This window comes from Priestia sp. 53B2 (assembly GCF_056099005.1).
In genome coordinates, this window is sequence record NZ_JBLZXA010000027.1 from 576,716 (window position 1) to 689,915 (window position 113,200).

The following is a 113,200-nucleotide window of genomic DNA, read 5'->3' on the forward strand; positions in this document are numbered from 1 at the left end:
ATAAACTCATGCACATCACGAGCATAAGTGGAAATTGTATGGCCGTATGGAGTATGACTTGAATTTCCATGCCCTCTTAAATCTAAAAGAATAGTTTGATACTGTTTTGAAAAAAAAGAAAGCTGGTTATGAAAAAAACGACTGCTCATCCAAACTCCGTGAATGAAAATAATAGGTGTTCCTTCCCCTTGTTGTTCATAGTACAAAGTTGCACCGTCTTTTAATGTATAAAAAGGCATCATTTTCGCCCCCCATCTCAAAGATTTATATCTCATCATGTATGCGCGGGAAAATTCATGTAGAACGTATCGCGTCAATAAAATTTTTATTGAAGAACAAATCCTAGAAGTGAACTCTTTGATATGTTATACTATTACAGGCTTAAATACTGTATGTTTTTGAAACAATCATTCACTGTAATACTTTTTAGATAGAAGCATCCTTATAAAAAGGATGTTGTTTTTGTCGTAATGTACCTTTAAGTAATGAATTGTTACCATCAATTCGGTTCACAATAACCGACCTACATGCATTATATCTTGCAAATATAAACAGATAGGTGGAAGAAGCAACATGACTGAAAGAAAACCATATCAAGTACTACTATATTATTTGTACACTCCAATTGAAAATCCTGAAGAGTTCACAGCTCAACACTTGGCATTTTGTAAAGAGCTTGAATTAAAAGGACGCATTTTAATTGCGGCTGAAGGGATCAATGGAACGGTATCAGGAACAGTTGAACAAACAGATAAATACATGGAAACGATGAAAAATGATCCTCGTTTTGAAGGTATTGTATTTAAAATAGACGAAGCAGATGAACATGCATTCAAAAAAATGCACGTTCGTCACCGCAAAGAATTAGTGACTCTTCGATTAGAAGAAGATGTGAATCCTCTTCGCGTAACGGGTAATTACTTAAGCCCAAAAGAATTTTATCAAGCGATGCAAGATGAGAATACAGTCGTAATTGATGCACGAAACGATTATGAATACGATTTAGGTCATTTCCGAGGAGCTGTTCGTCCGGATATTCGAAACTTCCGTGAGCTTCCTGAATGGATTCGCGACAACAAAGATCAGTTTGAAGATAAAAAAATCTTAACGTACTGCACAGGCGGTATTCGCTGTGAAAAATTCTCCGGATGGCTTCTTGAAGAAGGTTTCGAAGATGTAAGCCAGCTTCACGGAGGTATTGTAACATACGGAAAAGATCCGGAAGTACAAGGTGAACTATGGGACGGTCAGTGCTATGTATTTGATGAGCGCATCAGCGTACCAGTTAACCAAAAAGAGCATGTGATTGTCGGAAAAGACCACTTTACCGGCGAGCCTTGTGAACGCTATGTTAACTGCGCAAACCCAGAATGCAATAAGAAAATCTTAGCTTCTGAAGAAAATGAACACAAATATTTACGCGCTTGTTCACATGAATGCCGAGTGAGCCCTCGTAACCGCTATGTAAAAGAACACGGTTTAACAGAAGAAGAGTTTGCAGCATGTGTTAAAGAGTTAGAAAAAGACCACGTAACTTTATAATAAAAAAAGCAGCACGCTTTGTATAGCGTGCTGCTTTTTTTATGAAAAGATTCTCTTAGAACCTGGTGTTTAAAGAATGTCATACAACGGGTATTTATGAAAAAGGAAAGATATTCCTAGCTTTTTTTATTTGTTTAAAAGAATATTTTTTTGAGAAAGCGATTATAAAAAAATGGTTGTACATAAAAACGAAAAAGGAGCTTAAAAATGGAAGCGAAAATTGAAAAAAAGTACGATGGCCGTTTGCTTGAAGGACCCCTATGGGATGAAGAAAATCAAAAATTAGTACTAGTAGACATCTTAGATAAAAAGCTTCTTACGTACGATCCAAAAACGACAACCTTAGAAGATATTGCTCTTCCTTCAGTCGTTACAAGCGTTTCTAAAACCAATCATTCAAAGTTGATTGTCTCCACCCGTAATCAGCTGCTTTTAGTTGATAAAAACAAAAAAAATCATGAAGAGTATATCCGTTTAGATACTCTTGAAAAAACCATGCGTTTTAATGACGGGAAATGTGATCCATATAATCGCTTTTGGATTGGAACGATGAGTGAAGAAGATGAAGAAGGAAAAGCCCGGCTGTACGTAGTAGATGAAAAAGGTGTAATTAAGAGCGCTAAAGAAGGATTAAGCGTGTCAAACGGGCTAGCTTGGAATCGAACAGGAGACAAATTCTTTTTGGTTGATTCACCGAAAAATAAAATTATGTCTTATTCATTTTCTAAAGAAACAACAAGGCTCGAAGATGAAAAAGTGGTGATTGACCTTTCAGATATGGACGGGTTTCCTGATGGAATGACAATTGATGAGCAAGACCGGTTATGGGTAGCGCTTTGGGGAGGTTCGAAAGTTATTTGTGTAGATCCAGATAAAGGAGAAATTATAGAATCTATTCATCTTCCTGTTTCCAATGTAACCTGCTGTACATTTGGAGGAGACGATTTACAAACCCTATTTATCACCACAGCTAAGGAAGAAGAAAAATACGAAGAAGCTGCCGGCTCTCTTTTTTCATGCCGAGTAGGAGTAAAAGGCGTACCTGCTTATACTTACGTGTATTAAGTTATAGAGTGGTGATGAAAATATGATTACGCCAAAAGGTATCTTTATTAAGCGTAATCACTGCGTGCGTTTTGAGCTTCCACTAATTTTACAATTATGTCTCCTATTTGTCGTCCTAATCTTAGTCCTTGGTCATTATCAACTTTAAAGTGCACACCTGCATATAAGCGGGACTGCGCACTCTCTTCCATCCATTTTTTTAAGGATGTTGTTTCTTTTGGGAAAAAATGACGCAATAAATTTTCTGAGCACCCAGCGATGGTGGCATGGGCGGAAGGGTAAGAAGGAAAGCGTGGCGTTAATAAGACAGGAGGTAAATTCTGTTCATACTGGTTAGGCCTTGCAACATCCCAAAGGTATTTTAAATACCAAGTAATGATAAACGTATCATTTATAGCTGCATGGAAATAGCCTAAAATTCTAGCTGTATGAGGAGACCCAATCCTATACTTCTCACATAAGCTGAAAATAGTGGTTGTAATCTTTGCGCTTAGTTCGCCAGTTCCCCAATATTGTGCAATTCGGATTTGTTCAGGTGTAAGTGCTTTTAACGTTTGTTCTACAAAGGTTAATTCCTTTTGCCAGTCGATAGCATCTGGACTTTTTATTTGCCAATGAATTAATTGGTGAAAAGGGTCCAAAAACGTACTATTCTGTTCTTTAGACATAAAAAACATTGGCCAAGAACCAGGAGTTGCGGAGCCTTTAGGCGGTTTTTTTTCACCGGGATATGGATATTGAGTCCACTGTCTATAATTCCTTTGCACTGCATTCACTCCCTTTAAATTATATGTTTTTATTCTTTATGAGGAAAAGGAATAAAATATGACGATAACGAATTTCCATAAAGAAGCCTTTTAAAGAATATGAACACTTCTATTGGGTAATAATGGGGAAAGGTACAAAAGGAGGAATTGTTTTGGAACAAACATTGTATGAAAAAGTGGGCGGACAAGAAGCTATTGAAAAAGTAGTTGATTATTTTTATTCTGAGCTCGTGTTAAAAGATGAAACGGTCAGTCACTTTTTCGAGCATACAGATATGGATAAACAGCGTCGACATCAAGCCAAGTTTATAAGTTTTGCCTTAGGTGGACCGAATCAATATTCAGGAAAGTCGATGGCCAAAGCACATGCAAATATGAATATTCAACCCGAACATTTTAATGCAATTGCTAAGCATCTTCACGATGCACTTGCTCACTTTCATGTTGAAGAGAATGATATTGACCAAGCATTAAGTAAAGTTGAATCCCTAAGAAATGATATTCAATATAAATAAAGCATAAAAAAGAGAAGGTTATTATAACCTTCTCTTTTTTATGCTAAACCCCGTGGGGGATGATGGAAACATGGAAAGACATCGTAATATGATAAAAATGCAATAGGTAAAAATATTTATTGAAAGTCTGGGAGTGGGAGTATGTCAGCAATTAATGGGAAGCAATACGTAGAGAGGATTAATCAATTAAAAGCAAATGTATGGTTTGATGGCAAGCTCGTAACAGGCGATATATCAGAACATCCGGCTTTTAAAGGAGCCATTGACAGTCAAGTCAAGCTAAGCTTTATGATCTTCAGCATGATAAAAAAATCAAAGATATCATGACATACCAATATACGGATTCTAAGTAATTTATTGGTGCATCCTATTTACAGCCTAAAACAAAAGAAGAGTTAAAAAAAAGACGAGAGACGACTCAGCAATGGGTGCAATTAACCCATGGTATGATGGGAAGAAGTCCAGATTATATGAATACCGTATTGATGGCTTTTGCATCCTCTGCAGAACTCCTGAGAGGAACAGAAAATTGCTTTCCTGAAAACATCATTTCTTATTATGAATATGTGAGAGAGCACGATTTATCGCTCACTCATACATTCATCGATCCTCAAGTCAATCGAATCCAATTTTATTACGAGCAAAACGACGAACCGATAGCAGCAAAAATAGTTGATAAAAACAATGAGGGAATCGTTATCCAAGGCGCGAAACTGCTTGCTACACAGGGTAGAATGACGGATGAGCTACTCGTACTGTCTTCAGCGGGCATTCAAGGGAAAGAAAAAGAATTTGCTTTTTCGATTCCAAGTAATACAAAAGGAATTAAATTTATTTGTAGAGAATCATTTGCAGGAAAAGATTCGACGTTTGATTATCCATTAAGTTCTAGATTTGAAGAAATAGATACAATTGTTGTCTTTGACCATGTATTAGTACCGTGGAACCGCGTGTTTTTCTATGAAAATGTAGACGTATCAAATACATTTCTTTCTTCTAGTTCCTTCTCAGCTTTTGCTCTGCATCAAGTAACTTCAAGGAGAATTGTCAAAACAGAGTTTATATTAGAAATTGTACAATCTCTGATTGAAACCATTAACATTACGGACTATCCGCATGTGCGAGAAAAAGCAACAGAGCTTATTATTGCGTTAGAAACGATGAAAGCTCTCGTGATGAAAGCAGAAGAAGAAGCGGAGATTGATCCATGGGGATACATGCGTCCGAATGAAACTACACTTCGTATTGCCGCAAATATATTTTCAAAAACATATCCTACCTTTACAGAGATTATCCAGATTTTAGGTGCAAGCGGACTAATGGCAATACCAACAGAAAATACGTGCCGCTCATTGGTTAAAGAAGATATTACGCGTTATTTGCAAGCTAAATCGAGAGGGGCAGAAGATCGAATTAAGCTTTTTCGACTTGCGTGGGATTTAACTATGAGTCCGTTTGGCACAAGAGAAACACTGTATGAACGTTTTTTCTTTGGAGAGCCTGTACAGTTAACCAGTTATCTGTACTTATCCTACGATAAAGAGCGCTATGTACAGAGAGTCACCGATTTTTTGGAAAGTTAACGGAGAAAACGAATCTCCGCTGGGTATGGTAGTTTAGTTACAAAAACAGCGGAGATGCTTATTGAATAAATTTGAAAAATCTGCAATAATTTTCATGGAATCATTTCTGTGAAAATACTAAGGAATACTATAAAGATAGGATGTTACAATGAAGCAATTAATCTATTTTGGTTTAGAACAAGCAAAATCTTGTGTTTTTCCTGTTATCATTTTTCTTACATTGGCCATGACAAAAATAATTGAAGTACCGTTCATTTCCAGATCTGACCTTATTTTATTAGTCTGTCTAGGAACTCAAGTTTTAATGGTGATGTTTAAACGAGAAACGCTTGATGAAGTAAAAGTCATCGCAATATTTCATTTAATTGGACTAGCGTTGGAACTCTACAAAGTTCATATGGGCTCATGGAGCTATCCGGAAAAAGCTTTTACTAAAGTCTGGGGAGTTCCGCTGTACAGCGGATTTATGTATGCTAGTGTAGCCAGCTACATGTGCCAAGTGTGGAGAAGGCTTGAATTAAAGCTTACGAATTGGCCTTCTACGTGGATCGTCAGTATACTAAGTATGGCTATTTACCTTAATTTGTTCACGCATCATTTTATTTACGACTTCCGCTGGTTTTTAAAACTTTTTACTTTACTTATTTTTTATCGAACTTTTGTATATTTTACGGTTAACAAACGTACATATCGCATGCCTTTAGTATTGTCTTTTGTACTGATTGGCTTTTTCATTTGGATCGCTGAAAATATCGCAACATTTTTCGGGGCATGGCAGTATCCAGATCAACAGCAGCAGTGGACAATGGTTCATATAAGTAAAATTAGCTCTTGGCTTCTTCTTGTGATTGTTAGTTTCTTGATTGTTGCTTTACTAAAGCATTTAAAAGAAAATCAAAGCCAATTTAAACAAAGGGAGAAATCAAAAGAAACAAATGAAACAAATGAAATATATGAAAGATAGAAACATAACTATGTACATACACGCTGTTAATATGAAGTGCAGAATCTTTGGAGGCCTATATGCAAGAATATATTTTTTATCTTCCCTATTTTAAATCAGCGGGGAAGACCGTAGCAGTTACAAATAAAAATGGAGAAAACGTCGGACAGCTTAAGAGAATGCATAAAAATATGTGGACGAGAAGTATTGATTTTTTAACTCGTGATGGACTTCCAGTGTTAGATTCTATCTCTTGGTTTCCTATCTTTTCCTGCGGCTTAAAGGTACATTTACAAGTTCAATGGGAAGGAAGAACGGTGCTTATTGATCACGTGAAAAAACACCGGTGGGTGATAAAAGAAAATGGAAAAACAGTGGGGGATCTATTAGGTAAAGGAATAATTAAAAACGAAGGAGAACAAGAAATTAGATGGGGAAATAACGTCTACATGTTAAGCAGTCATGAAGCCGTAGAGGAAGCTTGTATTTTTAATCAAAAAAGAGAAAAAGTCGCAGAGTTTAAATCAGACCTTTTTCATTTTAAAGAAGGCAAACACTCAATAAGAGTAATAGAAGAACTGCCCGTACCCATTTTTATCGCTTCTTACTATATAACTAATTTTATTATGCCATACATATAATCAGGCGCAGAATGATTCTGCGCCTGATTTTTATATCATGATTTTACAAATATCATTTGTGAATTCAACGGGATCACTAATAGATAAGCCTTCAATTAGAAGAGCTTGGTTATATAATAAATTTATATAAAGGTCTAATTTCCCTTTATCACTTTCAAATGCATCTTTTAAAGAAGCGAATACATCATGATTTACGTTAATTTCTAACACTTTCTCTGCTTTTACATGCTGATTGTCAGGCATAGCACTTAAAATTTTCTCCATTTCAATCGTTACTTCACCATCAGCTGATAAGCAAACGGGATGTGTTTTTAAACGTTTAGAAGCGCGCACATCTCCTACTTTTCCCGCCAAAGCTTTTTTCATATAGTCAAATAGCTCTTTACTCTCTTTTTCCTCAGACTCATTGAGCTGTTCTTCTTCTGTTTCAATCCCTAAGTCACTGCTTGAAACAGATTTAAATTCTTTTTCTTCGTACACCATTAACATTTTAATCGCAAATTCATCGATATCTTCTGTAAAATACAGAATTTCGTACCCTTTATCTGCAACCAATTCTGCTTGAGGAAGCTTTTCAATTCGGTCGTACGATTCGCCTGATGCATAATAGATATACTTTTGATCCTCAGGCATGCGCGATACATACTCATCTAGTGTTACGAGCTTTTTCTCTGTAGAAGAATAGAATAAAAGCAGGTCTTTTAATACGTCTTTGTTGCTGCCAAAGTCACTGTAAACGCCGTACTTCAGCTGGCGGCCAAAAGATTCATAAAACTTCTCGTACTTTTCACGTTTGTTTTTAAGCAAGCTTTTTAATTCATTTTTGATTTTCTTGCCGATGTTTTTGGCAATCAGCTGAAGCTGGCGGTCTTGCTGCAAAATTTCACGTGAAATATTAAGAGATAAATCTTCAGAATCTACCATACCTTTTACAAAGCTAAAGTAATCTGGAAGAAGATCTGCACATTTATTCATAATTAAGACGCCGTTTGAATACAGTTCAAGTCCTTTTTCAAATTCTTTTGAGTAGTAATCAAACGGACTATTTTCTGGAATAAATAAAATGGCATTGTAGCGAATCGTTCCATCCACATTAATATGAAGGTGAGTGAGCGGTTTATCAAATCCGTAGCGCTTTTCTGAATAAAACTGCTCATAGTCTTCTGAAGTCAATTCATTTTTGCTTTTCTTCCAGATCGGTACCATACTGTTGATAACTTGCTCTTCTGTATAATCTTCTAGCTCGTTATCAGAACCTTCTTTAGGACGTTTTTCCGTTATGTCCATTTTAATCGGGTAGCGGATAAAGTCTGAATACTTTTTAATGATCCCTTTTAAACGATACTCTTCTAGATACTCATCATATGTTTCATCTTCTGTATTTTCTTTCATTTTTAAAATGATTTGAGTTCCAACCGTTTCTTTTTCGCAAGGTTCGATTGTATAACCATCAGCACCAGTAGATTCCCATCTATAGGCTTCATCGCTGCCTAATGCTTTACTAATCACCGTTACGACATCTGCCACCATAAACGCTGCGTAAAACCCAACGCCGAATTGGCCAATAATGGTGTGCCCGTTCTTTGTTTCATTTTCGTTTTTAAACGCAAGAGAACCGCTTCTCGCAATTGTGCCCAAGCTGCTTTCAAGCTCTTCTTGCGTCATGCCAATTCCAGTATCCGTAATGGTTAAGGTACGGTTAGTTTTATCTGGTGTTACTTTTATGTAATAGCTTTCTTTGTTAAAACGCAAGGAGTCGTCTGTTAAAGCTTTGTAATAAATTTTATCGATTGCATCGCTTGAATTTGACAGAAGCTCTCTCAAAAATACTTCTTTTTGAGAATAGATGGAATTAATCATCATCTCTAATAATCGCTTTGATTCGGCTTTGAATTCTTTTTTTGACATAAGAAGTTCTCCTTTCCAAATAGGGCTTATAAAACAATTAGCACTTGATTGGATAGAGTGCTAATCACTCTTCTTATTTAACATGTATTAGGGTATTTGTCAATATATTAGGAGATTCACTAAAGAGATTAAAAATTAGACTGAAAAAAGCAAACTTTTAAAAAAAGGTTGAACGTTCTGAAAGAGTTTGCTAGAATATACTTAATTTCAAAGACTATATGTGACTGGCGAAACGCGGATAACCGTGAGGAAGCATATAGTGACGTAGCCGTTCGCCTGGGCAGAGGTAAGGGATTAATACATATCTCTTACCTCTTTCTGTTTAGGGGGAGAGGATATAGAAGTTACCAAACATGTAGGCTAAAAAACCAGACTTTTAAAAAAATTAAAAATGAAGTTCCTTTATCCAAGGGTAAAAACATGTAAAACTACGATGATAATCAGAGGAGAGTACAAAATGAGCACATTAACATTAGAAAAAGTACAAACAATCAAAACATTAAACAACATTGCACAAAAAGGTCTAAATGTTTTTAATCAAGAAGGTTATCAAATTGACAACGACAGCGAAAATCCAGATGCGATTGTCGTGCGTAGCTTTAACATGCACAGCATGGCGTTTGACCAAAATTTAAAAGCTATTGCACGCGCTGGAGCAGGGGTTAATAATATACCGGTGGACGCTTGCACGGAGCAAGGTATCGTTGTATTTAATACGCCAGGAGCTAATGCAAACGCAGTAAAAGAAATGGTTTTAACTACAATTATGGCTTCTTCTCGTAACTTATTTGCTGGAGTTGAATGGACAAAAGGGTTAGATGGCCAAGGTGATCAAATTCCTAAGTTAGTTGAAGCAGGCAAAAAACAGTTTGTTGGAAAAGAAATCAAAGGTAAAACGTTAGGCGTTATTGGTTTAGGTGCAATTGGTGCTCTTGTAGCAAACGATGCGCTTGATTTAGATATGGACGTAATTGGCTTTGATCCATTCATTTCTGTTAATACAGCTTGGAATTTGTCTCGCAACGTACAGCGTGCAATGTCTCTAGAAGAACTATTTGCAGCATCTGACTATATTACGGTTCACGTTCCGTTAACGGACGATACGAAAGGTGTTTTCAATAAAGAAACGTTTAGCATCATGAAACCAGATGTTCATATTTTGAACTTCTCACGCGGTGAGCTTGTAAACGAAGAAGATATGAAAGCTGCTCTTGAAAGTGGAAAAGTTGGTCGATACATTACAGATTTCCCAAATCAAAATGTCTTAAACATGAAAAATGTTGTGCCAATTCCTCATTTAGGCGCATCAACTCAAGAATCAGAAGAAAACTGTGCGGTAATGGCAGCACGTCAAGTGAAAAATTTCTTAGAAACAGGAAACGTTAAAAATTCAGTGAACTTCCCGAATGCATCTCTTCCTTACACTGGGAAAAAACGCGTAGCTGCTTTCCATCACAACGTGCCGAATATGGTAGGACAACTTACGCAAGTATTCTCAAACTACAATTTAAACATCGCAGATATGGTGAACAGAAGCCGCGGTGAATACGCGTATACAATGATCGATATTGACAATCAAGTAAGTGACGAGATTGTGCCTGAGCTAGAAGAAAACATTGGTCAAATTGAAGGAATTATTACAAGTCGTATTATCTAATTTAGTTACCATCATATTTTAGTGTTTCAGCCCTAACTTTTCTAAGTTAGGGCTGTTTTTACATGGTGTTTATCTTCATATCGTTTCCTTCATTCCCATAGCATATAGAAATACCTTTAAAGAGGTGAACGTTTTGTCAGGAGAAATGATAGGAATTTTGATAGGGTCGCTCATCGCGCTGGCAGGAACATTCATTACGTCTGTCGTAGCTATAGCGATGTCGAAAGAGCAATACAAACAAGAGCTTCGCAAAGCATTTATCCAAAAGAAAGTTGATGCCTATACTCATGTGTGTCAAGTTATTCTATCTATAAAAAATGATTTACTGACAATAACCGTTTCTTCAGCCGGATTAAACTGGACGGCTCAATCTATTAACAAACTAGCAGATGTGTGTATTACGGAAGGACTATGGATTGATGAAGAAGACAGCAAAAAGCTGGAGGTTCTGCAGAAGCAGCTTTCAAAGTTTGTATTTGATGAAATAGAACTGTCTAGACATGATATCCTCACAACCTGTTATGAAATTGTTGAATATTGTGAAAAAAAGGTAAGGATTCTTCATTGTATGACTACAAAAGAATAGGTGATTACTACTTTAAGAAGTGATAGTAGAAGTATTAAAAAAGAATCGGAATATAAAATCAAAAAACAATTCGTTTATACACCAGCAGTCGACGAGGGCATTAATAAGGAAAAGGCTAAGAGGAAATTTTATTTTGTAAAAGCGATAGGAAAAGATAGGCTCCGTACCGAGTCTATCTTTTTGTGTTTATATAAAGATTAAAGATATTTATAAATGCATGTGTCCACGCATTTATAGAAAAACCTTATAAGATAATATAGTACAGAAAGGAGATGATTGTATGTCGAATTATGAGTCGAGCAAACCGTATATTAAAGCCGTTAATATACCTAATCCTTTATATCAATCTTTAAAAGGAGACTATTTTGTTGGACAAACTGTGCCTATTCGTGTTGGTGGAAATAGAAATGCTTGGGGAGGGTTAGTTAACCCTTCAGGCTCCGGAGTAGGTTTATTTGTAGATGCTTTTACTATCACTAACTATTCCAACGAACCTTTTACTGCTGAAATTTGGTTTAATTCTATCCCGCCTGGAAAAGGAACAACTTCAGATAATGTGAATCCAGCAAATACTACAATACGTTCAAAGCCAAAAGGGAAAATTAAATTTGCAGAAATGGTAAAAAGCTTTCCTGCTAAGAGGGTAAACGTATTTAACCGTGTTGTTCCGCCGAAAAGTACATTAGTAAGTGATGAAGACGGCAAATTTATCTTTCCAAACAACGGTTCATACGTTATTTTCCTAATTTCTCCGGGAGATAAAGAAATTAAAGCTGAAATTGCATATGGATGGTTTGAGAAAAAGCGTAAGAAGGACTGTTAACTGAATAGGTCTTAGCGATTGTATAAGAAGTGTATGAGCTATTTCACATTTAATACAGTTCTTAACAAACAGTAAGTGTCTATAAAAAGAACTTTGCAGCAGCATACAAAGTTCTTTTTTATAGCTTGCGTTTTTTCGTTCGATTGTGGATATCACCAAAAAAAACAAAGCAAGTAAAAGTATAATTCCAACTACACAAGCGATTTGAATGATATTTAAAAATGTTGCTGACTAAAGGATTAAAGCGATAATACATAAAACTAAGCCACCTATTACCTAGTACAATAGCAAAACACATAACACTATATAAAAAACAAGGCCGTATTTTTTATATAGCATCAGGGAGGAAAGCAAAAAGACGACTGTTATAGAACAAATGCCACATACAGCTGATATACTAATCACTTCTTTGTAGAATGAAATAACCTTTTTGTCCAGGGTATAAGTATGCTTAACATCTCACGTTAATGTCTAAATTCACATTATCTTAAATTTCAATTCATACTGGCTTCATATAAATTAATCATACTGAATGTATTAATGAAAGATATGAGGTGGAATAATGTTAAACAAGCTTCTTAAACTATTTACACAAGAAACCGAGATATCTAAAGATAAAGAAGTAGATCTCCACGAAGAGAACGATTTTTACGAAGTTTGTGATGATCATTTCATTATAGATGAGTATTAGAAACCCTGCAAAATGGTGCAAAATTCAAAGAATTGACTGAGTATATCTGTATAAACAGTAATTGCACAAGGGTCGTAAAAGTATACTTTTACGACCGATTAATATTGATAAATTGCTTTTCACATGAAACAATGTGAAAAAAATGGGTATCCTAGAAGCAAAAGGAGGGAATAGAATGGGCAAAGAACCAAACGATGAAACAAGTGAAGGGCTGAATCAGCTTTTTGAAATCATCAATGCAAAAGGCGACGAGGGCGAACTTAGAGAAATTGTCAGCAGGAGCAGTGAAAAGAATAATCATAAAAATCATGAGGATCAATCGTAAAAAGAAAATAAAAAACCTCTTCATGGAAATCATGAAGAGGTCAGATGAAATAGTATTGCAACCATTCCATCCTGCAGAGTTTTAAAGTATTTTAAACTCTTGATACGACTGGTTTTATGGAACTGATGGGATTCGAACCCACGACCCCTTGTCTGCCAGACAAGTATTCTCCCACTGAACTACAGTCCCGATTATGTAGAGCCTTTATTGCGTGATGACTCTACTACATTTTAATACGTATGCCGCGCATTCGCAATAGTTATTTTCAGTGTTTTCTAATTTCTTCATATAAATATTAACTTCTAAAAAAAGCATTTACTTCTTGTTTATATGTATAAAAAAAACTTGGAATTCGGCTTGGTTCCAATCCTTTTACAGCGTATTTGCTGATGGATTCGTAGTACCATTTCTGCTTTTCGAATCCTCTTTTAAAGCTATTCCAAACCGTATCTCCTTGCTGATCGTAGCTTTCTTTTAAAGACCGTAAATTGTCTAATTTATCTGCTACAATTAAAGATTTCACTTCAAGAGAACCAGTTTTCACAATTTGAATTGTATGCTGTTTACGTTCTTCCCAGCTTTTTGATTTGTTTTCTGTATGAGCTTCAACAATCCCTGCTACCTCTAAACCAAATCTTTGTACAATTTCTTCGAGTGTTACACTTGTATCTTCTACAGCATCATGCAGATAAGCTGCTGCAATTACTTCTTCACTAAAACCCGCTTTTTCTAAAATATTACCTACGTTAATAGGGTGAACAATATAAGGTTTATCGGACAGCTTGCGCATTTGGCCGCTATGAGCGTGTTCTGCATACCTACGTGCTTCTTTTATTAAAGACATCATATTCCTCCACTTTTTATTCAGTATATCTTCATATTATTAGTATGAAGTACATACCTTTAATAATTTTGAAATAACAACGTTTTTTAGTTGTTTTTTTTTATGTTGACCACATTTTGACCACATTTATTAGAAGTTGGTAAACGGCGGGGAAGTAACCAATTGCCGATTAGCTATGTTCTTGCATGTATTCACTGAATTTCTTAGAAGCATTATTTTTCATTTTATTTGTTACGTGAGCATAAATATCTCCAGTCATTTTAATACTAGAGTGTCCTAGACGTTCTTGAACTTCTTTTAGACTTACACCAGCTTCTAATAATAAAGTAGCATGGGTATGACGCAAATCATGAAAACGGAGTTTAGGAACACCCGATTTTTTGATAATACGATTAAAGATTTTGGCCAGTGTTGCAGAGTTTATGGGTTGTCCATTCTTACGGCTAAAAATGAGATTTTCAGCACTATATTGAGGTCCATATAGCAATTTAAGTTCGTTCTGTCTTTTTTTATTTTGCATTAATATATGCAATGTTTCATCATCAAGTTTAATTATACGATTAGAGGACTCTGTTTTGAGAGAGCCATAGGAATAAGTTCCTCTAAGGTAGGTTTGATTCCGTTGAACATGAAGGGTACCATCCGTAAGATCAACATCTTCCCATTTTAACCCTAATACTTCTCCTCGTCTTATTCCAGTATAAACACAAACAAAAAATAATGCGAAGTAGTGTAGATCCTCATCCTTTGCAAATTGTAAAAAACGATGGATTTCCTCTCTTTTCCATACTGTGTACTTACGCTTTCTCTCTTTAGGTAGATCAACTTTGCGTAAGGGATTCTTTAGAATTAAATCCCAATCAATTGCTTTTTCTAGGGAGGTATTCAAGATATTATAAATATATTTGATATATCTCTCTGAAAGTTCTTGATCTAAAAGGTGATTGAAAAATTTTTGACACGCAGTTCCGTTTAAATCCCTTAGTGCTAGGTGACCTAAAATGGGGAGTATACGAAAGTTAATCACATTTTGATAGTGGTCAAAGGTAGTATCTTTAACTTTGCGTTTAGCAGCCATTTCAAGCCATTTAGGTAGATACTGATTTAGAGTCATTTTGTTATCTATAATGTTTAATCCGTTTTCTAATTGTGTTGATAATTCTTTTGCTGCATTTTCTGCTTCTTTTTTAGTAGCAAAGCCTCTTCTTGTTGTTTGTTTACGTTTTCCGGTTAGTGGATCTACACCAGTTTCAATGGTAAAAGACCATGTATAGCCAGATTTTGCTTTCTTAGATGGTACTTTGCGAAAATAAGCCATTTAATTCAAGCCCCCTTAAAAATATTATTTAGAAGTTATATGATTAAACAAACACAGTTAGTTATAACATAAAAACCACCTCCAAGAAGGGAATGTACGTTCGTTTTACTAGCCAAATAAATACTTCCACAAATACATTTAGTTTGTCCATCTAAACATAAGGGAAGTATCTATATGTATACATATAAAGTATCCTGACATAAATCTACATGATCAATCTTTTTAACTTCACTGGTGAAAGAAAAGCCCTATTTAAAGGGCTAAATTTTTACTCGCTGTATGCAGACTCTTTATTTCAGTCCTATTTGAGTTTTATTCATTAGCTTATCACCTTGGAACATGAACGAAGCATTCGCACCAAGATCGCCTTCACCAGTATAGGAAATCATGATAGTGTAAAGACTTGTTCCTTTTTCTCCGGACTCTGAAGCAACTTCGCCTTCTCCACCAACAATTTTAGTAACTTCTTTGTAACTCATATTATTCTGTATCTTGTCGAATTCACTTTTCGTGATTGTAACATCGGAGTTACCACCCAAACCGAATTGTGATTTATTCATTAACTTATTGCCTTGGAACATCATTGAAGAGTTCGCACCAAAAGACCCATCAGCTTCGAATGAATACATTACTGTATATAGAGGGGTTCCTTTTTCCCCAGATTCAGAAAGAAGCTCACCTTCGCTACCGATGATTTTCACAACTTCTTCATACGTCATACCGTCTTTAATCTGTTCAAATTTTTCTTTAGTTAAAACTCCATCATCTGTTGACTCAGTCGTGTCTTCACTTGTTTCTGTTTTACTATTTGTTACTTCAGTAGCATCGTTAGAATCAGTTGCTTCTTCTTTTGTAGGCTGTGTACTTGCTGTTTCAGATGTGTCTTTATTTTCTTCATTTCCGCTTGTAGCAACTGCAATCACGACAATTAAAGCTATAATTCCGATGAAGCCCAAACAGCCAATCTTAAAAATTTTTTTCATACATCTTACTCCCTTATATAAAGTATTTATGTATATAGGCTTAATAGCCTGTAACACCTGAAAATAATACTAGATAATCAAATCTCTCATTATAATAATATACAACTAGTTAATTATCAAAAAAATATAAAAATAAGATATTTTTCCAGTAAAAAAGAATAAAAAAATATATAGGATTAATATCTTGACATTACTGGGAGTAAAGCACGAAATAGACATCCTCTTCTATGAGCTTGCCTTATCTGAATAGACTCAATTCTTTCCTCACAAATGTCAGTAGATACCCCAAAAACTTCACCAGTATACTCAACATCTTTGAAATTTATATAAGAGAGCATGTGATAAGGGATAGCTAAATATTTTATGAAATTTTCAGCTTGATTTTCTTGAAGTTCACGTAGAGGAATTGGCATACCTTTTCTTTGTCTGCCTTCATGCATCAGACCATGACATAATTCATGATGAAAGTTTCTTTTTAGATCACGTCTAGATTCTTTTGATAAAAACAAGACAATAGTTCCATCAATGTTAACGGAATAATTTTTCCCATTCCTAATAACAATTTCAACCCCAAAACATTTGGATATATTGGAGATAGTTAAATCTGCCGGAGTTAATATACCTTTTTTTATGTATTCATTTGAGATCCATTCCTCTAGGTGGGTGGGTACATATTCTAAATCCACTTGCAATACACTCCTTAAAAAATAGCAATAAGAGAAAGTATGTTCTTATTTCGAGTAAAAAAATAGGGCAATTTAGCACAAAGAAGAACACGGACGAATCCCAATCACTTTCTCAATCACTAAAAGCCTTTAAACTCTTATGTATCAAGGGATGTAACAATTATAAAAAAGAAAAATCTCAATCACTTTCTCACACTAATCCCAATCACTTTCTCAATCTATATTAATAACAGCATTTATTAATAACAACAATATAACAAGAAAGAAGAAGCGAGCAAAATACTATTAATACTTTTGATTAAGAATCCTTTTCGCTACGCTTCTTTTTTTTGGCTAATAAGAATTCAGCATATTCTCTGACTTCTTCTTCAATCTCCTCAAAATCTTCTTCAGAAAGACTATCCATATCATAGAACCACATGCCTTGAACTTTTTCTTTCCCTTCAGCATATTCGTGACGTCCCAAGATATAATCTACTGAAACATCATAGAGATTGGCGATTTTAACAAGCATTTCACTATCTGGTTGACGTAAACCATATTCCCAGTTTGCATAAGTAGAAACGGTTTTAATTCCTAGCTTCTTAGCAACTAAAGATTTAGTCCAACCTTTTCGTTCTCTTAAGAACTCTAATCTTTTACCGGTCATATTTTCCATAATTAACACCTATTTTTCATTTTATGTGTAAATTTTAACACGTTGCGAATATAAAAAATAACTTTTTACACAAAAAGAATAAAAAACCATTGACTTACTCACTTTGTGTAAGTTATTATAAACTCAATAGTTACACAAAACGAGTAATTGGGGTTGAGGGAATGAGTCTACAGAAATTAAAAGAAGCTCGATTGGCACAAGGTATTTCGCAAACATTTATGGCAAAAAAGCTTGGTTATAGTTATCCAAGTGGTTATGCAAATATCGAAACTGGTAGGAACAAACTTAGTCTTGCAAATGCTAAAAAAATAGCAGATATCCTTCAAATGGATGTTAACGAACTTTTTTTCGAAAATAAGTTACACGAAATGAGTAATATTTTTCCCTCTCCAGGAGGCGATCTCAAAATATGACCTGGCAAGAGTTAATTCAATATTGGTTCGTAGTGACAACATCTAACATCTTCATTTTGGGTTAAGTATCTACCTGTTACAAGAATCTATTAAATCAGTCAAACGAAAAGGTGGTATTCGCAAATGGGTAATTCAATCAACGTCTCTATCGACATGGCGCCGCTTATGGAACGATTAGAAAATCTTGAAAAACGCTTAGAAAGAGCAAATTCATATAACAGTGCTTGGGAATCATGCCCACCACTAATGTCTGTAAAACAGACAGCTGAGTTCCTAGGAGTTAGTGAAAGCCAAGTCTATGTTTTATCTCGTCGCAAAGGATTCCCGTGTACTAAAGAAATCGGCGGATTAAAAGTAACTACTCACATGCTTAAAATTTGGGTTGAACGCCACACGGAATGGGTTGAAGATAACACTAATTTTTTTAGTGAAAACGCTATGTAATAACGGGTTTCTAGTATAAGGGTAACATGCAAATAAGCCATAAAAATAGGCAAGAAATATGGCTGGAATATTAGAAACTGACAATTGAATATGACAAGGAGAGGTAGCTATGAAAAGAAAAGCAAACCTAGGAGAAATCTTGAAGGAACAAGGGAAAACCCAAATGGAATTTGCAAATGAAGTTGGCTATGATCAATCCACGATTTCTAAATGGGCCACTGGTAGTCGAGCTATCGCCAAGGAAGCAAAACCAATTCTAGCAAGGGGTATCGATAGCTTTAAATACTACATCGGAACTATGAAAGAAACAGCAGGAATTTCATTAACTCCTTATATGAACGGAGATCGAATACACAGGGATATTGCTTCTATGCGAATGCTCGTTGAAAAGGAGCGCAGAGAAGTAGAGGAGTACTGGAACAAAGATTTCTGGCACATTCCAGCTGATCACGCTAATGAGATTGAGTACGAAGAGGTTAGACAGTTCGTAAAGGAGTATTCAGAAAAGCTTGCAGCTGAATTTAATCTACTTGCTGTTGTATGTGAAAGGTACGGTTTCTCTTTAAAACAAATTGATCAGCAATTGGAAATGACCTTGAAATCGAGGGGGCTAGTTAAGTGAGTGTACAAGCTTTAAACATCTATGATCGGGCAAGAAAATTAGAAGAAGCCGGATGGGCGGTTATTGAGTCTATTGATTTGAGTGCAAATATGCAGGAGCTACAGGAAGAAACATTTGACACAGTGCTTGCAGCTAGAGAAGTTCAAAAACAGTTATTAAGTAGAGTAGAAAAGATTGTAGCAGATATGAAAACTAAAGGGTTCGATGTTGATATAGTGAAACGTTACCTCAAAAACAAGGAGGAGACAAGCTATGTATAAGTTACCAATGATGAAAGCAAGTGAAGTTAGTAAGTGGTGTAAAGCATTGAAAGGACATCCGGTTTTGCTTTTAGATATTGAACGTAGAATTCGGCAAAATGTGTGGACAAATAAGAAGACAGTCAGCTAAATGGGTTAGCCAACTGCCTTAAACATAATACAAAATGTGTATCTAAATTATACCACATTACATAAGTGGGCGACAAGCATTGTTCTTGTCGTCATGGTCAGGAAAATCCTTTATCTATCGGTCCTTAACCGTAAAGGCACAACTCATTTTCCTGGTCATGACGATGCGAGCAAATAGCATCAGAAAGTAGGTGAATAACATGCATTTAGAACATCCTGAAATCACTCAAGTAAACCGTACAGGCTATGCAAATATGATAACTCAATCTGAACATGCTGGAGTTGATTATTTCGGAACTGAAATTCTTATTGGTTATGAAATCGTAACGGATGATAACACAGGTGAAGTAGTTTTAAAAGATGATTTAGAAAAGTACTTGGAGGAAGAGTACGGCTTCAAATTTACAACAGCAGAATAAAAAAGCCTGCACGGCCAGGTGCAGACTTTAAATGTTAAAGAATTTTAAGGTACTTACAGTTTATTAAAAAACTTTATAAAAAGCAAATGGATGGTGATATCAATGCAAGCTGAAATCTTAATACCTACATCCAATATGAGTGAAGCTGAATGGTTGGCACATCGACAAAAAGGCATTGGCGGATCAGATGCTGGTGCCATTGCTGGATTAAGTAAATGGAAATCACCAATTGGAGTTTATCTTGATAAAATCGGCGAATCACCTTCTGAAAGTAGTAGCAGCGAAGCAGCCTATTTCGGGCATGTTCTTGAAGATGTCGTGGCACAAGAATTTTCCAAGCGAACAGGTTTAAAAGTTCGAAAACGTCAAGCGATACTGCAACATCCAAAACATAGCTTCATGCTAGCTAATGTAGATCGTTTAATCATTGGCAAAAAGGAAGGACTGGAATGCAAAACAGCTAGTGAATATCTGAAAAATGATTGGGAAGAGGAAGAAATTCCAGCACAATACTTGATTCAGTGCCAGCACTATATGGCTGTCACTGGCTATGAAGCATGGTGGATTGCTGTCTTAATCGGTGGAAATAAATTTGTTCATAAAAAAATAGAGCGTGATGAAGAAATTATTAACTACCTGATTGAGATTGAATCTGATTTTTGGAACAATCACGTGCTTAAGAAAAATCCTCCTGCATTTGATGGTTCGGAAGCTTCAACTAATTTATTGAAAGCAATGTATCCAGAAGGGGATGTTAGCTTAGAGCCTGTTGAATTAGCTCCTGAAGCATCTGACTTAATTTCAAGCTATGAACAAGCAAAAGTAGAAGAAAAAGAAGCTTCTGAACGTCGTAAAGAGGCTGAAAATAAATTGAAATCATTACTTGGAGAACACGAAGTAGCATATGCAAGTGATCGTTTAATCACTTGGAAAACCATTAGTAGCTCACGTGTTAACTCCAAGCTATTAAAAGAAAAATATCCAGAGGTGTACGAAGAAGTAGCTTCAAGTTCATTATCTCGTAGATTTGGAATTAAATAAGGAGGACATAAAGTTGGCAACTAACAATTCAGTCAAAAATCAATTAGCGCAACGAAAAAACAACGTAGCAAAAACGGAGGACACAGGTTTTCAAGGTCAGTTAGCTACAATATTTAAACAACAATTTAAAGCAATTACTTCTATTGCACCAAAGCATGTAACTCCTGAGCGTTTAATACGTATCGGAATGAACGCAGCAAGTCGTAACCCTAAGTTAATGGAATGCTCTCCAGAATCAATTGTAGGAGCTGTAGTTAACTGTTCAGTACTTGGCGTTGAGCCCAATTTATTAGGACATGCTTACATTGTTCCTTTTTTCAATGGATCAACAAAACGTATGGAAGCTCAATTTCAATTAGGTTATCGAGGCCTTATTGATTTAGCTAGGCGTACAGGTGAAATTACAAGCGTATACGCTCATGAAGTATATGAGGGTGACGAGTTTGAATATAGCTATGGTTTAGATAAGGATTTAAAGCATAAGCCTATCGGTGAAGAAGATGAAAGTAAAATTACTCATTTTTACGCAGTGTACAAATTAAAAGATGGAGCGTTTGACTTTATTGTAATGAGCCGTAAGCAGGTAGAAAAGCATAGAGATCGTTTTACAAAAAGCCAAAAGAACGGCAACGTATTTGGTCCTTGGAAAGACCACTTTACTGAAATGGCCAAGAAAACAGTTCTTATCAAGCTTTTAAAAACGGCTCCTATCTCAATTGAACAGCAAGAGACAAGAACAGTTATGGAAGGCTTACAATACGATAATTCTGTTAGCAAGGTCAAAGAGGGACAATTTGGTGATGGATTTATTGATGCTGAATATCAGGTTGAGGAAGATATGGAAAACAACCAATCTCAGCAAGAAGCACCAGAAGGAAAGCCAAGCGCCTTCGACTTTGGAGGAGAGGAAATCGATATTAAAGATGAGGATTTACCGTTTGATAAATGAGAGAAGAACGCATAGCATTCCCTCATTGTTACAAATTTTTAGCCAAGAACAAAGAACAGTACGAAGGTCATATTCAAGGCTTCCTTAATCTATATCATCCGGATCTGAAAATGGTCCGGATTGAAAAGTACTATGTAATCTACGTTAAGAAATAGCACCTAAAGGAGTGAGTACGGGGCGTGAGTCAAGTAACAACGGGGTTTGTCATCCAGCCCCGGCTATCTTTCCAGAACAAACGTGATCAAGTGTTATATAACTTTTTTGTCAGTGAAGCAAATTTTGCATCAAATACTTACTGCGAGCGTGGCCAGTTGAAAATAAGAGTTAAGGATTTAACAGATGTGCTTGGCCATACTGACAATATTCTTAGAGCTTGTATTAAAAGGTTAGTTGATGACGGATTCATCACAAAAAAGCGTTTAAAAGGCAGTGAGGGCTTGCTGATAACAGTTAATAACTACGACGAATATCAAACACTAGCAAGTTATCAAAAAAATAAAAATGAGGTTCCTGAAAACCCAAAGCAACCTACGATGGAAAAGAATAACGTTTTTACTTTTTTTGAGACAACTTTTGGTGGATCTTTATCACCAAAAATGGCACAGAATATCGGCAACTGGGTAGATGATTTTAACGGAAATGAAGATGTTGTAATAGCAGCTATGAAACTAGCTATTAGAAGGAAGAAAGCCTTTTGGGGTTATGTCCAACCTATATTGGTCGATTGGCACAATAAAGGTGTCCGTACCTTAGAAGATGCAAGGAATTTGCAGAACCAATCAAGGAGGGAGAAAGGTGATAAACCTAAAGAAGTCATTGCAAACACTAGCCAAGGAGCGTCCGGAATTTCAGAAGAGACTCAACGACTTGAGAGAATTGCACAAGAAAAAGGACTTGTTACAGGGGAGATACGAGATACTTACGTCGATTTCTGAGGAATGTCCGTATCAAAAATGTGATGGGACAGGCCAATATTTAGTGAGGGATTGGAAAGAAAGCAGGGAATTCATGAATCCTTGTCCTTGCCGATCTGATAACGCTGTGAAGAAGAAGCTGCTAAAAGCTCGTATTCCTGAAGAATTTGTACAAGCTACTATTTCATCCTTTGATATTAGCTTATACAAAAAGCAAAAAGAGAAAGAACGTGCAGCTATTGCTAAACGAGCGTCAGCTAACTTTGTCCAAAACTTTAACCAAATGCAAGGACAAGGAAAAGGATTGTATCTATACAGTGATACAAAAGGGTCAGGTAAAACAAGGCTAATGGCTAGTATTGTAAATGCTTTAACAGCAATCTATGACAAACCTGGTGAACCATTAAGTATATTATTCTCTCCAACAATTGATTTACTTGATGATATTAAAAAGACTTTCAGTGATGACAGCACGGTTAAGACGTCGGATCTGATTGAAACCATTAAAAATGTAGATATTTTGGCTTTAGATGATATTGGGGTTGAAAAAGTAACAAGTTTCGTAGAAGAGAAGTTTTCTGGCATTATGGATTATCGCTTAACAAATAAAAAGGTAACCCTGTTTACATCCAACCTTTCAATTGATGATCTAGATATCAAATACAAAGAAGGTCGTGTGAGTAGCCGTATTGAAAAGATGGCGTTTCCTATCTATATGCCAGATGAAAAGATACGAAGCTATTTAGCTCAGCAGGAAAACGAAGATTTGCAGTCACTTTTATATAGATAAAAGGGGGATTCATAGTGTGTGAATTATGTAATGGGAGAACAAAGGTTGACCTATTATCGGTCAGTATGATGGAGGTTCAACTTTGCTCACACTGCATCCAAGAGGGGGCAGATGACATTAATTATTTCAATATTTCGATGAATTTATTTGAACAACGTATCACAGTTTTTGAACAACAACAAGAAATCTTACATAAACGAGCTGGATAACGGATGAGAGGTACTAAATGGAGCTTAGAAAGCGCGTAGAGGAAAAAAGAAAGAGTTTAATCAATGCTCTTATCCAAAAAAATGTCTATAAAGATTCGAACGAACGGCAGCTTTACGAACTTACTTTAACTGAACTTGAGGATTTATATAGACGCGTATAGGAAAGTGACTTATTTGTGTTAGAGGTAGGAATGAAAATAGATGTGTTCAGTCAATTCATGAGGGGTTAAAAAGCAAGTAGAGAACGTGAAAGAGGATATATTTGAGGCTTTGAAGTCGGTTAAACCAATAAAATAAAAAGATAGCTCTTATTGAATAAAAAAGAGCTATCCATAAAAAAATTATTGTTTTTTGAGATTATTAAAATAATTTTCCATTTCTTGTAAAGATGAAGCTGTTTTGTAATAAAAGGTATTGTCTCCATACTTTAGTTCAAATTCAGGCCAAGGAAGAGACTCATATACTTCACACATTGAATTTCTAGAACCAGCCAATTTAAATTTAGCTCTATCAGGTTGGGTGATAGCTATATAGGCTAGTCCACTTTTACGACTTAAAGTTTGGAAAACAGAATATTTTTCTTGAGTTCCTAAGGTAACTAATTTAGCAGGATAGTAGACAACATCATTACAAGGTGTGGGTAAAGCAATTAAGTCTTTAACTAAAGCAGATGGAGTTAAACCTTTCGTTACTGTTACCATTATCATCACCTCTTCTATATTAGATAGACTAATTATTACTCAAAATGGTGAGTTTTACAAACTAAATAATAATTTGTAAAGATTTTAATAGAAGGGAAGACCATAATGTAACAGCTTAGTAGAAATAAAAAAGACGCTCGATTGGGAGCGTCGTACGGGTAAAAATAAAGTTTACCATAAACGTCAGGAAAGTGGATATTTAATAACAAAAGATGCGGACAAACCTTTGTTATAAGTTTGTAATTGTAATATATATTAAACCTACTACAATATATAAAACCATGAAACTTATAAAACATCCAAATGATCGTTTATTCTTAGTTCGTTTATTCATTATGTTACTCCTTGTACTATGTACTGGGAATTACATTATATATGATTTTATGAAATGATTGCAAAAAAACGAAAAAATATCCTATAGAGAGTATTTTTTCATGGGAAAAGGTATTCTATGAACCTTATGGTGATTGTCCATCGTCTGGAACATAAAAAAGCGCCCAGCTAAGAGCGTCAAATTTTCAAATGGTGAAAAAACGGATGTCTGTAAAAGGTATTAACACTATTTGCAGTTTAGAACATAAAAAAGATGCCCTTTGAAGAGCATCAATCTCATATGAATTCCGATCATCTATTTATGGTCATTCAAGGCATATATAACGCAATTATTATATGTGGCAGTTAGCTAAGTGTATGGGCACACAGCATAAAAATTAAAAAAGACGCTCTGCCAGGAGCGTCCGTGTGATAAAAAAGAACCTTCTAAGAGGTAGTTTCATTATACACTAGGTGAAACAAAAAAAGACCAGGATTTCACCTGATCATACCTAATAATATTATACCATATGGGGGAATTACTGGTGAAATTACAAGAAATTAAAATAAATGTAGATACAATGAAATTTGAAGTTGATATAATGGAGCAAAAAGGAAGTTTCGCCATTGTAGTATGCGATGGTAAAGCGAAATTAACGGAGTTACCCCATCATGGTGAGACAAAAATTATTACTCATCAAGGAAAGGTGAAGCGCGTGAAGTTTGATGAGGGGGAAGAATTTTAGATGTTAGGTGAAATTGTTGAGGTTGATTACCTTAAAGGTCCAAATTACACTAAAGGAATTATTGTATTCTACCAAGGTGGAGAAAATGGCACACGGGTTAAAGCAAAGTATGATAGTACAGAGAGCTATAATGATGTTCATCATATTGAAATGAGTGATATTGAAATATTACAAGAACGATACCCAGATATAATGCCGTATAGAAAAGATTTTATTTCCGTAAAAGAGTGGGGCTTTAAATTAGAAAATGCTTTAAGTGAAATAATGAAACTATACTCTCTAGTTATGGAAATTCCTCAAAGAAATGGGGAAAGTGAGATAGTGAAATATGTTTGGAAGGGCCCTCTATGGGATGCTAACCAATATAAGGAGTAAATGAGTGGATATACTAAAAAATTGATTTAGCAGAGCTCTAGTGATTTAAACGTAGAAGAGAATAATTAGTAAGTTGAGGTTATTAATATGACAAGGTCACTTATACAGAATCAAACATATTCAAGGAAAGAAGTACATTCAATCTTTTCACCTCATACAATTTTCACACCACAAAGTGGGACATGGGGGGATTACAAGGTATTATTAAAGTTCCCAATAGGGTAAAAGATTATGTATTTTTTGTAACATTCGAGCGTAGACAAGGGAGCTTTCAGTTCAAAGAAAATATTAGTGAATCAGGAGTTTTAACATGGCAGTCTCAGCCAAGTCAAACTCTTCAAGAAAGTAGAATTATAGACTTTATTAATCATGATCATACTAGAAATAACATCTATCTTTTCTTGAGAGCAAAAAGGGACTTAGATTATACATACTTAGGGAAAGTAGCTTATCTTTCTCATGATAAAGAAAAAGAAAAGCCAGTTTTCTTTAAGTGGCAAATTATAGATTTTGTCTATACCCCTAAACTGCTGGAAGATATGAAATTACAATTGGCTGCAAGTGAAATAAATATGGATAATGGAGAGCTTCTCCTATAAGAAACGAAAAAACCAAATATTATTGATGAAATTAGAATTAATAACCATAAGCAATTTAATGGAAAAATATTTGACTTTGCAGAGAACGAAAAAAAGAATACTGCAATAGGGGCATCTGGTGAAGAGCTTGTTCTTAATTTTGAAAGAGAATTTTTACTTGCAAATAATAAAAAAGAATTAGCTGAAAAAGTTATGCATGTATCAAAAGTGATTGGTGATGGAACAGGTTTTGACATTCTTTCTTTTGATTTAAATGGAAATAAGAAATTCATTGAAGTTAAAACAACTAAAGGGGGAATAGGTACGCCTTTTTATATTACAGGTAACGAATTAGAATTTGCAAAATTAAATCTTAATCATTACTACGTATATAGGGTTTATAATTTTCAAAAGAAAAATGGGCTTTTCTACAAGCTTAGTACTATCGATCTTTTAGAAATGAAGCGAGAAGCTATGAGTTATAAAATATATCCTCGGAAAGTACAAAAGGATTGAGAAAAGAGTCATCTAAAGTAGCTGGTTGCTTGTAAGTAATAGATAAATTAACCGAATTAGTTCATCATGGCGAGGTGAAAATTATCACTGATCAAGCAAGGAAAGGTAAGGTGCGTGAAGCTTAATGAGGGGGAGGATTTTTGATAGTAGGACCTTTTGAATTTTTAAAATCTAAAGACGTGACAGATATTTTAGACAATATAGTTAATATTTTTACAATTATTGGATTTATTCTAGCTGTTATTACTATAATAATTGCTAATCGGAATTTGAAAGCTGTAATTGAACAACTAAAGGAAATGAAGTTACAAAGGACTCATTCTCAAGAGCCTGATCTTTTTATAGAGCCAATTGAATTATATGTAGATTACAGTAAACCTGAAATTTTATATGATGCTCGTTGGAATCATAGTGCTGGTTCATCATACGGCCAGGGTAATCCAGTGAATATTAGCATTACTAATATAGGTAATGGTGTGGCAAAGTACGTTTCGGTTGAAGTTTTTATGCAAAAAGAATTTTTATATGAGCTAGAAAAATATGATGAGGATAGAATCTTTAATATAATTACTAGTCATACTGAATATGATATGGAGTCCTTTAGTTATAGTTATGGAGAAAAATATAAAAAAAGATCATCAACTTATTTTGATATGGATCAAACAAATCATTTTTCTTTTAATTATATTAGACCAGAACAACTTATTTCTTTTTATTTGAATGAAAATTTCATGCGTATTTTAAACATGACTATATTTTTAGATGTAAAAAAGTTTCTTCAAGAACCTTTAGTTCCCGTTGTTAAAGTTAAAGTTAAGTATTATGATTCTTTTAACAACATATATGTTAAAGATATAGACCTTTATATAGACATTACGAAATTTAACTATAATCAAGAAAGTGAATCTGACTTCGAAGTTAATTTTGTTATAAACAGCCTTAATAGAATTGCTGAAAGGGAAGTTAACGATGATAACTAATTTTAGATAGTTCTACTAGCTAACTGGAGGACATTAATCTTTACACAGACTAACTGTGTTTTGATTGATGTCCTCTTTTTTATTTTATAAGGGAGGAATTACAGTGAAAGTTAAAGTGGAGAAAGATTACTGCAAGCGTTGTGTATGGCAGCAAAACGGTTTATGTATGTTCCAACGTTGTATAAAAGGATATGGATTTGTAGCAGATAAGCCAGTTAAAAAGGGAGCTAAATGATGGGAGCAGAGCAATTAACATTACTTGAGCCAGTGGACGAAAAGCTAGTACGTCAAACGGTTATAAGAGAATTAAAGAACTATAGAGCATTAAAGGTGCAGCTAGCAAATAAAAAAGAGAGAGAGGAAGCAGGCGTGGTCGGCCTGTTCCCTGTCCTTCGAAAAGAAGATAACCTAGCTGAATTGAAAGTAAAGCAAATTGAACGTGCTCTTGAATACTCCTTAGATGAAATTGAACGTGAAATCATCCAAATTAAGTACCTGGAATCAAAACAGACAAAGGATATTAATATCTATATGGATTTAGGGCTAAAAAAAGAAAAGTACTATGAGAAGAAAGGTGCTGCCATTTTAAACATTGCTACCTCGCTAGGCATCATCTAATTCCTCAGAAATTTTTCCGACAAAACCCAGAGAAAAAAGGGTCCATTTTGGGGGCCTTTTTATTTTTCCATGAAAGGTAATATTTTCTTATAAGCCAAGCGCTTATGGGAAACGTACCAGTCCCTTATAACGGGTATACTCGGGTGTATCGAATGACTATGAAGGTTGCCGGCTGAATTTACGGGGGAACAACTGGAGTCTAGCTGTATTGCGTACGATAGCCACGGGGTAGTGAAGTGTGCAAGTCCTTCACGAAGCTACTGTCTGTCGTTCTATGTACAGCAACCGTCGCTACAATCCTGGCCGCCTCCCGGGTGATTGATAAAGTACGGGTTTAATTTGATTAAGCAATTAGCGTAATGGGGTGTTGAAAATTTAGTATAGGAAATAAATATTAGGGAATATTGTGAATAACGATTAGCATTAGTGCTAGTTGAACAAGGTACACACATGGCAAATGTATCATCACTTTTATACTTAAAGAAGCACCCGCCTCCACGGGTGCTTCTTTTGATTCTTTCTTTTTTAACTGAAGAATCCACCTGATGAAAGTTGAGACCAGCTTGAATTATTCATAGGTTTCATAGGTTTCATTTGTCGCATGCTTTTCATAGGTTTCATGGATTTCATGTTCTTCATAGGCTTCATACTTTTCATGGGTTTCATAGGTCCACCCGTAGCATTTTGGTCAAAAAATACACAATAACCGTTATTATCTCTTATCCAGCCGTTGTTATATCTACCGAGATGTGTTCCTGAAAAGGAATACACTGAATCACCATGAAAGTATGCAACAGGTTGACCACTAAACAAATAAATATGTTCATTATATGTGTAGGCAGTTGGTCGGCCTTGTTTATCATAAAAAGTTTGCTCACTCATCTTCTTCACCTCCTTTTTTAACAATATTCGACAATAAAAAAGGTATTTCCTCCTAATTATTGATATAATTAGACAAGGAGGTGATAATGTGGAAAATTATATTGAAAGGTTACACTGGGATAACTTCAAAGATTATAGAAGTTGTGTTCTTTTAATTCAAGAAAATAACATGGGTTTTATAAAAGTGTTAAAGGACATTAAAAGAGAAGATTTGTTAAAAGTGGATACTTATGTTGAGAATAATACTAGCGAGTACGGCCCTAATAGCTTTGTTATACTTCATAAGATTGAGCACAGACTAATCGATGATAGAAACAACCTAATTTTACTTTCTAAGCCAGAGAGAGTAGAGTTTAGAAGATAACTTACTTAGGAGAGTTGCAATTATGATTTTTATGATTACGCTAAGTGGAAAATTGATTCTTCAAAGAGTACAGCTGGACGATGGGAATTATCTCAGCCAGGTAGAAGTCGTAAGTCAGGTGCGTTAGATCCAAGTGGAATTAGCCTGTTGGAAAGACCAGGTGCTATTGATCCGAGCGATTTTTAATAATTAACAGATTAAATGACAAATATCTTCTCTGAAAGAAGGAATAGCGTTGGCAGATTTTATCATTAATAAAGCAGGGGCTAAAATTTATAAAGATATCACTAAACATAAACTTCTATTACTACCTGTATTAGAAAACGATACTGAAAAGGGAATTGTGTATGAAGTATTGTCTGCTGGTATATTAGGTTCGCAGCACACTCCAATTGTTACAGTAAAAGAAAAGAATGGAGAAGCTGTTGCATATCGTTTACCAGATGATCTAAGGGATTGGGTACAGAATGCAATGGGAATGAAGCTCTCAGGATTTGATAGTTTCCCAAGTAAAGTAGAGTTTGGAATTATAGATAACTATACTTATGCAGAAATTTTATAAGAAAAGAAAAGGATGCTGATTCGTCAGTGTCCTTTTTTATTTGGAGGGGAAATTGATGACAATTACTATACCAGAAGGAGCTTTATGGTTTGTTGGTGGGGGAATCAGTTTTATTGGGGTTCTTTTTATACTTGGATGGATATAGGGAAAGAAAAACTTAGGTTGAATTTATAAGTTAACCTATAGAAGTTAACCAAAGTTGAACTAATGGAGGCGGTGGTGATGTAGTGAAACTTACACCTAAACAAAAACAATTTGTTGAAGAGTACTTAATTGATCTAAATGCTACACAGGCTGCTATACGTGCTGGATACAGTGAAAAGACTGCTGAAGCTATTGGACATGAGAACCTAAGGAAACCTAAGATAAAAATGTTTATTGACGAAGCATTAAAGATGCGTGCTCATCGTACTGAAATTAGCGCAGATAAGGTTTTGCAAGAATTAGCAGCTATAGCATTCGCCAATGCAACAGACGTTGTGAGTGTCAAAGATGTAGAATACATCAGCAGTTATAAATGGATGCTTGATGGTGAAGAAGTGGAACGTAATGACTATCCTCCAAGCAGTGAAGAGTATGAGCGTATGGAGCGTGTTCCTGTCATGGGGATTCGTCAAGATGTTTTTATCAAAGAAACAGATGGGCTTACTGCTTTTCAAAAGAAGTCAATCTCAGGGATGAAAGAAACAAAGTACGGTATCGAAATTAAATTTCATGATAAGGTGCGAGCAATTGAACTACTTGGGAAACATTTAGGTCTGTTCACTGATAAGGTGGAACATAGTGGTACCGTTACAAATCACAACATTGATATGTCTGCTCTTGGCATTGAGGAGTTGAAGAAACTTGCTAAACTTGACGAGTGAACAACGAGAAATAATTGCTACAGCTGCTCAACAAGAGTTAGCAAGACGGTCATTAGAAGGCTTTCTTCTTTACGATGGACGTGGAATGTGGAAAACGGCCAAACATCTTAAAATGCTGATATCTGAGCTCGAAAAGGTAGAGCGAAATGTAAAAGAAGGCAAAGGCGATAGGTTGCTAATCTTTATGCCTCCCCGTCATGGTAAAAGTGAGGTTAGTACAAAGAAGTTTCCAGCATGGGTATTAATGAGGAATCCTACATGGGAAATGATTATATCCAGTTATTCAGCTGATCTTGCTTTCGACTTCAGCAAAATAGCCCGTGACACTTTTAAAGAACATGCTCAAACCCTATATGATGTAAATGTCTCAAGAGAAAGTGGAGCTGTTGGTAGATGGGGAATTGAAGGTTACAGAGGAGGACTTGCTGCTGCTGGTGTAGGAGGACCACTGACAGGCCGTGGAGCACACATAGCTATCATTGACGACCCCTTTAAAAACTGGCAAGAAGCCGATTCATTAAAGATTCGTGAAAATGTAGATAGTTGGTACCGTTCAACTTTGCGTACACGTTTAGCGCCAGGTGGGGCGGTTATTTTAATTATGACACGTTGGCATGATGACGACTTGGCTGGCCGTTTAATTAAGGATATGGAGTCAGATGGTGAGAAGTGGCGAGTTCTTTCTTTACCTGCTATTGCAGAGGATGAAGATGACGCATTAGGACGGAAAGTTGGAGCAACATTGTGGCCAGAACGTTTTCCTGAACAAGAGTATCACAACACAAAGAAAGCATTAGGGTCTCGTTTGTGGAATGCAATGTATCAACAACGTCCATCTCCTGCAGGCGGTAACATTTTCAAGCGTCATTGGTGGAAATTTTATGTGCCTACTGAAGAAATAAGAGCTAAATTAAAGCTTCCTAAAGAAGTAGCTGTCCTCCCCAAATTGCTAGATAAACAGGTTCAGTCATGGGATTGTACCTTTAAAGATAGCAGCGCTTCTGACTTTGTTGTTGGGCAAGTATGGGGGAAGCGACAAGCTAACTCTTATCTACTTGATCAAATACGTGATCGTTTAAATCTGCCTGAAACAATGAAGGCTATTCGTAACATGACAGCAAAATGGCCGAATGCTAAAGCAAAATACGTTGAGGATAAGGCGAATGGTCCTGCTGTTATTCAAATGCTACAGGATGAAATAAGTGGTTTAATTCCTGTTAATCCGGAGGGTGGAAAAGAAGTACGTGCCAATGCCGTTTCTCCTGAAGTAGAATCCGGTAACGTATACTTGCCACATCCGTCCTATGCACCTTGGGTTAATGAGCTTATTGATGAAGCAACAGCATTCCCTAATGGAAAGCATGATGATATGGTCGATAGTTTGACGCAAGCATTGGTGAAATTACAGGCATCGAAGGGTAATCCTTTAAATCGCTACAAGAAATTAATGGGGAGGTGAGTAGATGAGTGTAATCGAGCAGGCAAAACAGTTTCGTAATGACTTTATGCAAGCTCCTGGAAAGGGAAATAGCAGGGATGCATTAACCCGACAAACACCGGGACTAAGACGTGTATTAACTAATCAAGATTTAACACGTTTATATGCGGATAATCGTATTATTCAGAATGTCATTGATATTCCCGCAGAAGATATGACACGCAGCTGGTTCACTTTACGAATGAAGGATGAGAAGTTGCAACGCGATATTATGAGTAAGCTTGCTGATCTTAATGCTAAGGAAGCTTTTAAAAAGATGCGTTCATACGAGCGATTACGTGGCGATGGCTTTATCTCTTTAGGTGTTACCCAAAAGAATAAGTTTGAACTAAGTGACCCTATCAGAGAAAAAGAACTAATGCGTATTGATTATATCCATGCATTCAGTGGGATGAAGGTATACGAATTTTTATTGAATGAAGATATGTTCCATCCTAAGTATGGTCAAGTAGAATCATTCCAGTTGAACCGTCGTTCTCGTGTTGGACAAGAAATTGCAGGGCCTACTCAAGATCGTGTACATGCTTCCCGTGTTATTCATGATCAAACAAGAAGGTTAGAAGATGAATACAGAGGGCAACCATTATTGGAGCCACTATATGACATCATCACAGTTCTTGATACGTCTCTTTGGTCAGTTGGTCAGATGTTATATGACTTTACTTTCAAAGTGTATAAATCATCTGATATAGAGAATCTGGGCAAAGAAGAAAAACGTGAATTAAGTACACTGATGGATTTTATGTTTCGAACTGAAGCTCTTGCTCTTATTGGTAAGGATGAGGAGTTAACGAAACAGAGTACTGTTGCCACGGGTATTAAGGATTTACTGGATTATGTGTGGGATATGCTTGCGGGTGCTGCTCGAATGCCTAAGACGGTTATTAAAGGGCAGGAAGCAGGAACAATTGCAGGAGCTCAGTACGATGTCATGAACTATTATTCCCGTATTGCAGCACAGCAAGAGAATGAATTAAAGCCCCATATTGAACGTCTTATTCGTTTGTTATTGCTATGTTCGGATGAATTAGGAGGCACTATCAATCCTGATTCAGTAGAATGGGAGATTAAGTTTAATCCATTATGGAATGTTGATTCAAAAACAGACGCTGAGATTCGCAAATTAACTGCCGAAACAGATAACATTTACATCGTCAATGGCGTTCATACATCTGATGAAGTGAGAGAAGCGCGCTTTGGTCAATTCGGTTTAACGAATGAAACTAAGTACAGTGGTGACGATGCTGATTGGGCACGAATAGCTAAAGAAGTTTACACAGCTTATAAGGAGAATCAGTGATATGGCTAGAGTAATTCCACCTACACGTTTCCCTGACAGCGTAGCAGTTTCATACAGCCGTTCTATTAACAAACTAATATCTGAGTTAGGTAAAGTCACTTTAAACGTCTATGACGAGCAAATAATAGCTCAGATTAAGTTACAAAAGAGTAGAGACGATAACTCATCTTATAAATTGGATGCACCGCTTGATGTCATTCAACGAGCTGTGGATGTAATCAAAGGGTTGTCACTAGGTATTTTTAATTCCAGTGTGGTCCAAGAAACAGCCAGTAAGTTTGTTAACTCTCTGAACTTATTCAATAAGAATAATATTAGCAACCAAGGTAAGGTGAAGGGAATTGACCCCACCGTTAGTGAGCCTTGGTTAGAGTCGTTTATGAAAACATCAATAAGCGAAAATACCAGCTACATTACTAACATTAAAGATGGGTACCTGGCTAATATTGAGAGCATCATTTACCAAGGCGTGAAGAATGGCAGTAGCGCAAAAAAGGTGAGAGATCAGCTGGTTGAACGTGTGGGAATGTCCAGAAAGCGAGCTGAATTTATCGCTGTTGATCAAACAGGGTCTATTCTTGGTCAAATGACTGCAAAACGTCATAAGCAAATGGGTGTATCGAAGTTCAAATGGCTAACATCCAATGACGAAAAGGTACGAAAAACACACAGGGATTTGAGTAATAAAGTTTTCTCTTATACAGATCCACCAAGCGTGGGTTTACCAGGTGAAGATTACCGATGTCGTTGTGTTGCTATTCCAGTATTTGATGATGAATAAATTAAATATTGGTATTATGGGAGTATCTTTTAGTTTATTGGGGGTTAATTGGTACTTATGAAATCGATAGTAATAGAGGTAAAAAGCGAGGATATAGATGTAAAACCTAATATTAACGGTGTTCCTTCTTTTACATGGAATATTAAAATTCCCATTCTTCCTGCCTTTTCAGTTGAATACTTTACTATACAAGCAGGTGGGGTTAACGCAATAACAATGGCAGATATTGAGGAAGATAAAATAATTCTTCCTACTATGCATATGCTCTATCCGGATTGGAAATCTATCCATATTGTTTTACATTATCATGGCATACGTGATTATAGCCTGTTATTCCCTTGGATAGAAAATCAAGAATTAAGAACAAGAATAGGAGAATTTTACGAGGAAGCTGATAAGAACTTTGAACAAGGTGCATGGCTTTCCTTTGCTTTAATGTGTGGAGCAGTATTTGAAGGGATGCTTCATGCCAGGTTAGACCCTAATTCTACTTACTCACAGTTCAATAATCTAATTAATAATGCCTTCTCATCAAGACTTATTGATGAACGTGAACGAAATATAGTGCGGAAAGTAAAAGATGCGAGAAATTTAGTTCATTCAGGGAATTTTAACTATCCATATGTAACAAGAAAGGATGCTATGGATATAATGGCTACTTTAAATGAGTTAATAAAGAAATTTTCAATCTGATATTTTATCCAAAGATCGCAGATGCGATCTTTTTTTATTGAGAGGGGGTGATAATGTGTGAAGCAAGAGCGTTATGATCGTACATTTATAAAAGACTATAAAGAAACAAATGAAGGGTACCTGACTGTTCGAGCACCTATTACTCGCCCAGGAGTATTCCCATACATGCGACAAGATGGCTCGGTACAACTCGAAGCTAAGCTTCCCGAAGAAATTTTCAGCGACCGTACTATGTTTTCAGCGCATGCAAAGCCTGTAACAGATGATCATCCTAGTGAACCTGTTACTTTACAAAACTATAACACGTATTCCAAGGGATTAACCCACAATGATGCGAGAGTAGAAGATTTTAAACTCTATATCTCATTTACTGTGACAGATGCTGGATTAATTCAAAAGATTAAGGACGGCAAACGTGAAATTAGCCTTGGTTTTTTAGCCGATGTGGTACCAGAAAAGGGTACATACGACGGTAAACAATATGATTTTGTTCAACGAAATACTGAAGTTAATCATGTTGCGATTGTTGATGAAGGGCGTGTGGGTCCAGAAGTGTCCATTCGTGGTGATTCAGCAGCCTATCAAATTGATTCAAGCGAAGGAAAAGGAGATGTTAATATGGCCAAATATACAATTGATGGCAAGGAGTATGAAGTAGATTCAACTGTTAAATCTTTTTTGGATGCACAGCAAGCACGCTTAGATACGGCTAACCTAAAAGCGAAGGACTTTGATACATTACAAGGTCGCTATGATGCACTAGAAGTGAAGTACCAAAATGCTGAGAAAGATTTAAAACAAGCGAAGGAAAACAATTTATCTGCTGATGAGCTAGATGCAAAAGTACAGTCTCGTGTTGAGCTAATCAGTGGTGCAACAATATTCCTTGGGGATTCTTTTGATTTTAAAGGCAAATCAGAGCGTGAAATCAAAGAAGCAGTTATTCAAAAAGCAAAACCTGACTTTAAAGGCGACGGTAAATCAGATGATTATATCGACGCCTTTTTTGATGCAACTTTAGGACGTGCTAAGCAAGAGGGTTTTTCTTCAACTGGTAACAATCATATGTTTACTGGTGATGGTAGTTCATCTAATAAACAGATTGAAGAGATGAAAAACAAACGCCTAAACATGAAATAAAACATCAAAATATGAAAATAGGAGGCTATATAGATGGCTATTACAAGTTATGACAAATATATGCCAGCAGCAGGTGGTAAAGGTAAGCTTGCCAATTATCAAGATTATAGTGCAGATACAAAGGCAGCAGCTGAAGATATTCCTTACGGAGTTGCTGTTCAATTAGGCACAGATGGAGAAACTATTACACGCGTTAAAGCAGGTGGTAAACCTTATGGTGTTTCATTAGCTCAAGAAATTCATGATTGGGTATTGAAAGCTGATGACCAAAAGTATTTAAAATATGATCCTGTTGCTGCAGTTCGTAAAGGTGTTATTTGGGTGCAGGTTGACGAAGATGTAGTGATTGGTGATGGTGTAGCTGTAGATCCTACCACAAGCAATTTCCGACCAGCTGATACAGCAACATCTGGAGTCATTGCATTTCCTTCAGCAGCATTTAAATCAAGTGCTCAAGCAGGTGGCTTAGTACAACTTGAAATCAATTTACCTTAAAAATTAGTAAGAATGAGGAGTGAACAAGAATGTCCCAATATAGAGCAGACGGTGTTATTCGTCCGATTGATTTAGAGTCCATTGATAATAAGATTTATGAAGCAAAGAAAGAGGAGCTAAAAGCTCGTACCATTTTCAATGTGAAGACTGATGTACCTGCTGGTGCGGAAACATACAGCTATGACGTTATTAAACGTTCTGGTGCTGCTAAAGTATTAGCTCCAGGATCAGAAGATATTCCATTAGTGGATGCTGACATGGAGCGCCATACGGAAAAAATCTATTCTGTTGCTGCTGCTTTTCGAGTGTCTGTTCAGGAGTTACGCCAGGCACAAATGGCAGGTCAACCTATCGAAACAACAAAGGCTGATACAGCACGTAAAGCCATTGCTGAAAAAGAAAATCGCATTGTATGGATCGGCGATGCTAAACACAATATTCTTGGTGTGACAAATGCAGAAGGAATCCAAACGATTGCAATTGACCAAAACAAAGCTGGTACTTCAACAAAGTGGGCTGATAAAACAGGTAAAGAAATCGTATCTGATTTACGTAAAGCTCGTTCTGCAGTTAATCGTTTACCAGGACATAATGCAGATACACTTGTTGTTACGCCTGACATGATGGAAGAGCTTGAAAAAGAGTACAACGAATATACAAATCAGACAGTTCTTCAGTACTTACGTAGCCAAAATTGGTTCAGTCGTATTGAGTTTACATCTGATATTGAGGGGCAAGGTCAAGGCGGGACAAATTGTTTCTTAGTATTCGATAGCTCACCAGATGTAGTTGAAGTCCTTATTCCAATGGACATTATGCGTCATCCGGAAGAATACAAGTTTCCTAACTATAAAATCCCGTTAGAAGAGCGTACAGGTGGCGCGATTGTACGTTATCCAATGGCAATTGTACGAGGAGATGGTGCTTGATGTTAGTACAAAACAAAGGTAAATACGTTCGTCATGCTGCTGGTGTTATGTTAGTTCCTGGAGCGAACCAGCTTGCTCCTACTGATTGGAAGAAGTTCAGCGCCCATCCTTTAATAAAAGAGTTAGTGGAGAATGAAGAGATTGTAGCTCATGAATCTGCTAAAACGACTAAGGATTTAAACGCGAACGAAGCAATTGAGTTAGTGAAAGACACGTTCTCACTTTCTTTATTAGAAGAGTGGAAGGCTACAGAGAAGCGTAGTACTGTACTTGCTGCTATCACTGAACAAAGTAACTTAATCGTAAATGGTTCAGGGGAAGAAACAGAATAAGGTAGGTGATTGATTTGAAAACAACACCTGAAATCATTCAAAAGACTGCTGAACATTTAGCTAGTATGTCTCCAGACGTGCTGCAAATCTTTATTGATGACGCCACCCTTGAGGTAGAGGATCTAGATGTGTCAGAGGACAACAAACAGCGCTTAATTCGCTATTATGCCACTCATTTGGCAACTATAAAGGCTCAAACAGTAAAAAGAAAGCAGTTAGATGTTATGGAGACTGAATATAACGTCTCAAATACTGCTGTAGGGCTTGAATCTACACCATATGGGCAAGAGTATTCGAGACTCTTAAAAAAGCTTACAAAGAGAAATAGTATCAATCTAACGGTGATTTAACATGGCTAGACAAAAAGGCTTTGTAAAAATGACCGTTAAAAATGATAATTTCGATAAGTTAATCAAAGCTTTAGAGGATCTTGATAAATACTCAGTAGAAGTTGGTATCTTTGCTTCTGATGATTCGTTCTATGCCATGATTGCAAACGTACATGAATATGGGATAACTATTAAGCCGAAGAAACAATTTCTAACTATCCCTACAAAAGAGACAGATGGTCGTCAAGCTTCTGATATTCCGGGTTTATTTAAGCCAAAAGGTAAAAATGTATTGGCTGTTCAAGATGGTGACAATTTAAAAGTTATGTTCATTCTTGTTAAGAGCGTCACCATTCCGGAACGCTCTTTTGTGCGTTCAACGTTTGATGAAAAGAATGATGAATGGGTGCAGTTTATGGAGCGATTAATCGATAAGGTACTAGCATTTGAAATCGATGCAAAGACTTTATTTGAACGAGTTGGGGCAAAGGCAGCTTCTGATATTCAAGAGAAGATTACTACCTTACGTTCTCCTGGGAATAGTCCTATCACTATGGAGAATAAAGGTTCATCCAATCCTTTAATTGATACTGGTGGCCTTCGTGCTCGTGTAACTTGGAGGGTGGTAGAAAGAAATGCCTGAGATTATTAGTTTTAAAGAAATGGTTGTGGAAAATGGTGTTCCTTTTGTGACAATTGTTGAACAAGAGGGCGGTTATTACAACGATGAAGGAGATTGGGTACCTGGGGGGGATTCTCAGCCTGAAAATAGATTTGGGGTTATTCTTCCTTTATCAGAAGATGACCTTCGATATTCGGAGAGTGGTACTTATAGTGTAAAAGACCGTAAAGTCTATACAATCGAAGCTCTTAATCCAGGACAGAAAATCGAATATAAAGGCATCCCGTACACTGTGCAGAACTTTAAGGACTTCACAGATTATACGGATGTCTTTATTTATTTAGCAAGGTGGGCAGGTCATGAACATAGCAACAATTAAAGAAATGATTGCTCAAATAAAAAAAGATACCGGGCTACAAATTATCAAAGGAAATACAATAAACCCTGCTCCTCCCTTACCATATGGCGTTTATAATATTACGTCACCATACATTAAAGGCAGAGGACAAGGAGCTGTTGTAGAATACATTGAAGGCAATACAGCTTTTCAAAAGCGTATTGAACAGTATAAGTACACTATATCGTTTAGCTTCTATGCTGAAGATATTGAAACCACGATGGAGAAGGCTTTTCAAGTACACCAGTGGTTTTTATTTTTAGGTCAAGAATTCATAGAAGAAAAGAATATAGCTATTGCGATGTTAGGAAACATTGAAGATCGCACTACATTTCTTGTGGAACATTATGAATACAAACACGGTTTTGATGTGCAATTTAGAGCAACGAATGAACAAATTCGTCAACTAAATGAAGTTATTGAAACTATTAACTTAGGAGGTTTATAGAATGCCATTACAAGATGTAACTGTAAGCATCGAGCTAAGAAAGCCATCCGGCTTAATTGGACTTGGCAAGCCACTCATTATAGCTGAAAAAGCAGGAGCGAGCACATTTAAAACATATAGCAGCATCGATACGGTAAAACCGGACTTTGCTGAAACAACAGAGGTGTATAAGAAGGCAGCTGCTATTTTTGCTCAAGATCATCGTCCAGCTACTTTAGCTATTGCCACATATGATCCAGCAGCAACAGATACAGATCCTAAAACAGCTGCAGAAGTTATTGCCAAGTATTATGATCATGATTGGTTCTTTTTGTTAACTGCAGATATTGAGTTAACAGATGAAGTGGCTATTGCTGATTATGTGGAAGGTAAGAAATTCAAAATGTATGTGGTGAAAACAGTTGACTCAGAAAGCCGTAATGCTTTTAAAGCTAAGGATTATGATTATGTCATTAACTTTTACCATCTAACAGCAGGTGAACAGGCCGATGCAGCATTAGTCGGTGAATTAGGAAGTCAAGAGGTTGGTTCCATCACATGGAAATTCAAGTCATTAACAGGTATCACTCCTCTTGATTTAAATGCAGACGAGCTAGCAGCTATTCATGAAGATGGTGCTATTGCATATGTGAAGAAAGCAGGCATCGCTCAAACTAGTGAAGGCATCACAGTGAGTGGTGAATACATTGACGTTATGCATGGTAAGTCATGGGTTAAAACAAACATGGAAAACAACATTCAATCTGCTTTCGCTAACAACAGAAAAGTTTCATTTGATAGTCGAGGTATAGCATTATTTGATAGTGCTGCAACGACTGTTCTTCAACGAGCTTTTGCTCAAGGTATTATTGCGGCAGATGAGGATGATAACCCTATCTATACAGTTACAACAGTACCACGTAGTGAAACATTACCTGCAGATCGCGCAAGTCGTGTTTATAAAGGTCTATCATTTTCGTTTGAATTAGCTGGAGCTATTCACTCGGCTGAAATAAAAGGTGAAATTTTGGTTTAAAGGAGCTGAACAAATATGACACGTACGTACGATCCAAAGTATGCATCTGCAATTGTAGATGGCGTTTTTATGACTGGCTATGATGAAGGATCATTCATCCAAGCTGAAAAAGATGAGGATTTTTTCTCAACGAAAGTTAGTGCTCAAGGGGAAGCTATCATTTCTGAGAGTAATGACACGTTAGGAACTGTTACTCTAACACTTTCTCAAACATCGCCTTCATATCCTTATTTGATGAAAAAGGCAAAGCAGAAGAAGCCGTTCCCTATATGGGTTAACTACAATAACGGTACAACGAAAGAAAAGGCTGGTGGAACTCAGGCTCGTATTGTTAAAACACCTTCTAAAGAGTTTGATACCGAAGCAGGTGGCCGGGAATTCCAGTTTAAAGTATTTGATTATACAGAAGAGTGATTTGATTGAAACGTTCTAAACGTAATTCAAATAACAAAAAAACAAATGAATTGAGGCAGTCCAATAGGGCTGCTTCTTTATATTTACATTACAAAGGAGAGATTTTTAAAATGGCTAAAATCGGTTCTCAAAAAAAGGTAACAGTTGAAGGCGTAGAATACACATTGCAATTCCCAGGACATCGTGAACAAGTAAGAATTCAAGACCGTTCCACAACTGACAGAGGTACTTTTTCAAGTGAAAAAATGGCAGAAGAACTGTTCAAACATGTCATTGTAGATCCAAAAGTAGATTGGGAGTACTTTGATGGTAACGAAGAGAAGGGGATTGAGCCTAAAGATGGATTTAATGAGTTATTTACAGCAGCTTCTACCTTTCTTAGAGACGGAAAGTAAGGGAAAGCCTCAGAGTGTCGTAAGAAAAGAAATAGATGAGAATTGGGATTTTTGGAGGCCTGTTGCAGAAGGGATGATCAGTCTTACAGAGGCTTACCAAATGTCCCCTTATCAGCTTCAACAAGCGAACGAGGCACTTAATAAATTAATTAAACAAAAGAATGATGCTAACAAAGCGAAGTAACTAAAAAATAATTTAAAGAAAGGAGGGAAAACATGAGCATTCGTGATTTGGATGTAAGAATTCAGCCCAGTGTTAATTTAGCTCCTGTTATTGAATTGAACCGTTACATGAATGATACTGTACGTGCTTTTCAACAAACAGATGATGCTACTCGTGAGTGGCGTGACTCTATGAATCGTATGAACCAGCAGATGAATCAAGCTGGACGACAAACTAATCAAACGAATAGAGCGTTTGGTCAATCTAATCAGCAAATGCAGCAAATGGCTCAACATACAAATCGAGCTACGCAAGAAATGCGGCAAATGAGCAACCAAATGAATTCTACCCATCGCTCTACTCAACGAATGATTGATGAATCGCAGGCTCTTAATAATCAGCTAGGTCGCCAAAGTGATGTTATTCGCGCTTTAGCAAGGACTACTGGAACGAGTGCTACTCAGTTGGCTCAAGATTGGCAAGCGATGAGTAATGAAATGCGTAAGTCCATGATTAACAATCACAATGATATGTTGAAATATCGTCAGCAAATCATGAAGACAGAGCATGACATGTACAAGCTTGGTTCTCAAATGGGGAATTACACGGGCAGCACTAACGATTTTATGAATGAGGTTCGTAGACTTGGGAAAGAGCATAAGAAATCAACAGATCAGATGATTAATAACAATGTGGCTATGCGACAAAGTATTATTCAGCAAGTAGCAACCATGTCTGCCATGAGTGGACAGAGTGAAAAGATAGCGAAGAACTATGACCGCATGGGAAATACTTTATTACGCGTCAATAATCCACTTCTTTCTGTAACATCCAACTTGTCACGACTAGCAAGAGAGAGTAGTTCAGCATCTTTAGCTCTTCAAATGCTAGGCCCTAATGCAAGTATGAAAGAGCTTCAAGATATGATTGGCATGATCACCCAAGGTGTTATGCGTATGCAGTCTGTAGCCATGGTTACATCTGTTGCATGGGTTGGATTTACAGCGATTTTAGCGAATGCAGCAAAGGGTCCTGACGTCGAAGAGAACTTAGCTTCTCAAGTCAAAGCTTGGGCAGACTACCGAGACGCTGTAAAGAGTCGAACACAGGAAATTGTAGATACCTGGGGACTTTTCGAGAAGGTTCAGTTAGAAAAGACCAGTCCGCAAAAGCTATTATCTAACCTTCAAGGTCAAGTTAAGGTTATGCAAGATTGGTCTAAAAACCTTAACTCTCTTGCTAGTAAAGGAGTAGATGAAGGCTTTATTGCTAGTCTACGTAAGATGGGACCAGAAGCTGCTTCGCAGATTGTTGCCTTAAATCAAATGTCTCAGCCTCAGCTAAATAAATACGTGGACTTGTGGAGACAGAAGCACCAACTAGCAAGACAAGCAGCTACTACTGAGCTAGAAAAGTTAAAGCAGGAAACTCAGCTAAAGGTCAAAGGGTTACAGGACTCTTTAACTCCTCTCGGGGTATCTCTATATAATTTCAAAAATACCTGGGCTAGTGCAGTTGCACCTTTCGTAGCATTTTGGGGAACAATAGCTGCCAAAATTGTTGATGTTGGTACCATGATTGGTGGATTCGTCAATAAGTTAAATGAAATTAACCCGTGGATCACTAAGTTAGCTGGTATGTTTCTATACTTAGTTGCTACGTTTGCTCTTATTTTAACTCCTCTTGCAGCAGGTATAGGATATATCATGGGCTTAAAAGCAGCATTTGCAGCAGTGTGGGTATTTATTGGTCCATTAGTGGAAGGCCTAGCTGCTATGATGGGGACTGTAGTACTAGTTTCAGCAGCCGTTATAGCTTTTGGTGCAGCACTTTACTTATTATGGACACGTTCTGAAACATTCAGAAATGCGGTTATCAGTGGATGGACTGCCATAAAAAACAAGGCACTTGAAGTTTGGGGATTCTTGTCTCCTTACATTAATCAAGCCATGTCTGCTGTGACTACATTCGTCCACGCAAAGCTAGTTCAATTGCAAGCTTTCTGGGATAACAGCGGTCAGCAAATCTTACAGGCTACTCGAAATGTTTTTGGGTTTATTTCTTCTATTATCCAGGAAGCCTTAACCGTAATAGGTGCCATATTCCGAGCAGTTTTTCCGATCCTAGTTATTTTGGTAAAATCTGTATGGTTTAATATACAAGGTATCATTTCCGGAGCACTTAACGTCATTATGGGATTGGTTAAGGTCTTTTCAGGATTGTTCACTGGTGATTTCCGCAAAATGTGGGAAGGTCTGAAGCAGATATTTGTTGGAGCCATTCAGGTAGTTTGGAATTATGTGAATCTAATGATGTTTGGTCGTATCCTAAGCGCAGGTAAGCTCTTCTTTTCCGGTTTCCGTAGCGTATTTGTTAGTTTGTGGCAAGGGTTAGTTGCACTCTTTAAAGCTAGTGTCACAAATGTGAAAAATACAGTTCAATATGGATTTACGGCTATGAAGTTGCTTGGTCAAAATATTATGACTGGGTTAAAAAATGCGGTAGTTGGCATCTGGACTTCCTTGTATGGTGGGATTAAAGGGATGCTCGGTCGAATAGGTTCATCCATAAAGTCAGCCTGGACTACAGCACGTTCTGAGACAAAGCAACTTTTCGGTATGATCCGTGACGATGTGTCTAATACCTTTGGGAAAATCGTACAAGGTGCTAGAGAATTGCCTGGCAAAATAGGGTCTGGAATCAAGGGTATGGCTGGAAAAGTCACTGGCGGAATCGAAGCTCTTACTTCCAAGGTATTTGGCGGATTTAAGAAAATGATCAATGGTGCCACTGGTGGTCTAAACTGGATTATGAAGAAAATAGGTGCAGATTTCTATATAGATCCTTGGGTGCCTAAGTATGCTACTGGTACAGGATATCATCCTGGTGGACCTGCAATTCTTGGTGATGGTGGCATGAAAGAGTTATATGTCACTCCTAGTGGTGCAATGGGGATGTCACCAGCAACTGATACATTATTGAATTTACCTCAAGGTACTAAAGTGTTTTCTGGTCCTCAAACTCAACAGTTAATGCAATCTGGTATGATACCAGCTTATGATAAAGGAAACTTAGGTAGTTCCTTTAAAAGTGTGGCATCAGACCTGTGGGAAGGAACTAAAAACGTTGCTGGGGCTGCAAAAGATAAGGCTGTTGGAGCAGGAAAAGCTGTTAAGGATACAGCTATTGCTGGTGCTAACAAAGTAAAAGATCTTTCACTTGATGTATGGTCTTATGTTTCTGATCCTTCCAAGTTGCTGAAAAAAGTATTTAGTAGTTTTGTTCCTGAACCACCTGCTATCAGTGAAGTGTTCAATAAAATCTTTCCTGCTTCTCTAACAAAGATTAAAGATAATGCTTTCGGCTTTGTTAAGAAGAAAATGGAAGAGTTCTCTTTCTTAGGTGGAGACGCCTCTGGTACAGGTATTGGTAGTTATTATTTAGGAAGTCCTTTCCGTATTAGTACAAGATTCACACCAAACGGAAACAAGAACGATAAAGTCCATAAGGGTGGAGTTCATCATGGTATCGATTTAGCCGCACCGCAGGGGACGCCCATTAAATCCCTAACAGATGGTATCGTTAAACAAGTCCTTATAGGGTCTAGTACTGCCGGTAATGGCGTTCGTATTCAGAGTGGTTCAGACTTATTATCTTATATCCATATGATGAGTGCTCCTTTTGTTAAACAGGGGCAAAAAGTCAAAGAAGGGCAAGTAATTGGTCGAGTTGGTTCAACTGGATTCTCCACTGGACCACACTTAGACTTGAAAATTAAGCGTAATGGGGCTTATATCAATCCGTTAACCTATTTACAAGGAAAAGCTGGTGATAGTGGTTCTTATGGTGCTGCACCAAAAGGAAATCTTGCACAATGGATTACTGCAGGTATGGCGAGAGCCGGTGTATCTGGCGATGCATGGAAGACAGGCCTAAACTGGATTATCCAAAAAGAATCAAGTGGTAATCCTAGAGCAGTTGGCGCTCCAACATCTGACGGTACAGCAAAAGGTTTAATGCAGTTGAAACACTTTAACTATAAAGGTGATCCATTTAACCCTTCTAATAACATCTATTGGGGTATCAAATACATCCAAGATCGTTATAAGAGTATTGGTGGTGCATTAAGATGGTGGAAAAGCCATAACTGGTATGCAAATGGTACAAATTCTCATACTGGAGGTAATGCTGTTCTTGGTGATGGTGGATTAAATGAGCCTTTCTTGCTTCCAAACGGACAAATGGGGCTTAGTCCAAATCGAGCTACCTTATTCCCTAACCTACCTACTGGAACTAAAGTATGGCCTAGTATTTTAGATTTCTTCAAGAAAACAATTAATAGAGCATCTAATGATCCAGGAGAAAGTTCTGATTCTGTTGCTCCTTCTTTTGCTGTTGGAGATACAGGTTCTAAACAGATTAACATCGAATTTAAGCCTGTCATAACCATTACTGGTGATGGTAAAGAGGGCGAAAAGAGTGTAAGAGAACAAATTGACGAGGCATTAGCAGAACAGTACAAGAAGTTCCAAGAGGTTCTTATCGAAGCAGGTCTAATATAGGAGGGTGAAAATGGCGCGTTTAGGAAATATCAAATTATTAATTGAGAAAGAAGATGATTCTGCTTCAGTTGATGCTACTTCTTATCCAGTAGAACAAGGTATTCCTATGACAGATCATGTTGAACAAAAGCCGGATGAGTTTTCACTCTCCGGTGTTTTAAATGGAGATTCTTATGAATCTGATTATGAATACCTTAAAAAATGTATGAAAAACGGTACGATTCTAACCTATACCGGTCGTAATATTGCTAAAAACGTTATTATTTTGGATCTAAGTGGTTCAGTAGATTCAAATAATGCTAATGGTAAAGATATCTCCATTAAGTTGCGGCAAATTCGGATTGCCTCTACGCCCTGGGTTAAAGTCAAAAATAGTGGCAAGAAAAAGCCTGTGAGTAGTAAACCTACGGGTGCTATTTATCATGTCACTAAGAAAGGAGATACCTACTGGGATATGTGGCAGAAATATGGCACAAGTATTGCACAACTAAGGAAATGGAATGGCTACAAAGATAGAAGAATTCCTATTGGTGTCAAACTAAGAGTGAAATAGATTGAGGTGATGTTATGCGTGATTACATTCCCATTAATAAAAATAGTTTACCTGAGCGATTTGAAATAGAGTTTGCTACAGATACATTTGTGATGGAGGTTAATTACAATCAAACATGCGATTTTTTTACAGTGGATTTGTATAGTGTAGATAATGAAGCCATTATTTTAGGTGAAAAGCTTGTGTTGAACGTACCCCTTTGGCACGATTCTGTTGATCGGCGACTGCCAGCCCCGTCATTAGTGGTTTTAGATGAATCTGATCAAATTAGGCGCATTACCTTTGAAAATTTTATGGTGACAACATTTTTATTTATTGATGACATTGCACCAGATGAAGAATTAAGTGAGGTAAGTGTATGAGTAATGAATTGTTTGGAAGAGTGATTAAGGTCCATATAGAAGGGGACTACAAAGCTGATTTTTCTAGCGATAATTTTCACATTGAGTTTGAAGTTCCTTTTGATGACGATTCGACACCTAATGAGATTATGGTTAAGCTGTATAATCTCTCCAGCACTTCTATTAATCATATAAAGAAGGGAAATACCTTGATATTGCAAGCAGGCTACAAATCAGACTATGGTATTCTTTCACAAGGAAAAATATCAAGAGTTCTGACTAGTCGAGATGGTGTAGATAAAATCACAGCGATCTATATGACAGAAGGACAAGATTATTCAGGTGTAAAGGTAACAGCCTCTACAAGTACAGATAAAAAATCTCTAAAGATTGCGTTCGGTAAAAACACAAAGGCAGATACTATCATTCGCAAGTTAGTGGGTGCATTAGGTATACGTCTTGGAGAAATGAAATTGCCTAAGAATCCAACTTATAAAAGTGGATATACAGTGACAGGAAACATATTAAATAACCTTTTAGAAGTTGTAAAAGATTGTGGTGCAGCTCTTTATTATCGAAGAGGTACATTGGTTATTCGTTCAATTAAAGAAGGTACAGACGAGCGCTTTAATTTAGAGGAGGCAACTGGACTATTAGGTTCCCCTGCCCCTTTTGAAGAAGATGATTTAAAAGGGTACACAGTTAATTGTTTGCTGCAGCATCGTATTTCAACATCTTCTATCATTCAAATTAAAAGTAAAACTGCAAATGGTCAGTATCGTGCTAAAAAAGGAAAGCATACAGCTAGTGGTTCTGACTTCAAAACAGAAGTGCAGGTGATCTAATGGCTAATGATACAAATTTCTTTTTGAACTTTGCTCAAGCAATTAAAGCAAACATTCATGTAGCAGCTCCTGCTAGGGTTACAGCTGTTCATGGATCTACAGCTGATATTAAACCTCTATTTAAAGAAAATGGAGAGGAGCATGCTTTAGTACTAGATGCTCATATCTTGGAGCATGTTGAATATAACAGACCTATAGCAGTGGGTGATATTGTATATGTTAGTTTTGCTGATTATGCATTAGATTACTTAGGAGCTGATCCTTTTGATCCGCAGTTTTCCAGAATGCATAGTATGAATGATGCAGTTATTGTTGGGAGGTTTAAGGTATGATTTCACCGAAGCTTGAAGGCGGTGATTTAGTTGTGCAAGATGGAAATTTAATAATGATATCAGGCGATGAAGAACTTATTCAATCCGTTCAATCCATATTAAGGACACGGAAAGGTGAGTTCTTTTTAGATCCTGAGTATGGCTTATCTTATGACAATTTATTGGGCAAAGGTGCTAGTGAGGCAGAGATACGGGATGACATTATTGAAGCTCTTTCTAAAGATGACCGTATAGGTGCTGTAACGAATATCTCTTTTGTCAAAGAGGGGCGTACCCTTAAAATATCGCTAACTATTCAAAAACAAGATGAAACAGAATTAACCATCGACGAGGTGGAGTTAAATGCTTGATAAAACAGGTTTCAAACGTAAAACATACCAAGATTTAAAAGAAGATTTAGAGTCAAAATTCAAAGAGAAATTTGGTAACGATGTTAACGTTTCTGCTAAGAGTCCATTTGGGATTTTAATTATGATCTTTGCATTCTTTTTAGCTCCTTTATGGGAGTTGGCAGAAATGGCTTATAACAGCGCATATTCCAGTAAAGCCGAAGGTGTTCAACTTGATCGGTTAGCCTCGAATAAAACAATGAGTCGTGATCAAGAATCAGAATCTCATGTAGAACTAACTTTTACAGGTGTACCAAATACAACGATTCAAGAACAGACTCAATTTGCTACAGATAAATTTATTTATTTTTATCTCATAGAAAATGTAACGCTAGATGAGACTGGAAAAGGTAGTGGTGAGGCTGTTTCGGTTGAGAAGGGGATTCATACAAACGTTGCTGCAGAGACTATTACATTACAGGGAGAACCTACAGAAAACATCTATACAGTAACAAACCTTTTGGCTGCTACTGGTGGAAGAGACGTAGAGACAGATATGGAGCTTCGAGATCGGCTTATTAAATCTCCAGCTATTGAAGGAAATACAACGATTAATGCAATTATTGCACGTTTAAACGATACAGCTGGCGTTCGCTCTTCTAGTGTAGTGAGTGTGAATCCTGTTGTTCATGCATATGTACTAGGTGGCAATCGTGAAGATGTGGCTGACACACTTTTTAATTGTGTAGCAGCTGGTATTGATACCATGGGTTCAGAAGAAGTAATTGTCACTGACATTAGTGGTACTGAGCATACTGTAAGATTTGATTATGCTGTTGAAGTCCAAATTAAGATAAAGATTAATGTTCAGTCTAATACGAGCTTTCCCAGTGACGGCATAGCCACTATTAAACAGACGCTCATTCAACATATAGGGGGAAGGGATGCAGCTGATACAGATTGGACGGGGTTAGCATTAGGAGAAAAAATAGTATACTCACAGCTATTTAGTTTCGTTTACGAAACGCCTGGTATAGATGATGTAACGATTCAAATTGCTAAGAATAACGAAGGTTATAAAATGAGCAACTTAACTTTACAAAGTTACGAGATTGCGAGAACAAGTGTAGATTTAATTGAGGTGAGTGTAAGTTGATAAAAGATTGGTTTTCCAAACTCTCCGATGCCTTTGTTAAAAGTGAGAATTCAAATTTAGGAAAAATATTCTCTTTACTGGATGATGAAATCAATCAGCTAAAGGAAACCTTTACACGTATTGAGGAATGGCGTGATTTAAATAATGCACAAGGAAAAAATCTTGATTTGATAGGAAACGATGTAGGGCAAAAACGGGGTAAGACAACCGATGCAGTCTATCGATCTCTTATTAAAAGTAAAATTGCTCGGGACAGATCAGATGGCACATTCAACAAGGTTATTGAGGTATTAGCGCAAACATTAAACTGTGATCCTAACGAATTTCAATTACGTTCAGCTGATGAACCTGCAGCTGTTTATATGACCAATGCCCCAATAGATACGATTTATGCTGCTGGATTGACGCCTTATACCTTTACGAACATTGTACAATCGACTGTTTCGGCAGGTGTACAGGTACAATCTGTACAAATGGATGGCACCTTCGAATTATCTTCGGTAGAAGAATTTACATTGAATCCTAATGGTCCTAATGGATTGTCAAGTATTGATACTCCAACTGAAGGAGGAACGTTAGGGGCATATATTGTTCCAGATAAAGAAACAAGTGTGCCTCTATAGAAAGGAGTGAAACAAGATGGGATTTAATGCTCCACTTCCAGAGTGGAAAAATAGTGGTCAAGAGCCTCCTAGTACGGTAAAAGATCAGGGATGGGGGGCTCTTAATCGTCCACCTGCAGAATGGCTCAATTGGTTTTTTAATAGAACGTATAAATCATTAGAAGAGTTACAGCAAAATGGAGTTTCAGTTGATGAATTCCAAAAAGTAAATACCAATAACTTAAATGGTGAAATTGTAGAGGCAGATGCCTTTGAATACAATGGAGCTAATATGACCTCTATTGTCTCAGGTCAATATCAAAGTACTCGTGCAACGGATTTGTTAAATTACGTTCAACAAATTTCTATGGATAGTGTAGCAATTGTTGTTACCTGGTTTCAAGATACAAAGACGTCAACTACTATTCAACGTCATACAACTAAAACGGTGCCTGATGAGGATGTTTTAGCTATTATTCGTCAAGCGAAGGACAAAGGATTAAAAGTTATGTTAAAGCCTCATGTGGATTGTAATGATGGTACATGGCGTGGAGAAATCAACCCAACCGATACGGCTGCTTGGTTTGCTTCTTATCGGCAATTTATTCTTCATTATGCACAAATGGCTCAAAATGAAAATGTTGAATTGTTTTGTATCGGTACAGAATTAAAAAATATGACGAAGGTAGTTTATCAATCTAATTGGACAACCGTTATTCAAGCTATTCGTTCTGCTTATCAAAATAAACTTACGTATGCGGCCACGGCAATGAGTAGTAAAGATCAAGAAGAGTACTTAGTCGTTCCTTTTTGGGGGCTTTTAGATTATGCAGGGTTAGATGTATATTTCAAGCTTACTCTTCCAGGTACTACTCCTAGCATTTCTACAGTAGGATCTGCATGGACAAAAAGTTCAGAGGGGCAGGACTATATTCGAAAATTAACTACTTGGCAAAAATCACATGGGAAACCGGTCTTGTTTACAGAGATTGGTTGTACGATTTTTAAAGGCGCCACTCAAGATCCAGCCAATTACAATATTAGCTCTACCGTTGATTATAATGAGCAAGCGTTATATGTTGATGCTATCTTTCGGATATGGACTAGCCAAGTGAGTTGGTTAAAAGGATTCTTTTGGTGGCGACTAGCATTTAGTACAACTGACGCTTTTAGATTTGAAAATCTACCCTCTGCACAAGTATTTGCAGATTGGATTACACATACAAAGGGGGTAAGCTAGGTGGCAGTTTATAATAAAGAAGTTCTGTTTGTAAACGGACGTCAGGTGCTCAATACAGAACATCTTGATGATAAAGATGCACATCCGTTTTATACAAAAACAGAAGGTTTTCATACAGTAGAATCTAAGCCTGAAACACAGTATTATTGGGCGAAAATAGGTGTTGTTCATCTGACGCAACAATATAAATATGCAATCGCTCGATCGGTATTTATGTCCGGAAATAGTGGATATACAACCTCGCAAAGAGGTCATTTATTTTTACGTGTAAAACAACAGGGAGCAATGGGAACCTCTCCTATCATCCAATTAAGGATTAAGGATTATGCCAACATTTCTCCAGATCAAATCAAAGCGGTGACTATCCAAAATGATGCAGAAGCAACACGAGTGGAATTTTATATGAAAATTAACAATGCCTTTGACCAGATTTTCTTTAACCCTTATCACGTTGTATCAAATGAGACGGGTGCGTACTATGCGTGGTATTCTGATCAACCACTCATTCCTACTCTCCCAAGTGGCGCTTTAACAGATGCGCTAGAAGATATCACGTTTGTCAGAGTCAAAAGGCAAGGGGCACAGCAAGTAGCCTCTGGAACAAATAAGGTGATTTTTAACAACAGACTTAATGACTTCAGAGAAGAGTACGATACAAACACCTATAAATTTATAGCTAAACAGTCGGGTGTATATAATGTGCGAGCACATGTTAGATTAACCACTCCTTCTAACCAAGAACGCTCCTTGATGCTTTATGTAAATGGAGCTCCAGAGGCACGAATAGGTGCAGGATCTGGAGCTTTTCTAGGAGGAGGAGTAGTTCCTGTTAAATTAAATGCCTATGATCAAGTAGAAATTTATATCATTTCACCTGACGCTGTGACGATCGAAGAAAATACAACTGATACGTATATGACTATAACCAAATCGTGAAAGGAGAATGTATATGGCTTTACAAGGACCTATTGAGTTGTCGGGAGTTGGTCTTACAATCCAAGATGCATATCATTCCATTGAATCCTACACATTAAGTGGAAATAATAACGAGACGTCTTTACTTGAGTGTACGGTCTTTATTTATACCAATCAAACATCGAAAGAAGAGGGAATGAACCCTTTAGCAACAAGAAAGCATCAGTTCTTTATTGAAAATGAAGGTATTTTGTTATCTCAAATTATTAACAAGGCCTATGAATTGGTAAAATCCTTACCCGAATATGAGGGTTGTATTTTAGTGTAACTCAAACGCTTAGGGCGTTATTTTTTAGGGATAAAAAAAGGGTTTATGAGAGTAGAAAGAGAAATATATAACAAATGATAACGCTTTCATAAAACAATTCTTAAAAATGGGGGAATAACATGATTATTGAACAAGGTAATGTGTTTAAGGGTTTACTATGGGGAATCCTACTCGGCATTCCTCTTTGGATTTCGTTATTCGGATGGTTGCAGATTTTATTAAAATAAATTCAACGATAAACGATGCTGATGCATCGTTATTTTTTATGTCTAAACAGAGAGACAAGAGGGCTTAGGCTCTTTTTATTTTATAAAAGGTGGGGGGATAATAATGGATCCTATGTTAAATACAATTGCTCAACAAGGCCCGTATGCGGCGTTGTTTATTTGGCTTTTCTTTAAAACAATTAAAGAATCAAAAGAACGTGAAGATAGACTCATGAGTCATGTGGAGCGCACTACTGATACGTTACAGCAAATTGAGCAAAGCGTATCTGGTATGCAAGAAGAAATTAAAGATATTCGTGAACAAATAGAAGAAAAATAAGTCACTCTTCGTTGAGTGGCTTTTTTATATAACTAAAATCCGAAAGGAAGATGAAAATGTACGTATTTGAAAAGTTACCACAATTAGTTGATAAACGGGGTAAATTAGTTCATAAAGGATCTTATAGCAAGCGTAAGAACGGTGTAAAATCCATTACTACACGTGTATGGCACCACTCATTGACTAAGTTATCAGCTGGTGGATCTAAAATTGAATCATTTGCTGACTTTCATGTACGAACAAACGGCTGGCCAGAAATTGCATACCATCTAATCATTGATCCTAAGCATGTTATGGGTGGAAAAGCGACTATTTATTATTGCGTGGACATTTCTAAGAAAAGCTATCACGTTGGAAATAGCAACAGCATTGGACTTGGTATCTGTGTTATCGGGGATTATCGTGCGGATAAGCTTAGTGAGGCAACTATTCGTTCTATTATTGACTTGCATAAAGCTTTAATAGCTGATGGAATTGGTAAGTATGACAAAGCGCATAGCGAAATGCCCGGGTATAGCTGGAAAGCATGCTGCGTATTTGATTACAATAAGGCATTTAAAGATGTACTATCTGATATGTTTCCAGAAGCTAAACAACCTGATCCAGTACCTGGCTTATATACAATTCAAGAAGGAGATACATTCTGGTCTATTGCTTTAAAAGATGGAAAGGAAGGTATTACTGTAGAGGATTTAATTGCGGCTAATCCAGATGTAAAACCATCTCAATTAAAAATCGGTCAAACAATTAAATTCGGTACCGCAAAGAATACTTATACACCAACTCCAGAAACGCCTAAAAAAAATCAGTCAGAATATAAATATCCTCTTCCTTCAGGGGTGCTTAAGGTAGGTTCAACGGATAAGAGCGCAATCAAACAGCTTCAGGAGGCTTTAAATGCTGTGTATTTTAAGTGTGGTGCAGCAGATGGAATCTATGGAGCTAAGACAACAGATGCTGTAACACGTTTCCAGAAAGTTTACTTACCATATGAAGTGGATGGAACATACGGTCCTAATACAAAAGGTAAACTACAAGCTGTATTGAAATCTAAAGGTTACTAACTTATGTTCATTGTTAAGTGAAAATATCTAAAAAAGGGTCTTGCAGTTAGATGCTGAGGACCCTTTTTTAAAAAAATATATTCCCTCCTGGAATTGATTTTAAATTAGTTATTTAAAGCCGAAAAGACTCTTTGAAACTTTGCCCATATGTCGATAAGTGGTGCTTTCACCACCTATAAGTGTTAAAGGTCTCTCTATATATGGAAAGATAAAAGAGAGTGCCTCATCTGTAATAAGTACAACTTGGTTATTATCTGACCAAAGGCCTTTAACTTTGACTAAGCCCGGTTCCATAACTTCTACATCCAAAAGAGTTAAAATACCTTTTTCAAGAGAATAACCTATGCTAAGCATTTTAGGTAAAGCCCATAATGGTATAAAATCTAAAAAGTTTGATGTTGTGATTTTGATTCTTCCAGGTCTTCTTGTATACTCTATTTTCTCATCTAATTTATACTTTACATGATTCTCCACTACTTTGATTGTTTCCTCATTTTTTAAATCTCTGATACTCAAATTCATTAAAAAAATATCTCCATCTACCAACTTAAACCCTAATTTATTACTATTGGATAATTCGAATACAGTTACACCCGATGGGCCTGTGACATTAATAGTTCCTAATAATAATTTAGAATCTAAATCAGGTTCAATGAATAGTTGATCTCTATTATTTTTTGTTCTTTTTATATTTTTCCACCGATAGACGGTTGCATCATCAATTTTTAGAACCCCGTAATGTACTTCATCATGACACGCTGGACATATAGCTATCATATGTTTTTCATCATGGGTTTTATAAATTGCCCACTCTTGAATGTGATGAATATGAACCCGATAATTAGTACATCCTGGATTTGCACATTTCATTCCAGCCTCTTTAATTAATCGCTCTTTCATGTCCTTTTTTACTGGAGGTCTATTTGCCAAGTGTATCTCCACCTTTTTAGTTTTTCTTTGAGCCATCTTCTTTATCAAATTCGTATAAATCATCCACTTTTCTATTTAGCACCTTTGCTAACATAAATAATTTATCAGCACCTGGATAATTATTAACTGCAATCCAATTAGATAATTGAGTTGGTGAAACACCTACTTTTTTAGCTACATGTTTTTTTAGATATCCTTCCTCTTCAATAATTTTGTCGGTTTTACAAATTAACTTCATTTTCATCGCCTATGTCATAAATTCGCTTTATAGTGAACAAGCTCCTTCCAATAAACTTCAATAACAATCAAAAAATATTTAAAGGACAAATTCTGATATTTAATACTGCGCCCTCCTATTTATCAAAGAGTTGAGTGGCGGTTATCGTGACGTTCTATATGACGTAGATATGCAGAACCAACGCTATTCTAAAAATTTCAACTATGATAGTTATAGGTATTTTTAGTTGTCGTTAAGTCAGGGAGTATCTACTATGTAGATGCTTTGGAAATGTGTATGCTTTTTTAAATAGTTTCAGGGGAGTTTATTTAGCGGATAAATAAATGATAATAAAAAATGAAAGATTACGAGAAATTCATTTCTTTTCGAGGCGAAAAGTACTTAGAGCCCTAAACTAGTGAATTTGCGAAGGTGATTAAAAAGAAAACTAGAAGCATCTAAACGAGGTTATATGATAAGAGCTCAGTAGTAAAATATTCTGGTATTTCATCATACTACAAGCCTTATACATAAAAGAGAGTACATAAATTCAGTACAAGGAATTTATGTACGACAACGAACTAAAATAGTAATTCAACCTTTCAGGCATATAAGCGTAAGTGTTTTATAGCAACAAGTAATTTGAAATATATCTTTTGACTCTCAATTGGAACGTAATTGTTATTTAATTATATCTTAGGTATTGGATGGATTTATATGTAAAATAAATCGTAAGACCTAGTGAACTTTCCTCGTTTATCAACTATACTGATTTATGTAAAAAATTCATATATTTCTAATTATATAATTAAATGTAAAATAATAACAATAAAATACAGGCAAACTAATCGAAAGACTCAGATGTAAAACCAAAGGTCTAAGGTCAAATGACTATGACAGCTTGTTTACCTGGTAAAAGGAGAATTTAAAGTGAGAGAGTTTTTTAAAAAAATCTTCAAGTGTAAGGCTAAGAATCAGCATAAAATAGAAATTTCTTCTGGGAGATGTATTAGATGCGGAAAAGAAATTGGTAGGTGATAAGTTCCTGCATGAATGTACGAAGTGTGGTATGAAGAATAGTATTTGTTATCTAAACCCTTTTTATTATATGATGTTGAATGTGTATTTTAATGAAGGAAGGATCGTATATGAATCTTAAAGTAAGAGTTCAGAAGTCAGGAAAGATTCAATTATCGGATGAATTTATTACTTTATTAAACCCTAGTAAGAATAACCCAAGTATAGAGTTCTTTATACATAATGCAGATATTGTGGTAAGAAAGTTTGATTCTTTAGGAACTGTTAACGGATTGGAACCTATTAGACGACATATACATCAAAATGGATATGTTGTTATTCCAAAACAAATAAGAGGGAAATTATCATTAAAAGAAAATGACTATTTAGAAATACATAAGCGAAGAGATACTATTGTAATGAAAAAAATTGTTATTAAAACCAATGTTATTAAGAGATGTTTAGTGACTGGTGAAGAATCAGAAGATAATCTTGAGTTTTTGAATGGGAAATTAATATTAAGCAAACAAGGCCTTGGAAAATTAATTTCAGAGATAGAATCAAAATTTTTATATGAAAACAAAAAGAAGAGTTGTTAGTATAGTTAGCCCTTGTATTAAAAGCAGCGTGGACGGCGGTAGGTTTCTGCGTGAATGTACCAACTGTGGTATGAAAAAGAATATTTAATAATTTCCTCTTACTCCCTGTTATTTATTTAGATAACCTCTACACAATATAATTAAGGGGTGAATCTTTATGACAGATAACAATGTTGGTTTTGGAGTTAGTGGAAATGCAGATACTAGACAAAAAACTAATATTTCTAGTGAAGCTACTATGATAAATAAGGTAAAACAAGATAACTTCGAAAAGCTTAACCATCAATTAAATTCAGTATCCGATGATGCATTTAGAGCAGATCGTGATGAAGACTAAATACGTAAATATTGTCTTATGTAAATGTGCGAATTGCGGATTAAAAAAATATATAATAAAAAATCCCTCTTAAGTGGAGAAGGATAAACATAGATGAAACCTCCTTATAATCCAAGGAGGTTTATCTTTTCTAGAACATAGTAATTGACTTACTACGCATCATCCTTTTAATTTAACGATTGTTAGGAAATACTCTTCGAACGGTTTCAGTAAACTCTTCAAATAGACCATCTCTTGACGCGTCTTCATTAATCCGGTTTCCGTATCCTTCCATACGATTCACAAAATCAGGATCGGATGACACATATACATTTCGAATATCCCGATCTGTAGCTTTAACTTGATCTGAAATCTTCTTTTTTAAACGATCGGTCACTTCTCCGTTTGCTCCATTCTTTAAAACAACAGCCACGTATGCATTTCGGTTTGTAACAATCACATTCGCAGTGTCTACTTCGTCTAATTTAGCAATACGATCTGCAGCCTTATCAGCTACTTCTAATCGTGTTTGATTATTGTCATTATTATTATCATCCCCATTAGGATCATATCCAACATTTAGTGGCCCATTGTTGTTACGAGCATTCTGTGCTCTTTGTTCCGAAGGTTCTTCAGTTGGATCGGGCTCAGCTTCATCCTTTTTATCATTCCAATTTCTATCGAGTTGGTCCCCAACATTTAGTGGTCTATTGTTATTACGATTGTTCTCTGCCTTTTGTTCCGAAGGTTCTTCAGTTGGATCAGGCTCAGCTTCATCCTTTTTATCATTACAACCAAAAAGGAATCCTACAGATAAAATGGTTGATAGGAGACCAAATAAATATTTTCTTTTCTTCATCTTGTCTTCACTCCTTGTAATATTCGTATATCTTTTAAAATCCGCATTATTTTCAAGAATAATTACAGGGAATAATATGAAAATGAAAAGGGGTAGTATCATTTTCCAGTATATATAAGTAAAGTCGTCAAAAAATAAAGGCGTTGGAAGAGTATGTTCTTTCAAACAAATATAAAAGAGGTATTCGCATAATGAACAATTTACGCTGGTTAACTTCCTTATTTAATTTCGGTCGCAATAATAGAGGGATATTTGGGAAGAGACGGAATAACAGAAGCGGGATGTTTTCGTTATTGGGGCTTGGGATTGGGGCTGTTGCCACTTATGGGATAACAAGAGGGCGTGGAACTAAGATGACACCAGCAGCCGTACAAACAATGACGAGTAGAAGCCAAATGAAAAACGGCATATCTAACCAATAAAAGATAAGCATACTTTCTCTACGATATATAAGTTGAAGACTAACGATAACTTTAATTATGGTAACAACAGATTTAATGTACACATATATTAATGGTTCACAATGCTGTTTGCAAAAAATAAGAGCCCCTGGATTTAACAAAAATCCAAGGGCTTTTCAATATTACTTAAACCTCTTGTTTTCTAATACGCTCACTTTTGCGTTCGTTGATTTTCCTATTTGTTTCGTGTGCTTAACCAGTCGAATGATAGTATTAAACCTAATTTATGTGATGTTTTCTTAAACTAAGCTCCTCTTGATTCTATGGGGGACAAAATTTCCGTGAATAACCGACCTCTTTTTTGGGAGAAAATAAAGGCTGTAATTTAAAAAGGAGGTTATAATTTATGTCATTCATATGGATGCTAATTGTTGGAGGCATTATTGGTTGGTTAGCAGGTTTAATTACAGGACGCAATATTCCAGGAGGTATTATTGGAAATATTATTGCGGGTTTTATTGGAGCATGGTTAGGTGGACTTATCTTTGGAGAATGGGGACCAGACATTGGAGGATTTGCTATTATACCTGCTATTATTGGTTCCATTATTTTAGTGTTAATTGTAAGTTTTATTATGAGAAGAATACGTCCTGGCAATCGTATCCATGCATAATGAATAAGAAAAAACAATAAAAGAGAAGCTTCTTATATTTATAAGGGGCTTCTCTTTTTATGAGGAAGTAAATATTTAAAATATACGTAAGAAAAGTATTAGTTGATTGACAAAAACGAGTATTACTTATGTGTTTATTCAGCTACTATCACTATTAATAAAAGCATTGCTACAGGTGAGCGTTTCTTAATACAGCTATAATAATGAATTCCCATTTATAGTTAGGAGAGCTTTGTATTATGGGTTTTGTTGTTGGTTGGTCGTTGTATTACTTCCTTGATTCCCCATGCTACCCATATTGCTCATATTAGACAATTGAGGAAGAGACATCATATTTTGAAGTTGTCCACCACGTCCTGTCATCATACTATAAGCAGCTGCTCCGATACCAACAGAAGCTATAATCGGTAAGATTTGAATGTTGTTTTTCATGACATGTTCACCTCCTTATTTAAATGGATTGAATACAGCTATATATTTTGTATTTGAACATTTTCTAATCAATAAAATATTTTCCTTTTTAGAATGATTTTGTATGAGTGAAAAATGATGCCATTTTAAATGCCGACATTTACGTTTATATGATGGCTGGCTTGCTGCCAATGTTAACAAAAGCTATAATACAGATGCTAATCGTATAAAAAAAGTGGCCAATAAAAATTGACCACTGACCACATAAATGACCACAAATTATTTATTAATCATTGCATACCAGTATAAAATAACTAGTTTTTTTAAGGTCATTAAACATCAAACACTTATGATTTAATACACATCATAAGCATGTGAAATATAAGATTTATCTTATTAGTATAAACGAATATAGCTCTTCTCACTTTATAAAATTGCACAAATTCATTTCTTATAATAAGGGAAGGCTACCAAAATCCCTTCTTATTGTAGTTTTTTTATAAAGCCTAAAATCTATTTAATAGGCCTGTATCAGTTGCCATTTCCTTTTTTATTCATAGTTTGTATGAAGGAGTGATAGCAATGCAAAACCGTAATAATCAAAATATTAAGGTCATTGATGTTTCTCATCACAACGGAACAATTGATTGGACAAAAGTGGCGTCGGATGGTGTAAAAGGCGCATATATTAAATTAACAGAAGGTACAACCTTCTTAGATAAAAATTCGTATGATAATTATATAGGAGCAAAAAATGCAGGTCTACGTGTAGGCTTTTATCACTTTGCTCATGCTGATAATGATCCCATTGCAGAAGTTAATTTCTTTTTAAAAAAATTAGGCAGCATGAAGGTTGATTTGCCTCATTGCTTAGATTTGGAAGAAAATAAAGGGAAAACAAAAGCGCAGGTCACAGCCTTTGCAGTTAGATGGATGGAGTACATTGAAAGGAAAACAAGTATTACGCCTATTCTTTACACGGGGTATAGTTTTATTAAATCCAATTTTACAAACGCTGTGGCAAGATATCCGCTATGGGTAGCTCGTTACAGTGGAAGTAACCGTTCTAAAGGATTCGTTAACCCAGGTGATACGGAGATTTGGGATAGATGGTCTATGTTTCAATATACAGATCAAGGAAAAGTGAACGGGATTAAAGGCAATGTTGATATCAATGAAATGGATTTGAATTTCTTTAATAGTATTAATACGGGCATTACGATGGTGGGAAATAACAAGTCATCAGCACAATTACAGCAAGGTGATAGCGGACTAGCTGTAAAAGAACTGCAGCAAAACTTAATTAGGTTAGGATTTGAGCTTTCTCAGCAAGGAACCGATGGTCAATATGGCAGTGAAACTGTTGCAGCTGTTAAAGCTTTTCAAGAAAAGTATGGATTAACGTTAACTGGAAAAGCTGATGAGAAAACATTAGCTAAAATGATGGAATTGCTTAAGGGTGTAAGCAATTCTGTCGAAGAATCATTACCAAAGGTTACTTCACTCGGAGATAAGTATTCTTTTCAAGTAAAAGCGAAGAAGGATATTGGAGTCTACAAATATGCCAATGTAACAGAGAATTTCAGAACTATAAAAAAAGGCACGGTATTTAGCGTATATGGCTATACGAATGCAGCATGGGCTGTTCCAGGCGGATTTGTGCAAATGAAAGACGTAGAACCTATCCTAGTTACAATTAAAACAGGCGGATTAAGTAAAGACATGGAAACAGAGTTTCGGGCTTTCTTAAAAAACGAAGGAATTGACAGTGAATTAAACGTACATGCAATAGGTAATCCGTCAGCTGAAATTACCGCAGCTGGACTGGATTTTGTGAAAGTTAAGCAGTTTTTAGATAAAAAAGGCTGGTACTACAAGCAATAAAACCCGGCTCTTCGGAGCAGGGTTTTATTTTGGAATTTTATAAAAAAGAATAGCAGACATTAATTAAGTAATTAAAATATGTTCTAAATAACAAATTAGGTTGTAACAAAAAAGTTTCTATGTATAGTTCACCTCTAACAGTCATATTTTTAGTCAACGGCTCATGGAGGGTGAATGAATATGAAAAATACGCAGATTCGAATTGAAACACTAGCCTATCACTATGAAAGCATTATGGTGAATGATGAAGTAGAGCGTGCGATAAAAAGTATTGAAGTGACGTATCGAGCATATAAACATAACCACGTTTTAAACGGACATGTAGTACTTTCAGGAGAAGAGATTTACGATCTTCAGCAGCTGACTCACGCAGTGGCTGGGAAAATAAAAGCAGAATTAGAAACTACATAAAAAAGCGCCTTTCTTTAAATCTTAAACCAAGATTAAAGAAAGGCGCTTTTTTATTAATTATTAATTAAACTGCAAAAAGAAGAAATTAAAATATGTTCTAAATAAAATATATAAATAAAAAACGTAGTCTCTAAGAGAATCTCTTAAAACATATACATTATCTTTGCATTGTGAACTTTGTCTCTTTTACCACTACTTTTCTTTTACTATGTGTAAGCAACACGCCGCATAACGTAATGATGCTTCCAACAATGGAAGCTGCACTCGGGATATCTTTTAAAAGCAGCCACGCTAAGAAAAAGGACAGCGCAGGAGTTAAGTAAAGAGAAATGGCAGCCTCAGCAGAACCTATACGCGATGTCAGATAAGCGAGTACCATATAGGGAATAACGGTTGGAAATAATCCTAAATATATCACGCTTATTGCTGATCTGACAGAGATATGTGCAAGTTCCGTTTCTAACCCAGGTAAAAAAACAAGCATAGAAATTGTAGCTCCCCAAATACTGTGCGTCACAAAAGAAAGGAAACCATACTTTTCCAATAATTTTTTTTGACATACTATATAGACGCTTTCTGCAAGGGCAGCTAGCAGAATCAGTAAGATTCCATTAACTGAGTGTACAAAATTCTCTTTGCTGAAGGTTAAAAGTGCAATACCCGCAAAGCTTACTGCAGATCCAATCCATTTTCTTTTTCCGAACTCCTCCTGAAAAAGAAAAATAGCTAAAAGCGAAGAAAAAATAGGAGTAGTCGAGACCAGTAAACTCGCAATACCCGCACTCACCGTTTTTTCTCCAATGTTTAATGCCGTGTGATATACGGTAAAACCTAAAAAACCGAGCGCTAAAAGAAGTGGAATATCTTTTATGTCAGGCAAGGGCATGCGTGTGGCTATTGCAATAACTAACAGCACTACAGAAGCAATACTTAACCGAACAAAAGCGAGGTGCTGAGGAGAAAACGATTCCAGCCCTATTTGAATAACTGGAAATGCTGAAGCCCATAAGCTAATCATCAGTATATGTAAGAACACCAGACTAAACGTTAATTTCATGCCTATTCATCTCCATTTTTCATTTTGAATCCAACCAGTATCTATTGTGGTTCCCATGTTAATAAACATTTGATAAAATGTCTTCAACCAGTTTAAAAGCAATTAACCCAACCACTTTAAAAACAGGAGTAAATGTATGAATCAAGAGAACAGTTCGAGTTATCCAAAATACAAGCAAATCATTGATTTTATGAAAGAGAAAATTGCCCGTGGAGAATGGCCGATTGGAAGTAAAATTCCTAGTCAGCGAAAGCTTGCAGCTATGTTCGATGTTAACCGAAGTACGGTCATCACGGCATTAGAGGAATTAACAGCGGACGGTTTAATTGAAGGTAAGATGGGAAAGGGAACAATCGTTATAAATAATACCTGGACACTTTTAGCTACGACTCCGCCCGATTGGAATGTTCATGTGAAATCAGGTATGCATCGTCCGAGTCAAGCAATGGTACAAGATATTAATGAATCTGAATTTAACTCAAACCTTATTCAATTAAGCAAAGGAGAGCTTTCGCCTGACATATTTCCTAAAAACAAAATGAAATACGCCGTAGAAAAAGTAGCAGAAAATATGGAGGTTTTGGGATACGAAGAACCAAAGGGGTATTTTCCTTTACGAAAAGAGTTAAGTGCGTATATGAAAACAATGGGGATTGAATCTTCTCCAGGTTCTATTTTAATTGTTTCCGGCGCTCTTCAAGCTCTTCAGCTTATTTCAATTGGACTGCTGCAAAAGAACTCTTCGGTTTTGCTAGAAAAACCTTCTTATCTATACTCCTTACATGTATTTCAATCAGCCGGAATGAAACTTAAAGGTCTTTCTATGGATGAGGAAGGAATAAAAGTAACAGCTATAAAACGCGCCGACCCTCAAGAAGGGCAAGCTATTTTATATACAAATCCATGTTTCCATAATCCAACAGGAACATTAATGTCTCAAAAAAGACGTTATGATTTGTTGAAAGAATGTGAGGAACATCAGCTTCCTATTATTGAAGATGATTTATACCGCGAATTATGGCTAAATAAACAGCCTCCGCTGCCATTAAAGGCTTTAGATAAAAATGGACATGTGTTATATGTTAGCAGTCTTTCTAAAACATTAAGCCCAGGATTGCGTATTGGATGGATAGTCGGCCCAGAACCAGTCATTGAGCGTTTGGCGGATATTAAAATGCAAACGGATTATGGATCTAGCTCATTGTCTCAAAGAGTGGCAGCAGAATGGTTTGAAAATGGCTTATATCAACAGCATATGGAAACTGTACGAACGGAATTGCGAACAAGAAGAAAAGTTATGCTGAATGCTTTAGAAACATATGCAGGAGATATAGCAACATGGGCGAATCCTGAAGGAGGCTTTTTTATATGGGTGCATATTCAACCTTCTATTTCAATGAAATCTTTATACTCTCGTGCTTTAAAAAGAGGAATATTGCTTAATTCTGGAAGTATTTATGCACAAGAAACCGGCAGTTATCTTCGGCTTTCTTACGCCTATGCCTCTTTACCAGATATCGATAGAAGCATTAAAATTCTTGCTGAACTTATTCGGGAATTGCAAGTATAGTAAAAGGAATAGCGGATTGCCGGCTATTCCTTTTTATTTGTATCGAACTCTTCTTCCTATAAAAAACTCCAAGTAACAACTGACCATATATTACCGTCTATAAATACATATTATTTTTTATGATAAAAATAAGTTAAGAAGACTTTTAATTTTCTTTCTGTACGTTTTACATGTAAATCGTAAATGGTTTTCACTACGTAATCATTATCAAACATTTCCAACACCTCAATTATTGTTAAGTTTCCTGTTTGTTATAGTTTATGAAATAATCAAATGCATATCATCCGCCATCAGCTGTAACTTTACGGTTCATCTTTTACAACTAAAGGCTGAAACGTACGCTCGTGATTGAACGCACGAATAACAGGATATGCAAAAAAATGAAAAGTGTGCACGTTTTGTTTTAAAAAAGCTATATCTCTAAAAAAAGAAAATTGTCACACACATTTATGAATATGTATCTACTAAGTAAGAAGACTTTTTTAGTTGGTGGGATTGAAGGTGAAAAAGATGGATGAATTATTTAAAGATCTTGATGTGTACAGAACGCAAGAAGAAATGAAGCAGTATTTTGAACATACGCAGCAAATGATTCATCAAAACAGAGAATATATAAAATTAGCTCGACTTAAAAAAGGGCGTTTCAAAAAGTTTTTTGAAGAGTTTTATCCGCTTTATTGCTTCAGCCAATCTTCTTATTGTCCGAGGAATTCAAAATTGAAGCTTATTATTGGAAGTCAAGGATACGACGGATTAATTCTTCAGCCGGATGGTACTGAAAAACGAATTGAAATTACTTCCTACAAAGATGGGAAACTGGAATTTGAAGATGCACAGAGGGTCAATTCAGGAAATTTTGCTCTACCCCGTATCCAGACGGAAGGTTCTGTAGAAGAGTATATAGAAAAAGTACTAGAAAACATCCAAAAAAAGAGCAAAAAAGATTACAGTGGAGCATCCATTCTATTTGTTGTACACACGTTTCATTATTTTGAAGCCTATGGAAAAAGTTCAGCTGCCTTTATTCGTACCTTAAAAAAAGAAATGAAGAATACTGATTTTCGAGCGGATGAAATTTATTTATTGGAATTAAATCAGCCGGAAAGTGAAAGTGTTAAGCAAAACATTCATTTCATTAAATAAGAAGACACGCTGTAAATGTTGAGGCGTGTCTTCTTTTCTGATAATAGAACTTTCTTAATACAAGTGGATAATTTTGAAAATTACAACAATTAAGTGCTATAATTCGAGTATGAATATGCATTCGGAGGAGGAAAACCAATGGATTTAGCTTATAGAGAGAAAGCGTACGAATATGCCAAAAGATTCGAATCTAGCTATGACGATTATGATGAACGGTATAAGGTGCACAATAATCCGACGGTGTGGCGATTTATGCCGCTGTCTGATTTTCAAGATTTACTGGAAACCAATGCGCTTTTTTTCGCAAAACCTGATGCATTTTCGGACCCCCTTGAAGGATGCTCTTCAATGTGGAACATAGAAGAGTTAAGGAAAAAAGGCGAACGCCATAACCGTACCTCTAGAACCTATATAAGAAAAATCCACGAATTTTCCGCTGTTTCATCCTGGCATATCAATGATTACGAAGCCGCTGGAATGTGGGACCTATATTTAAGGGGGAATGATGGCGTAGCTATTAAAACCACCTATGAAAATTTATTGTGCAGTATTAAAGATTTACGCTATAAAATCTTCTCTGGCAAAGTGCAGTACATAGACTTTCAAAAAGAAATGATCAGCCACTCTGTATATGACACATTATTTTACAAGCGCAAATCCTATCAGCATGAAAATGAATTGAGGCTTGTTATTGTAGCAAGTCGTATACACGCTTGGAAGCTGCAAAAGCTATTCGAAATTCAAGGTATTTCCGCAAATCAATGGCAAAAACGAATGGATATCCTTGAAAAAAGATCGTATGATTTTTCTCACGAGCATGGTAACCTCCTTACATGTAATTTACATCAGCTTATCAATGAAATTTACGTATCCCCAAGAAGCGCTCAAAGCTGTGTAGATGAAGTAAAAGCCCTTGCTAAAAAACACGGACTCGCTTATAAAAAGGTCACTCAGTCCGACTTGTATAGGGACTATATTTATTAAATGTTTATGTTATTTGAAAACAGGTAAATCAGTAGTAACAGATGTTTTCAAGGAGGAATACTGTCATGCCTTACAATTCATTAAAAGAGCTGCCGGATGGAGTAAGAGATAATCTTCCTCATCACGCTCAGGAAATTTATAAAGAAGCATTCAATTCCGCAAGTGATGAATACAAAGAAGAAGCTACCGCTCACAAAGTTGCTTGGAACGCGGTGAAAACGAAGTACAAAAAAGATGATAATGACAACTGGGTGAAAAAATAGTGACAAAAGAGCCTAACCATAATGGATTTATTATTTTTTGAAAAAATCTCTTAATTAGGTTTCAGTTATTTTTTCGAGGGTATACATTCTATGTAAGGTCAATACAAGAAAGGAGAGACTGTACACATGCATTGTTTTACAGCCACTTCAAGAAACGTATTGAGCACCTTAGAAGGAAGATTTGTTTTAATTACAAAAGGCACATTGGTAAACAATCGTTATACTAAATGCTAGGCTGTCTAATTCAGACAGAATACTCGACTATTCAAACATAACATTCAGTATAAAAAAGAAGATGCGTGCTAAGCGCATCTTCTTTTTTTGTTGACTCTATTTTCCCTCCCTTTTTGTACTTCGTCTTATTTTTACGCATAAAGTAATAAAAAGGAGGGGGTTATGCTGTTTGATTATGAACAGGAGTTAACGATTCACCGAAAAGATGCTACTCAAAAGACTGCAGCGACTAATGCTGAGACTTATAAAAACATAGACTGGGAACAAGTGAAATTAGAACAAAATCTTGCGGATTACCAAGCTCTTGTACGCGTACCTTTTCCTCTGATTTCCAAAAAGAATCAGCTGTATCCTGTTTGGGATTTAAGAAAGTACGCTTTTTTATTTGAACAATCTACACCTGCTACTGTCCACCCTAAACTGTGGGAACAAGGAAAATTAAATGTACAAGCCGGCTTATATCAAGTAACTGAAAATATCTTTCAAGTGAGAGGCTTTGATATGGCTAATATTACATTTGTTAAAGGGAAAACGGGATGGATTGTTATTGATTGCTTGACGTCAAGAGAAACAGCAGAAGAAGCGCTTAAACTAGTAAACCAGCACTGCGGGAAGCATCCTGTTAGAGCCGTTATCTTTTCACATTCACATATAGACCATTACGGTGGAGTTTTAGGGGTATTACCTGACTCAACACAAAATAAAACTAGTAAAGTTTATGCTCCTGCTGGGTTTATGGATGCGGTTATCGATGAAAACGTCACGGCAGCAACAGCAATGACACGAAGAAGTCAATATATGTACGGTATTCAACTGCGGCGCGATGAAAAAGGCCTAATTGACAACGGTATCGGAAAAGAAATTTCATTTGGAACAATCACGCTTATTAAAGGAATAGAAGAAATTCGTCCTTCTGAACATCATTCTTATATAAGTAAGAAAATTGACGGCGTTTCATTTCAGTTTCAGCTTACGCCAGGAACGGAAGCGCCTGCTGAAATGAACATCTATATTCCTAGTGAAAAGTCTCTGTGTATTGCAGAAAATTGTACGGCCACTCAGCACAACCTCTATACGCTCAGAGGAGCAAAAGTAAGAGACGCAGCAGCATGGGCAAGATACCTGCAGCAAGCAATCGATTTATTTGGCCAAGAACTAACAACTGTATTTGGGGTACATAATTGGCCAAGGTTCGGAAACGAGTCGTGTATTACCTATATCGAAAATCAACGAGATGTTTATCAATATATTTATGATCAAACATTAAGGCTCATGAATCAAGGATATACCATTGATCACGTCGACCGAATGATGAAGCTGCCAGAAATCCTATCTCACGAGTGGTATACCAACGGTTTTTATGGAACGGTTAACCACAACGCAAAAGCAGTTTATCAGCGCTATATGGGCTGGTATAACAGCAATCCTGTAGATTTAAATAAACTGTTTCCTGAAGAGTCAGCTAAGAAGTATGTAGAGTATATGGGGGGAGCGGACAACATTGTCAAAAAAGCGCAGCGCTGTTTTCAACAAGGCGACTATCAATGGGTAGCTGAAGTGACCAAACAAGTTATTTACGCTGATCCTCACCATGTAAAGGCAAAACTTTTATGTGCAGACGCGCTTGAACAACTAGGGTATACAGCTGAGTCTGGCCCTTGGCGAAATGAGTATTTAACAGGAGCTAAAGAGCTTCGTTTAGGTAATATACCGCTGCCTGCCAACATTATCACAAAAGAAGTATGGGATACACTTCCTTTAAAAAATATTTTAGAACTATTTAGCATTCGCGTAGATGGATTAAAGGCAGGTGCATGTAACTATCGTATATTGTTTGTGATACCCGATCGTAATGAAGTAGCTCTCACAGAACTTAAGCATGGAATCTTTAGGTATCTTGGAGATACGCGAAAGAAAGCTGAGGTGACGGTAACGATGTGGCAAGATACCTTATATCGACTCACAACTACAAATGATCACTCTTATAGCTCGGTCATATTTGTTCAAGGAGATAAATCGAAATGGGATTTCTTTTTGTCTTGTCAGGATTCTATCGATCCAAACTTTAATATTGTGACACCTGTTTCTAAAAAATAGAGTTCCTGATTACAGATCAGAAAGCACATCGTTGACTTTCTGTTCAAAGCAACTGTCGCATGTAAAGATTTCTTTTTCTTGAAAAGATGTTAGCCTTTCTCCGCAGATGGAACAGCATTCTATACAGTGATTGTTTCGTTCTTGTTCTCTTCTTTCATGTAACATAGCACTTTCCTCCTTTGCAGTATCAATAGTTTGTCTTATTTCTTTAAGTATATACTAATATCAGCCTATGCAGGGAATATAAGGCTTGTTAATGTAGATTATTTATAATGTAAAAGCGTTGTAAAGCAGCGGAAATTGGCACAGGAATTGCATGTTAAATCGTTGAGAAAATTCAATGATTAAATATGGGGTGAACAGAATGTCCATTACAAAAACAGCTAGTGAATTAAAAAAAGAACAGCAGCAAGAGCAGGAATCACTTAATTTATTTTTATCTACTCAAACGGTTATTCAAGAAGCGCTTCAAAAGCTAGGCTATGGTGAAGAAGTATATCATTTATTGAAAGAACCGCTGCGCATGATGACGGTTCGCATTCCGGTTAAAATGGATAACGGATCGGTAAAAGTCTTCACCGGCTACCGCTCTCAACATAATGATGCTGTCGGGCCTACTAAAGGAGGCGTACGCTTTCATCCTGAAGTAAATGAAGAAGAAGTGAAGGCATTATCCATTTGGATGAGCTTAAAATGCGGGATTGTCGACCTTCCGTACGGCGGCGGTAAAGGCGGAATTGTATGTGACCCAAGAAACATGTCTTTTGGTGAACTAGAACGACTCAGCCGCGGCTATGTAAGAGCCATCAGTCAAATAGTTGGGCCTACTAAAGATATTCCTGCACCGGATGTCTATACAAACTCTCAAATTATGGCGTGGATGATGGATGAATATAGCCGACTGCGTGAGTTCGATTCTCCTGGTTTTATTACCGGAAAACCTATCGTACTCGGAGGATCTCAAGGACGCGAAACTGCAACGGCTAAAGGAGTAACCATTTGTATAGAAGAATCTGTTAAAAAGAAAAACCTTAACTTGCAAGAAGCGCGAATTATTATTCAAGGCTTCGGAAATGCCGGCAGTTTTCTCGCTAAGTTCATGCATGATGCAGGAGCAAAAGTAATTGGTATTTCAGATGCATACGGAGCTCTTTATGATCCGCTTGGTCTTGATATTGATTACCTGCTTGATCGACGCGACAGTTTTGGTACCGTAACGAATTTATTTACCAATGTGATGACAAACGAAGAACTATTAGAAAAAGAATGTGATATTTTAGTGCCCGCAGCCATTTCGAATCAAATTACGGTTCGCAACGCTCATCGCATTAAAGCTTCTATTGTAGTAGAAGCAGCGAACGGACCGACTACGCTTGAAGCCACGCGCATTTTAGATGAAAAAGACGTGCTTTTAGTGCCAGATATTTTAGCGAGTGCTGGAGGCGTGACGGTTTCATACTTCGAATGGGTGCAAAATAATCAAGGCTACTACTGGTCTGAAGAAGAAGTAGCTTACAAATTACGCAAGGTAATGGTAGATTCCTTTGAAACGATCTATCAAATCGCTCAGGAAAATGACGTAGATATGAGACTCGCCGCTTACATGGCCGGAATCAAAAAATCAGCTGAAGCTTCTCGTTTCCGCGGCTGGGTATAAGATAAAAAAACGATTTGGACTTTATGTTCCAAATCTTTTTTTTTGCCGGAACTGCCAAATAATTAAAAGAAAACCTGCTAAAAAAAACAAACACGCTTAAAAAATTGGCATATTTATTTATCGCGACCCGAATGAGGGCAAAACAATTGACAGTGAGAATGATTTTCAATTATTCTATGTATAAGATATATACATACCTATACTAATAAATTGAATGTAGAAAAGGAGACAAAAAGCATGAGCGTATTAGATATTATTAAAGCCAGAAGAACGATTGGGGCTATGCAAGACAAAGACGTATCAGAAGAGGCTATCAACCTTATGTTAGAAGCTGGCACGTGGGCTCCTAACCATAAAAAGACAGAGCCATGGAAATTCCGAGTGATTACAGGGGATTCACGCGTTCGTTTAGGAGACGAAATGGAACGTATTATGAAACAAAAAACTGCTCACTTAAGTGAAGAAGAAGCGTTGAAAAAAACAACAAAAGCTAAAAAAGGCCCGCTTCGTGCTCCTGTCATTATTGCTGTAGCAGTCAGTCCTTCAGGAAAAGTTCCTGAAATTGAAGAAATCTCTGCCGTAGCGGCAGGCATACAAAATATGCTATTAGTAGCGGAAGAACAAGGTTTAGCTACAATTTGGAGAACCGGTGAAATTGTCTATCAGACAGAACTGAATGACTTTTTATCTCTAGAAGACGGTGATAAGCTCCTAGGCTTAATTTACGTCGGACATCCTAATAAAGAAGCTACATCAAAACGTATTCCATACCAAGATAAAACGATTTGGTATCGTTAAAAGTTCTTCCTGTGTTTCTATAAATAAAAGGCAGCAGCTCATAAGTTAAGCTGCTGCCTTTTTTTATTGTTTTTGAAAAGTGGCAAAAGGAAACTTAACGCGAACATCAAATGATTATTTTATAATAAAAGAACAAAAGATTAAGATACCTTAGATATTTTTCTCTTCCTTCTTTATATTGTATAGCTCCTTAATATAGGGAACGGAATCAAATTCCAATTCTATCTCAATGTGTCCAGGTGAATAACCTCTGTCTAGAAGTGAAGTTTGATTGATCATGTATAAATCTGCCCTTTACTGGCTGTATGCTTTGCGTTGACTGCTTTTTAAAATATAATGTATAGTAAAAATATACTGTATATTTCAAAGTGGTTCCAATGAGATTTTTGATTGAGTATAAGGATTTTAAAACGAAAGAAGAAAATAACTTTTCCTTGCAATTATTAGATACTTTTTTAAATGAACATTTAATAGGAGAGTTCCATGGAAGCACATTTGAGTGCATTTTGATCCGTTTTATAAACAATCCTACCTCTAAGAAGAAGTACAAATTACGTGTTCTCTATGAAAATTAACATTAAAGATATGTTCATTTAGCTTTTTATGTTAGAAATAAAATTTACAAACAGGAACACAATAGTAGTAAAGATGTCCGTTCTTATTTCCAATTTTGTATAAATATCTTATACCCTGAAAACAAAACAAGCTGCGCATTTAAAATGCCAGCTTGTTTTGTTTGGCTTCGTATTCTTTAAAAACGATTAATATCGTCACCTAGTATATCTCCATACTGTGCTCTTGTTCTTCGAAATGTCTTACAATCCGTTCTTTTACTGCAGTAAATTCTTCATTTTCTTTAACTAAGTAGAGCTTTAATATAAGCTGCTTAGAATACCCTTTGAATAGTCTGATGAACGTTTAAACGATCTCGATAAGAGAAAGTTGACCATTTAATAGTCAAGACAGAGGTGAAGAACTAGAGTAGAAAAGCTTTAAAAAAGTATTATTAATCGCTTAAATTGTAGTTATAGCTATATTATTACGTTTTATTAGTTAATTTATTATTGTAATTTCAAGTAAAAAAATCACTTGTGGGAGAAAAAACTAAATAACACTATTCAGTATGAATATTGCTCTTTGCAAGCAGCAATTCTATAGACCACAAGTTGGGGTTTCGTTATTGTTATAAGACCATAAACCACAATTATGGATTAAACCTTATATAGGCTAGAATCCCAGCTTAATTCCTTCCTTTTAGGCGTATGTGAGGTAAAATATCTTTTGCATCTAGTGTTTAGAATCTTCAATAGTGTTATTTAAAACTCTTAGTTTAATAAGGTATTTTACAAAATAACCCATAATATTCTATTTTTTGTACTATAATGATAAATTAATAGGTTTTATAGAGGATATAAAGCCTATAATCTTATAATGAAACGGGGAAATGATATGAAAAGAGTAACGCGAGTAGCAATAGCCGGAGTAATTACATTAGGTGGTTTAGGAATAGGATCCGTCGCAAATTTCCCATTGGTTCCAAATGGGCATATTCAAGAAGCTGATGCCGCTTCATCATACGGTGTATCAGTTAACTCAACTAAGACAAATTGGACAAAAGAAGAACCAATCATTATGAAGTTTATTAACCATAATTCATTTGAGGTACGACTTGTTGGTCAATTGCAGCATTTAGAGAATGGTAAATGGGTGAACGTGCAATCTGCATCCCAATGGTATGCAGTCTCTGGAGAGAAATTTGGAACGAGTTTTAAAGTTGATACTAATGGCACATACCGTTATAAGCTTGCTGTATATCACATAACCAAACCGCTAACAAATTATGATGGAACTTTCGCTGGAAACCTTTATAGCAGCAACTTTGACGTGAAATGATCAAGTTTTTTGATACAGTTATAAATAAAAAGGACTTGATTAGACATCAAGACCTTTTTTGCTTATGTGCTTATTCAGTAGCATTAATAGTCTGTCTTAAATTATCGGCGCTATAATACTCTTTGCCATTGAACGTATGTAAAGTTAACTGTTTCTCAAACTGATCAAGAAAGTCCTGAACATCGTTTTTTCTAATCTTCACGATTTTAAATAAATGAAGATACACAAAATCTTTTTTTATCAATATCCTGTTAGAGAAAGTGATTGATATCATTTTCTGTAAAGGAGAGAACGTCTATGATTAAAGTTAACCAACAAATTGTGAAAATAAGTGATCTAAATAATAGTTCGTTAACGAAAGAAAAAGCAGACATTTTAAAACAGATGGATGCCTATAGGGAAGTGTATGAGTATGCTACATTTGACCAGCTTGATTTTGATGTATCTGTTAAATTACAAATTATTGAATCGTCTGTGTTGCTGCGCAAAAGCGGCGCCAGGTTTGCTACATTTGCACGTTCCAGGTGTAACGAAAAGTATTGGAAACGAACCGATGATGGAGGATTTCAGCTATTGCCTACAGTTTCTCCGAATAAAGCCATTGATGATATTTTTTACAACGGGCACGAATATGCGTTTGAATGCGCGATGGCTGTTATCATCATCTTTTATAAAGCCGTATTAAACAATATTGGAAAAGAAAACTTTAACCGGCTTTTTGCTGATCTTTACTTACACGATTGGCAATACGATGAAGATCTTGAGCTTCATGGTTATAAAGGGTCTGACTACTTGCCAGGAGACTGTGCATATTTTAAAAATCCTGATTATAACTCTGATACTCCTCAGTGGAAAGGTGAAAACACCATTGTATTAGATGAGACTCTATATTTTGGTCATGGAATTGGAATTACGACGAAGGAAAGAATTATTGAAGTGTTAAATTTAAAGCGAAAAGACGACGCAAAGCGATCGGCTTACCTGTCAGATGAAATTGTGAGGCTTCACACCTCTCATCTGAGTTATTTTGCCGTTAGATACGAACCTGTTGTTTGGTACGATAGAAACAGCGCTATTATTTCCACTATTGGGTCGATTACGTATGTAGCTTGATTGATCAAAGTTTGATACTTTGGTCTTTTTTTATAAAAAGGAAAGAATTACATGAAGGTAAGTTTGAGAATTCAAAAGGATTTTATGTATAAAAGAAGAATCCATTTAATACACAGGTCTTAAAACTAAAAGGAAAGGAGGAGATTCCCATTAAAAATCGTGATAAAAGACGCAAGAGAAAACGCGGCGCATTAAAAGATTATCTGAAAAACAAGCTTGGTCAGCTAAAACCGAAGCCAAACAAAGGACCTGTCTCAAATTTGAAGTCTTCTGCTTAAAACATCCCCCTAGTTTTTATATAGGGGGATGTTTCTTTTGAATTTTCTTTTATTTTAACGTTTAAATGTTATGAGTGGCATTTAAGGATTAATTTGTGCACAATAGACATTAAATAGTTTATCTAATACGACAACGTAAGGAGAGATTAGACGATGGAAAACATGATTTTAAAACATATGGACGTTGTAAGAGGGATTACGATCAGTATCCTTGAAAAAACAACAGAAGAGGCAGCGGACCTCACACCAAAAGGATTCAATAACAATATCCGCTGGAATCTTGGACATATTGCCTTTATTCAAGAAAAGCTTGTGTTTGGCTTAGCTGGTGAACCGATGCAAACGCCAGAGAGTTATGAAAGCTTTTTTGGCGCAGGAACAAAACCTGCCGATTGGACGGAGGCTGCCCCTTCTCTTGAAGAAATTGCGAATGTGTTGAAAGATCAAGCACATCGTATTAAAGAGTTCATGCCCGGGCAGTTTGATAAGCAGTTAATCACACCTTTTACAAATAAAGCGGGTATCAACTTTACAACAGTTGGCGAAACGTTTTTATTCAGCTTCTATCACGAAGCGATGCATGTAGAAACGATTAAGCAAATTGGGAAAGCTGCAGCTGCACAATAAGAAAATAAAAAAGAATAAATCACATATTCTTTATAACTATTTTACATAGCGCCTATGCATATACTGATCTATACAGCGCATAAGATGTAACATGAGCTGCTTTTCCTAATGCAGTTCGCAAGGAGGTGACAACGTGAAATTTCTTTCAGGTTTAACGACTCTTCTTGTGATTTTAGGCGGTTTAAATTGGTTAGCTGTAGCATTAGGCGTGAATGTAGTAGAAGAGCTATTTGGCTCTTGGGATTGGTTAGTAACAACGATTTATTGGTTAGTTGGCCTGTCTGCTCTTTATCAAATTTTTGATAAGTTTTTCGGAACGGGAGCGAGTGTCAAAAGCAAAGCGCTATAATAAATATTATTTTTTATTATCTCTTTAGGGAGTTTGAATGTATATTCAAACTCCCTTTTTCATGGATAAAAGACGTGACAACTTTACAAAATACGGTAAAATAAGGTAATAACCAGAAAATAGGAGGAATGAGATGGAGCTTTGGGGTGTAGTACCTATCTTAGTGTTTGGAGTTCTTTATATAGGAATCATTGCTGGTATTATAGCTGTTATCGTTATAGTGTTAAAGCGAATGAAAGAGAGAAATCAATATTTACGTGAAATACGGGATGAACTGAGAAATCAAAACAGAGCAACTATAGCAGAAAATAAAGAATAGAAGAGGGTTTAATAGATGAAGAAAAGTGTACTTCCTATATTTTTTATCGTAAATCTTTTTTTTATTTACTGTTTATTATTTAATCAAGGATACATCTTTCAGCTAAAGAATCTACCTTACATATGGGCTATTTATTTACTTCTTGGCACCTGTTTAGCTTTTTATTCTTGGCACCTGTTTAGCTTTTTATTATATGCTGCGATACAAACAAAAAAAGACGGACAGGTGTTGCTTTCAATCGGCATTTTAACTACAAGCATTAGTTCACTTGGCTGTTTAGGTTTCTTTTATCACGCGATGGGCGGATAAGAAAGAGCACCACAAGCAGGGACTTCAGTGAAAGTCTCTGCTTTTTATATGTATATCTATTGTATAATAGAAAAAAAGAAATGAATGCAGGAGGGGAACTATGCGAATTGTTTCGCTTTGTCCAAGCAATACAGAACTAATAGCATATTTAAGATGTGAACATTTGCTTGTAGCACTAGATGATTATTCCGATTGGCCGCAGTCTATTGGAGGTCTGCCGCGTTTAGGTCCTGATTTATCGATTAATATGGATGCGGTGGAAGAAGCTAAACCAGATTTAGTTCTAGCATCACTAAGCGTTCCAGGAATGGAGCGAAACATTGAAGAACTAAAAAAACGAAAGCTTCCTTACGTCGTGTATAACCCTAATTCACTAGAGGATATTCGTCAAAATCTACAGGATTTAGGTCAGCGATTAAACATTGAAACAAAAGCAGCTGAACTGTTAAAGCGTTATGATCAGTTTCTTTCTACATATAAAGGGATTGCAAATCAAATTGACGAAAAAGCCACTGTATACTGGGAATGGTGGCCAAAACCTGTCTTTACTCCTGGCAAAGCAAACTGGCTGACTGAAATTAGTGAGTTAGCGGGAGGAGAAAATATATTTGCTGATCATAAAGAAGCAAATGTACAGAGTGATTGGGAAGAAGTGCTCAAACGCAATCCACTTCATGTGTGTTTGGCTTGGGTGGGCGTACAGACAAACAAAGTGAATCCAAAGATTTTACACAAGAGACCGAACTGGTCTGACATGTCTGCCATAAAAGAACATCGCGTATATGTACTAGAAGAATGGCTGTATTGTCGTCCTTCACCTAGGTTGCTGTTAGGGTTAAAAAAACTCGCGCCGCTCCTTCATCCAGATACGTTTCCTGCATTTGACGGCAAGGACCCCTTATTATAAGAAAAAGGAGCGATACATATGAAAGATATAAAACAAATAAAACATACCATTCAACACCGCTATCCTTTTTTACTTGTTGATCGCATCTTAGAGCAAGAAGAAGGAAAGCTTGCGATAGGGATTAAACAAGTAACAGCAAATGAACCTTTTTTCCAAGGCCACTTCCCCGACTATATGGTAATGCCAGGGGTACTTATCGTCGAAGCTCTTGCTCAGCTCGGTGGATTTGCCATGGCTGCGGATGACCAACAAAAAGGAAGACTTGCTTTTTTAGCAGGAATAGACGAATGTCGTTTTAGGCGTCAAGTAAGGCCAGGAGATACACTACGTTTAGAATTTGAGGTTCTCAAGCAGCGCGGAAAGATTGTAAGAGGAAAAGGAAAAGCATTTGTAGACAGCGAGTTAGCTTGTGAAGCAGTCATTACCTTTGCTCTTGATATATAATACAAACCAGGATAAAGCGTATTGAAGGAAACCGCCTTATGCCATAAGGCGGTTTTTTGTAAACACCTTAGTTAAATTTCCTTTTGATGAAAGAAGAAACAGGGTATAGAAGAAAAAAGGGAGAGGGGAGAATGCGGTGAGAACATTAACGGAAGTTGTTGTATTACTCACACTATTGGGTACGTATATAGGCATCTCACTACTTGTCTACAAACGGAAAAGAACGAATCCGTTTTTCTACAGCATTTACTTTTATTTAGCTACCAGCGTCATTTTGATTTGCTTGGTTATCTTTTGGCTTCAGCTTCGTTTCGGACTCACTGATAAGCAAGTAGGAGGATTGCTTATCAGTGTGGTTGCATTCTTTTTACTTATTTATGGGTTGTTAAAAACAAAACAAAAAGACAGGTAGCCGGTGCTATCTGTTTTATTTATATTCATGTTATATATTTTTATCAATTGTAGTGTCAATTGAATGGAACTCTTCATATACTAAAGATAACAGCTTTCTTTTGCAGGCTAGTTGACATCGTAGCTTATAACTCGCTATTCTTTTGATAATTCATTTTGTGAAAGGAAGTGGACGTATGGATGCATCCCGTATTATAGCTAAGTTAGAAAATCGGATACCGACAATTCTTGGAATGGATCAGTTTTCTCGCTTCGGTATTCTTGTTCCGCTTATTGAAAAACAAGGGGAACTACATGTTTTATTTGAGGTAAGAGCGCTCGATTTACGAAGACAGCCCGGAGAAATTTGTTTTCCAGGAGGGCGTGTTGAGAAGACGGATGCAGACGAAAAAGAAACGGCTATCCGTGAAACCTCTGAGGAGTTAGGGGTTACGCCTGAATCTATTCAGCAAGTACAAGCTTTAGATTATATTGTTTCTCAATTCGGAACGATTATTTATCCTTATGTAGGTTTTATTGATGAGTCGCTTGAACTTCGACCGAATCCTTCGGAAGTAGCAGAAGTATTTACCGTGCCTCTTTCTTTTTTTCAGCGTACGAAACCTGATATACACAATATTCATTTCAGAGTAGAACCCGAACATAATTTTCCTTATGACGCGATTATTGGTGGTGAAAATTATAATTGGCAAACAAGAGAGATGGAAGAACATTTTTATTACTACGAAGATTGGGTTATATGGGGACTGACAGCAAAAGTGATTTATCATTTAGTACATGTGTTAAATAACAAATAAAAAAGCAGCGAATATGGATTCGCTGCTTTTTTATATTAAATAGATTGAATAGCCTCTGTGATAGGCGTATCACCTGAAACTAAATCAAAAGAACGTCCGAATGTATGATCTTCACTTAATGTTTCCACTACAACACGCGCTACATCTTCGCGAGGAATTGATCCGCGCTCTTTGTTCTCTCCAGCATCTACACGTCCTGTCCCTGGTTCGTTTAACAATCCGCCTGGTCGAACAATTGTATATGTTAATCCGCTTGCTTCTAAGATTTTATCTGCGTAATGTTTGGCTACATAGTAAGGAATTAATGAAGTATTCCAGTTTTCACGGTGATGTGCTTGAAGTGCGCTTACCATCACAAATCGTTTAATACCTAAATCTTCTGCAGCTTCCATCGCTTTTACCGCACCGTCTAAATCAATTAAAAGTGTCTTATCATGGCCTGTATTTCCGCCTGATCCTGCGCTAAAGATAACGGCGTCACAGCCTTTCATCACTTCCTTAATTTCATGAACAGTACCTTCTAAGCTGGCAAAAGCCGTTTCGATACCTCTTGCTTCAAGTTCTTTTGCTTGTTCTTCTTTACGTACCATCGCACGTACAGTGTGCACATCACTTTCATTCAAAATGTTTACAATATGTTTGCCTACTTGACCATTCGCACCAATTACAAGAACTTTCATGTCTAAATTTGCTCCTTTCAAATCCAAATACTTATATATTATTGTTTCATATTCACCGTTTTCATTCAATAAATGAGCTCAAAATCCGGTGAATAAGGGGAAAGTAAGAAAATATATTAAAAAAATGAAAAACAAGAAATAAAAACTAATTTACAAACAAAAAAAGGAAAAAAATAGTTCGTTAAACCCAGTGTCTGAACTATTTAAATTTTGTAAAATTTTCTCAAACCCTTGGTAATACAACACTTCTTAAAAATAGTATCTCTTTTAACATTTTCCGATAAAACCTATATAAACACATTTTAATAATTTTAAACTTTTACTTCGGAAAAATTTTTTGTTATTATGTTTTAGTCATTAAAATATTCAAGAACGAAATATTTAGTCCGAGCGGACAAAGGAGAGGATAAAATGAACACATTACAATACTTAGTCGCAGAACGTGCAGAGATTTCTCCTCAACATGAAGCACTAGTTGAACATAATGAGCGTTATACATTTAATGAATTTTATAAAAAAATAAATCAATTGTCTCATTACTTCTTAGAGAAAGGAATTCAAAAAGGAGATCGTATTGGTATTTTAGCTCATACAAGCATTGCTTACCCAGTCGTTACAATGGGGATTTTACAAGTGGGAGCAGTCGTTGTTCCATTAAGTAAGAGCATGACACCTTATGAACTTGATAGCATTATTACGAGCGGACAGTTAAAAGCGATTATTCACCACAATGAATTTACGTCTGTATTAGAAAAAGCGGAACAAACGGATGGACTTAGCTTTACGTTAAAAATTGAGGATGCAAAAGAATTTACAACTCAATTCTCAGCGTATAACACAAACACACCAGAAGCACTTCCTGAAGTACTTCCTGAAGATCTAGCATTGATGATGTTCACATCAGGTACAACAGGTAAATCAAAAGGATGTATGATTGCACACGGCTCGGTAAGTGCCTTTTTAAATTCTGGCGGACAGGAAGAACGTGCAAATATTGATAAAAGCATGCGCTATTTGTTTGTTCATCCATTCTTCCACATGAGTTCGATGAGCATTTTATTTATGTGTATTAACACAGGAAACACAATGGTATGTTCTGAAGAAACAGATCCAGCTAAAGTAATTGAGGTCATTGAAAAAGAAAACATTAAAATGCTGTTTGCACTACCACCGGCATTAAAATACATCGTAGAAGAGCTTGAAAAAGGAGAGCACTATGATTTCCCTCTAAAACTTGCTGTGTCAGGCGGAACAAAAGTATCTGAGTCTTTAATCGAACAATATGATCGTAACGGAATGATTTTAGCTCAAGGGTACGGAAGCACAGAAGCTTGGATTATCAGTTCATGGCATCCTCAAATGGGATGGAAGAAAGTAAGCTCTGCTGGAAAACCTGCTCCACATGTAGAAGTGAAAATTGTAGATCCGGATACACGTCAAGAAGTACCAACTGGAGAAAAAGGTGAAGTACTTGTACGAAGCCCTTATCTTTTCAAAGGCTACTGGCAAAACGAAGAAGCAACAAACGCTGTCTTACAAGATGGCTGGTTAGCGATGGGCGATGCAGGTCGATTAGATGAAGACGGATTTCTTTATATTGAAGGACGCTATAAAGATGTAATTGTATATGGAGGAGACAACATCTACCCAGATCAAGTAGAAGAAGTTCTCCTAGCAGCAGATGGCGTGTTAGAAGCGACAGTTGTCGGCATGCCTGATGATGTGTACGGCGAAGTTCCATATGCATTTGTTGTGAAACAAGAAGCATCTGCTTTAACTGAAGAGGACGTAGTGAACTTCTGTAAAGAACGACTAGCACCATATAAAGTGCCAACGGTTGTATTTGTTCCTTCACTTCCTAAAAACAGCGTAGGAAAAGTGTTGAAAAACGAAGTGAAAAAACAAGCGTTAGCATATGCATAAAAAAAGCGGCTATAAAAGCCGCTTTTTTTTATGTTTCTTGCTGTAATTTTTGAGATATTTTTTTCATAATGTGAAAGTATTGATTTCTTTCTTCTTCTGATAAGTGTGAAAGTAAATCTGACCAAAAATCGACACGAGTGGCTTGTAATACTTCGACAACTTTTTCGCCTTTTTCGGTTAATTCTACCCATACGCTTCGGCGGTTTTGCTTTTTATATATACGATTTACAAGCTCATCATCTTCTAATTGATTTAATACAATGGTAATAGCACCAGGGGAGAGCCCAAGTACTTTTGTGATATCGCTAACAATGCAGCTGTTTTTATCGTGAATGGTCTTTAAAATTGCTTCTTTTGTTGAAGTTAAGTGGTAGGGAAGCAAATCATATTTCTCACCGATTACGGTGTTTTTATATTTTAAAAGAGCTTCTTTTACATGATCTATACTTTCTAGCTGATGACTAATCTCTTCTTTGCTATAACGTTCAGTCAAGCGTAAATCCTCCTCATAAAACAAATTCCATTTTTACCATTATACCATGTATGATGTCCATAGAAAAATGAACAACACCGCGAAAATTGTCAGAAAAATTTAAAAATAATTACCATAATTCGTTAAAAAATTCTTATTTTCGTGCTATTATATATAAGAATAGTAATAATAGGAAACGCATACAACATTTGTTTTCTATTGAGTTCATAAGAAAAATGGGGTCTATGAACATCATTCCGCTTTACCTCATGTGTTGAATAAAGAAAAAAATATAAAAAATGGTGATTATTCACTTTGACATATCGTCTTTTTAACGATGTTTGTATAAAATGAATGTATACATATTTTTATAGAAAAAACATATTGAGGTAAAGCCGAGATATGGGGGGATTCAATTACATGAAGAAAGTCTTAGGGGCGCTTTTGCTTGGCGCGACAATTGTGAGTGCGTTTATTGCATACAGCATGTATACAAACCATTCTGCAAAGCAAACAGCTGCGATAGAACAAAAACAAGCAGCTAAAAAACCGGAAAAAAAGGCTGAGAAAAAGAAAAAATCAGTCCTTAAAGTCGAAGACCTGACGTATCAGTTAAAGGATTCCCGTACAGGACAAGTAATGAAAGAATTCAAGCCGGTGCATTACCAGGATAAAGACGTATACAATCAAGAAATTAAACAATTAGCGTCTGAGCTTGCAAAAGGGATTGATACGCCTATGCAAAATATAAAAATGGACGCAAATGGAGCGTTGACTGGCGGATCCAAACAAATCATTTTAAAGGAAGCAGAGCTTGTTAAAAACCTGCAGAATTTAAATACGAAACAATTGGATGTGAAGGTTCCGATTTACGAAACCGCTCCAAATGTAACGGCAGCATCCGCTCAAGGAATTGCTGATGTATCATTAGCTTCGTATTCTACGCGGTTTCGTCCAAGTGATACAAGTAGAAATAGAAATGTTCAGCTATCAGCAGAAGCGATTAATAACGTTGTATTAGGACCAGGAGATTCTTTTTCCTACAATCAAACAGTTGGAGAACGTACAGCAGAAAGAGGCTATCAGCCTGCTCCTGAAATTATCAACAAACAATTAGTTATGGGAATTGGGGGAGGAATTTGTCAAACATCTTCTACGTTATTTAATGCCGTTGACGGGGCTGGTCTACAAGTGACAGCTAGGTCTCATCATTCAAAACATGTAGGTTATGTGCCTGCTGGAAGAGATGCAACCGTATCATGGGGAGGTCCTGATTTCAAATTCACAAACAACAAAGATTATCCTGTTATTATTAAAGCATATGCAAATGTAAATACCGGTGTTTTAACAGTAGATGTTCGTACTTCACAGCGTTCTATCTAATAAAAAAAGACGTATCCTAACAGATACGTCTTTTTTTCATTTATTATTCTTTTTGTTGCTCGCGTTCACGAAGTTCCACACGTCGAATTTTACCTGAATTAGTTTTTGGCAATTCATTAATAAATTCAATTACGCGAGGATACTTGTAAGGTGCAGTTAGAGCCTTTACGTGATTTTGCAGCTCTTTAACAAACCCTGCATCTGTTGTTTTTACATGATCAACAAGAACAACATATGCTTTTACAACATGGCCGCGATCAGCATCTGGGCTAGCTACAACGGCACATTCTTTCACCGCTGGATGCTTAATTAACGCATCTTCAACTTCAAACGGCCCAATTGTATAGCCAGAACTGATAATAATATCATCTCCGCGTCCTTGGAACCAGTAATAGTTCTCTTCATCTTTAGAAGCGCGGTCACCTGTTAAATAATAGTTTCCTTTATACGTTTTCTCAGTGCGCTCCATGTCTTTATAGTAGTGCTTGAAAAGAGAAGGGAGGTCTTTACGAACGGCAATGTCTCCAACTTCTCCAGGCTCACAAGGTTCGCCGTCTTCATTAATGATTTCTACAAATCCTTCAAGCATCGGTTTACCCATTGAACCAATCTTTGTTTTTACACCTTTTAATGTACCGATTAAAAGAGTATTCTCCGTTTGACCGTATCCATCACGCACTTGGATATTAAAATATTTTTTAAACACATTAATAACTTCTTCATTTAGCGGTTCACCGGCAGATACAGCGCTATGAAGGTGAGATAGGTCAAAACGTTCAAGCTCATCAATTTTAGCCATAAAGCGGTATTCTGTTGGCGTGCAGCACAGTACGTTTACTTTTTCATCCTGTAAAATTTCTAAAAACTTTTTAGGTTCAAAACGTCCGTTGTAGATAATACCCGTTGCACCTTGACCGAGTACAGATAAAAACGGACTCCAAATCCATTTCTGCCAACCAGGACCTGCTGTTGCCCAGACCGTATCGCCTTTTTTAATATCTAACCATTCAGCAGCAGCGATACGAAGGTGAGCATAAGCCCATCCATGAGTATGAACAACGCCTTTTGGCTGACCTGTTGTACCTGATGTATAAGGAAGGAATGCTGTATCATCCTTAGTTGTTTTAGCTGCTTGGAACTGTTCTGATGCATCCGCCGTAAGTGATTCTAAGCGCGTCCATGACGTAACATCAGCACCAAACGTAATTTTATGTTGTAGAGAAGTAGGGAAGTTTTCAATCTTATCGATCTCATTGCAGAAAGGATGGTAAGAAATAATCGCTTTTGCTTCAGCGTGATGTAAACGATATTGGATATCTTTTGCGCGTAATAGTTCTGAAGAAGGAATTACAATAATACCTGCTTTCAAGCATGCTAAGTAAATAGCGTACGATTCAATAAGGCGAGGCGCAATAACCAAAACGTGATCGCCTTTTGTTAATCCTAGCTCCGTTAACCCGTTTGCCACTTTATTTGCTTGTGCTAACAGCTGGTTATATGTAATTTCTTCACGTGCACCGTCAGCGTCCTGCCACTTTAACGCAAGCTGATCGGATGCATGTTTTTCGATTTCCTCTGTTAAGTTGTAATGTTCACTTGGAACTAAATCTTTTAGTTGAATCATAAAAACGACTCCTTATATTATAGATATCAATGATTTTTTATCATTACTATTATTATATTACTAACTATTAGTACTTGCTACTAATTTGTTTTGGGTTTTAGTAAAAAAGCAAAAAAAGACCCGCTTGTCTCCTTAAGACAGCGGGTATAACGTATGTCATTTAAATAAGCTCCATTTTGTATGAATAGGTACTAACTCTTCTTCAGACTCGTCCTCTTCGTATAAACCACGTTCTTTTAAATATTCCACAAAATATAAGTCTGCTTCCTTACGTTCATCATAAGGCTTGATTGATAAAACAAATCCTGCTTTATGCTGATCTTCATTTTCAACGCCTGAGAGATACGCTTTTACATTATGTTGCAAGAAAAGCTCTTTAGCGGGAATAATTAAGTCTTTGACGAACTTTGACAGCAATTCTAATTCAAAGTCGAAGGTGAACTTAGCAATTTTTTCTAGATCTGCAAATACCACGCCGATAAAACTCGTATTATGTATTTCGTAGTCTTTCGTTTTTTCATCCCACTCAATATGCCCGATTTCCTTTAAGTAATTAATAAAATACCCAATGCCTTCATTGCGGCCAAAAGGCTGTTTAGAAAGGACTAAGCCAATCTTCTTGTACTTAGGAAGATAGATGCATGAGATAGCAGCTTCAACTTTATGCTGTTGAAATAAGTGCGTTGCCCCTTGAAGCAAGGCATCTAAAACATGATGGGTAATTTTCATTTGTTTACGAGGGAAGTGATATTCGTTACGTGCTAATTCATCTGTATCAGCAAACGTTGCTCCAATAAAGCCTGTATTGGATAGGGTAGGAGGGAGCTTCTTTCTTTTTCTTTTTCGTACCGTCATTCAAAAACACTCCTTGTGATCATCAATACGATAAAAATAAAACGAACATACGTTCTTATTTAATGATACAAAAAAAGTGTCGAAAAGTAAAGAGAAGTTAATGGAGAATTTGAAATTTTATAATAAAAGTGACTGAGGTTTGTAAAACGTAGCGGTTAGTATAAGTTAAAGAGGAGAGGGAGAGCAAAAAATAAAAGGCTGCAGATGAAAAGCATCCACAGCCTTTTATATATTCATTAACGAGCTTCTGTTAAAGCTACCATATCTTCATCATCTAAATCGATATCTACGTGACAATCCATTGTATGAATTGTTTTATCTTCATGATTTCCATAATAAATTGTAATGTTCATGAGTATCGCTCCTTTAAAACTGGATAATGACATCCAATTTATACCGTCATCTATTTGTTTAATATTATACCCGATGAAAAAGGAAACTACAACTAAAATCACTAAAAAGCTGATAAGAAAGGGGTTTTCAGTAATTTTAACAAGGAATCAGATAGAATAAAAATACTATTTTATGTATTTTATTACAGAAAATACGAGGTTTTGACTTTTGTTAATGAATAAAAATCCATTTAATGCAAACATATGTACTAAATGAAAGATATACATTCTATAGCAAATAAATCCTTAAAAAATTAAACATAAACAGATTTTATCAATTTGCAAAGAGTTCATTGAGAATACGATGAGAAAAAATAAATGAGTATAAAATCTAAATCCTACAAGTAAACTCATTCATTTTTCAAAATCTATAAATATAAATCGAACTGATCAAACCCAAAAACAATCTGGTGAAATCAATATGCATTCTATAAAATCATATCCATATTTGTTCAATTAGAACAAATCTTGTTGATAATTAGTTTAGTGAGTTGAATCATATAAAGGCAAACCCTATCTCATTTTTTTAAATTCTGTCTCACTATCATAAGTATACTTTTATAATGAGACAGAATTTTCGTTTTATCTATTGGTTCCTAGAATATATATTATGTAAACTAGAAAAAGAAATAAAACCATTGAGGTCTCCCTTGCTCTTAGATCCTTGGAATACATATCACCTATCGCTTTGTCTTGGTTATTCGTTTGCTTTAAGGCTTTATCAAGACTTCCTATAAGAAAATAATCGCTCACTTGATTTGGATGACCTTACATCTTCAAGTGTACGTCGTTTTGTACAGAATTAAGTAATTAACATCGAATTAAGCTTAGAACGTTACAACGCCGTATATCAAGCTACTTAGTCAATATCGTTTAAAAGAAAATTATATGAAGTCAGACTTCACTGCTGACATCCAAGCGCCAAAATCAGACAAAAAGCTTCCTGTTTATATATCCCTCGAAGAGCTTCAAAAACTTTTCCGCTACCTAGAAACTGATAAGCATCCCCTAGCCTTTTGAAATAATTAATTGTTATTTTTATCGTTTGGAATTTATTGGTTCTTTCTCTTTCACCGCTATTCCCTTATAATAACCTGTTAGAGAGAGGAGCATAGAATATGGCAGATGTAAAACAATTTATCTTTTTTGATTTTGAAATGCTGTGTTCAAACAAAGGAATGCCGTTTGAAGATATGGAAGCAATTCGGCTCGGCGCGGTGAAGTACAATATCGAGACAGAAAACATTGAGTTTTTTGACCGTTATATTCAACCTACAAAACGTGTGTCCTTAAGCCGCTTTTGCACAGAGTTAACCGGTATTAAAGATACTGATTTAGTCGGTGCAAGTAATTTTAAAAATGTTTTTGAAGACTTTTTAACCTGGATTGGCGGAATTAAAAAATCCCGTTTTTTCTCTTGGTCTACCAGCGATTTATCTCGTTTAAAAATAGATGCAGAAAAGCACGAAATCTCTCTTGCTACTATAAAGAAAATAGAACAGCGTTATGTTGATTTTCAAGCAATTTTTACAAAGCGTGTTTCTAAAAATAACGTATCAGTAGAAAATGGGTTAGCTTTATATAATTTGCAGTTTGAGGGTAAAAAGCACAATCCGATGTATGATGCGTATAACACTCTTCGTATTTACCTAAGCTTTCTGCACGAGCCAGTGCAGTCTGATTTCATTATGATAAAGCAATTTGTTCTGGAAGAAGTACCGCAGAACATTAAAGAAATGAATGCAGTGCTTAGAAAGGCAATACAAAAAGACCTCCACATATTTGCGGAAGAGTTAAATGAAATGTATAAAATGAAAGATGCGGTAAAAATTATAAAGAGAACTCAAAGAATCGTTAAAAAATACGAAAATATTCTTATCAATCGCTCTGGTTTGTTTTCGGAGGAAAATAGTTTTTATGTCGGTCTGTTAGTGGATTTTTATCATAATTTGCTGCTTTGTTATAATGAACATCTCGAATATTCATCGAAAATTATCATTTTAGATGAGAGCACTCTATACCCTTTAAACCAGCTTTCTTTAAAGAGAGGATGAAAATCCGTTCTCTTTGGTACATAATTTAGCTCTTTCCTTATCCCCTTGTTCCCGTTCATTCCATAAACTCTCAATAAGGGAATCATCATTATAATCTTCCCTTATTAATAATAAAGTTTTAGGCCTCAATTAGGTCTAAATAAGTTTACTTACTACGAAATTATGTATTTTACACTAAATAAAAAAGCAGACACAATTGGTCTGCTTATATTATTATTAGATTGATTTACCACTCAATGCATCGCAGATAATCTAAACAGTTTATCAATTTTAATGTTTCACAACAGTTACATACGTAACTTTACTTACATTATTCGAAGCATCTTTAGCAGTTACGTTTAATTTAGTTCCTTTTTTCTGTACAGGGATACTAACAGAGAATAATCCCTTTGAATTTGCTTTTGCATACCCAATTCGATTCTTTCCTATATTAATAGTTACGGTAGAGTTAGTTTCTGCTTTTCCTGTCACAACCTTATCATTATCATCTACTTTATTAACTGCTGGCTTGTTTGGTGGAGTAACGTCAGCCTTTACAACTGTTATATAGGTAAGTTTACTTACATTTCCCGCACTATCTTTAGCAGTTACATTCAACGTAGTGCCTGCTTTTTGAACTGGAATACTAACAGAGAATGATCCATTTGAACTTGCCTTTGCGTACCCAATCCGTTTTTTACCTACATTAACAGTTACAGTTGAACCTGCTTCCGCTTTACCAGTTATAACTTTATCGTTATTGTCTACTTTATTAACAGTAGGTTTATTGGGCGCAACAGTATCTTTGTCAGCTTCAAATTGAGTAGAGATTCCATATATAGCATCATAATCATTTCCGTTTAGATCTAAAACAGGTATGTAATACGTGCCCGCTTTATTAACTTTATATCCTTGCACTTCCACTCCATCATCATATTCAGAACCTAAATATTCTAAATAACCATGGTCTTGATATTCATATTCAGTTGCTAAAAATAGTAAATCGATATTGGAAGTAGTGTCTGTTCCGCCCGCTACTAGTAAAGTCCCTTTTCCAGATACGTTCACCTTATAAAAATCTATATCAAGAGTATCGTCGAATTGCCCAAATGTTACTCTCTCGTTTAGTAGTATATCTGCTATTTTGAAATCATCATTAGGCTCACTTTCATACATTGGCTGACCACTACTGCCCTTAATACTTGCACTTGATGTATTAAATTTTTTCGTAGAAAAACCTTTAGGTATTTCTAATGAAATTAAAGTCTGTTCTTTAATTTCCCTTAGAGCATGGGGATTAATAACATTATGATTTAACGGTTTATCAGACTTCAGTCGGCTTTCAATTATTTTCTTTGAAGACTCATAGTTATTCTCAGCTGCTTGAGTTGTGCTTACTGACAATGAGGAAACTAGTAAACTTACAGATAATAATGAGATGATACCCTTTTTCTTCATCTAATCTCTCCTTTAACCACATGTAATTACTTTATAACTACGACTATGATACTACTTAACTTTTAACATAACCATATAATTCTATATTCAAATTCCGACAAAAAAAGACAGCCATTTTTAATGGGGCTGTCATCCTCTAGATCTTTTACTATTTTTATATCCGTGAAGGAAAAGATGTTTAGTTTTATAATGTACTTTCTCTTTACGAAAGTGAAATGAACTATAAAATGAAGCATAGATAAACCATATATCGGTTGTATTTAAAAGTATCAGTATCTACATTTTTTGTTCTTTTGAAAGATAGAGCAAAAAACTTTTCTATACTTTAGTTACTACGTTTTAATTTCAAAAAAGTTCCATTTTATTGCGATTTATAGCCAACAGAAATTAAAACCTCAAAAGTATAATAGCTGCTTTTGAGGTTATGTGTCGCTCTTTTTATGTTTAATAAACAGCTTATTTTATTAGTAACCGTCTACCGTAACATCAGTAATTGACCCATCGCTAGGACTTACTTGATACCATCCTTGTGTAGCTGTATGTCCTTCTCCTGTTTCTTCATTATCCACAACGCTTTCATAAACATGGATAATATAGTTTCCTGAATCGTCAACGTGATCGTATTCTACAAGAAGAGGTGAATCTTCAGATATGTCTTGTTGCTCACGAACTAGCTGGATAGCTTGCTCTTCGGAAACTGTTTGTTCGGCTGGTACCTCTTCCTCAAGGGCTTCTGTATCTTCTTCTTGCTCTGGTTCTGATTCTGTTTGCGCCTCATCTTCTAAAGAAGCTTCAGCATCAGCTTCTTCCTCATCCGCTTTTGCTTGAGCTTCCTCTTCCTCCTGCTGTTTCTTCTCTTCTTCTGCTAAACGTTCTTCCTCCGCTTTACGATCTGCTTCTGCCTGAGCTTCAGCTTCAGCATCAGCTTTGGCCTGTGCCTCTTCTTCTTTTTGTCGGTCTTCTTCTAGCTGCGCATAGTAATCATCTAATTCTTTTTCCATTTGCTGCTGTTCGAGTTCTGATAATTGCTTTTGTTGTTCTTGTATTTGATTTTGAAGCAAAGCAATTTGTTCTTCTGAAGCATTATCAACAAAATTGATATTTTCTACATAATCACCACTCGCGTCAAAGTTAACTTCCATCATACAAAAAACATTTTGCTCTTGATTAATGCTATAGTAAATATACTGATTGTCACCTACTTGGATATACTGATAACCATTCATTACATTTAATAAGTAATCGCGATCCGCTTCTTTAGAATTAACTGCTTTTTTAATTGTTGATGCTTTTGTTTGTAATGTATTCGGCGATGATTCTTTTACAGCCGTTTTGTTATCATTTTCTTTCGTATGAACCGCTGTTGATTTCTCTGTAGCCTCTTCTCTTTGCGATACATTTTCACTGGACTCATCGCTACAGGCTGTCAGCAATATAGCTAATAATGGAATACCAAAAGCAACTTTCAACATTTTCATAGACTATTATCCCCTTTTTTTATCTTTTTTTAGGTTTTACATAATTCTAAAGAACTATAAAACCTTAGGGGTTATTATACCAAAATTAAGAAAATATAAGAATATTTTCTTGTGTTGTTTATGGAATTTTTTGAAAAAATTATCCTTTTATGCATAAAAAAACACAAAGCCATGTACCTTTTTCAGAACACGGCTTTGTGTTTTCGTAACAGATGTTAATGATGAAATCCATTGTCGTATTTCGTGTCTTTAAGAACAGGTCTATCCAACGAGTTAAGAAATTCAACGGCTTGTTTGAAATTAACCATAAATAAATGAGCAAGGTCCCTTGAAAATCCATTTCTAACGACAATGCGCATGATCGTTATTTCTTCCATGTCTGCTGGGAGTGGATAAGCAGGCACTTGCCATCCATACGTGCGTAATTGTCTAGACAAGTCATAAAGAGTCCAGTTTGGCGTGTATCCTTCTTTTAGTTTCCAAGCAAGAACCGGGATATCTGAACCATCAGCAAGAATTTCGAATGCTTCCATTTCTCCAATTTCTTTGCTGAGAAACAGCGCGTTTTCTTGTGAGGTTTTTTGCACAGCATAATAGCCGTCTTTACCTAAACGCAAGAAATTGTAGTACTGCAAAAGAACTTGTGCTCCTGGTCTAGAAAAGTTGAGCGCAAAAGTTGGCATGTTGCCTCCTAAATAAGAAACGCGGAAAATAAGATCTTCAGGCAAGTCCTCTTTTTCTCTCCAAATTACCCACCCTAAACCAGGGTAAACTAAACCGTACTTGTGTCCCGACACGTTAATGGACTTTACTCGCGGCAAGCGGAAATCCCAGATAAGGTCTGGTTGAAGAAATGGAGCGATAAAACCTCCAGAAGCAGCATCTACATGAATAGGAATATCTAATCCTGTTTTTTCCTGTAACTCATCTAAAGCTTTTGCGATAGCAGCAATTGGTTCGTAAACTCCTGTATACGTGACTCCAAGAATCGGTACGACGCCAATTGTATTTTCGTCAACAGCATTAATGACGCCTTCTGCATCTAAATAAGGATGATCTGGATTAATATTCACATAACGAGGCTCTACATCCCAATAGTTTGCGAACTTCTCCCACACCACTTGAACCGATGAACTAAATACAATATTCGGGCGGTCCGTTGATAGCCCTTTACTTTTACGCAGTTTCTGCCAGCGTCTTTTTAACGCCAGTCCACCAAGCATACATGCTTCAGATGAGCCTGTAGTAGAAACGCCCATCGTTGTATCAGGATTAGGTGAGTTCCACAAATCCGCTAAAATACGTACACATCTCTCTTCAATAGCCGCTGTCTGCGGATACTCATCTTTATCGATCATATTCTTATCAAAAGATTCGCCGTATAAACGCTTTGCATCAGGCTCCATCCACGTAGTGACAAACGTAGCTAAATTCAAGCGGGCATTCCCGTCTAAAGCAATTTCGTCATGAATGATTTGATAAGCTGTTTCTGGAAGCATACCTTGATCACCGATACGAAGCCTTGGAATCGTCACTTCTCCTTGTCGAGAAAAAAGCGGATTAACAGCAAATTCATCAGGTAAATTTTTTTGTTCACGATGCGGGTGCCATTGAGGCATAAAGTATCATCTCCTTATGTATAGTGCACTTTGAATATCTAACAAATTGCTTTACGTTCACCTGGTTTTATAACAAGCAGGTCTCCTTTACACATTATGAGCTTTGAAGACTATTTTCATTCTGTTCATTGCAAGCAGCACGCAAGGATGAACTTTATTTAGTAACACTCATGAAAAAAGGGATGAAAATGATCTTGTCACAACTCAACTGGCGTAAAATATGGTAATATATTCTAAAGGAGGTTTTTAAATGGAGAAACAAGGGATTATCTTGCAAGACAAGTTTTTCGAGTTAGGTGAATCTCCTATTTATAATGAATCACAAGACGTTATTGGAAATGTCGCATATAAGTTATCTATTGCTAATAAATTTGAGATTTAAAAAAACGAAGAGATCGTATTTACAGGTAAATCTAAAATGTTTGCCCTTATGCCAGAGCTGATCATTTCAGATCACTATGGAAATGAAGTTGGCATGATTCAGCGAAAATTCACTTTTTTTAAAAAGAAGTATCTTTATATCAGAAACGATGGCGATACATATGAAATTACGGGGAATATAACAGAAGCAAATTCGACGTTTTGCGTTCCGGCGTTTCTATCATTCAAGTCCGCACACTCTCTTCTTTTCTGTCGTTACGTCCCCACACGTTTGCTTTAGAATTTCTTGAACCTGATCTTAATAAGTGGGAAGGAATTGCGGTTGTACAAGGCGTAAGGATGATGGTGAAAGACGAAAACAGCAGTACAGCTACTGCTCCGGCTCAATAGTGGTTATAGAAAGTTATATGATATAAAAAAACGAACAAACTTCAATATAAAGTTTGTTCGTTTTTTAAAATTAAGGGCCAAATACTAATGTACCGATGACGTGGTAGCCAATTGGTACAAGAAACAAGATGATATTTAAAATAATAGCCCATAGACAGAGCTTGTCTTTTTTTATAAAGAAACCAATAATTGCAGGAACAATCATGAGCGGAACTAAAAAGATAGGTGCGATAATAGGCAGTCCTTGAAGCTTTTCAGCCACAATAAGTCCTGTAAAAAAGTTAAGGATCAATAAAGTATTAATAATGACATATAAAAGTGAAATTCCTCCAAGAATCCCACCTATTATCCCACTTTTAGTTGTTTTAACAGTAGCATCCACGTTTTTATCACCTCTTTTTTAGAGATATAAGTAAAGTAAACTATACTATAATGTGGTTTTTATTGTAAAGATATGAAGAGAATAACTAATGAAAGCCTATTACGAAAAAGCACTGTAGCAGTCGCTACAGTGCTTTTTATAAACAGTGCATTTTTTCCTCTGCTTCTTTCCAAGGAACCGCATAGCCCTGTCCTTTTGAGCAAAAGACGGACGATGAGCTGTATTCGGGATCTGCCTCTTTATTGTAGTGGATTCGTTCAATCACTTCTTCTTCATTATGACAGCGTTCATACCCTCCGAATAATAGAGACATCGCTCCTTTTCCATGCGTAAAAGATGCTAGCGTCGAACCGTAGTTCATAAAAGTAGCAACAGGAACTTTTCCTGTAATAATCGCTTTATTCTCGGTTGTTTGAGGAGCATCAAAGCGGCCATGTGCACTTTGAACATCAGCTAATACCCTCCCCATTTGATCAATATCTACTTTAATTTTGAAATCATAATATGGTTCTAACACAATATTTTCTGCTTTTTCTAATCCTTGTCGCAGTGCACGGTACGTTGCTTCTCTAAAATCTCCTCCGCTTGTATGCTTGTTGTGAGCTCGTCCGGTACACAACGTCACTTTTATATCAGTAATAGGCGAACCTGTCAGCAAACCATGATGCGGCTTTTCAAATACATGCTGACGGACTAGATTTTGATACCCCACGGATAAATCGTCGGTGTGACAAGCATTTTCAAAAGTAATTCCGCTGTTTCGTTCCGCTGCTTCTATTTTCAAATGAACTTCTGCATAGTGTTTCAACGGTTCAAAATGCCCGTAGCCCATCACTGTATTTTGAATGGATTCTTTGTACAAAATTTCTGGTTCTTCAAACTGTACGTTTATATTAAAACGTTCTTTTATCAGTTTTTCGAGAACTTCAAGCTGAATTGATCCCATTACATGAATATGAAGTTCTTGAGTCCTTTCTTCCCACGTCACATGTAAAGAAGGGTCTTCAGCATCTAATAATCGAAAAAGTTTAATTCCTTCTTTTGGATGAACAGAAGGCTCAAAAACAACTTTTGATTTTAACGTAGGCAAAAGTTCGTAGGATCGGCTTTCTTTTAACGTTCCAATACCGTCTCCAATCGATGCCGAAGACAATCCTGTAACTGCAAAAAGTTCGCCAGCTGAACCTTCATTAACGTTTTTAAATGTGCTTCCGTTATAAGCGCGAATTTGAGTAATTTTTTCTTCGTATAGCTCTCCGTTTTTTTCATAAGCCACTTCATCACGCACTTGCAGTGTCCCGCTAAGAGCTTTGATAAACGTGATGCGCATGCCGTTTTCATCGTGCCGAATTTTATATACACGACTTGAAAATGCTTCTTCCTTCGAGTAGCGCGTTTCTGTTAACAAATCGAGCTTCTCTAAAAAACTTTCAATGCCGATATCTTGTAAAGCTGAGCCACAAGCACACGGGAAAAGCTGATTGGTTTGAATAAGCTTTTGCATAGCCGCTCTCCAATCAGCTTGATCATTCTTGCCTTCCATAAATGCATCTAAAAGCTCTTCATCTTTTTCAGCTATAAATTCAATAAGTTCCTCACTTAACGAGCCACCTATAAGCTCTGACGTTATGTCATAAACATCAGGGGTTAAGTTATGTTTAATATCGTTTATAACACGTTCAGGATCTGCTCCTACACGATCGATTTTATTGATGAAAAAGAATACGGGCACACGATGTTTTTGAAGCAGCTGCCAAACGGTTTCTGTATGGCCTTCGACTCCTTCTACTGCACTTAAGATAACAATCGCATAGTCCATCACTTGAATAGAACGTTCCATTTCAGGTGAAAAATCGACGTGGCCCGGCGTATCAATTAAATAATAAGTAGAACCGTTATATGAAAAAGTTCCTTGATCGGCAAACACCGTAATTCCTCGTTCTTTTTCAATTGTATGGGTATCAAGAAAAGAGTCTTTGTGGTCGACTCTTCCTCGCTGTTTAATACTTTTTGTATGATAAAGAAGCTGTTCGGAAAACGTAGTCTTTCCTGCATCCACATGCGCTGCAATACCAATCGTTTTGTTAGATTGTTTCATTGTTAAATACCACCTTACTGCTGTATGTATCGCTGTTACTTTCTATTTTATAATATTCGTAAGAAAAAGTGGACGACAAAGACCTAGAGCTGCTCACATCAAAAAAGAATGCGTGATTAAACATCGCATTCCTTTTTTGTACGGCGTTTGGTATCTTTTTTGCCTTTTACTATAAAAATAGCTGCTATAAGGCACCCAATTCCAGCTAAATGCATGATGTTATTACCTATCGAGCCGAGCCTGTTACTAGTCAACCCAACTAAAATGCTGCCAAATATAATCAATAAAACAGCAACCATGAACTTCAATTTCTTCACTCTCCGTTAGTAAGTTATTAAATATGATTTGCATACGGATCATATAAACCAGTGATTAATAATAGACCTGCTGATAAAATCAATGTTCCTGCGATTAGCAAACTGTTGCTACATACCTTTTTTCTCTTTTTGTGTAAAAACATTCCTGATATAAGAAATAGTAGTGCGACAGATAGTAGAATCAATCCTATACCAATATTCAATATTTCTTTATCTCCCTTGCGAATGTATTCCTTACCATATAGTTAACCATAATATTATTATGAAAATAAAAAAACGAATTTGAACGTTTACCCAACCTTAATTGATTTATATGTTATCATACATAAATTGTTAAAAATACATTTTTCACCTTTCACTATCAAAAAAGCAGCCTCTTTACTAAGAGACTGCTTTTTCTTAATGACAACTGATAAAACCGCTTAAGAAGCTTTTTTAAATTGTTCTTTTTGTTTCTGTTGATAAGAAGAAAAATAAATAAGACCTACAAATACAGCTCCACCTATCATATTTCCAATAAAGGTAGGGACAATATTTGTCATAAAATCAAACCAAGTAAAGTGACCTGCAAAAATAGCAGCGGGAATAATAAACATATTGGCTACAACGTGCTGAAAGCCAATCGCAACAAATGCCATAATCGGAAACCAAATACCAAGAATTTTCCCCGTAACATCTTCAGCACCGTATGAAAGCCAAATAGCTAAACATACAAGCCAGTTGCAGCCCACAGCGGAAATAAGCGTTTTAAAAAACGATTCATCAATTTTAGCTTGAGCAATTGCTACCGTTTTATCTAAAAAAGGCCCTGTTTCTGTTAAACCTACAATATGTCCAAAGAAATATGCAATAAATGCGGCACCTAAAAAGTTAGCAAGCGTGACCCAAAACCAGTTATGAAGCAAGTGACGAAGTGAAATTTTTCTTGCATACAGGGCAATGGAAACAGACATCATATTCCCTGTAATAAGCTCCGCTCCCCCAAGTACGACCAGCATAAGACCTACAGGAAAGACGGCCCCTCCTAAAAGATTCGATAAACTTCCCCATTCAGCTGGTAAATTACCAATTAAGCGCACATCTAGTAAAAAACCAAGCGCAATAAACGCGCCACCTAAAAATCCAAGCATGAGAATGGAACAAAGGGATAGCTTCGTTTTTGAAATCCCTGCTTCTAAAGCGATGTTTAACATTTTATCCGGCTTGTGAAATGCCATAAAACTCCTCCTTAATTAAAAAAGGCAGCATTCAAAAACACCTTTTACACAAGGTTTTTGAATGCTGCCTAATAATCCTGCACTTTCTTTACAGTATATCAGTCATCATTATCTATAATAAAACCAAATAAAAAACAAGCAGATCCTACTTCTCTTTCATTTAATTAAATTATGTATTTTACGTTGTTCTACTGAATATTGGTTTCAAACACAAACACAGCGATATCTTCTTCTACTTTGATATCAGAAAATAAGTACTTCAGCTTAGCTCCTAACAAGTCTTCAAGTCCCTCTGGAGGAGATGAAGCATAAAGGTTTTGAATAAGCTTCGTTCTTGCCATATGTATCGTCTCTTTACCTTCGGTTGTTCTCGCGATAAATTGTTCAGCTGGCCTTAAGTTGCCGTACAAAGTTGAAATAGCCATATTTTGAACAAATACAGTATGAATTCGTTCTGGACCTTTTCCAAAAAGTTTTTTGCGCAGCTTTCGGATAATATCATTAAAATTATGTATTTTCTTAGACACTGGTGTATGCCTCCGCTTATCTCGAGTATGTCTATCCTGCTCATTCAAGTTTTCAACTAAGAATAAGTTACATTATACATGACGACGTTTACATTGTATACAATGTATCTGTTTTACCATCGTTAATTCAAACAATCAAACGATTACGAAATGATAAAAAAAATCCTTCACTTATTAAAGTGAAGGATTACCTTTATATCTCTACTTAAAGGTTACAAATGGATTCTCAGTTATCAAAGAAATAACTAAGAACTTTGACAAGATAGCATGTCAAAATAGTCAAGTGGTATGTTTGTACCAGTAGTTAATGCTATCACGTTAAAGTCATGGAATCCAATTAGTTTACTTTCATAATACTTTATTTAATTTAAATATTCTTTTTTGATAGGAAATCCTTAATCTTCATCACGATCTGCTCTAAATTCATCATCAGATAATGAATTTAGTTGGTGGCTAAGCTTTTCGTAGTTATCTTGTTTCTGATTTTGTTGTACATCATTAGATATAGGAGCTTCACTAGAAACAGTAGATTTTTTTCTAGTCTCTTCGCCTCCGCTAACTCCAAACCCAACATTGTTATCTGTCATCGGATTCACCTCTTTAACTGTTATTATGGAGAATTGCTCTAAAAAAATAACAGGAAACAAAAGGAATTCCCACTTAGCTAATAGCGGTCCAAGCTTCCTTACTTACACCAAATCGTATTTAAATAAGGAAATGACCTGCTTTAACCCCATAGGCAATACCAACAAAAAAACTTGCTATACCTAGTGTTTGACTTTTACATACATACTTTATAGTTAAGCCTGGAATCAGACCCCATATAATGATGAAAATAGCGAACGATACTATAATAGAAGACCATGCATCTTGCCCTGATATACTTATACCTTGCATAAACGTTTCTCCTTTCAGTACTTATATCGGGAGAACATAAATTTTTTATAGTATCTTATAATACGAACTAAAAAATTCAAGTGACCTGTCCATATATGCTTTTACAGCGAATGGTGGCGTTCAAGCTCGATTGTTTTTGGTTTTTGCCATATTAATACCCCTGCCGCTACATACATAAACGAAGTGATGTAAAAAAGGCTGCCGATTGTAAGGAAATCAATGATATACCCTGTTGCAATCACGGCTAAAGCTGCCCATATAGAGGTCCATAAATGATAGTGTCCTACTTGTTTTCCCGTATGTACACGATCTGTCTGCCTAGATAACGCTATTTTTTCTGCTGTTTTTTGAAGAGCTCCAAGTAGCCCCATTATAACTTGAATGATATACACCTGCGTAATAGTTGATAGAACGGGAATCACAAGCATAACAACTGCCATCCCAAACGTATATAAAATGAGCAAGCGCTTTTCTCCTACTCTGTCACTCCATGAACCGATTAAAGGGTGACTTAAAGCTGCGGTTAAAGCGAAAATTCCGTAAGCTAAGCCAAATTGTGAATAACTATCGCCAAGATTTCGAAGCAGTAAAAGATAAAAAGGAAAAGCAATACTGCTTGCGGTAATCATCAGACTTTGAGAATGTAAGAGTTGTTTGTACGTCATTTTCCATACTCCTTATAAAATAAATTAACGAACGTTTCGTTTGGGTCGTATTTTCTTTTTAAATTTAAAAAGGCGGTTGTATGAGGGTAAGCCTCTTCTAATTGCTTCTTGCTTGGGTAGCCGTAATAAGGCAAGTAATAGCTTCCCTGATGCTGCAGCGTCACATCCACCATTTTTCGGACAACTCTTTGTGTATCAGAGATGCCTTTATTGTCTTTTTTCTGGTTAATAAGTAAAACGAGAGCAAACATATCGTCTTTTGCATAAGACATGACTGCTTTATTGTCTTTTTCTACATAGCGAACAGTGATGTTCAGTAAATTTAATTTCTCTGTTGCTAACACTTCGCGTAAATCATCGATGTAAGAAGCAAATTCATCAACCGGAACAAAGTATTCCTGTAAAACTTCCGTCCGGCTAGCACTTTCGTATTCCATAAAATCACTTTCAGAACGCATAACATTATTTCTTGTTTCAAGCCGTCCATTTTGTTTTAAGAAATAAGCCTTTTGTGTTTCCCATAGCATATCTTTTCCCCAGTCACTGTACCGAGACAGTCCTAGCATAAATTTAGGAAGTGCCACTATTTTTTCTGTCTTGAGCGGTTCGTTTGCAGTAGAAGTATTTTGAGAAGATAAACGGTAGTTTGTGACGTACATATCTGTTAGCAATTGATTAGGAGAAACAGAAATACGCGCCATATGCATACGAACGTCAGGGTTATCCTGTACGTAGTTTTTAAAATACGCTGTATACTGTCTATAATCTAAGCGAATAATTTCATCTTCATACCATTCATCGTCCGTCAAACGAAGCGTCACATCTAAAATGACCCCAAATAACCCGTATCCTCCGTTTACTAAAGAAAACAGCTCAGGGTGTTTCGTCCGGCTAATTTCGATAATAGATCCGTCCGCCTGCAGGAGACGCATAGATTTGACCGTATCCATTAAAGAACCGTATCGAATATCTCTGCCGTGTACGTTCACGCTAATAGAACCTCCAACGGTAAAAATATTTTGTGACTGCATAACCTGAAGAGCAAGACCGTCTTTATGTATATATTGCTGAATGTCATTCCATGTTGTCCCGCTTTGAACCGTAATTTCTTTTTGATGGGGCTTGTAATCTATAATTTTATTGTACTGCTTCATATCAAGTAAAATAGCGTTCGGATAGTACGTCTGCCCTCCTTGGCTGTGCTGCATTCCTGAAATAGCTATTTTTTCATGATGCTGTGAAGCGTTTTTCACCCAATCTTTCAGCTGTTTTTCAGTGGTTCCATGCTTTATTTCTTTGACTTTTGTAGGAAGAAGCTGCGCAACATCCTCCGTTACAGGACGGCTTTGCTGCTGTTTATAAATATGATAGGAGGCACATGAACCTACTAGATAAAAAGATAAAAAAGTTCCTAACAACACGTTTTTCTTCATCACAAACTGTACGCTCCTTTCTTTATTTCTGTGAAATTATACCATATAAAAAAAGTGAAATAACACTAATATAGTGTAATTTTATACTATATTATACCTTATTTTGAGAAAATATATGAAAAAAGCTTGTAATTTAATGTATGTTAACCTTATTGAAACAAAAAAAGAAAAGACCTAGTGTCTTTTCTTTTTTTGTTTCTTTATTTTTCAGCTTCGTATGCAACCAAAGCTACTCTTTTTCCTAACGTTTGTTGAAACTGCTCTTCTAGCTGTTTAAGCTTCGCATGCATATCATCGTTAATTGAAGCTGGCTCAAAGGTCATTTTTGTTTGCTCCATCATACTTTCACCTCTTTCATGTGTGTATGTTCTACTTTTTCCAATATAAAAGAGGTCTATGACGATTTGACGAAAGTTTACAAATTAAATTTGCTAATGAGCACTGTTAATTGTTCTGCCATTTGAGACAGAGATTGTGCGGAAACAGCAATTTCCTCCATTGAAGCCAGCTGTTCTTCAGTTGATGCAGCAACTTCTTCAGATGTAGCTGCATTTCCTTTAGCAAGGATCGCCATTTCACCTGCTGTACGAGCCACTTCTTCAACCGCTGCTGAAATTTGCTGAGCAGTCGCAGCAACTTCCTCTACTTGCGGAGTCGTTTCATTCATTCTGCTTAGAATTTGTTCGAATTTTTGAATAGCCGTTTGTGAAATTGTTCGTCCTTCTTCAACTTTGTTTGTCACTTGCTCCATTGTATGTACAGATTCCTGGGTATCTTGTTGAATAGCTTGAATAAGCTCAGAAATTTGAGACGCGGACACTTGTGATTGTTCTGCCAGCTTTCTCACTTCCTCTGCTACAACGGAAAACCCTTTTCCATGTTCTCCAGCTCGTGCCGCTTCAATTGCAGCATTTAAGGCTAGTAAATTTGTTTGAGCAGCAATGCCGCTGATTACTTCTAAAATGGTTCCAACTTCTTGGGAACGTTGAAACAAAGTACGAATCGTTGTATTAGATAGCTCGACGGATTGAGAAATGGATTCCATTTGTTCGACCATTTCTCTCACGGCTTTTCCGCCTTCTACAGCTTCAGACGTTGTGTGATTTGATAGCTGAGAAACAATTTCTGTACGCTTGGCAATGCTAGAAACTCCTTGGACAATCTCATCTAAAGAAGCTGCATTTTCGTCAATAACAGCCGTTTGTTTTTCCGCACTAGAAGCCACTTCTTGTATTGCAACCGATACTTGTTCAGTCGCAGCGCTCGTTTGCTGTGAGCTGGCCGTTAACTCTTCCGAAGAAGCAGCCACTTGCTCTGCACTCATTTCAACATTTTGAATTAATGTGCGAAGATTGTTTTGCATCTGACTAAAAGCATACCCTAACTCGCCGATTTCATCCTTTGAATTGACGGTAATCGCTGTTGTCAGATTTCCTTCGCTAACGCTCAGAGCCTGATTCTTAAGCTGTTTGAGCGGTTTAATAATTGATTGCAACACCACAAAAATGGTAAGACTCCCGATTATCAGACAAGCTACAATAATAAATAGTGTTTTGTAAAAGATAGGCTGTGCTGCTTCATTCACTTCTGATGAATACATAGTGCATGCAACTTTCCAGCTTGTTGTTTTATTTGTCGTAAAGACCATCTTTTTTTCATCCCCGTTAAAGGTATATTCAAAAGACCCGGAGCTCTTTGCATAAAGCTTGTCAAAAAGAGAATCTGTCGCTTTTGTACCTGCTTTTTCCGTAGGGTGAACAATATATTTTCTTTCTCCATCCAAAAGAAATGGATATCCTTTTTCTCCGATTTTTACTTTGCTGACAGCTTTATTGATGCGGCTTATATCTAAATTTAAAGCAATAACCCCTGTGCCATCCGCCGTTGTTTTCGCTACAGTAATAACGGTCTGACCTGTAGAGGCTGATGGATAAGGTTCAGTGACAACTGTTTTTCCTTTGTTTTGCATGGCTAGCTTGTACCAATCTCGTTTTCTGGGATCATAGCCTGCTTGTATCACTTTTTTAGGCGATTGAATAAACTTCCCCTGCTGATTTCCTGTAAAAATGCTGACGGCTTCTGGATGAAGCGAAGCATATAAGTTAAAATCTTTGCTTAAAGTAGCCATATCTTTTTCATTGTAGCGTTCGTTGTTTACTACTGATGCAAAAAACTCTACATCATGAATTTTTGGTCCAATGGTATCGTCAATCACTGAATTAATGGACTGTACATTTTGCTGTGCTGTGTTAATAATTTGGTTTTCAATTTCATGTTTCGCCGTTATGTAAGCTGATACACCTATCGTAACAGATGGCACTAATAAGATCGCTGCAAATGCTAGCACCAGCTTTGTCTTAAAGTTATTAAGGGACCTTTTTTTTCTTACTCTCTCCATGCTATGTAGCCTCTCTCTCCGTAGTTAAAAGTGATCGTGCACTTTCTTTCTATCGGCAAGACTTCATATTCCTTTAGTCATCGAGTGTATACATAATTAACAATGGGTGTGAAAAGATAAGAGTACGATAAAAAAAGTAGGTGATTTTAATGGAAGAGAGTAAAAACAGCAAGTCTTTTTCAATGTTTGAAACAGAAAAGGTTCAGCGCGGAGAAGAAAAAGATATTTTTAATATCTATAAAGAAGGAGTAAAAATTGCAGAAGTAAGAGGAACGGATCCTCAAACTCAGCAGGTTATTCCGATGCATGACTTAAATGATTACGAAGAAAATAAGCTTCACGAATATATTGCTCATTTAGACCATACAACGTAAAAATGCTAAAACAAGAGCCCTCTCTTGTTTTAGTCTTTAGAATCATAAAAAACATGTTCAAAATACAGCGTGTTTTTTTGTATGTACAGCAGTCCAAACGAAAATTGCTTTTCACGCCGCTTGTCAGTAGCGGAACCTGGATTAAACAACGTAATATCACCAATTTGTTTATGAATAGGAATGTGAGAATGACCAAAAATTACTGCGTCGACTTGTTCATGTTCAAATGCCAAAAGTGCACGTTTTTCAGTCGTTTTTCCTTTGCCATGACCGTGGGTTACGCCAATCGTAACGTCGTCAAACGGAAGAAGTAATGAAGATGGAAGTACTTGCTGAAGCTCTTCACTGTCTACATTTCCAATCACGCCGTGTACAGGAGCAAAATCACACAGCTTATTGTATACATCTATCGTTTGAAAATCCCCAGTATGAATAATAGCATAAGCTTTTTTCAATTCGGCTAGGAGCCTTTTTGGAAAGTGTTTCGCTCTCTTTGGAATATGAGTGTCACCTAAAATAACAATCTTCATTCATGATACGCTCCTTTTTCGTTCATTTATGTAGTGTAGCGTATTACGTTGGAATGAAGCAACTCTATATGGAGCGTCAGGCAAAAAATTTCTCTTTTTCGTTTAAGTTTGCGAAAATACTTTACATACTAAGTTACAGAATGGAGTTTTCGAAATGGAAGTAAAAATTAATCGAAACGCAGCAAAAGTGTTAAAAAATGCATTGGCTAGCCCAGAAGGTCAAGGGAAAATGATTCGTGTATATGTAACTATAGATCACGGTGATCACGCACATTATGATTGGAAATTTGATACGCCGACTGAACATGATGAAATCGTAAAAACAGATAAAGATATCGATATTGTTTTAGATAAACGCGAGAAATTTTTAGAAGGCGTATGGATTCAATATTTCCATGTTCCAGAGCCTGAATTTGTAATTAGCAGCCTTCACCACGCGCATCACCATCATTAATACAAAAAGCACACCTTTTTTATAGGTGTGCTTTTTTGTTTATTGATAAGAACAAGAGGTAAAATTTTGTTGAAGCAATAAAAATGAGCTATAGTGGAATTACGGATGAAAGAAAAGAGGTTAGCGTATGAAAGTAAGTGTGTTAGTAAGGTCTATTTTAGTTGTTATTTTATATAATTTATTCGTTCTGTACATCGGATGGAACGCTTGGGTGTGGCTTCACACAATGTTTGAAGTGGAAAACAAATGGATTCTTACGGTGATCGTTGTGTTTTTTGCTTATTCCTTTATTATCAGTCGTGCGTTTCAACAAGTGAGCATATTTAAAATTGTGGGATCGTACTGGTTAGGATTTATTCAATATTCGGTGCTTTTGCTTCCTATAAGTAATATAGCCGTATATATTCTTACTCTTCTAGGCGCTTCGCTTTCTACAGCTATCGATTCAATCGGATTTTTCATAATTGCCGCTTTTTTATTCATTTTTGCTTACGGTACGTATAATGCTTACAGTCCTGTGGTAAGAAAATACACGATTTCGCTTGCTAAAAAGACGAATCGTAAAAACCTTCGCATTGCTGTAGCATCTGATATGCACTTTGGCACATTGTCGGGCAAAAAACATTTGCAGCGGTTAATCACTCATGTACAAAAGATACAGCCGGATCTTATTTTACTCCCCGGAGATATTATTGACGACGATCCCCAAGTATTCTTTAAAAAAGAAATGGATTATATGATGAAGCAGCTCAAAGCGTCCTTAGGCACATATGGGATTTTGGGAAACCATGAGTATTACGGCGGGAAGATCCCTCAGTTTGTGGAAAGAATGAAAGAAATGAACATTCCTATTTTAATGGATGAAGTGTTAAACATAGATGATAGCTTGTATTTAATAGGCAGAAAAGACAAGACGGACAAAAATCGAGACAGCTTTTTCGATTTAGCGAGTGAAACGGATCGTTCTCTTCCTGTCATTGCAATGGATCATCAGCCGCTTTCTTTAAAAGAAGCGGAACAAGCAGGAGTGGATTTGCTGCTATGCGGCCATACTCACAGAGGGCAAATGGCACCTAATCATTTGATCACCAAGCGGTTATTTGAAATTGATTGGGGCTACAAGCAAACTAATCAACTGCATACCATTGTCTCTTCAGGATTTGGCTTTTGGGGTCCTCCGCTTCGAATCGGGAGCCGATCAGAAATTATTCAAATTGATATTTCGTTTACAAAATAGAGAAAGCCCTAGGGCTTTCTCTATTTTAATGTACGCAGCAACGTCGGAAGCTCTGAATAAATGGCGACTACTTCATCTACTTTCATTCGAACGAGCCCGCTTGAAGACGGGGCAACAAAGTCCATTATTCCTGATACCATCGATTTCTCTTGTTTACCCCACTTTACTTGCTTGCGTCCGCTGTACTGCTGATAGACACCTTTTCCAACAAAGCAAACGATTTTAGGCGTATATGTAGCTATTTTTTTCTTTAAGATTTCTCTGCCTTCTGCATATTCTTCTTTTGTAATCTCATCAGCTGCCTTTGTAGGACGCTCTACAATATTTGTTAAACCGTATCCTAGCTGGAGCAGCGAGTGATCTTCCTCCGGATGATATTTACGATCTGTCAAACCTGCTTTATGAAGAATCGTCCAGAAACGATTGGTTGGATTAGCAAAATGATGACCCGTTTCACCGGAACGGATGCTTGGATTAAAACCGACAAATAAAATATCTAAGTTGGGTTGTATATGATCAAAAATAGAATTCATAGTCATACGCTCCTTACAATGTAAAAAGAAAACACCCAAATTGGATGTTTTCTTTTTACTATACCCTATTAAATACGAACTACGCGTCCGTTGAATTTTTGTTTCCAGTAGCCGCTGCTCATGTTTGCAATTGCAACACCTGTTGAGCTTTGAGCACCGATGAACTTGCCGCCTCCTACATAAATACCAACGTGGCCGTCTTTTTTATATGTATCGAAGAAAACAAGATCGCCAGGCTGCATTTGACTAGAAGACACTTGTGTTCCAGCATGCTTTAACGTCTCTGTACTTACAGATCCAAGAGGTCCAAGGTTAACGCCTACCTGAGCATATGCCCAGTGTACAAATGATGAGCAGTCGAATAAACCGTGGTTAATATCAGACTGGCTGCGTCCTCCGCCAAATACGTAAGCAGAGTTTCCAATCCAGCGGTTTCCTACTGTTACAACATTGCTAGCTTTTGGAGCCGGAGCGCTTGTAGGTGCCACGTCATTGCTGCTTGCTTTTGGTGCTTCTGCCTTAGCAGAAGATGAATCGGCTTGTTCAGCTGGCGCAGCCGCTGCTTTTTGAGCTTGCTCAGCTGCTTTCTTAGCTGCCTCTTTAGCCGCTTGTTCAGCTGCTTTTCTTGCTGCTTCTTCTGCAGCTTTTTGATCTTTAATATCTTGTTCAAGCGTAGACTGTTCATTCGCAAGAGAGCTGTCTTTTGATTGTAGAGAAGCTTTTAGTTCTTCATTTTTTGCTTCTTTATCTTTTAGTTCTTTTGCCAACGCATCTTTTTGGTTCTTTTGAGCTGCTAGCTGAACAGTCATTTCATCTAGTTCTGCCTTCATGTCTTCTAAGCTAGCTAGCTTAGACTTAACATCAGCTTGTTTTGTTTTTAATTCATCTTGCATATTTTTAGTTTCTTGTAAAATACCACGGTCTGCATCTACAATAGTCGAAACAGCTAGCGCACGGTCTACAAAATCACCAAAACTTGAAGAACCAAGTAAAACTTGTAAATACTCTACGTTACCGCCGCTTTCTTGCAGGGAACGTGCACGATCTTTTAAAATATCGTTTCGCTTTTCAAGTTTTTCTTGAAGCAGCTTAATTTCTTTTTCAAGCTGCTCTACTTGTTTAGACGTTTCTTTAATATCTGCTTCTGTTTTTTCGGCTTTTTTATTGTTTTCTTCTTCTGCTAATGTTAATCGCTCAAGCTGTGCTTTCATTTGATCTTGTTCTGCTTGAAGGCGTGTTAATTCATCAGAAGCTGCTTTGATGTTAGATTGCACATCTTGACGCTGATTTTGAATTTGAGATTTTTGCGATTCCATATCCTGAATGGTAGAGGCATATGCTGGAGTCGATAAAACTCCTCCCAGGCCTAATAAAACCGTTGTGTTAAGTAAAAGCATTTTCTTTTTCAATATGAATTCCTCCGCTTTCTCGCTCTGTTAAACTAGTAATTTCTAATTATGTATCAATATGTATAAAAGTCTGACAATTTATGTAAAGTTAACTGTATTTGTCGATAAATAGCTAAATATGCTAATGAAAATCTACGAAAATTATACCACGATAAACGTTGAAAAAAAGAATAACAATATTACAATTGTATTTCAGTAGTGTAACAATTAACGCTTGTGTATACATTCATCTTTCACCTGCAAAAGTATCCCTTTATATCCCTGTTAAAATAAATAATCTACCGGGCTTTACACAGCACTGTTTTTAACATGATAAGATAGGCTATCAAGATTTTTCAAGCTGGTTGGATATAAGTTATTGCTAAAGAGAACGTAACAATTTTTTAACATCTACGTCTGTTTTTTTACCTTTTTCTACTATTTTTACAATATTTGAAAATGATTTTCTGAAATAGTAACAAATCTATGTTTATCTGTCCTTTGCACGTGTTTAAAAAGAGAGTGATAGGTAATTATCAAACAATATTCGACAACGCTTGGATGAAGTCATACAAAAGACCTTCTCACTGTGGGGCGAGAAGGTCTTTTGTTAATCACGCTGCTGATAATAATGTTCTAAAGCTACAATTGCACTTCCCATTCTTTCTTGATCAGGAATAACAATACGATCTACTCCTTCTTCTTTTAAAGCAGCAGCGGTTACTTTTCCTACGGATACAGCTACTACAGAGCTTTTAAAGAGTTCTCGAATGTGATCAGCTTGTCCGTGTTCTCTTGCAAATGAAAATAAAAATCGGGCCTGCGGAGCGCTTGTGAAATTAACAGCATCGATTTTTCCACTTATTAATTCGTTTATAAGCTGTTCCATGACTTCTGCTTTTGGCGGAATATGCTGATACGGTAAAATCTCTTTAAATTGGGCTTTTTGATTCGATAGAAAATCAATCAATTTTGGTGCAGGATCTCCGTGAAGCTGAAGCGCTACATGCTTTCCTTCAAAAGAAAATGAATGAAGTGCCCTGACTAGTCCCGCTGTACTTCCATCATCATCTCGAACAGTTGGAGTAACACCGAGCTTTTTTAACATATTTACAGTTTTATACCCGCGTGCAGCAATATGAGCTGCTTGTAAAGAAGAAAGAAATTCATCCGCCAGTCCTAGCTTATCTGCTGTTTTATACAAAATTTCCGTCCCGACGCCTGTCGTAAAAATAAACCATTCATAATTTCCTTTTACCAGTTCTTTAATATCTGCTTCTAAATGTGTGTCATCTAAAAAGATGGTTCCTTGTGCAGGTCGTACAAGCGGGGTCCCGCCAAGGTTTTCAACAATTTTACTAATTTCTTCTACCTTCCGCTGACCTACCAGTGCGACTGTTTTACCTTCTAATCGTTTCAATGTTCTACCTCCACTTTTTCTATGTATGCTACTTCATTGATCCTTGATAGCCGAGCTTTTCAGAAATCACACTCGCCGCTTCTGTTACTTTTTGAATAATGAACGGCAGTCTGTCTCCTTGAAATCTCGCTTCAATTCCCGCTACGCTAATGCCTGCAATCACTTCATTTTGATGATTTACAATCGGCGCGCTCACGGATGTTGTAAAGTTTTCTAATTCAGATGTGCTAATGGTATACCCTTTTTCTTTAGCTTCTTTTAATACATTTCTTAGCTTTTTTTGATCTGTAATGGTTCCAATACCTATTGGAGCTAGCTCCGTTTGAGTAATATATTCCTCTTGTTCTTTTTCGGGTAAATGCGCCAAGATAATGCGTGAACAAGCTCCTGCATAAAGAGGTGAACGCCTTCCAATTGATGTATAAAGACGCACTGGATGAAGCGTATCTACTTTTTCAATATACATAGCTTCATTCCCGTCTCGTACAATTAAATTAACCGCTTCTTCTACTTCGTCTCGGAGCGTTTCCATTACAGGCTTTGCGATATTTCTAATATCTAAGCGATTAGCCACTAGCTGACCAAATTGCAAGAATAAAAGTCCTAGCGAATAGTATCCTTGCTCGTCTTTTGTTAAAAATCCCATCTCTTCAAGTGAACCAACCATCCGGTGCAAAGAAGTTTTCGGAACGCCTGAATATTCCATCATTTCTGTGAAAGTCAGTTTAGGGTACTTGATAAAAAGCGTGAGAATCTGCATGGATTTAACGACTGTTTTGTTGTTAGCTTGCATAAAACCTTCTCCCTTATTTGTCCGAATACATGTATTCGATAGACGTATAGCTTACTAGTTAGTGATATGTTCTTTTTATTATACATGAAGAAAAAAAGGAAAGCACTCTCTTATAAGAGCACTTTCCTTTCTTACACCATTTCTAGTTCTTTAATGGAAATAAGATTACTTTCTAAGAATTTGGTTGTGAAATCCCCTTCCTTAAACGAAGGATGATTTAGTAATTCTAAATGAAAAGGAATGGTTGTATGAATACCTATAATGATAAATTCTTCGAGCGCGCGTTTCATTCGTTGAATTGCTTCATGTCGATCTTTCCCCGTTACAATTAATTTCGCCACCATTGAATCATAAAATGGGGAAATTTCATAGCCTGGGTAAACGGCGCTGTCTACACGAACCCCGTAGCCGCCAGGAGGTAAATACATCTCGACTTTTCCAGGAGAAGGCATAAAGTTTTTAGCCGGATTTTCTGCATTGATCCGGCATTCAATTGCCCATCCCTTTAACTGAACATCCTGCTGAGCAAATGATAGCGGGTAGCCTGCTGCTACTGAAATTTGTTCTTTAATTAAGTCAATGTTTGTTACAAGTTCTGTAACAGGATGTTCAACTTGAATCCGCGTGTTCATTTCCATAAAGTAAAAATGCCCGTGCTTATCTAATAGAAACTCAACTGTTCCGACACCTGTATAATCGACTGCTTTAGCTGCCGAGACCGCCGCTTTGCCCATTTTCGCACGAAGGTTTTCATCTACCGCAGGAGACGGAGCTTCTTCTACCAACTTTTGATGACGGCGTTGAATCGAACAATCTCGTTCACCTAAATGAACCACACTCCCTTCTTCATCAGCAATAATTTGAATTTCGATGTGTTTTGGCTCTTCTAGGTACTTTTCAAGATATACGCCGCCGTTTCCAAAGGCTGTTTCTGCTTCATGCTGAGCTTGACGAATTGCTTTTTCTAGCTCTTCTTCGCTATGAGCTAGACGCATTCCTTTTCCGCCACCGCCCGCTGTGGCTTTTACGATGATTGGATAGCCTATTTCTCGTGCTACTGGCATAGCGGTGCTGCTATCTTCAATCAGTCCTTCCGTGCCAGGTACAATAGGCACGCCGGCTTGTTTCATTGTATCTCTTGCTACAGCTTTTGCTCCCATTTTACGGATGGCTTCCGCTTTTGGACCAATAAAGGTAATATCACAGGATTCACACATCTCAGCAAAATCAGCATTTTCAGCTAAAAATCCATAGCCGGGATGAATAGCGTCTGCCTTGGTTACTTGCGCTACGGTAAGCAAATTACGAATGTTTAAATAGCTTTCTTTAGAAGACGTTTTGCCAATACAAAATGACTCATCTGCTAGCTTCACGTGAAGTGCATCTTTGTCTACTTCTGAATAAACCGCCACGGTTGCAATACCCATCTCTTTACAAGCCCGAATGATACGAACTGCAATCTCGCCGCGGTTTGCGATTAAGATCTTTTTAAACATAATGACTCCTCCTGACAGTATGTATACTTTAGTGTGATTTTACGGTAAATAAAGGCTGTCCAAACTCAACAACATCCCCATCTTTCACAAGAATTTCAAGCACTTCTCCTTCTATTCCCGCATCGACTTCATTAAACAGCTTCATCGCTTCAATCACACATACAACATCTTTACGGTCAACTGTTTGTCCTATTTGAACAAAGGGATCGGCGTCTGCTTCTGGCTTGGCGTAAAAGGTTCCGACCATTGGTGATAAAATTTGCTTTTCATTGTTTTCTGCTACGTTTACAGACATAGAATCTTGAGGCGCTTGCTCGGTGGCAGCGGCTTTTGCTTGTACTTCTTCAGTTTTCACTTCTGTAACAGCTGGGTCCTCTAAAGGAATTCCTGCTTTAT

General features: G+C 36.4%; 131 protein-coding genes, 1 tRNA gene, 1 pseudogene and 2 riboswitches (2 of these 135 cut by a window edge). Of the genes and pseudogenes, 91 read left to right on the top strand and 42 right to left on the bottom strand.

The genetic code is table 11. From position 1 onward, the window contains the following. Positions 1 to 239: the beginning of an alpha/beta fold hydrolase gene (locus ACN6NE_RS23440; protein ID WP_306461263.1), read on the bottom strand. The gene continues 565 nt to the left of window position 1, outside the view; the window shows 239 of its 804 coding nt (coding positions 1-239); its start codon is at positions 237 to 239; its stop codon lies beyond the left edge, outside the window. Positions 240 to 573: 334 nt separating this feature from the next. Here ACN6NE_RS23440 and trhO point away from each other — a divergent pair, with 334 nt between their 5' ends. Then, positions 574 to 1,542, top strand: a complete 969-nt coding sequence (gene trhO / locus ACN6NE_RS23445; RefSeq protein ID WP_474327521.1) for an oxygen-dependent tRNA uridine(34) hydroxylase TrhO — start codon at positions 574 to 576, stop codon at positions 1,540 to 1,542. 207 nt (positions 1,543 to 1,749) lie between these two features. Next, complete coding sequence (locus ACN6NE_RS23450) at positions 1,750 to 2,607, top strand: SMP-30/gluconolactonase/LRE family protein (RefSeq protein WP_129709373.1); 858 nt, start codon at positions 1,750 to 1,752, stop codon at positions 2,605 to 2,607. A 47-nt stretch (positions 2,608 to 2,654) separates the two neighbouring features. On the opposite strand, the gene ACN6NE_RS23455 is transcribed toward ACN6NE_RS23450, so the two are convergent. Then, positions 2,655 to 3,374 carry a vanadium-dependent haloperoxidase gene (locus tag ACN6NE_RS23455; protein WP_474327524.1) on the bottom strand — a complete coding sequence of 240 codons (720 nt, stop codon included), beginning with the start codon at positions 3,372 to 3,374 and terminating at the stop codon, positions 2,655 to 2,657. A gap of 152 nt (positions 3,375 to 3,526) precedes the next feature. Here ACN6NE_RS23455 and ACN6NE_RS23460 point away from each other — a divergent pair, with 152 nt between their 5' ends. The 4 genes and pseudogenes from ACN6NE_RS23460 (at position 3,527) to ACN6NE_RS23475 (ending at position 7,056) form a co-directional block, all read left to right on the top strand. After that, on the top strand, positions 3,527 to 3,889 hold the full coding sequence (locus tag ACN6NE_RS23460; RefSeq protein ID WP_129709376.1) for a group I truncated hemoglobin: 363 nt from the start codon (positions 3,527 to 3,529) through the stop codon (positions 3,887 to 3,889). A gap of 141 nt (positions 3,890 to 4,030) precedes the next feature. Then, positions 4,031 to 5,472 (top strand): annotated as a pseudogene (gene hpaB / locus ACN6NE_RS23465) (4-hydroxyphenylacetate 3-monooxygenase, oxygenase component). A 148-nt stretch (positions 5,473 to 5,620) separates the two neighbouring features. After that, complete coding sequence (locus ACN6NE_RS23470) at positions 5,621 to 6,436, top strand: DUF817 domain-containing protein (RefSeq protein ID WP_474327527.1); 816 nt, start codon at positions 5,621 to 5,623, stop codon at positions 6,434 to 6,436. 59 nt (positions 6,437 to 6,495) lie between these two features. Then, positions 6,496 to 7,056, top strand: coding sequence for a tubby C-terminal domain-like protein (locus ACN6NE_RS23475; RefSeq protein WP_474327529.1), 561 nt, complete (start codon positions 6,496 to 6,498; stop codon positions 7,054 to 7,056). Positions 7,057 to 7,086: 30 nt separating this feature from the next. Here ACN6NE_RS23475 and htpG read toward each other — a convergent pair whose 3' ends face one another. Then, entirely contained in the window at positions 7,087 to 8,964 is a 1,878-nt protein-coding gene (gene htpG, locus ACN6NE_RS23480; protein ID WP_474327531.1) for a molecular chaperone HtpG, read from the bottom strand. A 210-nt stretch (positions 8,965 to 9,174) separates the two neighbouring features. Next, a riboswitch (ZMP/ZTP riboswitch) is annotated at positions 9,175 to 9,253 on the top strand. Between the two features lie 168 nt (positions 9,254 to 9,421). Between htpG and ACN6NE_RS23485 the strand changes: the two genes are divergently transcribed. From ACN6NE_RS23485 to ACN6NE_RS23500, 4 genes are all read left to right on the top strand, one after another. Further along, complete coding sequence (locus ACN6NE_RS23485; RefSeq protein WP_129709391.1) at positions 9,422 to 10,621, top strand: phosphoglycerate dehydrogenase; 1,200 nt, start codon at positions 9,422 to 9,424, stop codon at positions 10,619 to 10,621. A gap of 124 nt (positions 10,622 to 10,745) precedes the next feature. Next, a complete protein-coding gene (locus ACN6NE_RS23490) occupies positions 10,746 to 11,207 on the top strand; it encodes a hypothetical protein (protein ID WP_240702678.1) in 462 nt (153 codons plus the stop codon). Positions 11,208 to 11,487: 280 nt separating this feature from the next. Next, complete coding sequence (locus ACN6NE_RS23495; RefSeq protein ID WP_129709396.1) at positions 11,488 to 12,030, top strand: DUF6143 family protein; 543 nt, start codon at positions 11,488 to 11,490, stop codon at positions 12,028 to 12,030. 866 nt (positions 12,031 to 12,896) lie between these two features. Continuing rightward, positions 12,897 to 13,046, top strand: a complete 150-nt coding sequence (locus ACN6NE_RS23500; RefSeq protein WP_013057122.1) for a hypothetical protein — start codon at positions 12,897 to 12,899, stop codon at positions 13,044 to 13,046. A 117-nt stretch (positions 13,047 to 13,163) separates the two neighbouring features. On the opposite strand, the gene ACN6NE_RS23505 is transcribed toward ACN6NE_RS23500, so the two are convergent. From ACN6NE_RS23505 to ACN6NE_RS23530, 6 genes are all read right to left on the bottom strand, one after another. Further along, a tRNA-Ala gene (locus ACN6NE_RS23505) sits at positions 13,164 to 13,235 on the bottom strand. 106 nt (positions 13,236 to 13,341) lie between these two features. Further along, entirely contained in the window at positions 13,342 to 13,890 is a 549-nt protein-coding gene (locus ACN6NE_RS23510; protein WP_474327534.1) for an HD domain-containing protein, read from the bottom strand. Between the two features lie 169 nt (positions 13,891 to 14,059). Beyond that, positions 14,060 to 15,208 carry a site-specific integrase gene (locus ACN6NE_RS23515; protein ID WP_474327536.1) on the bottom strand — a complete coding sequence of 383 codons (1,149 nt, stop codon included), beginning with the start codon at positions 15,206 to 15,208 and terminating at the stop codon, positions 14,060 to 14,062. 290 nt (positions 15,209 to 15,498) lie between these two features. Then, complete coding sequence (locus ACN6NE_RS23520; protein ID WP_474327538.1) at positions 15,499 to 16,191, bottom strand: DUF3862 domain-containing protein; 693 nt, start codon at positions 16,189 to 16,191, stop codon at positions 15,499 to 15,501. A 176-nt stretch (positions 16,192 to 16,367) separates the two neighbouring features. Continuing rightward, complete coding sequence (locus ACN6NE_RS23525) at positions 16,368 to 16,877, bottom strand: ImmA/IrrE family metallo-endopeptidase (RefSeq protein ID WP_474327540.1); 510 nt, start codon at positions 16,875 to 16,877, stop codon at positions 16,368 to 16,370. A 298-nt stretch (positions 16,878 to 17,175) separates the two neighbouring features. Further along, complete coding sequence (locus ACN6NE_RS23530) at positions 17,176 to 17,535, bottom strand: helix-turn-helix domain-containing protein (RefSeq protein ID WP_335447357.1); 360 nt, start codon at positions 17,533 to 17,535, stop codon at positions 17,176 to 17,178. 161 nt (positions 17,536 to 17,696) lie between these two features. Between ACN6NE_RS23530 and ACN6NE_RS23535 the strand changes: the two genes are divergently transcribed. From ACN6NE_RS23535 to ACN6NE_RS23585, 11 genes are all read left to right on the top strand, one after another. Next, the gene (locus ACN6NE_RS23535; RefSeq protein WP_474327542.1) at positions 17,697 to 17,948 is read left to right on the top strand and encodes a helix-turn-helix transcriptional regulator; all 252 of its coding nucleotides are present in this window, start codon (positions 17,697 to 17,699) and stop codon (positions 17,946 to 17,948) included. A gap of 123 nt (positions 17,949 to 18,071) precedes the next feature. Then, positions 18,072 to 18,392 carry a helix-turn-helix domain-containing protein gene (locus ACN6NE_RS23540; protein ID WP_474327544.1) on the top strand — a complete coding sequence of 107 codons (321 nt, stop codon included), beginning with the start codon at positions 18,072 to 18,074 and terminating at the stop codon, positions 18,390 to 18,392. Between the two features lie 109 nt (positions 18,393 to 18,501). Further along, on the top strand, positions 18,502 to 19,014 hold the full coding sequence (locus ACN6NE_RS23545; protein ID WP_474327547.1) for a helix-turn-helix domain-containing protein: 513 nt from the start codon (positions 18,502 to 18,504) through the stop codon (positions 19,012 to 19,014). After that, positions 19,011 to 19,274, top strand: a complete 264-nt coding sequence (locus ACN6NE_RS23550; protein ID WP_474327549.1) for a hypothetical protein — start codon at positions 19,011 to 19,013, stop codon at positions 19,272 to 19,274. The genes ACN6NE_RS23545 and ACN6NE_RS23550 overlap by 4 nt, the downstream gene beginning before the upstream one ends. Then, complete coding sequence (locus tag ACN6NE_RS23555) at positions 19,267 to 19,404, top strand: hypothetical protein (RefSeq protein WP_221813497.1); 138 nt, start codon at positions 19,267 to 19,269, stop codon at positions 19,402 to 19,404. Before ACN6NE_RS23550 ends, ACN6NE_RS23555 begins: the two co-directional genes overlap by 8 nt. Before the next feature lie 199 nt (positions 19,405 to 19,603). After that, on the top strand, positions 19,604 to 19,822 hold the full coding sequence (locus tag ACN6NE_RS23560) for a YqaI family protein (protein WP_474327551.1): 219 nt from the start codon (positions 19,604 to 19,606) through the stop codon (positions 19,820 to 19,822). Positions 19,823 to 19,924: 102 nt separating this feature from the next. Beyond that, complete coding sequence (locus tag ACN6NE_RS23565; protein WP_474327553.1) at positions 19,925 to 20,863, top strand: YqaJ viral recombinase family nuclease; 939 nt, start codon at positions 19,925 to 19,927, stop codon at positions 20,861 to 20,863. Positions 20,864 to 20,876: 13 nt separating this feature from the next. Continuing rightward, positions 20,877 to 21,812, top strand: coding sequence for a recombinase RecT (locus ACN6NE_RS23570; RefSeq protein ID WP_474327555.1), 936 nt, complete (start codon positions 20,877 to 20,879; stop codon positions 21,810 to 21,812). Between the two features lie 179 nt (positions 21,813 to 21,991). After that, positions 21,992 to 22,747: a DnaD domain-containing protein gene (locus ACN6NE_RS23575; protein WP_474327557.1), complete on the top strand. Its 756-nt coding sequence runs from the start codon at positions 21,992 to 21,994 to the stop codon at positions 22,745 to 22,747. A gap of 73 nt (positions 22,748 to 22,820) precedes the next feature. Next, on the top strand, positions 22,821 to 23,516 hold the full coding sequence (locus ACN6NE_RS23580) for a P-loop NTPase family protein (RefSeq protein ID WP_474327559.1): 696 nt from the start codon (positions 22,821 to 22,823) through the stop codon (positions 23,514 to 23,516). A 226-nt stretch (positions 23,517 to 23,742) separates the two neighbouring features. Then, the gene (locus ACN6NE_RS23585; RefSeq protein WP_080743117.1) at positions 23,743 to 23,886 is read left to right on the top strand and encodes a Fur-regulated basic protein FbpA; all 144 of its coding nucleotides are present in this window, start codon (positions 23,743 to 23,745) and stop codon (positions 23,884 to 23,886) included. A 180-nt stretch (positions 23,887 to 24,066) separates the two neighbouring features. Here the strand turns inward: ACN6NE_RS23585 and ACN6NE_RS23590 are convergent, their stop codons facing one another. Further along, entirely contained in the window at positions 24,067 to 24,426 is a 360-nt protein-coding gene (locus ACN6NE_RS23590) for a hypothetical protein (protein ID WP_474327562.1), read from the bottom strand. 857 nt (positions 24,427 to 25,283) lie between these two features. On the opposite strand from ACN6NE_RS23590, the gene ACN6NE_RS23595 reads away from it, so the two are divergent. The 7 genes from ACN6NE_RS23595 (at position 25,284) to ACN6NE_RS23625 (ending at position 28,551) form a co-directional block, all read left to right on the top strand. Then, positions 25,284 to 25,484: an XtrA/YqaO family protein gene (locus tag ACN6NE_RS23595; RefSeq protein ID WP_474327564.1), complete on the top strand. Its 201-nt coding sequence runs from the start codon at positions 25,284 to 25,286 to the stop codon at positions 25,482 to 25,484. Beyond that, on the top strand, positions 25,485 to 25,859 hold the full coding sequence (locus tag ACN6NE_RS23600) for a hypothetical protein (protein WP_474327566.1): 375 nt from the start codon (positions 25,485 to 25,487) through the stop codon (positions 25,857 to 25,859). A gap of 182 nt (positions 25,860 to 26,041) precedes the next feature. Then, positions 26,042 to 26,458 carry a DUF3427 domain-containing protein gene (locus ACN6NE_RS23605; protein ID WP_474327568.1) on the top strand — a complete coding sequence of 139 codons (417 nt, stop codon included), beginning with the start codon at positions 26,042 to 26,044 and terminating at the stop codon, positions 26,456 to 26,458. Positions 26,459 to 26,563: 105 nt separating this feature from the next. Further along, the gene (locus ACN6NE_RS23610; RefSeq protein ID WP_474327755.1) at positions 26,564 to 26,953 is read left to right on the top strand and encodes a protein NO VEIN domain-containing protein; all 390 of its coding nucleotides are present in this window, start codon (positions 26,564 to 26,566) and stop codon (positions 26,951 to 26,953) included. Positions 26,954 to 27,093: 140 nt separating this feature from the next. Then, the gene (locus ACN6NE_RS23615) at positions 27,094 to 27,933 is read left to right on the top strand and encodes a hypothetical protein (RefSeq protein WP_474327570.1); all 840 of its coding nucleotides are present in this window, start codon (positions 27,094 to 27,096) and stop codon (positions 27,931 to 27,933) included. A gap of 103 nt (positions 27,934 to 28,036) precedes the next feature. Continuing rightward, on the top strand, positions 28,037 to 28,168 hold the full coding sequence (locus ACN6NE_RS23620) for a hypothetical protein (RefSeq protein ID WP_474327572.1): 132 nt from the start codon (positions 28,037 to 28,039) through the stop codon (positions 28,166 to 28,168). Then, entirely contained in the window at positions 28,168 to 28,551 is a 384-nt protein-coding gene (locus ACN6NE_RS23625) for an ArpU family phage packaging/lysis transcriptional regulator (protein ID WP_055990852.1), read from the top strand. The genes ACN6NE_RS23620 and ACN6NE_RS23625 overlap by 1 nt, the downstream gene beginning before the upstream one ends. 525 nt (positions 28,552 to 29,076) lie before the next feature. Here ACN6NE_RS23625 and ACN6NE_RS23630 read toward each other — a convergent pair. Beyond that, entirely contained in the window at positions 29,077 to 29,433 is a 357-nt protein-coding gene (locus ACN6NE_RS23630; RefSeq protein ID WP_474327574.1) for a 4-fold beta flower protein, read from the bottom strand. Positions 29,434 to 29,521: 88 nt separating this feature from the next. Here ACN6NE_RS23630 and ACN6NE_RS23635 point away from each other — a divergent pair, with 88 nt between their 5' ends. The 31 genes from ACN6NE_RS23635 (at position 29,522) to ACN6NE_RS23785 (ending at position 54,989) form a co-directional block, all read left to right on the top strand. Beyond that, complete coding sequence (locus ACN6NE_RS23635; RefSeq protein ID WP_474327576.1) at positions 29,522 to 29,797, top strand: hypothetical protein; 276 nt, start codon at positions 29,522 to 29,524, stop codon at positions 29,795 to 29,797. Between the two features lie 235 nt (positions 29,798 to 30,032). Continuing rightward, the gene (locus ACN6NE_RS23640) at positions 30,033 to 30,359 is read left to right on the top strand and encodes a hypothetical protein (protein WP_474327578.1); all 327 of its coding nucleotides are present in this window, start codon (positions 30,033 to 30,035) and stop codon (positions 30,357 to 30,359) included. A 227-nt stretch (positions 30,360 to 30,586) separates the two neighbouring features. Then, the gene (locus ACN6NE_RS23645) at positions 30,587 to 31,225 is read left to right on the top strand and encodes a terminase small subunit (protein ID WP_474327580.1); all 639 of its coding nucleotides are present in this window, start codon (positions 30,587 to 30,589) and stop codon (positions 31,223 to 31,225) included. Further along, positions 31,206 to 32,684 (top strand): phage terminase large subunit, encoded by a 1,479-nt coding sequence (terL, locus tag ACN6NE_RS23650; protein WP_474327582.1) that lies wholly within the window; start codon positions 31,206 to 31,208, stop codon positions 32,682 to 32,684. Before ACN6NE_RS23645 ends, terL begins: the two co-directional genes overlap by 20 nt. A 4-nt stretch (positions 32,685 to 32,688) precedes the next feature. Continuing rightward, positions 32,689 to 34,023 carry a DUF1073 domain-containing protein gene (locus ACN6NE_RS23655; protein ID WP_474327584.1) on the top strand — a complete coding sequence of 445 codons (1,335 nt, stop codon included), beginning with the start codon at positions 32,689 to 32,691 and terminating at the stop codon, positions 34,021 to 34,023. 1 nt (position 34,024) lies between these two features. After that, positions 34,025 to 34,804: a minor capsid protein gene (locus ACN6NE_RS23660; protein WP_474327586.1), complete on the top strand. Its 780-nt coding sequence runs from the start codon at positions 34,025 to 34,027 to the stop codon at positions 34,802 to 34,804. Positions 34,805 to 34,861: 57 nt separating this feature from the next. Continuing rightward, the gene (locus ACN6NE_RS23665) at positions 34,862 to 35,497 is read left to right on the top strand and encodes a DUF4145 domain-containing protein (RefSeq protein ID WP_474327588.1); all 636 of its coding nucleotides are present in this window, start codon (positions 34,862 to 34,864) and stop codon (positions 35,495 to 35,497) included. A gap of 57 nt (positions 35,498 to 35,554) precedes the next feature. Next, positions 35,555 to 36,637: a DUF2213 domain-containing protein gene (locus ACN6NE_RS23670; protein WP_474327590.1), complete on the top strand. Its 1,083-nt coding sequence runs from the start codon at positions 35,555 to 35,557 to the stop codon at positions 36,635 to 36,637. Between the two features lie 33 nt (positions 36,638 to 36,670). Next, on the top strand, positions 36,671 to 37,132 hold the full coding sequence (locus ACN6NE_RS23675; protein ID WP_474327592.1) for a structural cement protein Gp24: 462 nt from the start codon (positions 36,671 to 36,673) through the stop codon (positions 37,130 to 37,132). A gap of 29 nt (positions 37,133 to 37,161) precedes the next feature. Further along, the gene (locus ACN6NE_RS23680; protein WP_474327594.1) at positions 37,162 to 38,061 is read left to right on the top strand and encodes a DUF2184 domain-containing protein; all 900 of its coding nucleotides are present in this window, start codon (positions 37,162 to 37,164) and stop codon (positions 38,059 to 38,061) included. Next, entirely contained in the window at positions 38,061 to 38,393 is a 333-nt protein-coding gene (locus ACN6NE_RS23685) for a hypothetical protein (RefSeq protein WP_207371756.1), read from the top strand. The genes ACN6NE_RS23680 and ACN6NE_RS23685 overlap by 1 nt, the downstream gene beginning before the upstream one ends. Before the next feature lie 14 nt (positions 38,394 to 38,407). Continuing rightward, on the top strand, positions 38,408 to 38,743 hold the full coding sequence (locus tag ACN6NE_RS23690; protein ID WP_474327596.1) for a DUF4054 domain-containing protein: 336 nt from the start codon (positions 38,408 to 38,410) through the stop codon (positions 38,741 to 38,743). A gap of 1 nt (position 38,744) precedes the next feature. Next, a complete protein-coding gene (locus tag ACN6NE_RS23695) occupies positions 38,745 to 39,365 on the top strand; it encodes a hypothetical protein (RefSeq protein ID WP_474327598.1) in 621 nt (206 codons plus the stop codon). Beyond that, the gene (locus ACN6NE_RS23700; protein WP_474327600.1) at positions 39,358 to 39,723 is read left to right on the top strand and encodes a hypothetical protein; all 366 of its coding nucleotides are present in this window, start codon (positions 39,358 to 39,360) and stop codon (positions 39,721 to 39,723) included. Before ACN6NE_RS23695 ends, ACN6NE_RS23700 begins: the two co-directional genes overlap by 8 nt. Beyond that, entirely contained in the window at positions 39,704 to 40,189 is a 486-nt protein-coding gene (locus tag ACN6NE_RS23705) for a phage neck terminator protein (RefSeq protein WP_474327601.1), read from the top strand. The genes ACN6NE_RS23700 and ACN6NE_RS23705 overlap by 20 nt, the downstream gene beginning before the upstream one ends. A 1-nt stretch (position 40,190) precedes the next feature. Further along, positions 40,191 to 41,204: a DUF3383 family protein gene (locus ACN6NE_RS23710; RefSeq protein WP_474327603.1), complete on the top strand. Its 1,014-nt coding sequence runs from the start codon at positions 40,191 to 40,193 to the stop codon at positions 41,202 to 41,204. A 15-nt stretch (positions 41,205 to 41,219) separates the two neighbouring features. Then, the gene (locus ACN6NE_RS23715) at positions 41,220 to 41,618 is read left to right on the top strand and encodes a phage structural protein (protein ID WP_474327605.1); all 399 of its coding nucleotides are present in this window, start codon (positions 41,220 to 41,222) and stop codon (positions 41,616 to 41,618) included. 110 nt (positions 41,619 to 41,728) lie between these two features. Then, positions 41,729 to 42,013, top strand: a complete 285-nt coding sequence (locus ACN6NE_RS23720) for a hypothetical protein (protein WP_474327607.1) — start codon at positions 41,729 to 41,731, stop codon at positions 42,011 to 42,013. 216 nt (positions 42,014 to 42,229) lie between these two features. Then, complete coding sequence (locus ACN6NE_RS23725) at positions 42,230 to 46,738, top strand: aggregation-promoting factor C-terminal-like domain-containing protein (protein ID WP_474327609.1); 4,509 nt, start codon at positions 42,230 to 42,232, stop codon at positions 46,736 to 46,738. Between the two features lie 10 nt (positions 46,739 to 46,748). Beyond that, positions 46,749 to 47,291, top strand: coding sequence for a LysM peptidoglycan-binding domain-containing protein (locus ACN6NE_RS23730; RefSeq protein ID WP_474327611.1), 543 nt, complete (start codon positions 46,749 to 46,751; stop codon positions 47,289 to 47,291). Positions 47,292 to 47,305: 14 nt separating this feature from the next. Beyond that, complete coding sequence (locus tag ACN6NE_RS23735) at positions 47,306 to 47,653, top strand: phage baseplate plug family protein (RefSeq protein ID WP_474327613.1); 348 nt, start codon at positions 47,306 to 47,308, stop codon at positions 47,651 to 47,653. Continuing rightward, complete coding sequence (locus tag ACN6NE_RS23740; RefSeq protein ID WP_474327615.1) at positions 47,650 to 48,477, top strand: phage protein; 828 nt, start codon at positions 47,650 to 47,652, stop codon at positions 48,475 to 48,477. The genes ACN6NE_RS23735 and ACN6NE_RS23740 overlap by 4 nt, the downstream gene beginning before the upstream one ends. Beyond that, entirely contained in the window at positions 48,477 to 48,809 is a 333-nt protein-coding gene (locus ACN6NE_RS23745; RefSeq protein ID WP_474327617.1) for a Gp138 family membrane-puncturing spike protein, read from the top strand. Before ACN6NE_RS23740 ends, ACN6NE_RS23745 begins: the two co-directional genes overlap by 1 nt. After that, positions 48,806 to 49,159 (top strand): DUF2634 domain-containing protein, encoded by a 354-nt coding sequence (locus ACN6NE_RS23750; protein WP_474327619.1) that lies wholly within the window; start codon positions 48,806 to 48,808, stop codon positions 49,157 to 49,159. The genes ACN6NE_RS23745 and ACN6NE_RS23750 overlap by 4 nt, the downstream gene beginning before the upstream one ends. Continuing rightward, positions 49,152 to 50,294, top strand: a complete 1,143-nt coding sequence (locus ACN6NE_RS23755; RefSeq protein ID WP_474327621.1) for a baseplate J/gp47 family protein — start codon at positions 49,152 to 49,154, stop codon at positions 50,292 to 50,294. The genes ACN6NE_RS23750 and ACN6NE_RS23755 overlap by 8 nt, the downstream gene beginning before the upstream one ends. Further along, positions 50,291 to 50,917, top strand: a complete 627-nt coding sequence (locus ACN6NE_RS23760; protein ID WP_474327623.1) for a hypothetical protein — start codon at positions 50,291 to 50,293, stop codon at positions 50,915 to 50,917. Before ACN6NE_RS23755 ends, ACN6NE_RS23760 begins: the two co-directional genes overlap by 4 nt. Before the next feature lie 16 nt (positions 50,918 to 50,933). Beyond that, positions 50,934 to 52,136, top strand: a complete 1,203-nt coding sequence (locus ACN6NE_RS23765) for a glycoside hydrolase family 113 (protein ID WP_474327625.1) — start codon at positions 50,934 to 50,936, stop codon at positions 52,134 to 52,136. After that, complete coding sequence (locus ACN6NE_RS23770) at positions 52,137 to 53,072, top strand: hypothetical protein (protein WP_474327627.1); 936 nt, start codon at positions 52,137 to 52,139, stop codon at positions 53,070 to 53,072. A gap of 13 nt (positions 53,073 to 53,085) precedes the next feature. Continuing rightward, positions 53,086 to 53,379: a hypothetical protein gene (locus ACN6NE_RS23775; protein ID WP_474327629.1), complete on the top strand. Its 294-nt coding sequence runs from the start codon at positions 53,086 to 53,088 to the stop codon at positions 53,377 to 53,379. A gap of 330 nt (positions 53,380 to 53,709) precedes the next feature. Next, complete coding sequence (locus tag ACN6NE_RS23780) at positions 53,710 to 53,925, top strand: BhlA/UviB family holin-like peptide (RefSeq protein ID WP_474327631.1); 216 nt, start codon at positions 53,710 to 53,712, stop codon at positions 53,923 to 53,925. Between the two features lie 56 nt (positions 53,926 to 53,981). Continuing rightward, entirely contained in the window at positions 53,982 to 54,989 is a 1,008-nt protein-coding gene (locus tag ACN6NE_RS23785; RefSeq protein ID WP_474327633.1) for a peptidoglycan-binding protein, read from the top strand. A 108-nt stretch (positions 54,990 to 55,097) separates the two neighbouring features. Here the strand turns inward: ACN6NE_RS23785 and ACN6NE_RS23790 are convergent, their stop codons facing one another. Both ACN6NE_RS23790 and ACN6NE_RS23795 read right to left on the bottom strand, forming a co-directional pair. Then, entirely contained in the window at positions 55,098 to 55,919 is an 822-nt protein-coding gene (locus ACN6NE_RS23790) for an HNH endonuclease signature motif containing protein (protein ID WP_474327635.1), read from the bottom strand. Between the two features lie 16 nt (positions 55,920 to 55,935). Further along, positions 55,936 to 56,157 (bottom strand): helix-turn-helix domain-containing protein, encoded by a 222-nt coding sequence (locus ACN6NE_RS23795; RefSeq protein WP_474327637.1) that lies wholly within the window; start codon positions 56,155 to 56,157, stop codon positions 55,936 to 55,938. A gap of 807 nt (positions 56,158 to 56,964) precedes the next feature. Continuing rightward, positions 56,965 to 57,049, top strand: a riboswitch (cyclic di-GMP riboswitch). 235 nt (positions 57,050 to 57,284) lie between these two features. Here ACN6NE_RS23795 and ACN6NE_RS23800 point away from each other — a divergent pair. From ACN6NE_RS23800 to ACN6NE_RS23810, 3 genes are all read left to right on the top strand, one after another. Continuing rightward, positions 57,285 to 57,752, top strand: a complete 468-nt coding sequence (locus ACN6NE_RS23800) for an AbrB/MazE/SpoVT family DNA-binding domain-containing protein (protein WP_474327639.1) — start codon at positions 57,285 to 57,287, stop codon at positions 57,750 to 57,752. After that, a complete protein-coding gene (locus tag ACN6NE_RS23805) occupies positions 57,727 to 57,840 on the top strand; it encodes a DUF8096 family protein (RefSeq protein WP_474327641.1) in 114 nt (37 codons plus the stop codon). The genes ACN6NE_RS23800 and ACN6NE_RS23805 overlap by 26 nt, the downstream gene beginning before the upstream one ends. A 69-nt stretch (positions 57,841 to 57,909) precedes the next feature. Then, the gene (locus ACN6NE_RS23810; RefSeq protein WP_097826695.1) at positions 57,910 to 58,089 is read left to right on the top strand and encodes a hypothetical protein; all 180 of its coding nucleotides are present in this window, start codon (positions 57,910 to 57,912) and stop codon (positions 58,087 to 58,089) included. A 172-nt stretch (positions 58,090 to 58,261) separates the two neighbouring features. Here ACN6NE_RS23810 and ACN6NE_RS23815 read toward each other — a convergent pair whose 3' ends face one another. After that, entirely contained in the window at positions 58,262 to 58,927 is a 666-nt protein-coding gene (locus ACN6NE_RS23815; RefSeq protein ID WP_474327643.1) for a YhcN/YlaJ family sporulation lipoprotein, read from the bottom strand. Positions 58,928 to 59,118: 191 nt separating this feature from the next. On the opposite strand from ACN6NE_RS23815, the gene ACN6NE_RS23820 reads away from it, so the two are divergent. Further along, entirely contained in the window at positions 59,119 to 59,349 is a 231-nt protein-coding gene (locus ACN6NE_RS23820; protein ID WP_474327645.1) for a hypothetical protein, read from the top strand. 385 nt (positions 59,350 to 59,734) lie between these two features. Beyond that, positions 59,735 to 60,001 carry a GlsB/YeaQ/YmgE family stress response membrane protein gene (locus tag ACN6NE_RS23825; RefSeq protein WP_474327647.1) on the top strand — a complete coding sequence of 89 codons (267 nt, stop codon included), beginning with the start codon at positions 59,735 to 59,737 and terminating at the stop codon, positions 59,999 to 60,001. Between the two features lie 237 nt (positions 60,002 to 60,238). Here ACN6NE_RS23825 and ACN6NE_RS23830 read toward each other — a convergent pair whose 3' ends face one another. After that, positions 60,239 to 60,433 carry a hypothetical protein gene (locus ACN6NE_RS23830; protein ID WP_474327649.1) on the bottom strand — a complete coding sequence of 65 codons (195 nt, stop codon included), beginning with the start codon at positions 60,431 to 60,433 and terminating at the stop codon, positions 60,239 to 60,241. A 561-nt stretch (positions 60,434 to 60,994) separates the two neighbouring features. Here ACN6NE_RS23830 and ACN6NE_RS23835 point away from each other — a divergent pair. Further along, a complete protein-coding gene (locus ACN6NE_RS23835) occupies positions 60,995 to 62,296 on the top strand; it encodes a GH25 family lysozyme (RefSeq protein WP_474327651.1) in 1,302 nt (433 codons plus the stop codon). Positions 62,297 to 62,476: 180 nt separating this feature from the next. Further along, complete coding sequence (locus tag ACN6NE_RS23840) at positions 62,477 to 62,707, top strand: hypothetical protein (protein WP_240702679.1); 231 nt, start codon at positions 62,477 to 62,479, stop codon at positions 62,705 to 62,707. A gap of 157 nt (positions 62,708 to 62,864) precedes the next feature. Here the strand turns inward: ACN6NE_RS23840 and ACN6NE_RS23845 are convergent, their stop codons facing one another. After that, the gene (locus ACN6NE_RS23845) at positions 62,865 to 63,764 is read right to left on the bottom strand and encodes a DMT family transporter (RefSeq protein WP_474327653.1); all 900 of its coding nucleotides are present in this window, start codon (positions 63,762 to 63,764) and stop codon (positions 62,865 to 62,867) included. A gap of 136 nt (positions 63,765 to 63,900) precedes the next feature. Between ACN6NE_RS23845 and pdxR the strand changes: the two genes are divergently transcribed. The 5 genes from pdxR (at position 63,901) to ACN6NE_RS23870 (ending at position 70,055) form a co-directional block, all read left to right on the top strand. Beyond that, positions 63,901 to 65,334: a MocR-like pyridoxine biosynthesis transcription factor PdxR gene (gene pdxR, locus ACN6NE_RS23850; RefSeq protein ID WP_474327655.1), complete on the top strand. Its 1,434-nt coding sequence runs from the start codon at positions 63,901 to 63,903 to the stop codon at positions 65,332 to 65,334. Between the two features lie 510 nt (positions 65,335 to 65,844). Next, the gene (locus ACN6NE_RS23855; RefSeq protein WP_013057129.1) at positions 65,845 to 66,477 is read left to right on the top strand and encodes a hypothetical protein; all 633 of its coding nucleotides are present in this window, start codon (positions 65,845 to 65,847) and stop codon (positions 66,475 to 66,477) included. 138 nt (positions 66,478 to 66,615) lie between these two features. Next, positions 66,616 to 67,461 (top strand): DUF2971 domain-containing protein, encoded by an 846-nt coding sequence (locus ACN6NE_RS23860; protein ID WP_129709417.1) that lies wholly within the window; start codon positions 66,616 to 66,618, stop codon positions 67,459 to 67,461. A gap of 65 nt (positions 67,462 to 67,526) precedes the next feature. Continuing rightward, positions 67,527 to 67,724, top strand: coding sequence for a ChaB family protein (locus tag ACN6NE_RS23865; RefSeq protein ID WP_013083246.1), 198 nt, complete (start codon positions 67,527 to 67,529; stop codon positions 67,722 to 67,724). 396 nt (positions 67,725 to 68,120) lie between these two features. Further along, a complete protein-coding gene (locus ACN6NE_RS23870; protein WP_474327659.1) occupies positions 68,121 to 70,055 on the top strand; it encodes an alkyl/aryl-sulfatase in 1,935 nt (644 codons plus the stop codon). A 9-nt stretch (positions 70,056 to 70,064) separates the two neighbouring features. Here the strand turns inward: ACN6NE_RS23870 and ACN6NE_RS23875 are convergent, their stop codons facing one another. Next, on the bottom strand, positions 70,065 to 70,220 hold the full coding sequence (locus ACN6NE_RS23875) for a hypothetical protein (RefSeq protein WP_474327661.1): 156 nt from the start codon (positions 70,218 to 70,220) through the stop codon (positions 70,065 to 70,067). Positions 70,221 to 70,419: 199 nt separating this feature from the next. Between ACN6NE_RS23875 and ACN6NE_RS23880 the strand changes: the two genes are divergently transcribed. From ACN6NE_RS23880 to ACN6NE_RS23935, 12 genes are all read left to right on the top strand, one after another. After that, positions 70,420 to 71,712 carry a Glu/Leu/Phe/Val family dehydrogenase gene (locus tag ACN6NE_RS23880; RefSeq protein ID WP_474327663.1) on the top strand — a complete coding sequence of 431 codons (1,293 nt, stop codon included), beginning with the start codon at positions 70,420 to 70,422 and terminating at the stop codon, positions 71,710 to 71,712. 237 nt (positions 71,713 to 71,949) lie between these two features. After that, positions 71,950 to 72,510, top strand: coding sequence for a nitroreductase family protein (locus ACN6NE_RS23885; RefSeq protein ID WP_129709426.1), 561 nt, complete (start codon positions 71,950 to 71,952; stop codon positions 72,508 to 72,510). Between the two features lie 1,449 nt (positions 72,511 to 73,959). After that, a complete protein-coding gene (locus ACN6NE_RS23890) occupies positions 73,960 to 74,403 on the top strand; it encodes a hypothetical protein (RefSeq protein ID WP_474327666.1) in 444 nt (147 codons plus the stop codon). 297 nt (positions 74,404 to 74,700) lie between these two features. Next, positions 74,701 to 75,516, top strand: a complete 816-nt coding sequence (locus ACN6NE_RS23895; protein ID WP_474327668.1) for a protein-glutamine gamma-glutamyltransferase — start codon at positions 74,701 to 74,703, stop codon at positions 75,514 to 75,516. 431 nt (positions 75,517 to 75,947) lie between these two features. Beyond that, positions 75,948 to 76,421: a DinB family protein gene (locus tag ACN6NE_RS23900; protein ID WP_129709437.1), complete on the top strand. Its 474-nt coding sequence runs from the start codon at positions 75,948 to 75,950 to the stop codon at positions 76,419 to 76,421. A 133-nt stretch (positions 76,422 to 76,554) separates the two neighbouring features. Continuing rightward, complete coding sequence (locus tag ACN6NE_RS23905; RefSeq protein ID WP_013057146.1) at positions 76,555 to 76,770, top strand: DUF378 domain-containing protein; 216 nt, start codon at positions 76,555 to 76,557, stop codon at positions 76,768 to 76,770. Between the two features lie 133 nt (positions 76,771 to 76,903). Further along, on the top strand, positions 76,904 to 77,089 hold the full coding sequence (locus ACN6NE_RS23910; RefSeq protein WP_013083262.1) for a hypothetical protein: 186 nt from the start codon (positions 76,904 to 76,906) through the stop codon (positions 77,087 to 77,089). 15 nt (positions 77,090 to 77,104) lie between these two features. Further along, complete coding sequence (locus ACN6NE_RS23915; RefSeq protein WP_474327671.1) at positions 77,105 to 77,398, top strand: hypothetical protein; 294 nt, start codon at positions 77,105 to 77,107, stop codon at positions 77,396 to 77,398. A 100-nt stretch (positions 77,399 to 77,498) separates the two neighbouring features. Continuing rightward, entirely contained in the window at positions 77,499 to 78,305 is an 807-nt protein-coding gene (locus ACN6NE_RS23920; RefSeq protein WP_474327673.1) for a cobalamin-binding protein, read from the top strand. Between the two features lie 18 nt (positions 78,306 to 78,323). Further along, entirely contained in the window at positions 78,324 to 78,749 is a 426-nt protein-coding gene (gene fabZ / locus ACN6NE_RS23925) for a 3-hydroxyacyl-ACP dehydratase FabZ (RefSeq protein WP_474327675.1), read from the top strand. Positions 78,750 to 78,885: 136 nt separating this feature from the next. After that, entirely contained in the window at positions 78,886 to 79,161 is a 276-nt protein-coding gene (locus ACN6NE_RS23930) for a hypothetical protein (protein ID WP_016764214.1), read from the top strand. Between the two features lie 175 nt (positions 79,162 to 79,336). Further along, positions 79,337 to 79,957: an NUDIX hydrolase gene (locus ACN6NE_RS23935; RefSeq protein WP_129709443.1), complete on the top strand. Its 621-nt coding sequence runs from the start codon at positions 79,337 to 79,339 to the stop codon at positions 79,955 to 79,957. A gap of 35 nt (positions 79,958 to 79,992) precedes the next feature. On the opposite strand, the gene ACN6NE_RS23940 is transcribed toward ACN6NE_RS23935, so the two are convergent. Continuing rightward, a complete protein-coding gene (locus ACN6NE_RS23940; protein WP_014459986.1) occupies positions 79,993 to 80,637 on the bottom strand; it encodes an SDR family oxidoreductase in 645 nt (214 codons plus the stop codon). 411 nt (positions 80,638 to 81,048) lie between these two features. On the opposite strand from ACN6NE_RS23940, the gene ACN6NE_RS23945 reads away from it, so the two are divergent. Beyond that, a complete protein-coding gene (locus tag ACN6NE_RS23945) occupies positions 81,049 to 82,560 on the top strand; it encodes a class I adenylate-forming enzyme family protein (RefSeq protein ID WP_474327678.1) in 1,512 nt (503 codons plus the stop codon). A 28-nt stretch (positions 82,561 to 82,588) separates the two neighbouring features. On the opposite strand, the gene ACN6NE_RS23950 is transcribed toward ACN6NE_RS23945, so the two are convergent. Beyond that, positions 82,589 to 83,053 carry a MarR family winged helix-turn-helix transcriptional regulator gene (locus ACN6NE_RS23950; protein ID WP_129709447.1) on the bottom strand — a complete coding sequence of 155 codons (465 nt, stop codon included), beginning with the start codon at positions 83,051 to 83,053 and terminating at the stop codon, positions 82,589 to 82,591. 399 nt (positions 83,054 to 83,452) lie between these two features. Between ACN6NE_RS23950 and ACN6NE_RS23955 the strand changes: the two genes are divergently transcribed. Continuing rightward, positions 83,453 to 84,415, top strand: a complete 963-nt coding sequence (locus ACN6NE_RS23955) for a VanW family protein (protein ID WP_129709449.1) — start codon at positions 83,453 to 83,455, stop codon at positions 84,413 to 84,415. A 43-nt stretch (positions 84,416 to 84,458) separates the two neighbouring features. Here the strand turns inward: ACN6NE_RS23955 and mbcS are convergent, their stop codons facing one another. Continuing rightward, positions 84,459 to 86,039: an acyl-CoA synthetase MbcS gene (gene mbcS / locus ACN6NE_RS23960; protein ID WP_474327681.1), complete on the bottom strand. Its 1,581-nt coding sequence runs from the start codon at positions 86,037 to 86,039 to the stop codon at positions 84,459 to 84,461. Between the two features lie 156 nt (positions 86,040 to 86,195). Next, positions 86,196 to 86,894 carry a hypothetical protein gene (locus ACN6NE_RS23965; protein WP_474327683.1) on the bottom strand — a complete coding sequence of 233 codons (699 nt, stop codon included), beginning with the start codon at positions 86,892 to 86,894 and terminating at the stop codon, positions 86,196 to 86,198. 1,510 nt (positions 86,895 to 88,404) lie between these two features. Between ACN6NE_RS23965 and ACN6NE_RS23970 the strand changes: the two genes are divergently transcribed. Beyond that, positions 88,405 to 89,340, top strand: coding sequence for a 3'-5' exonuclease (locus ACN6NE_RS23970; protein WP_474327685.1), 936 nt, complete (start codon positions 88,405 to 88,407; stop codon positions 89,338 to 89,340). 270 nt (positions 89,341 to 89,610) lie between these two features. Here ACN6NE_RS23970 and ACN6NE_RS23975 read toward each other — a convergent pair whose 3' ends face one another. The 3 genes from ACN6NE_RS23975 to gad all read right to left on the bottom strand — a co-directional run bounded on the left by ACN6NE_RS23975 (position 89,611) and on the right by gad (position 93,874). Next, positions 89,611 to 90,777, bottom strand: a complete 1,167-nt coding sequence (locus ACN6NE_RS23975; protein WP_129709457.1) for an Ig-like domain-containing protein — start codon at positions 90,775 to 90,777, stop codon at positions 89,611 to 89,613. A 464-nt stretch (positions 90,778 to 91,241) separates the two neighbouring features. Continuing rightward, positions 91,242 to 92,255: a hypothetical protein gene (locus tag ACN6NE_RS23980; RefSeq protein WP_474327687.1), complete on the bottom strand. Its 1,014-nt coding sequence runs from the start codon at positions 92,253 to 92,255 to the stop codon at positions 91,242 to 91,244. Between the two features lie 215 nt (positions 92,256 to 92,470). Beyond that, positions 92,471 to 93,874, bottom strand: coding sequence for a glutamate decarboxylase (gad, locus tag ACN6NE_RS23985; protein ID WP_474327689.1), 1,404 nt, complete (start codon positions 93,872 to 93,874; stop codon positions 92,471 to 92,473). 250 nt (positions 93,875 to 94,124) lie between these two features. On the opposite strand from gad, the gene ACN6NE_RS23990 reads away from it, so the two are divergent. Both ACN6NE_RS23990 and ACN6NE_RS23995 read left to right on the top strand, forming a co-directional pair. Further along, on the top strand, positions 94,125 to 94,256 hold the full coding sequence (locus ACN6NE_RS23990) for a hypothetical protein (RefSeq protein WP_474327691.1): 132 nt from the start codon (positions 94,125 to 94,127) through the stop codon (positions 94,254 to 94,256). Positions 94,257 to 94,456: 200 nt separating this feature from the next. Next, a complete protein-coding gene (locus tag ACN6NE_RS23995) occupies positions 94,457 to 94,645 on the top strand; it encodes a hypothetical protein (protein ID WP_474327693.1) in 189 nt (62 codons plus the stop codon). Between the two features lie 70 nt (positions 94,646 to 94,715). Here the strand turns inward: ACN6NE_RS23995 and ACN6NE_RS24000 are convergent, their stop codons facing one another. From ACN6NE_RS24000 to ACN6NE_RS24050, 11 genes are all read right to left on the bottom strand, one after another. Next, the gene (locus ACN6NE_RS24000) at positions 94,716 to 95,027 is read right to left on the bottom strand and encodes a hypothetical protein (protein WP_129709465.1); all 312 of its coding nucleotides are present in this window, start codon (positions 95,025 to 95,027) and stop codon (positions 94,716 to 94,718) included. A 136-nt stretch (positions 95,028 to 95,163) separates the two neighbouring features. Continuing rightward, on the bottom strand, positions 95,164 to 97,125 hold the full coding sequence (locus ACN6NE_RS24005) for a GTP-binding protein (RefSeq protein ID WP_474327695.1): 1,962 nt from the start codon (positions 97,123 to 97,125) through the stop codon (positions 95,164 to 95,166). 116 nt (positions 97,126 to 97,241) lie between these two features. Further along, a complete protein-coding gene (locus tag ACN6NE_RS24010; protein ID WP_474327758.1) occupies positions 97,242 to 97,424 on the bottom strand; it encodes a hypothetical protein in 183 nt (60 codons plus the stop codon). 440 nt (positions 97,425 to 97,864) lie between these two features. After that, positions 97,865 to 98,659, bottom strand: coding sequence for a formate/nitrite transporter family protein (locus ACN6NE_RS24015; RefSeq protein ID WP_129709471.1), 795 nt, complete (start codon positions 98,657 to 98,659; stop codon positions 97,865 to 97,867). Between the two features lie 188 nt (positions 98,660 to 98,847). Then, positions 98,848 to 99,186: a Na-translocating system protein MpsC family protein gene (locus tag ACN6NE_RS24020; RefSeq protein WP_129709473.1), complete on the bottom strand. Its 339-nt coding sequence runs from the start codon at positions 99,184 to 99,186 to the stop codon at positions 98,848 to 98,850. Positions 99,187 to 99,581: 395 nt separating this feature from the next. After that, the gene (locus ACN6NE_RS24025; protein ID WP_028408436.1) at positions 99,582 to 99,773 is read right to left on the bottom strand and encodes a hypothetical protein; all 192 of its coding nucleotides are present in this window, start codon (positions 99,771 to 99,773) and stop codon (positions 99,582 to 99,584) included. Between the two features lie 118 nt (positions 99,774 to 99,891). Then, complete coding sequence (locus tag ACN6NE_RS24030; protein WP_025751820.1) at positions 99,892 to 100,083, bottom strand: hypothetical protein; 192 nt, start codon at positions 100,081 to 100,083, stop codon at positions 99,892 to 99,894. 101 nt (positions 100,084 to 100,184) lie between these two features. After that, the gene (locus tag ACN6NE_RS24035; RefSeq protein WP_474327699.1) at positions 100,185 to 100,748 is read right to left on the bottom strand and encodes an MFS transporter; all 564 of its coding nucleotides are present in this window, start codon (positions 100,746 to 100,748) and stop codon (positions 100,185 to 100,187) included. Then, positions 100,745 to 102,181, bottom strand: a complete 1,437-nt coding sequence (locus ACN6NE_RS24040) for an FAD-binding protein (RefSeq protein ID WP_474327760.1) — start codon at positions 102,179 to 102,181, stop codon at positions 100,745 to 100,747. The genes ACN6NE_RS24035 and ACN6NE_RS24040 overlap by 4 nt, the downstream gene beginning before the upstream one ends. Before the next feature lie 200 nt (positions 102,182 to 102,381). Beyond that, entirely contained in the window at positions 102,382 to 102,522 is a 141-nt protein-coding gene (locus tag ACN6NE_RS24045; RefSeq protein ID WP_016764236.1) for a hypothetical protein, read from the bottom strand. Between the two features lie 74 nt (positions 102,523 to 102,596). After that, positions 102,597 to 104,579, bottom strand: a complete 1,983-nt coding sequence (locus ACN6NE_RS24050; protein ID WP_474327701.1) for a methyl-accepting chemotaxis protein — start codon at positions 104,577 to 104,579, stop codon at positions 102,597 to 102,599. Positions 104,580 to 104,728: 149 nt separating this feature from the next. Between ACN6NE_RS24050 and ACN6NE_RS24055 the strand changes: the two genes are divergently transcribed. Further along, positions 104,729 to 104,953, top strand: coding sequence for a hypothetical protein (locus ACN6NE_RS24055; RefSeq protein WP_014459961.1), 225 nt, complete (start codon positions 104,729 to 104,731; stop codon positions 104,951 to 104,953). A gap of 29 nt (positions 104,954 to 104,982) precedes the next feature. Here ACN6NE_RS24055 and ACN6NE_RS24060 read toward each other — a convergent pair whose 3' ends face one another. Next, positions 104,983 to 105,483: a metallophosphoesterase family protein gene (locus tag ACN6NE_RS24060; protein WP_474327704.1), complete on the bottom strand. Its 501-nt coding sequence runs from the start codon at positions 105,481 to 105,483 to the stop codon at positions 104,983 to 104,985. Between the two features lie 154 nt (positions 105,484 to 105,637). Here ACN6NE_RS24060 and ACN6NE_RS24065 point away from each other — a divergent pair, with 154 nt between their 5' ends. After that, positions 105,638 to 105,937: a hypothetical protein gene (locus tag ACN6NE_RS24065; protein WP_013083290.1), complete on the top strand. Its 300-nt coding sequence runs from the start codon at positions 105,638 to 105,640 to the stop codon at positions 105,935 to 105,937. A gap of 127 nt (positions 105,938 to 106,064) precedes the next feature. Then, positions 106,065 to 107,174, top strand: coding sequence for a metallophosphoesterase (locus ACN6NE_RS24070; protein ID WP_474327706.1), 1,110 nt, complete (start codon positions 106,065 to 106,067; stop codon positions 107,172 to 107,174). Between the two features lie 20 nt (positions 107,175 to 107,194). Here the strand turns inward: ACN6NE_RS24070 and mug are convergent, their stop codons facing one another. The 6 genes from mug to accB form a co-directional block, all read right to left on the bottom strand. Further along, a complete protein-coding gene (gene mug, locus ACN6NE_RS24075) occupies positions 107,195 to 107,707 on the bottom strand; it encodes a G/U mismatch-specific DNA glycosylase (protein WP_474327708.1) in 513 nt (170 codons plus the stop codon). 68 nt (positions 107,708 to 107,775) lie between these two features. Then, on the bottom strand, positions 107,776 to 109,116 hold the full coding sequence (locus tag ACN6NE_RS24080) for a coiled-coil domain-containing protein (RefSeq protein WP_474327710.1): 1,341 nt from the start codon (positions 109,114 to 109,116) through the stop codon (positions 107,776 to 107,778). Between the two features lie 589 nt (positions 109,117 to 109,705). After that, complete coding sequence (locus tag ACN6NE_RS24085) at positions 109,706 to 110,515, bottom strand: uroporphyrinogen-III synthase (RefSeq protein WP_129709489.1); 810 nt, start codon at positions 110,513 to 110,515, stop codon at positions 109,706 to 109,708. A 28-nt stretch (positions 110,516 to 110,543) separates the two neighbouring features. Further along, the gene (locus tag ACN6NE_RS24090) at positions 110,544 to 111,308 is read right to left on the bottom strand and encodes an IclR family transcriptional regulator (protein ID WP_474327712.1); all 765 of its coding nucleotides are present in this window, start codon (positions 111,306 to 111,308) and stop codon (positions 110,544 to 110,546) included. 131 nt (positions 111,309 to 111,439) lie between these two features. Continuing rightward, positions 111,440 to 112,804 (bottom strand): acetyl-CoA carboxylase biotin carboxylase subunit, encoded by a 1,365-nt coding sequence (gene accC / locus ACN6NE_RS24095; RefSeq protein WP_474327714.1) that lies wholly within the window; start codon positions 112,802 to 112,804, stop codon positions 111,440 to 111,442. A 28-nt stretch (positions 112,805 to 112,832) separates the two neighbouring features. Then, a protein-coding gene (gene accB, locus ACN6NE_RS24100; protein WP_474327716.1) for an acetyl-CoA carboxylase biotin carboxyl carrier protein crosses the window boundary here: on the bottom strand, positions 112,833 to 113,200 show its 3' portion. 100 nt of this gene lie beyond the right edge of the window; only the last 368 of its 468 coding nucleotides appear in the window; its start codon lies beyond the right edge, outside the window; the stop codon is at positions 112,833 to 112,835.

Excerpts from the sequence above, each read along its gene's own strand:
- trhO (WP_474327521.1), top strand. The coding sequence starts at position 574 with ATGACTGAAAGAAAACCATATCAAGTACTACTATATTATTTGTACACT.
- ACN6NE_RS23450 (WP_129709373.1), top strand. The coding sequence starts at position 1,750 with ATGGAAGCGAAAATTGAAAAAAAGTACGATGGCCGTTTGCTTGAAGGA.
- ACN6NE_RS23470 (WP_474327527.1), top strand. The coding sequence starts at position 5,621 with ATGAAGCAATTAATCTATTTTGGTTTAGAACAAGCAAAATCTTGTGTT.
- ACN6NE_RS23475 (WP_474327529.1), top strand. The coding sequence starts at position 6,496 with ATGCAAGAATATATTTTTTATCTTCCCTATTTTAAATCAGCGGGGAAG.
- htpG (WP_474327531.1), bottom strand. The coding sequence starts at position 8,964 with ATGTCAAAAAAAGAATTCAAAGCCGAATCAAAGCGATTATTAGAGATG.
- ACN6NE_RS23485 (WP_129709391.1), top strand. The coding sequence starts at position 9,422 with ATGAGCACATTAACATTAGAAAAAGTACAAACAATCAAAACATTAAAC.
- ACN6NE_RS23495 (WP_129709396.1), top strand. The coding sequence starts at position 11,488 with ATGTCGAATTATGAGTCGAGCAAACCGTATATTAAAGCCGTTAATATA.
- ACN6NE_RS23500 (WP_013057122.1), top strand. The coding sequence starts at position 12,897 with ATGGGCAAAGAACCAAACGATGAAACAAGTGAAGGGCTGAATCAGCTT.
- ACN6NE_RS23510 (WP_474327534.1), bottom strand. The coding sequence starts at position 13,890 with ATGTCTTTAATAAAAGAAGCACGTAGGTATGCAGAACACGCTCATAGC.
- ACN6NE_RS23515 (WP_474327536.1), bottom strand. The coding sequence starts at position 15,208 with ATGGCTTATTTTCGCAAAGTACCATCTAAGAAAGCAAAATCTGGCTAT.
- ACN6NE_RS23520 (WP_474327538.1), bottom strand. The coding sequence starts at position 16,191 with ATGAAAAAAATTTTTAAGATTGGCTGTTTGGGCTTCATCGGAATTATA.
- ACN6NE_RS23530 (WP_335447357.1), bottom strand. The coding sequence starts at position 17,535 with ATGGAAAATATGACCGGTAAAAGATTAGAGTTCTTAAGAGAACGAAAA.
- ACN6NE_RS23535 (WP_474327542.1), top strand. The coding sequence starts at position 17,697 with ATGAGTCTACAGAAATTAAAAGAAGCTCGATTGGCACAAGGTATTTCG.
- ACN6NE_RS23540 (WP_474327544.1), top strand. The coding sequence starts at position 18,072 with ATGGGTAATTCAATCAACGTCTCTATCGACATGGCGCCGCTTATGGAA.
- ACN6NE_RS23545 (WP_474327547.1), top strand. The coding sequence starts at position 18,502 with ATGAAAAGAAAAGCAAACCTAGGAGAAATCTTGAAGGAACAAGGGAAA.
- ACN6NE_RS23555 (WP_221813497.1), top strand. The coding sequence starts at position 19,267 with ATGTATAAGTTACCAATGATGAAAGCAAGTGAAGTTAGTAAGTGGTGT.
- ACN6NE_RS23560 (WP_474327551.1), top strand. The coding sequence starts at position 19,604 with ATGCATTTAGAACATCCTGAAATCACTCAAGTAAACCGTACAGGCTAT.
- ACN6NE_RS23565 (WP_474327553.1), top strand. The coding sequence starts at position 19,925 with ATGCAAGCTGAAATCTTAATACCTACATCCAATATGAGTGAAGCTGAA.
- ACN6NE_RS23580 (WP_474327559.1), top strand. The coding sequence starts at position 22,821 with ATGAATCCTTGTCCTTGCCGATCTGATAACGCTGTGAAGAAGAAGCTG.
- ACN6NE_RS23585 (WP_080743117.1), top strand. The coding sequence starts at position 23,743 with ATGGAGCTTAGAAAGCGCGTAGAGGAAAAAAGAAAGAGTTTAATCAAT.
- ACN6NE_RS23590 (WP_474327562.1), bottom strand. The coding sequence starts at position 24,426 with ATGGTAACAGTAACGAAAGGTTTAACTCCATCTGCTTTAGTTAAAGAC.
- ACN6NE_RS23600 (WP_474327566.1), top strand. The coding sequence starts at position 25,485 with ATGTTAGGTGAAATTGTTGAGGTTGATTACCTTAAAGGTCCAAATTAC.
- ACN6NE_RS23605 (WP_474327568.1), top strand. The coding sequence starts at position 26,042 with ATGGGGGGATTACAAGGTATTATTAAAGTTCCCAATAGGGTAAAAGAT.
- ACN6NE_RS23625 (WP_055990852.1), top strand. The coding sequence starts at position 28,168 with ATGGGAGCAGAGCAATTAACATTACTTGAGCCAGTGGACGAAAAGCTA.
- ACN6NE_RS23630 (WP_474327574.1), bottom strand. The coding sequence starts at position 29,433 with ATGAGTGAGCAAACTTTTTATGATAAACAAGGCCGACCAACTGCCTAC.
- ACN6NE_RS23655 (WP_474327584.1), top strand. The coding sequence starts at position 32,689 with ATGAGTGTAATCGAGCAGGCAAAACAGTTTCGTAATGACTTTATGCAA.
- ACN6NE_RS23660 (WP_474327586.1), top strand. The coding sequence starts at position 34,025 with ATGGCTAGAGTAATTCCACCTACACGTTTCCCTGACAGCGTAGCAGTT.
- ACN6NE_RS23665 (WP_474327588.1), top strand. The coding sequence starts at position 34,862 with ATGAAATCGATAGTAATAGAGGTAAAAAGCGAGGATATAGATGTAAAA.
- ACN6NE_RS23675 (WP_474327592.1), top strand. The coding sequence starts at position 36,671 with ATGGCTATTACAAGTTATGACAAATATATGCCAGCAGCAGGTGGTAAA.
- ACN6NE_RS23680 (WP_474327594.1), top strand. The coding sequence starts at position 37,162 with ATGTCCCAATATAGAGCAGACGGTGTTATTCGTCCGATTGATTTAGAG.
- ACN6NE_RS23685 (WP_207371756.1), top strand. The coding sequence starts at position 38,061 with ATGTTAGTACAAAACAAAGGTAAATACGTTCGTCATGCTGCTGGTGTT.
- ACN6NE_RS23695 (WP_474327598.1), top strand. The coding sequence starts at position 38,745 with ATGGCTAGACAAAAAGGCTTTGTAAAAATGACCGTTAAAAATGATAAT.
- ACN6NE_RS23700 (WP_474327600.1), top strand. The coding sequence starts at position 39,358 with ATGCCTGAGATTATTAGTTTTAAAGAAATGGTTGTGGAAAATGGTGTT.
- ACN6NE_RS23705 (WP_474327601.1), top strand. The coding sequence starts at position 39,704 with ATGAACATAGCAACAATTAAAGAAATGATTGCTCAAATAAAAAAAGAT.
- ACN6NE_RS23710 (WP_474327603.1), top strand. The coding sequence starts at position 40,191 with ATGCCATTACAAGATGTAACTGTAAGCATCGAGCTAAGAAAGCCATCC.
- ACN6NE_RS23715 (WP_474327605.1), top strand. The coding sequence starts at position 41,220 with ATGACACGTACGTACGATCCAAAGTATGCATCTGCAATTGTAGATGGC.
- ACN6NE_RS23720 (WP_474327607.1), top strand. The coding sequence starts at position 41,729 with ATGGCTAAAATCGGTTCTCAAAAAAAGGTAACAGTTGAAGGCGTAGAA.
- ACN6NE_RS23725 (WP_474327609.1), top strand. The coding sequence starts at position 42,230 with ATGAGCATTCGTGATTTGGATGTAAGAATTCAGCCCAGTGTTAATTTA.
- ACN6NE_RS23730 (WP_474327611.1), top strand. The coding sequence starts at position 46,749 with ATGGCGCGTTTAGGAAATATCAAATTATTAATTGAGAAAGAAGATGAT.
- ACN6NE_RS23735 (WP_474327613.1), top strand. The coding sequence starts at position 47,306 with ATGCGTGATTACATTCCCATTAATAAAAATAGTTTACCTGAGCGATTT.
- ACN6NE_RS23740 (WP_474327615.1), top strand. The coding sequence starts at position 47,650 with ATGAGTAATGAATTGTTTGGAAGAGTGATTAAGGTCCATATAGAAGGG.
- ACN6NE_RS23745 (WP_474327617.1), top strand. The coding sequence starts at position 48,477 with ATGGCTAATGATACAAATTTCTTTTTGAACTTTGCTCAAGCAATTAAA.
- ACN6NE_RS23750 (WP_474327619.1), top strand. The coding sequence starts at position 48,806 with ATGATTTCACCGAAGCTTGAAGGCGGTGATTTAGTTGTGCAAGATGGA.
- ACN6NE_RS23755 (WP_474327621.1), top strand. The coding sequence starts at position 49,152 with ATGCTTGATAAAACAGGTTTCAAACGTAAAACATACCAAGATTTAAAA.
- ACN6NE_RS23765 (WP_474327625.1), top strand. The coding sequence starts at position 50,934 with ATGGGATTTAATGCTCCACTTCCAGAGTGGAAAAATAGTGGTCAAGAG.
- ACN6NE_RS23775 (WP_474327629.1), top strand. The coding sequence starts at position 53,086 with ATGGCTTTACAAGGACCTATTGAGTTGTCGGGAGTTGGTCTTACAATC.
- ACN6NE_RS23780 (WP_474327631.1), top strand. The coding sequence starts at position 53,710 with ATGGATCCTATGTTAAATACAATTGCTCAACAAGGCCCGTATGCGGCG.
- ACN6NE_RS23785 (WP_474327633.1), top strand. The coding sequence starts at position 53,982 with ATGTACGTATTTGAAAAGTTACCACAATTAGTTGATAAACGGGGTAAA.
- ACN6NE_RS23795 (WP_474327637.1), bottom strand. The coding sequence starts at position 56,157 with ATGAAGTTAATTTGTAAAACCGACAAAATTATTGAAGAGGAAGGATAT.
- ACN6NE_RS23800 (WP_474327639.1), top strand. The coding sequence starts at position 57,285 with ATGAATCTTAAAGTAAGAGTTCAGAAGTCAGGAAAGATTCAATTATCG.
- ACN6NE_RS23805 (WP_474327641.1), top strand. The coding sequence starts at position 57,727 with ATGAAAACAAAAAGAAGAGTTGTTAGTATAGTTAGCCCTTGTATTAAA.
- ACN6NE_RS23810 (WP_097826695.1), top strand. The coding sequence starts at position 57,910 with ATGACAGATAACAATGTTGGTTTTGGAGTTAGTGGAAATGCAGATACT.
- ACN6NE_RS23815 (WP_474327643.1), bottom strand. The coding sequence starts at position 58,927 with ATGAAGAAAAGAAAATATTTATTTGGTCTCCTATCAACCATTTTATCT.
- ACN6NE_RS23820 (WP_474327645.1), top strand. The coding sequence starts at position 59,119 with ATGAACAATTTACGCTGGTTAACTTCCTTATTTAATTTCGGTCGCAAT.
- ACN6NE_RS23825 (WP_474327647.1), top strand. The coding sequence starts at position 59,735 with ATGTCATTCATATGGATGCTAATTGTTGGAGGCATTATTGGTTGGTTA.
- ACN6NE_RS23830 (WP_474327649.1), bottom strand. The coding sequence starts at position 60,433 with ATGAAAAACAACATTCAAATCTTACCGATTATAGCTTCTGTTGGTATC.
- ACN6NE_RS23835 (WP_474327651.1), top strand. The coding sequence starts at position 60,995 with ATGCAAAACCGTAATAATCAAAATATTAAGGTCATTGATGTTTCTCAT.
- ACN6NE_RS23840 (WP_240702679.1), top strand. The coding sequence starts at position 62,477 with ATGAAAAATACGCAGATTCGAATTGAAACACTAGCCTATCACTATGAA.
- ACN6NE_RS23845 (WP_474327653.1), bottom strand. The coding sequence starts at position 63,764 with ATGAAATTAACGTTTAGTCTGGTGTTCTTACATATACTGATGATTAGC.
- pdxR (WP_474327655.1), top strand. The coding sequence starts at position 63,901 with ATGAATCAAGAGAACAGTTCGAGTTATCCAAAATACAAGCAAATCATT.
- ACN6NE_RS23855 (WP_013057129.1), top strand. The coding sequence starts at position 65,845 with ATGGATGAATTATTTAAAGATCTTGATGTGTACAGAACGCAAGAAGAA.
- ACN6NE_RS23860 (WP_129709417.1), top strand. The coding sequence starts at position 66,616 with ATGGATTTAGCTTATAGAGAGAAAGCGTACGAATATGCCAAAAGATTC.
- ACN6NE_RS23865 (WP_013083246.1), top strand. The coding sequence starts at position 67,527 with ATGCCTTACAATTCATTAAAAGAGCTGCCGGATGGAGTAAGAGATAAT.
- ACN6NE_RS23870 (WP_474327659.1), top strand. The coding sequence starts at position 68,121 with ATGCTGTTTGATTATGAACAGGAGTTAACGATTCACCGAAAAGATGCT.
- ACN6NE_RS23875 (WP_474327661.1), bottom strand. The coding sequence starts at position 70,220 with ATGTTACATGAAAGAAGAGAACAAGAACGAAACAATCACTGTATAGAA.
- ACN6NE_RS23880 (WP_474327663.1), top strand. The coding sequence starts at position 70,420 with ATGTCCATTACAAAAACAGCTAGTGAATTAAAAAAAGAACAGCAGCAA.
- ACN6NE_RS23885 (WP_129709426.1), top strand. The coding sequence starts at position 71,950 with ATGAGCGTATTAGATATTATTAAAGCCAGAAGAACGATTGGGGCTATG.
- ACN6NE_RS23890 (WP_474327666.1), top strand. The coding sequence starts at position 73,960 with ATGAAAAGAGTAACGCGAGTAGCAATAGCCGGAGTAATTACATTAGGT.
- ACN6NE_RS23895 (WP_474327668.1), top strand. The coding sequence starts at position 74,701 with ATGATTAAAGTTAACCAACAAATTGTGAAAATAAGTGATCTAAATAAT.
- ACN6NE_RS23900 (WP_129709437.1), top strand. The coding sequence starts at position 75,948 with ATGGAAAACATGATTTTAAAACATATGGACGTTGTAAGAGGGATTACG.
- ACN6NE_RS23910 (WP_013083262.1), top strand. The coding sequence starts at position 76,904 with ATGGAGCTTTGGGGTGTAGTACCTATCTTAGTGTTTGGAGTTCTTTAT.
- ACN6NE_RS23915 (WP_474327671.1), top strand. The coding sequence starts at position 77,105 with ATGAAGAAAAGTGTACTTCCTATATTTTTTATCGTAAATCTTTTTTTT.
- ACN6NE_RS23920 (WP_474327673.1), top strand. The coding sequence starts at position 77,499 with ATGCGAATTGTTTCGCTTTGTCCAAGCAATACAGAACTAATAGCATAT.
- fabZ (WP_474327675.1), top strand. The coding sequence starts at position 78,324 with ATGAAAGATATAAAACAAATAAAACATACCATTCAACACCGCTATCCT.
- ACN6NE_RS23935 (WP_129709443.1), top strand. The coding sequence starts at position 79,337 with ATGGATGCATCCCGTATTATAGCTAAGTTAGAAAATCGGATACCGACA.
- ACN6NE_RS23940 (WP_014459986.1), bottom strand. The coding sequence starts at position 80,637 with ATGAAAGTTCTTGTAATTGGTGCGAATGGTCAAGTAGGCAAACATATT.
- ACN6NE_RS23945 (WP_474327678.1), top strand. The coding sequence starts at position 81,049 with ATGAACACATTACAATACTTAGTCGCAGAACGTGCAGAGATTTCTCCT.
- ACN6NE_RS23955 (WP_129709449.1), top strand. The coding sequence starts at position 83,453 with ATGAAGAAAGTCTTAGGGGCGCTTTTGCTTGGCGCGACAATTGTGAGT.
- mbcS (WP_474327681.1), bottom strand. The coding sequence starts at position 86,039 with ATGATTCAACTAAAAGATTTAGTTCCAAGTGAACATTACAACTTAACA.
- ACN6NE_RS23965 (WP_474327683.1), bottom strand. The coding sequence starts at position 86,894 with ATGACGGTACGAAAAAGAAAAAGAAAGAAGCTCCCTCCTACCCTATCC.
- ACN6NE_RS23970 (WP_474327685.1), top strand. The coding sequence starts at position 88,405 with ATGGCAGATGTAAAACAATTTATCTTTTTTGATTTTGAAATGCTGTGT.
- ACN6NE_RS23975 (WP_129709457.1), bottom strand. The coding sequence starts at position 90,777 with ATGAAGAAAAAGGGTATCATCTCATTATTATCTGTAAGTTTACTAGTT.
- ACN6NE_RS23980 (WP_474327687.1), bottom strand. The coding sequence starts at position 92,255 with ATGAAAATGTTGAAAGTTGCTTTTGGTATTCCATTATTAGCTATATTG.
- gad (WP_474327689.1), bottom strand. The coding sequence starts at position 93,874 with ATGCCTCAATGGCACCCGCATCGTGAACAAAAAAATTTACCTGATGAA.
- ACN6NE_RS23990 (WP_474327691.1), top strand. The coding sequence starts at position 94,125 with ATGGAGAAACAAGGGATTATCTTGCAAGACAAGTTTTTCGAGTTAGGT.
- ACN6NE_RS24005 (WP_474327695.1), bottom strand. The coding sequence starts at position 97,125 with ATGAAACAATCTAACAAAACGATTGGTATTGCAGCGCATGTGGATGCA.
- ACN6NE_RS24010 (WP_474327758.1), bottom strand. The coding sequence starts at position 97,424 with ATGGTTGCTGTTTTATTGATTATATTTGGCAGCATTTTAGTTGGGTTG.
- ACN6NE_RS24015 (WP_129709471.1), bottom strand. The coding sequence starts at position 98,659 with ATGGCATTTCACAAGCCGGATAAAATGTTAAACATCGCTTTAGAAGCA.
- ACN6NE_RS24025 (WP_028408436.1), bottom strand. The coding sequence starts at position 99,773 with ATGACAGATAACAATGTTGGGTTTGGAGTTAGCGGAGGCGAAGAGACT.
- ACN6NE_RS24030 (WP_025751820.1), bottom strand. The coding sequence starts at position 100,083 with ATGCAAGGTATAAGTATATCAGGGCAAGATGCATGGTCTTCTATTATA.
- ACN6NE_RS24035 (WP_474327699.1), bottom strand. The coding sequence starts at position 100,748 with ATGACGTACAAACAACTCTTACATTCTCAAAGTCTGATGATTACCGCA.
- ACN6NE_RS24040 (WP_474327760.1), bottom strand. The coding sequence starts at position 102,181 with ATGAAGAAAAACGTGTTGTTAGGAACTTTTTTATCTTTTTATCTAGTA.
- ACN6NE_RS24045 (WP_016764236.1), bottom strand. The coding sequence starts at position 102,522 with ATGATGGAGCAAACAAAAATGACCTTTGAGCCAGCTTCAATTAACGAT.
- ACN6NE_RS24050 (WP_474327701.1), bottom strand. The coding sequence starts at position 104,579 with ATGGAGAGAGTAAGAAAAAAAAGGTCCCTTAATAACTTTAAGACAAAG.
- ACN6NE_RS24055 (WP_014459961.1), top strand. The coding sequence starts at position 104,729 with ATGGAAGAGAGTAAAAACAGCAAGTCTTTTTCAATGTTTGAAACAGAA.
- ACN6NE_RS24060 (WP_474327704.1), bottom strand. The coding sequence starts at position 105,483 with ATGAAGATTGTTATTTTAGGTGACACTCATATTCCAAAGAGAGCGAAA.
- ACN6NE_RS24065 (WP_013083290.1), top strand. The coding sequence starts at position 105,638 with ATGGAAGTAAAAATTAATCGAAACGCAGCAAAAGTGTTAAAAAATGCA.
- ACN6NE_RS24070 (WP_474327706.1), top strand. The coding sequence starts at position 106,065 with ATGAAAGTAAGTGTGTTAGTAAGGTCTATTTTAGTTGTTATTTTATAT.
- mug (WP_474327708.1), bottom strand. The coding sequence starts at position 107,707 with ATGAATTCTATTTTTGATCATATACAACCCAACTTAGATATTTTATTT.
- ACN6NE_RS24090 (WP_474327712.1), bottom strand. The coding sequence starts at position 111,308 with ATGCAAGCTAACAACAAAACAGTCGTTAAATCCATGCAGATTCTCACG.
- accC (WP_474327714.1), bottom strand. The coding sequence starts at position 112,804 with ATGTTTAAAAAGATCTTAATCGCAAACCGCGGCGAGATTGCAGTTCGT.